This is a genomic window from Acidobacterium sp. FHG110202_01, from assembly GCF_059115305.1.
On record NZ_JBZYWJ010000002.1, the window covers coordinates 576,714 to 692,056 of the forward strand.

Annotated in this window: 101 protein-coding genes (2 of these 101 cut by a window edge); 42 read left to right on the forward strand and 59 right to left on the reverse strand. The window is 55.2% G+C overall.

Annotated elements, in window-relative coordinates:
- From AC5S16_RS05665 to AC5S16_RS05690, 6 genes are all read right to left on the reverse strand, one after another.
- Positions 1-522, reverse strand: the 5' end (the start) of a protein-coding gene (locus AC5S16_RS05665) for an L-rhamnose/proton symporter RhaT (RefSeq protein ID WP_493929056.1). It extends 540 nt beyond the left edge of the window; only the first 522 of its 1,062 coding nucleotides appear in the window; its start codon is at positions 520-522; its stop codon lies off the left edge, out of view.
- The gene (locus tag AC5S16_RS05670) at positions 519-1,313 is read right to left on the reverse strand and encodes a glucosamine-6-phosphate deaminase (RefSeq protein ID WP_493929057.1); all 795 of its coding nucleotides are present in this window, start codon (positions 1,311-1,313) and stop codon (positions 519-521) included. Before AC5S16_RS05670 ends, AC5S16_RS05665 begins: the two co-directional genes overlap by 4 nt.
- Before the next feature lie 75 nt (positions 1,314-1,388).
- Positions 1,389-4,832 carry a TonB-dependent receptor gene (locus AC5S16_RS05675; RefSeq protein ID WP_493929058.1) on the reverse strand — a complete coding sequence of 1,148 codons (3,444 nt, stop codon included), beginning with the start codon at positions 4,830-4,832 and terminating at the stop codon, positions 1,389-1,391.
- Between the two features lie 76 nt (positions 4,833-4,908).
- Positions 4,909-5,970 (reverse strand): glycoside hydrolase family 88 protein, encoded by a 1,062-nt coding sequence (locus AC5S16_RS05680; protein WP_493929059.1) that lies wholly within the window; start codon positions 5,968-5,970, stop codon positions 4,909-4,911.
- A gap of 213 nt (positions 5,971-6,183) precedes the next feature.
- Complete coding sequence (locus AC5S16_RS05685) at positions 6,184-9,558, reverse strand: TonB-dependent receptor (protein WP_493929060.1); 3,375 nt, start codon at positions 9,556-9,558, stop codon at positions 6,184-6,186.
- A 317-nt stretch (positions 9,559-9,875) separates the two neighbouring features.
- The gene (locus AC5S16_RS05690; protein ID WP_493929061.1) at positions 9,876-10,949 is read right to left on the reverse strand and encodes a LacI family DNA-binding transcriptional regulator; all 1,074 of its coding nucleotides are present in this window, start codon (positions 10,947-10,949) and stop codon (positions 9,876-9,878) included.
- Positions 10,950-11,169: 220 nt separating this feature from the next.
- Here AC5S16_RS05690 and AC5S16_RS05695 point away from each other — a divergent pair, with 220 nt between their 5' ends.
- Genes AC5S16_RS05695 through AC5S16_RS05705 form a run of 3 tightly spaced genes read left to right on the forward strand, consistent with a single transcriptional unit; the run spans position 11,170 to position 16,448 of the window.
- Positions 11,170-12,396 (forward strand): AGE family epimerase/isomerase, encoded by a 1,227-nt coding sequence (locus tag AC5S16_RS05695; RefSeq protein ID WP_493929062.1) that lies wholly within the window; start codon positions 11,170-11,172, stop codon positions 12,394-12,396.
- Entirely contained in the window at positions 12,393-13,535 is a 1,143-nt protein-coding gene (locus tag AC5S16_RS05700) for an N-acetylglucosamine-6-phosphate deacetylase (protein ID WP_493929063.1), read from the forward strand. Before AC5S16_RS05695 ends, AC5S16_RS05700 begins: the two co-directional genes overlap by 4 nt.
- Before the next feature lie 30 nt (positions 13,536-13,565).
- Positions 13,566-16,448 carry an MGH1-like glycoside hydrolase domain-containing protein gene (locus tag AC5S16_RS05705; protein WP_493929064.1) on the forward strand — a complete coding sequence of 961 codons (2,883 nt, stop codon included), beginning with the start codon at positions 13,566-13,568 and terminating at the stop codon, positions 16,446-16,448.
- A 128-nt stretch (positions 16,449-16,576) separates the two neighbouring features.
- Here AC5S16_RS05705 and AC5S16_RS05710 read toward each other — a convergent pair whose 3' ends face one another.
- The 17 genes from AC5S16_RS05710 to AC5S16_RS05790 form a co-directional block, all read right to left on the reverse strand.
- Positions 16,577-18,043 carry a hypothetical protein gene (locus AC5S16_RS05710; protein WP_493929065.1) on the reverse strand — a complete coding sequence of 489 codons (1,467 nt, stop codon included), beginning with the start codon at positions 18,041-18,043 and terminating at the stop codon, positions 16,577-16,579.
- Positions 18,044-18,136: 93 nt separating this feature from the next.
- Complete coding sequence (locus tag AC5S16_RS05715) at positions 18,137-19,975, reverse strand: hypothetical protein (RefSeq protein WP_493929066.1); 1,839 nt, start codon at positions 19,973-19,975, stop codon at positions 18,137-18,139.
- Positions 19,976-20,187: 212 nt separating this feature from the next.
- The gene (locus AC5S16_RS05720) at positions 20,188-21,615 is read right to left on the reverse strand and encodes a helix-turn-helix domain-containing protein (RefSeq protein WP_493929067.1); all 1,428 of its coding nucleotides are present in this window, start codon (positions 21,613-21,615) and stop codon (positions 20,188-20,190) included.
- An 857-nt stretch (positions 21,616-22,472) separates the two neighbouring features.
- Positions 22,473-23,009, reverse strand: a complete 537-nt coding sequence (locus tag AC5S16_RS05725; protein ID WP_493929068.1) for a hypothetical protein — start codon at positions 23,007-23,009, stop codon at positions 22,473-22,475.
- An 18-nt stretch (positions 23,010-23,027) separates the two neighbouring features.
- The gene (locus AC5S16_RS05730; protein WP_493929069.1) at positions 23,028-24,461 is read right to left on the reverse strand and encodes an eCIS core domain-containing protein; all 1,434 of its coding nucleotides are present in this window, start codon (positions 24,459-24,461) and stop codon (positions 23,028-23,030) included.
- A 59-nt stretch (positions 24,462-24,520) separates the two neighbouring features.
- Entirely contained in the window at positions 24,521-24,907 is a 387-nt protein-coding gene (locus AC5S16_RS05735; protein WP_493929070.1) for a hypothetical protein, read from the reverse strand.
- A 32-nt stretch (positions 24,908-24,939) separates the two neighbouring features.
- Positions 24,940-25,896: a RebB family R body protein gene (locus tag AC5S16_RS05740; RefSeq protein WP_493929071.1), complete on the reverse strand. Its 957-nt coding sequence runs from the start codon at positions 25,894-25,896 to the stop codon at positions 24,940-24,942.
- Between the two features lie 346 nt (positions 25,897-26,242).
- A complete protein-coding gene (locus tag AC5S16_RS05745; protein ID WP_493929072.1) occupies positions 26,243-26,512 on the reverse strand; it encodes a RebB family R body protein in 270 nt (89 codons plus the stop codon).
- An 82-nt stretch (positions 26,513-26,594) separates the two neighbouring features.
- Complete coding sequence (locus AC5S16_RS05750) at positions 26,595-26,879, reverse strand: RebB family R body protein (protein ID WP_493929073.1); 285 nt, start codon at positions 26,877-26,879, stop codon at positions 26,595-26,597.
- 158 nt (positions 26,880-27,037) lie between these two features.
- The gene (locus AC5S16_RS05755; protein WP_493929074.1) at positions 27,038-27,280 is read right to left on the reverse strand and encodes a RebB family R body protein; all 243 of its coding nucleotides are present in this window, start codon (positions 27,278-27,280) and stop codon (positions 27,038-27,040) included.
- A complete protein-coding gene (locus tag AC5S16_RS05760) occupies positions 27,280-27,582 on the reverse strand; it encodes a hypothetical protein (protein WP_493929075.1) in 303 nt (100 codons plus the stop codon). Before AC5S16_RS05760 ends, AC5S16_RS05755 begins: the two co-directional genes overlap by 1 nt.
- Entirely contained in the window at positions 27,579-28,031 is a 453-nt protein-coding gene (locus tag AC5S16_RS05765; protein WP_493929076.1) for a hypothetical protein, read from the reverse strand. Before AC5S16_RS05765 ends, AC5S16_RS05760 begins: the two co-directional genes overlap by 4 nt.
- Positions 28,032-28,182: 151 nt before the next feature.
- Positions 28,183-28,479 (reverse strand): RebB family R body protein, encoded by a 297-nt coding sequence (locus tag AC5S16_RS05770; RefSeq protein WP_493929077.1) that lies wholly within the window; start codon positions 28,477-28,479, stop codon positions 28,183-28,185.
- A 53-nt stretch (positions 28,480-28,532) separates the two neighbouring features.
- A complete protein-coding gene (locus AC5S16_RS05775) occupies positions 28,533-28,820 on the reverse strand; it encodes a RebB family R body protein (protein ID WP_493929078.1) in 288 nt (95 codons plus the stop codon).
- Positions 28,821-29,354: 534 nt separating this feature from the next.
- Positions 29,355-30,950: a hypothetical protein gene (locus tag AC5S16_RS05780; protein WP_493929079.1), complete on the reverse strand. Its 1,596-nt coding sequence runs from the start codon at positions 30,948-30,950 to the stop codon at positions 29,355-29,357.
- A 120-nt stretch (positions 30,951-31,070) separates the two neighbouring features.
- Positions 31,071-31,367, reverse strand: a complete 297-nt coding sequence (locus tag AC5S16_RS05785; protein ID WP_493929080.1) for a hypothetical protein — start codon at positions 31,365-31,367, stop codon at positions 31,071-31,073.
- Positions 31,368-31,637: 270 nt separating this feature from the next.
- Complete coding sequence (locus tag AC5S16_RS05790) at positions 31,638-32,801, reverse strand: hypothetical protein (RefSeq protein ID WP_493929081.1); 1,164 nt, start codon at positions 32,799-32,801, stop codon at positions 31,638-31,640.
- A 567-nt stretch (positions 32,802-33,368) separates the two neighbouring features.
- Between AC5S16_RS05790 and AC5S16_RS05795 the strand changes: the two genes are divergently transcribed.
- From AC5S16_RS05795 to AC5S16_RS05805, 3 genes are all read left to right on the forward strand, one after another.
- Positions 33,369-34,535 carry a phosphatidylinositol-specific phospholipase C1-like protein gene (locus AC5S16_RS05795; protein WP_493929082.1) on the forward strand — a complete coding sequence of 389 codons (1,167 nt, stop codon included), beginning with the start codon at positions 33,369-33,371 and terminating at the stop codon, positions 34,533-34,535.
- A 229-nt stretch (positions 34,536-34,764) separates the two neighbouring features.
- Positions 34,765-38,241: a carboxypeptidase-like regulatory domain-containing protein gene (locus AC5S16_RS05800; RefSeq protein WP_493929083.1), complete on the forward strand. Its 3,477-nt coding sequence runs from the start codon at positions 34,765-34,767 to the stop codon at positions 38,239-38,241.
- A 114-nt stretch (positions 38,242-38,355) separates the two neighbouring features.
- The gene (locus AC5S16_RS05805; RefSeq protein WP_493929084.1) at positions 38,356-40,644 is read left to right on the forward strand and encodes a GH92 family glycosyl hydrolase; all 2,289 of its coding nucleotides are present in this window, start codon (positions 38,356-38,358) and stop codon (positions 40,642-40,644) included.
- 371 nt (positions 40,645-41,015) lie between these two features.
- On the opposite strand, the gene AC5S16_RS05810 is transcribed toward AC5S16_RS05805, so the two are convergent.
- From AC5S16_RS05810 to AC5S16_RS05820, 3 genes are all read right to left on the reverse strand, one after another.
- Positions 41,016-42,956: a hypothetical protein gene (locus AC5S16_RS05810; protein WP_493929085.1), complete on the reverse strand. Its 1,941-nt coding sequence runs from the start codon at positions 42,954-42,956 to the stop codon at positions 41,016-41,018.
- A 448-nt stretch (positions 42,957-43,404) separates the two neighbouring features.
- A complete protein-coding gene (locus tag AC5S16_RS05815; RefSeq protein ID WP_493929086.1) occupies positions 43,405-43,938 on the reverse strand; it encodes a glycoside hydrolase family 16 protein in 534 nt (177 codons plus the stop codon).
- A gap of 124 nt (positions 43,939-44,062) precedes the next feature.
- Positions 44,063-44,233, reverse strand: a complete 171-nt coding sequence (locus tag AC5S16_RS05820; protein ID WP_493929087.1) for a hypothetical protein — start codon at positions 44,231-44,233, stop codon at positions 44,063-44,065.
- A 137-nt stretch (positions 44,234-44,370) separates the two neighbouring features.
- Between AC5S16_RS05820 and AC5S16_RS05825 the strand changes: the two genes are divergently transcribed.
- On the forward strand, positions 44,371-44,538 hold the full coding sequence (locus AC5S16_RS05825; RefSeq protein WP_493929195.1) for a response regulator transcription factor: 168 nt from the start codon (positions 44,371-44,373) through the stop codon (positions 44,536-44,538).
- 91 nt (positions 44,539-44,629) lie between these two features.
- Here the strand turns inward: AC5S16_RS05825 and AC5S16_RS05830 are convergent, their stop codons facing one another.
- Complete coding sequence (locus tag AC5S16_RS05830; RefSeq protein ID WP_493929088.1) at positions 44,630-45,247, reverse strand: TetR/AcrR family transcriptional regulator; 618 nt, start codon at positions 45,245-45,247, stop codon at positions 44,630-44,632.
- A 79-nt stretch (positions 45,248-45,326) separates the two neighbouring features.
- Here AC5S16_RS05830 and AC5S16_RS05835 point away from each other — a divergent pair, with 79 nt between their 5' ends.
- From AC5S16_RS05835 to AC5S16_RS05895, 13 genes are all read left to right on the forward strand, one after another.
- Positions 45,327-45,896: an isochorismatase family protein gene (locus AC5S16_RS05835; protein ID WP_493929089.1), complete on the forward strand. Its 570-nt coding sequence runs from the start codon at positions 45,327-45,329 to the stop codon at positions 45,894-45,896.
- Positions 45,856-47,292: a DHA2 family efflux MFS transporter permease subunit gene (locus tag AC5S16_RS05840; RefSeq protein ID WP_493929090.1), complete on the forward strand. Its 1,437-nt coding sequence runs from the start codon at positions 45,856-45,858 to the stop codon at positions 47,290-47,292. The genes AC5S16_RS05835 and AC5S16_RS05840 overlap by 41 nt, the downstream gene beginning before the upstream one ends.
- A gap of 264 nt (positions 47,293-47,556) precedes the next feature.
- Entirely contained in the window at positions 47,557-48,318 is a 762-nt protein-coding gene (locus AC5S16_RS05845) for an MlaE family ABC transporter permease (RefSeq protein WP_493929091.1), read from the forward strand.
- On the forward strand, positions 48,315-49,061 hold the full coding sequence (locus tag AC5S16_RS05850; protein WP_493929092.1) for an ABC transporter ATP-binding protein: 747 nt from the start codon (positions 48,315-48,317) through the stop codon (positions 49,059-49,061). The genes AC5S16_RS05845 and AC5S16_RS05850 overlap by 4 nt, the downstream gene beginning before the upstream one ends.
- A 3-nt stretch (positions 49,062-49,064) precedes the next feature.
- The gene (locus AC5S16_RS05855; RefSeq protein ID WP_493929093.1) at positions 49,065-50,453 is read left to right on the forward strand and encodes an MlaD family protein; all 1,389 of its coding nucleotides are present in this window, start codon (positions 49,065-49,067) and stop codon (positions 50,451-50,453) included.
- 21 nt (positions 50,454-50,474) lie between these two features.
- The gene (locus tag AC5S16_RS05860; RefSeq protein ID WP_493929094.1) at positions 50,475-50,936 is read left to right on the forward strand and encodes an ion channel; all 462 of its coding nucleotides are present in this window, start codon (positions 50,475-50,477) and stop codon (positions 50,934-50,936) included.
- A gap of 308 nt (positions 50,937-51,244) precedes the next feature.
- Entirely contained in the window at positions 51,245-52,138 is an 894-nt protein-coding gene (locus AC5S16_RS05865) for a tetratricopeptide repeat protein (protein ID WP_493929095.1), read from the forward strand.
- Between the two features lie 12 nt (positions 52,139-52,150).
- Complete coding sequence (locus tag AC5S16_RS05870) at positions 52,151-53,335, forward strand: sensor histidine kinase (RefSeq protein ID WP_493929096.1); 1,185 nt, start codon at positions 52,151-52,153, stop codon at positions 53,333-53,335.
- Positions 53,332-54,102, forward strand: coding sequence for a LytR/AlgR family response regulator transcription factor (locus AC5S16_RS05875; protein ID WP_493929097.1), 771 nt, complete (start codon positions 53,332-53,334; stop codon positions 54,100-54,102). The genes AC5S16_RS05870 and AC5S16_RS05875 overlap by 4 nt, the downstream gene beginning before the upstream one ends.
- A 106-nt stretch (positions 54,103-54,208) precedes the next feature.
- Positions 54,209-56,974: a TonB-dependent receptor gene (locus AC5S16_RS05880; RefSeq protein ID WP_493929098.1), complete on the forward strand. Its 2,766-nt coding sequence runs from the start codon at positions 54,209-54,211 to the stop codon at positions 56,972-56,974.
- Between the two features lie 97 nt (positions 56,975-57,071).
- Positions 57,072-57,536, forward strand: coding sequence for a (2Fe-2S)-binding protein (locus AC5S16_RS05885; RefSeq protein ID WP_493929099.1), 465 nt, complete (start codon positions 57,072-57,074; stop codon positions 57,534-57,536).
- Positions 57,533-59,746: a xanthine dehydrogenase family protein molybdopterin-binding subunit gene (locus AC5S16_RS05890; protein ID WP_493929100.1), complete on the forward strand. Its 2,214-nt coding sequence runs from the start codon at positions 57,533-57,535 to the stop codon at positions 59,744-59,746. Before AC5S16_RS05885 ends, AC5S16_RS05890 begins: the two co-directional genes overlap by 4 nt.
- The gene (locus AC5S16_RS05895) at positions 59,743-60,069 is read left to right on the forward strand and encodes a c-type cytochrome (RefSeq protein WP_493929101.1); all 327 of its coding nucleotides are present in this window, start codon (positions 59,743-59,745) and stop codon (positions 60,067-60,069) included. The genes AC5S16_RS05890 and AC5S16_RS05895 overlap by 4 nt, the downstream gene beginning before the upstream one ends.
- 40 nt (positions 60,070-60,109) lie before the next feature.
- Here the strand turns inward: AC5S16_RS05895 and AC5S16_RS05900 are convergent, their stop codons facing one another.
- From AC5S16_RS05900 to AC5S16_RS05920, 5 genes are all read right to left on the reverse strand, one after another.
- Positions 60,110-60,958: an FG-GAP repeat domain-containing protein gene (locus tag AC5S16_RS05900; RefSeq protein WP_493929102.1), complete on the reverse strand. Its 849-nt coding sequence runs from the start codon at positions 60,956-60,958 to the stop codon at positions 60,110-60,112.
- 39 nt (positions 60,959-60,997) lie between these two features.
- Positions 60,998-62,584, reverse strand: a complete 1,587-nt coding sequence (locus AC5S16_RS05905) for an acido-empty-quinoprotein group A (protein ID WP_493929103.1) — start codon at positions 62,582-62,584, stop codon at positions 60,998-61,000.
- 22 nt (positions 62,585-62,606) lie between these two features.
- Positions 62,607-63,644 carry a c-type cytochrome gene (locus tag AC5S16_RS05910; protein ID WP_493929104.1) on the reverse strand — a complete coding sequence of 346 codons (1,038 nt, stop codon included), beginning with the start codon at positions 63,642-63,644 and terminating at the stop codon, positions 62,607-62,609.
- A 33-nt stretch (positions 63,645-63,677) separates the two neighbouring features.
- On the reverse strand, positions 63,678-65,012 hold the full coding sequence (locus AC5S16_RS05915; protein WP_493929105.1) for a multicopper oxidase family protein: 1,335 nt from the start codon (positions 65,010-65,012) through the stop codon (positions 63,678-63,680).
- A 145-nt stretch (positions 65,013-65,157) separates the two neighbouring features.
- Positions 65,158-66,315 (reverse strand): Gfo/Idh/MocA family protein, encoded by a 1,158-nt coding sequence (locus tag AC5S16_RS05920; protein ID WP_493929106.1) that lies wholly within the window; start codon positions 66,313-66,315, stop codon positions 65,158-65,160.
- A 262-nt stretch (positions 66,316-66,577) separates the two neighbouring features.
- On the opposite strand from AC5S16_RS05920, the gene AC5S16_RS05925 reads away from it, so the two are divergent.
- Positions 66,578-67,441: a phosphatase PAP2 family protein gene (locus AC5S16_RS05925; protein WP_493929107.1), complete on the forward strand. Its 864-nt coding sequence runs from the start codon at positions 66,578-66,580 to the stop codon at positions 67,439-67,441.
- On the opposite strand, the gene AC5S16_RS05930 is transcribed toward AC5S16_RS05925, so the two are convergent.
- The 3 genes from AC5S16_RS05930 to AC5S16_RS05940 form a co-directional block, all read right to left on the reverse strand.
- Positions 67,381-68,508: a radical SAM protein gene (locus tag AC5S16_RS05930; protein WP_493929108.1), complete on the reverse strand. Its 1,128-nt coding sequence runs from the start codon at positions 68,506-68,508 to the stop codon at positions 67,381-67,383. The genes AC5S16_RS05925 and AC5S16_RS05930 overlap by 61 nt on opposite strands.
- A gap of 81 nt (positions 68,509-68,589) precedes the next feature.
- Positions 68,590-69,630 (reverse strand): VWA domain-containing protein, encoded by a 1,041-nt coding sequence (locus tag AC5S16_RS05935; RefSeq protein ID WP_493929109.1) that lies wholly within the window; start codon positions 69,628-69,630, stop codon positions 68,590-68,592.
- 36 nt (positions 69,631-69,666) lie between these two features.
- A complete protein-coding gene (locus AC5S16_RS05940) occupies positions 69,667-72,792 on the reverse strand; it encodes a hypothetical protein (protein WP_493929110.1) in 3,126 nt (1,041 codons plus the stop codon).
- 565 nt (positions 72,793-73,357) lie between these two features.
- Here AC5S16_RS05940 and AC5S16_RS05945 point away from each other — a divergent pair.
- On the forward strand, positions 73,358-74,086 hold the full coding sequence (locus AC5S16_RS05945; RefSeq protein ID WP_493929111.1) for an RraA family protein: 729 nt from the start codon (positions 73,358-73,360) through the stop codon (positions 74,084-74,086).
- Between the two features lie 200 nt (positions 74,087-74,286).
- Entirely contained in the window at positions 74,287-75,537 is a 1,251-nt protein-coding gene (locus AC5S16_RS05950; RefSeq protein ID WP_493929112.1) for a DUF1501 domain-containing protein, read from the forward strand.
- A 254-nt stretch (positions 75,538-75,791) separates the two neighbouring features.
- Here the strand turns inward: AC5S16_RS05950 and AC5S16_RS05955 are convergent, their stop codons facing one another.
- From AC5S16_RS05955 to AC5S16_RS05975, 5 genes are all read right to left on the reverse strand, one after another.
- A complete protein-coding gene (locus AC5S16_RS05955) occupies positions 75,792-76,208 on the reverse strand; it encodes a DoxX family protein (protein ID WP_493929113.1) in 417 nt (138 codons plus the stop codon).
- A gap of 78 nt (positions 76,209-76,286) precedes the next feature.
- Positions 76,287-76,604 carry a HepT-like ribonuclease domain-containing protein gene (locus AC5S16_RS05960; RefSeq protein ID WP_493929114.1) on the reverse strand — a complete coding sequence of 106 codons (318 nt, stop codon included), beginning with the start codon at positions 76,602-76,604 and terminating at the stop codon, positions 76,287-76,289.
- Positions 76,601-76,891: a nucleotidyltransferase family protein gene (locus AC5S16_RS05965; protein ID WP_493929115.1), complete on the reverse strand. Its 291-nt coding sequence runs from the start codon at positions 76,889-76,891 to the stop codon at positions 76,601-76,603. The genes AC5S16_RS05960 and AC5S16_RS05965 overlap by 4 nt, the downstream gene beginning before the upstream one ends.
- Before the next feature lie 67 nt (positions 76,892-76,958).
- A complete protein-coding gene (locus tag AC5S16_RS05970) occupies positions 76,959-77,891 on the reverse strand; it encodes an alpha/beta hydrolase (protein ID WP_493929116.1) in 933 nt (310 codons plus the stop codon).
- Entirely contained in the window at positions 77,891-78,157 is a 267-nt protein-coding gene (locus tag AC5S16_RS05975; RefSeq protein WP_493929117.1) for a hypothetical protein, read from the reverse strand. The genes AC5S16_RS05970 and AC5S16_RS05975 overlap by 1 nt, the downstream gene beginning before the upstream one ends.
- A gap of 107 nt (positions 78,158-78,264) precedes the next feature.
- Here AC5S16_RS05975 and AC5S16_RS05980 point away from each other — a divergent pair, with 107 nt between their 5' ends.
- Positions 78,265-78,660, forward strand: coding sequence for a Rieske (2Fe-2S) protein (locus AC5S16_RS05980; protein ID WP_493929118.1), 396 nt, complete (start codon positions 78,265-78,267; stop codon positions 78,658-78,660).
- Between the two features lie 15 nt (positions 78,661-78,675).
- Here AC5S16_RS05980 and AC5S16_RS05985 read toward each other — a convergent pair whose 3' ends face one another.
- Positions 78,676-79,671 (reverse strand): mechanosensitive ion channel family protein, encoded by a 996-nt coding sequence (locus AC5S16_RS05985; RefSeq protein ID WP_493929119.1) that lies wholly within the window; start codon positions 79,669-79,671, stop codon positions 78,676-78,678.
- A 30-nt stretch (positions 79,672-79,701) separates the two neighbouring features.
- Between AC5S16_RS05985 and AC5S16_RS05990 the strand changes: the two genes are divergently transcribed.
- A complete protein-coding gene (locus tag AC5S16_RS05990; RefSeq protein ID WP_493929120.1) occupies positions 79,702-80,109 on the forward strand; it encodes a hypothetical protein in 408 nt (135 codons plus the stop codon).
- A gap of 28 nt (positions 80,110-80,137) precedes the next feature.
- Positions 80,138-80,695 (forward strand): HdeD family acid-resistance protein, encoded by a 558-nt coding sequence (locus tag AC5S16_RS05995; protein WP_493929121.1) that lies wholly within the window; start codon positions 80,138-80,140, stop codon positions 80,693-80,695.
- A 397-nt stretch (positions 80,696-81,092) separates the two neighbouring features.
- Here the strand turns inward: AC5S16_RS05995 and AC5S16_RS06000 are convergent, their stop codons facing one another.
- Positions 81,093-82,346, reverse strand: a complete 1,254-nt coding sequence (locus AC5S16_RS06000; protein WP_493929122.1) for a PP2C family protein-serine/threonine phosphatase — start codon at positions 82,344-82,346, stop codon at positions 81,093-81,095.
- Between the two features lie 22 nt (positions 82,347-82,368).
- Positions 82,369-84,633 (reverse strand): sodium-translocating pyrophosphatase, encoded by a 2,265-nt coding sequence (locus AC5S16_RS06005; RefSeq protein WP_493929123.1) that lies wholly within the window; start codon positions 84,631-84,633, stop codon positions 82,369-82,371.
- 397 nt (positions 84,634-85,030) lie between these two features.
- Here AC5S16_RS06005 and AC5S16_RS06010 point away from each other — a divergent pair, with 397 nt between their 5' ends.
- Entirely contained in the window at positions 85,031-87,193 is a 2,163-nt protein-coding gene (locus tag AC5S16_RS06010; RefSeq protein ID WP_493929124.1) for an alpha-ketoacid dehydrogenase subunit alpha/beta, read from the forward strand.
- A gap of 10 nt (positions 87,194-87,203) precedes the next feature.
- Here AC5S16_RS06010 and AC5S16_RS06015 read toward each other — a convergent pair whose 3' ends face one another.
- Complete coding sequence (locus tag AC5S16_RS06015; protein ID WP_493929125.1) at positions 87,204-88,133, reverse strand: tyrosine-type recombinase/integrase; 930 nt, start codon at positions 88,131-88,133, stop codon at positions 87,204-87,206.
- Entirely contained in the window at positions 88,130-89,059 is a 930-nt protein-coding gene (locus AC5S16_RS06020; RefSeq protein ID WP_493929126.1) for a site-specific tyrosine recombinase, read from the reverse strand. Before AC5S16_RS06020 ends, AC5S16_RS06015 begins: the two co-directional genes overlap by 4 nt.
- Positions 89,060-89,186: 127 nt before the next feature.
- Here AC5S16_RS06020 and AC5S16_RS06025 point away from each other — a divergent pair, with 127 nt between their 5' ends.
- Genes AC5S16_RS06025 through AC5S16_RS06035 form a run of 3 tightly spaced genes read left to right on the forward strand, consistent with a single transcriptional unit; the run spans position 89,187 to position 91,206 of the window.
- Positions 89,187-89,924, forward strand: coding sequence for an HAD family hydrolase (locus tag AC5S16_RS06025; protein ID WP_493929127.1), 738 nt, complete (start codon positions 89,187-89,189; stop codon positions 89,922-89,924).
- Between the two features lie 8 nt (positions 89,925-89,932).
- Positions 89,933-90,754 (forward strand): ABC transporter substrate-binding protein, encoded by an 822-nt coding sequence (locus tag AC5S16_RS06030; protein WP_493929128.1) that lies wholly within the window; start codon positions 89,933-89,935, stop codon positions 90,752-90,754.
- A gap of 2 nt (positions 90,755-90,756) precedes the next feature.
- Complete coding sequence (locus AC5S16_RS06035) at positions 90,757-91,206, forward strand: (deoxy)nucleoside triphosphate pyrophosphohydrolase (protein WP_493929129.1); 450 nt, start codon at positions 90,757-90,759, stop codon at positions 91,204-91,206.
- A gap of 7 nt (positions 91,207-91,213) precedes the next feature.
- On the opposite strand, the gene AC5S16_RS06040 is transcribed toward AC5S16_RS06035, so the two are convergent.
- Positions 91,214-92,041: a hypothetical protein gene (locus AC5S16_RS06040; RefSeq protein WP_493929130.1), complete on the reverse strand. Its 828-nt coding sequence runs from the start codon at positions 92,039-92,041 to the stop codon at positions 91,214-91,216.
- 146 nt (positions 92,042-92,187) lie between these two features.
- Here AC5S16_RS06040 and AC5S16_RS06045 point away from each other — a divergent pair, with 146 nt between their 5' ends.
- Complete coding sequence (locus AC5S16_RS06045) at positions 92,188-93,702, forward strand: sialate O-acetylesterase (RefSeq protein WP_493929131.1); 1,515 nt, start codon at positions 92,188-92,190, stop codon at positions 93,700-93,702.
- On the opposite strand, the gene AC5S16_RS06050 is transcribed toward AC5S16_RS06045, so the two are convergent.
- Positions 93,703-94,368, reverse strand: a complete 666-nt coding sequence (locus AC5S16_RS06050) for an HAD-IA family hydrolase (RefSeq protein ID WP_493929132.1) — start codon at positions 94,366-94,368, stop codon at positions 93,703-93,705.
- A gap of 64 nt (positions 94,369-94,432) precedes the next feature.
- Here AC5S16_RS06050 and AC5S16_RS06055 point away from each other — a divergent pair, with 64 nt between their 5' ends.
- Together AC5S16_RS06055 and AC5S16_RS06060 are read left to right on the forward strand one after the other, a co-directional pair.
- On the forward strand, positions 94,433-94,690 hold the full coding sequence (locus tag AC5S16_RS06055; protein WP_493929133.1) for an antitoxin: 258 nt from the start codon (positions 94,433-94,435) through the stop codon (positions 94,688-94,690).
- A complete protein-coding gene (locus AC5S16_RS06060; RefSeq protein WP_493929134.1) occupies positions 94,690-95,094 on the forward strand; it encodes a type II toxin-antitoxin system VapC family toxin in 405 nt (134 codons plus the stop codon). Before AC5S16_RS06055 ends, AC5S16_RS06060 begins: the two co-directional genes overlap by 1 nt.
- 19 nt (positions 95,095-95,113) lie before the next feature.
- Here AC5S16_RS06060 and AC5S16_RS06065 read toward each other — a convergent pair whose 3' ends face one another.
- On the reverse strand, positions 95,114-96,307 hold the full coding sequence (locus tag AC5S16_RS06065; RefSeq protein WP_493929135.1) for a pyridoxal phosphate-dependent aminotransferase: 1,194 nt from the start codon (positions 96,305-96,307) through the stop codon (positions 95,114-95,116).
- Between the two features lie 48 nt (positions 96,308-96,355).
- Positions 96,356-97,096 (reverse strand): Clp protease N-terminal domain-containing protein, encoded by a 741-nt coding sequence (locus AC5S16_RS06070; protein ID WP_493929136.1) that lies wholly within the window; start codon positions 97,094-97,096, stop codon positions 96,356-96,358.
- 122 nt (positions 97,097-97,218) lie between these two features.
- Between AC5S16_RS06070 and AC5S16_RS06075 the strand changes: the two genes are divergently transcribed.
- Positions 97,219-98,472 (forward strand): cation:proton antiporter, encoded by a 1,254-nt coding sequence (locus tag AC5S16_RS06075; protein ID WP_493929137.1) that lies wholly within the window; start codon positions 97,219-97,221, stop codon positions 98,470-98,472.
- Between the two features lie 188 nt (positions 98,473-98,660).
- Here AC5S16_RS06075 and coaD read toward each other — a convergent pair whose 3' ends face one another.
- The gene (gene coaD / locus AC5S16_RS06080) at positions 98,661-99,155 is read right to left on the reverse strand and encodes a pantetheine-phosphate adenylyltransferase (RefSeq protein WP_493929138.1); all 495 of its coding nucleotides are present in this window, start codon (positions 99,153-99,155) and stop codon (positions 98,661-98,663) included.
- Positions 99,156-99,254: 99 nt separating this feature from the next.
- On the opposite strand from coaD, the gene AC5S16_RS06085 reads away from it, so the two are divergent.
- Entirely contained in the window at positions 99,255-99,506 is a 252-nt protein-coding gene (locus tag AC5S16_RS06085) for a CopG family ribbon-helix-helix protein (RefSeq protein WP_493929139.1), read from the forward strand.
- The gene (locus AC5S16_RS06090) at positions 99,503-99,775 is read left to right on the forward strand and encodes a type II toxin-antitoxin system RelE/ParE family toxin (RefSeq protein WP_493929140.1); all 273 of its coding nucleotides are present in this window, start codon (positions 99,503-99,505) and stop codon (positions 99,773-99,775) included. The genes AC5S16_RS06085 and AC5S16_RS06090 overlap by 4 nt, the downstream gene beginning before the upstream one ends.
- A 106-nt stretch (positions 99,776-99,881) precedes the next feature.
- Here the strand turns inward: AC5S16_RS06090 and recA are convergent, their stop codons facing one another.
- Both recA and AC5S16_RS06100 read right to left on the reverse strand, forming a co-directional pair.
- Positions 99,882-100,997 (reverse strand): recombinase RecA, encoded by a 1,116-nt coding sequence (recA, locus tag AC5S16_RS06095; protein WP_493929141.1) that lies wholly within the window; start codon positions 100,995-100,997, stop codon positions 99,882-99,884.
- A gap of 285 nt (positions 100,998-101,282) precedes the next feature.
- Positions 101,283-102,860, reverse strand: a complete 1,578-nt coding sequence (locus AC5S16_RS06100) for an FAD-dependent thymidylate synthase (RefSeq protein WP_493929142.1) — start codon at positions 102,858-102,860, stop codon at positions 101,283-101,285.
- Between AC5S16_RS06100 and AC5S16_RS06105 the strand changes: the two genes are divergently transcribed.
- On the forward strand, positions 102,859-103,764 hold the full coding sequence (locus AC5S16_RS06105) for a YqjF family protein (RefSeq protein ID WP_493929143.1): 906 nt from the start codon (positions 102,859-102,861) through the stop codon (positions 103,762-103,764). The two genes, AC5S16_RS06100 and AC5S16_RS06105, sit on opposite strands and share 2 nt — an antisense overlap.
- Positions 103,765-103,809: 45 nt before the next feature.
- Here the strand turns inward: AC5S16_RS06105 and AC5S16_RS06110 are convergent, their stop codons facing one another.
- Positions 103,810-104,952, reverse strand: coding sequence for an FUSC family protein (locus AC5S16_RS06110; RefSeq protein ID WP_493929144.1), 1,143 nt, complete (start codon positions 104,950-104,952; stop codon positions 103,810-103,812).
- 95 nt (positions 104,953-105,047) lie between these two features.
- Here AC5S16_RS06110 and fabG point away from each other — a divergent pair, with 95 nt between their 5' ends.
- Together fabG and AC5S16_RS06120 are read left to right on the forward strand one after the other, a co-directional pair.
- Positions 105,048-105,806, forward strand: a complete 759-nt coding sequence (fabG, locus tag AC5S16_RS06115; RefSeq protein WP_493929145.1) for a 3-oxoacyl-[acyl-carrier-protein] reductase — start codon at positions 105,048-105,050, stop codon at positions 105,804-105,806.
- Between the two features lie 215 nt (positions 105,807-106,021).
- Complete coding sequence (locus AC5S16_RS06120; protein ID WP_493929146.1) at positions 106,022-106,744, forward strand: DUF1223 domain-containing protein; 723 nt, start codon at positions 106,022-106,024, stop codon at positions 106,742-106,744.
- Position 106,745: 1 nt separating this feature from the next.
- Here the strand turns inward: AC5S16_RS06120 and AC5S16_RS06125 are convergent, their stop codons facing one another.
- From AC5S16_RS06125 to AC5S16_RS06135, 3 genes are read right to left on the reverse strand one after another with little or no spacing between them, the layout of a single operon-like run.
- A complete protein-coding gene (locus AC5S16_RS06125) occupies positions 106,746-107,708 on the reverse strand; it encodes a YihY/virulence factor BrkB family protein (RefSeq protein ID WP_493929147.1) in 963 nt (320 codons plus the stop codon).
- Complete coding sequence (locus tag AC5S16_RS06130) at positions 107,669-108,583, reverse strand: HTTM domain-containing protein (protein WP_493929148.1); 915 nt, start codon at positions 108,581-108,583, stop codon at positions 107,669-107,671. Before AC5S16_RS06130 ends, AC5S16_RS06125 begins: the two co-directional genes overlap by 40 nt.
- Positions 108,580-109,161 carry a hypothetical protein gene (locus tag AC5S16_RS06135; protein WP_493929149.1) on the reverse strand — a complete coding sequence of 194 codons (582 nt, stop codon included), beginning with the start codon at positions 109,159-109,161 and terminating at the stop codon, positions 108,580-108,582. Before AC5S16_RS06135 ends, AC5S16_RS06130 begins: the two co-directional genes overlap by 4 nt.
- A gap of 335 nt (positions 109,162-109,496) precedes the next feature.
- On the opposite strand from AC5S16_RS06135, the gene AC5S16_RS06140 reads away from it, so the two are divergent.
- A complete protein-coding gene (locus tag AC5S16_RS06140) occupies positions 109,497-109,844 on the forward strand; it encodes a helix-turn-helix domain-containing protein (protein ID WP_493929196.1) in 348 nt (115 codons plus the stop codon).
- A gap of 76 nt (positions 109,845-109,920) precedes the next feature.
- Here AC5S16_RS06140 and AC5S16_RS06145 read toward each other — a convergent pair whose 3' ends face one another.
- The 3 genes from AC5S16_RS06145 to AC5S16_RS06155 all read right to left on the reverse strand — a co-directional run bounded on the left by AC5S16_RS06145 (position 109,921) and on the right by AC5S16_RS06155 (position 111,496).
- Entirely contained in the window at positions 109,921-110,820 is a 900-nt protein-coding gene (locus AC5S16_RS06145; protein ID WP_493929150.1) for a rhomboid family intramembrane serine protease, read from the reverse strand.
- 95 nt (positions 110,821-110,915) lie between these two features.
- Positions 110,916-111,242 carry a type II toxin-antitoxin system PemK/MazF family toxin gene (locus AC5S16_RS06150; protein WP_493929151.1) on the reverse strand — a complete coding sequence of 109 codons (327 nt, stop codon included), beginning with the start codon at positions 111,240-111,242 and terminating at the stop codon, positions 110,916-110,918.
- Complete coding sequence (locus tag AC5S16_RS06155) at positions 111,239-111,496, reverse strand: AbrB/MazE/SpoVT family DNA-binding domain-containing protein (RefSeq protein WP_493929152.1); 258 nt, start codon at positions 111,494-111,496, stop codon at positions 111,239-111,241. Before AC5S16_RS06155 ends, AC5S16_RS06150 begins: the two co-directional genes overlap by 4 nt.
- 233 nt (positions 111,497-111,729) lie before the next feature.
- Between AC5S16_RS06155 and purH the strand changes: the two genes are divergently transcribed.
- Both purH and AC5S16_RS06165 read left to right on the forward strand, forming a co-directional pair.
- Complete coding sequence (gene purH, locus AC5S16_RS06160) at positions 111,730-113,325, forward strand: bifunctional phosphoribosylaminoimidazolecarboxamide formyltransferase/IMP cyclohydrolase (protein WP_493929153.1); 1,596 nt, start codon at positions 111,730-111,732, stop codon at positions 113,323-113,325.
- Between the two features lie 398 nt (positions 113,326-113,723).
- On the forward strand, positions 113,724-115,343 hold the 5' portion of the coding sequence (locus AC5S16_RS06165; protein ID WP_493929154.1) for a tetratricopeptide repeat protein. It continues 525 nt past the right edge of the window; only the first 1,620 of its 2,145 coding nucleotides appear in the window; it begins with the start codon at positions 113,724-113,726; the stop codon falls past the right edge of the window.

A 115,343-nucleotide genomic window follows, 5' to 3' on the forward strand; every position in this document is an offset into this window, starting at 1 on the left:
TCGAATGGTTTCCGCATTGTCTCTCTGGCTTCTCTCTCGCAACAGGCCGGCGTAACCGCAGCAGATGATTCCTGCAATCCCGATAAGCGTCCCGAATACGATTGCATGTCCCTGCGGTTGATGAAGCCGTTCCGGGGCAAGCACGATCATCGGCAGAAACGATCCCAGGGATGCGCTGATCGCAAGCATCAAAGTGTTGCTCATCGAGATGCCGACTGCGCTGACTCCCTGCCCAAACATAATGGCGCCAAAGCCCCACGCAAATCCCAGCACACAAGCCCAGGCAATCGCGTGCGGCGGTGCTAACGCCAGGACATGCACGAAGTCAGGAACCGTTTCGCGGGCAATCACGAGAGGCATCAGCACGCAGGAAACAAGGATGAAAATTGCCCACACGTTCTCCCATGCCCATCTGCCGAGGTACTTCATGGGCAGGACAAAAATTCCACACAGGACTCCCGCGACAATGATGTATCCGATTCCTGAGATCAGAACCGATGTGGGTATGCTCACATCCGTCATGCGAGTGCCTGTAGCTGCGTGCTGTCACCCAGTTCTGAGGCCGATTCAAGATCAAGATAGAGTGTTGCTGCCGGATGCCTGCGCAGAATGGTCGCGGGGCAGTACGTAGAGATCGGCTCCTGCAAAGCACGGCGAACGATCTGCGCTTTTCGTTGCCCCGGAACTGTAACAATCATTCTGGGAATATGAAAAATGGTGGGGATCGTAAGTGTGAGCGCGCGGGAGGGCACATCCTCCAGCGTTGCAAACCATCCTTCGGCAGCCTGTTGCTGTCTGCATTCAGCGTCGAGCGTTACCATCTTCATGGGCTTTGGGTCATTGAAGTCTGCCTCGCCAGGGTCGTTGAAAGCCAGGTGGCCATTCTCCCCAATGCCAAGCAGGCACAGCTGCGGTTCCGCTTTGCGTAGGGCTGCGACATATTCACGGCATGTTGACTCAGGATCTTCGGTATTGCCATTGATCTCCGTGAACTCACGCATAGAGACACGCTGAGTCAGGTTGTTGCGAAGATAATGCCGAAACGACGCAGGATGGCTTTCATCCAATCCAACGTACTCATCCAGATGGAAGCCATAAATCCTGGACCATGGGAGCTCGTACTCTGTCACAATCGCGCGAAGCATGTCGAGCTGCGACGCTCCCGTGGCGAAAACAACTCCGATATTCTCTCGCTCGGTGACAAGTTTATGCAGAAATTGCGAAGCAGTATACGCGGCTGCTCTTCCGGCTGACTCGCTATCAGGGTGAATCTCAACATTTAAGGCATCGACGCGGAAGCGAATGATTTTCATATACACCAGGAATGATTGATATCAGTCTGGACCTGATACTTTATGCCTCAGGTCCGGAAGTACATCGTGCTTTGCTCAGAATTTATATTTTGCTGAAAGCTGGAAGAATCTTGCATCGGGCGTATTGTTCTGGAAAAACTGTGTGCCCGTAATCTGGCCTCCGTTTGAGTTATTGCCGGATATTCCGATCGCATAACTTGGGGTGTTCAGCACGTTAAAAGCGTCTACGCGAAGCTCCAGCCGCTGTTCACGCCATGCAGGAAAATCCTTGAATAAGGAAGCATTCACGCGCTCAAGGCCGGGCCCATGGACCGTATTCGATCGGCCGCCGAGATAGGAAGAGATCTGCGCCGGATCCGTAACCAGTGAACCCGCTCCGCTACGTGGAATCAGGCTGCCTGATAGAGGGTTGGCGAACGCACAAGGGTTATACCAGTTTGTCTTGGTCCGCGTGCGGGGAGCACAACTGATATCAGGATTTGATGGGTCGGGAGAGCCTCCGGGAGCAAATGGATCGCGGACCATGATTGACCGTGCGCTGCCCCCGGAAGCAGCGCTGATATTCGGCGACACCGTAAAAGGCTTTCCAGTTTGCGCAAAGAAAGTTATGTTCGTAGCCCAGCCTCCCGCAATGGAATTAATCAGTCCACCACGATTGAGGTGAGCACGCCCCCTGCCGAAGGGCAGCTCATAATATCCGTTGAAGTTAACCCTCTGGCGGATATCATACGGTGAGTTCGTATACTCATCACGAATAGGAATAAGGTAGAAGTTACGATAGCTGACTCCTCCAGCAATCGGATCATAGGAATCATCCAGAGCGTGTGCCCAGGTGTAAGTTGCCAGGAAGTTCAATCCATTGGAAAAGCGCTTCTGCAGTTTTGCCTGTAGAGCGTTATAGTTGCTTTGCCCTATGTAGGCCATGATCGTTCCGCCGCCTATGCCTTGAAACGGCTCAGCATACAGAGAATTATTGGCCGGATTCTGCAGCGCCAGAGCGGAATTGAAACCATCGTTGGAAACCAGATGGCGTGTAATATTCCCTACATACCCAATCGATGCCATCAGGTTATTGGACAGGGATTGTTGTACGAAAAGGTTATAGCTCATCGTATTGGTCGTCTTTGAATCCTTCGGAATTCCCTGCAGCGATGGCAGCGATACAAAATTCTGCAGCCCTGCCGCTAATGGTTCCGAGAACCCCGTCTCCAGCTTCTCCTGCAGCGATGGACATGTGTTGGGAGCGCAATTCGGGCGGCTGAATGAATCCGACTGGCCAAATGGGAAATTCAAACCCATATTCGGTCCTACGCCTACCGGCTCCAATCCGCCATAGAAAATGCCGAATCCGCCGTTCACGACCGTGTCCGGATGGGGTGAGAATGCAAAACCGATGCGCGGCGCAAAGTTTAAATATTGCCCGTTTACCAGGGCTGGGTTCTTTACATACTGCAAAGCGATATTGTTCTGCGCCAGAATAGTCTGGAACGCTGCAGGCAAGGCGACCTTCGCGCTTTGCTGGGGAATAAGGTAGACACCCGTCCCCTGGGCAATTCCCTGCACGCCTGTAACATTGAAGTTCGCCTGAGCTCCCGATGTTTCTCGAAATGGCTGGAAGTAGTCATAACGGAGTCCAAGATTCACCGTGAGCTTTTGCGTGATTCTCCAATCATCCTGAGCATAGGCGGCGCGGTACCACATCTGGTCATGGATGTTGACTTCATTCGTGAGCTTCGCGCTTGCCATCTGGTCGGCAAGGAAATCCGCGATTCCCGAGCCCGTATAACTGGCTCCCAGATTGCTGGTATAGAGGCCGCTGAAACTGTATGCACCGCGCGACTGAGGCGGCTGTATGGCCGCGACGCGGATATTCTGAAAAGCCACGCCGAATTTCAGGGAATGGTTTCCAACCACACGTGTTACGTTGTCCAGTATCTGATAAATGTTCTGATGTTCGATCGATGGATCGTAACCGGGAGCTCCGAATCCCGTGATGCCACTGACTGTAACCTGCGGCAGTCCCCCGTTATATGGCCATTCCGGTCCATACGGGATGCCTCCGAATCCAAGTTGTGCTGCAAGATTAGTGTTGTAGTAGGGCTGTAAGAAGGCAAAGCCTCCATAGTTATAACCAAAGCGTGCTTCATTGGAAAAATTCGGATTGAAGATGTGAGTCTCGCTTACAACTACATTCTCAATCAGATTTTTAAGCTGACCGGCGTTATATGCGCTCCCATTCAGAATCGGGCCAAGCGGCGGCGGCGAATATCCGGGAGTATTCACATAACTCAGCCGTGCAAAGGCCAGATCACTCGGCCGAATGTTCCAGTCAAAACGAGTATCCCACTGAAAAGTGTTCGCTACATCGGTCAGGTTCTCGACATAGTTGTTGTAGGTCTTGCCGTCATTTGCATTGGGCTCCGGATAAAGATTAAGGATTCTTTGTGCAATTGAGTTGATCTGGTTGGAACAGAAGGTATTGTTTTGGCCGTTGCAGCTCAGCTCAGCCGTACCGCCGGAATTCGGCTCATAAAGCTGCACCGGTTTTGTGTTTCCCGTCAGGCTGGTATTCAACAGTTCCGTAAAGTTTCCCTGGCGCATGAGGGGAGTAGGAACACTCAGCGTGTTTGTAACCCCATCGGTAACGCGATTGGCCTGCGCATCGCCAAAAAAGAATAGCTTGTTTCTGAGAATGGGAAGACCCAGGGTAGCGCCGAACTGATTATCGTGATACGGCGGCATCGTCAGGGCATTCCAGTTTTTTGCCGAGAGGTTCGTGTTGCGAAAATACTCCCACGCATCTCCGTGAATCTGATTTGTACCCGACTTGATCGTTGCATTGACCGCCGCTCCGGCAGAGTGGCCAAACTCCGCGCTGTAATTGGCAGTGTCCACCTTGAACTCGGAAAGCGCATCCGGGGGAGGAAGTACGCTGTAGCTGGATCCATTCATCAGATCCATAATGTTGGCATTGTTATCGACCCCATCCAGCAGGAAGTTATTCTGGTCGCCGCGCTGTCCATTGGCGCTGAAGTCTCCTGTGCCTCCACCCTTGGTGCTTGTTGAAGGAACAACGCCCGCGGTGAGTTGAATGGCGTAAACCCAGTTGCGCCCATTCAGCGGTGTATGATCGATCGATTCCGTGCTAAGCACCTGCCCCACAGATCCGGATTGCGTCTGCAGTAAAGATGGTGCTGTCGTCACTGTCAACGTCTGTGAAACTGTGCCGGGATGGAGCGTGAGATTCACATTCAGGCGCTCCTGCACGTCAAGGTGAATATTTTCCTGGACTGTCTTGTTAAACCCAGCAGCTTCGGCGCTGATCCTGTAGCTGCCGATCTTCAGCGGAGGAAAAACGTAAATACCGCTGCCGTTCGTCTTTGCCTCCAGCGTCAGGTTGGTCTCCGTGTTGATCACTGTGACCTCGGCGCCAGCAATCACTGCGCCTGAAGCATCCTCAACCACTCCGGTGATCGTTCCCTGGTCCACCTGGCCGAATGCAATGGAGGCTGTGGCCATAATGCTACAGATTCCTAAAATCGATGAGATCGCATATCTTCTGTGGGCTTGCATAGATTTTCCTTAGTGCGGGAAGTTACCATTTGGCGTCAATGTTGGGCGAAATCATATCGGCGAGGGCGCGGCCTGTAAGACTGGTTACCGTATTAAACGCATTCATTCCGCCCCGGGTATTCGACTCGGCGCCGTCATACAAAAGACCATACGATTTGCCGTTTTCCGGATTCAGAACGAAGGCATTGAAACGCTGCACGGCCTTGGCAACGCGCGGGTCCCGATCGACGTGCTCGTAATACCAGATCAGATAATCAGCAATGCCGGGGCTGCGGGTACGGTCCCAGCTCGTCTGCTCCATTTCTGACCATGAGCCGTTCGCCAGCTGCGTGCGCAAAAGAAACTCGATGTTTGGCTTGACCGTTTTCTCAATCCACGACTTCCAGGACCGCTTGCCGCAGTAAAGATCAAACGCAATTACGCCTTCTCCAACATAGCCCGATGTTCCATAGGTCTGGGTATCAAACAGCTTGTGGTTTATCTGCGGATCATCCCGCTTGTCCCAGTCGAACCCTTCCTCGGCCAGAATGTGCGGGATGTTCCCATCGCTGCGCATCGTGCTGAAAACCCATCGCAAGGCGTGATACGCAATCTCGCGATACTGATCTTTGTGAGTCTTGTGGTACATCCACGTGAATATCGGGCTGCCGGTCAGCGCGGAAGATAGAGTGTATTGGTCATGAAGAGGATCAGTGAGCTTTCCGTCCACCACCTTTCTCCACCCGGTTCCGAACGCGCCATAGGGATGAATCATCCCTTCCTTCTGGATCGAGTCAACATAACGCTGGACGGCGGCAAAGTATTTCTGTTGCCGCTCGTGATCAGCATGGTCGTAAAGAACAATGAAGAGAGAGATTGCGCTTCCGGTATCGGCCATATATACCGGGCCATATCCGGTTTGCCAGAAGCCGTTAGGCATCTGCTTTGCAAGCAGGTAATCGCCGTAAGCCAGAGCCGTATCAAGATAGCGCTGATCGCCAAAGATCTGATATCCGGCAACCAGCGTCCGCATATAATAGCCGCCGATATAAATCGTAGGAAACGTGCTCTTGTTCTGTACGATGTAGTCGCAGACCCTCTTCAATTCCTGTTTGGTTTGAGTGCATCCTGAATCCGAACAAAAAGATGAGCTTGTCTGAGCCCGGAGATTACCGGCAAGCAATATTCCTGACAGAAACAGCACAGCTGCTCTCACGGAGTGTGTGCGGATAGAATTCAGAATCACGATCGTATTTCCTCCAGTACGGCAAAGCCAGGTGCGGCCGCAAAAACAGGCATTGCTCTGCGGCCGATGTTGTTAAAAATTCAGTGTTGCTGCAAACTGCAGCTGACGGGGTGTTCCGGGAGTTCCATTGACTCCCGTACCTGCAGTTGAGGTAACTTCACCGAAGCTTGTGCTCGTCAACGCTGTAGACGGATTATTGAACACCGGATGATTCAAAACATTGAACGCATCCATCCGAAGCTTCAGCACCAGCGACTCTCGAATCGGAAATTGCCGGAAGATCGAGCTGTCCAGCGTGAGCAATCCCGGGCCGCTATATATGTTTTGTCCGATGTTCCCCTCGGTAGCGCCGGCCGGAGTAATGAAGGACGACGGATCAAACCAGTAGTGTGAAGTACCGATGCCATGAAGCTTCTTAAATGGCGCAACCTTTTCGGCAACCTGAATTGTGCCCGGCGCGTTCAATTGAGCTCCACTGGAAGTAAATGTGAGAGGTGTTCCTGTATTGGCGTGCAAAATAGTGGATAGCTCCCAGCCGCCGGCAACACGGCTTGCCCATCCGCTGTGCAGATATGGCTGATCTGTCCCAAATGGAAGCTCATACACGAAGCTTTGCGCATATGTTTGTGCGTTGTTATAGCCAAGCGCCGAATAGTTGCGCTGATACGTTCCCGGCAGGTAAAACGACAGGCCGCCGTCGCTGACGCTGTTCGATATCCATCCCATGGCTTTCTGCCACGTGTAACTCGAGGTCCATGCCAGCCCGCGAGAAAACTGATGCTTGAGCGTCAGCTGGAGCGAGTTATAGTTGGACGACGTAGGATAGCCATATAAGGTAGTGGCGGATGTACGTCCGAATGTAGTGTATTCAGGCTGCCCTTTTGCTCCTGCGCCGGCAACCAGGCCCGCATTCAGGTTGTAACCGGCAGGAACATGCCGGCCAACATTTCCGACATAGGCGATGGTACTCACCCATCGTTTTCCCAGACTCTGCTCAACGGTCAGGTTATAAGAAGCTACCGATGGATCTTTGTAATTTGTTTTTACAACGCTCCAGCTGGAGGCTATGGGAGCGTTGGATACTGTGCCATCAGAAGAAACTGCGACCGGCGCCGGCGCTGGAAATCCTTGTTCCAATGTTGCGGGCTGGCCGGCGCTGTTCAACGCGGGAGTATAAGTATTGAGTGAGTTAAAGGATACATTCGTTCTAATTGGATAGTTATAAGCATAAGCCAGGCTCTGCCAAGGAGTGTGACTGATGCCGAACCCTCCGCGAACAACAGTATTCGGCATCGCTCTATAGGCAAAGCCGATTCTCGGTTCATAGTCATCATGGACGCTCACGCCCAGCGTGTTTGAAATTCCTCCAGGATAGCCTGAGAGATGCAGCGAGTTAGTAGTTGGATCATATTGCGAAAACCCGCCTTCGCCTGCCTTTGGATACGCTGGAGGGATAATTCCCATGCGCAATCCATAAGTCAGAGTTAGCTTCGGTGTTGCCTGCCAGGTGTCCTGAGCGAAGATGAAGTAAAGCTGTTCACGCCATGATGCATTGCCGATATTTCCATCCGCATTGATCTCCCGCGCAACCTGACTGGGCACATCCAGCAGAAAACTGGCAAAGCCATTGCCCAGGCTGGTCTTGGAGCCGGAGGCATTCAGTTCTGTCTGTCCCTGGGAGTACGTAAATTGTCCTCGCGGGCTGTACGACGCAATCTGATAAAGGTCCTGGCGATTGAGTCTCACTTCTCCGCCGATCTTGAGCGAATGATTGGCGATGATCTTGGTCCAGTTGTTTACGATGTCTACGTTGGTTTCAGCGCGGTCCCAGGGCTCATACGGGCTATAGCCAAGCATCGGCGATGAGTAGCCCGACACAAGCATGCTGCTCAGGCCGCTGGTAAACGGACTTATGTTCGCTCCGGGAATCCCTGCCTGCGTTGAAGTATCAAGACCATAGCCGGAAGGGTTGGCTGTGTTGTGATCATGATCGACGCCGAGGCGCAGCTCGGTGATCAATGTGGGCGAGAATATGTGCGTATACTCTCCGGCAGTATTGAAAATATTCTGATAGCCAGTCCCCTCGAATCCTGCGCTGGCGCCTCCCGGTCCGCCGCCTTCATTGCCAAAGGCAGGCGCCTGCTTCGTCACAATCTGTTGCCAGCTGTAGCGGTAAACAAGGTGGTCCTTGCTATTCAGATTTGCGTCGAACTTGGCGTCCAGTTGGTCGGAGATCTGAGAGTACGGCAGCGTTGTCTGGTAGTTATTTGTAAAACCTGCATTCGATATGTTCGGTTCAGGAACAAAGGCCAGCAGCTTCGCCGCTACAGGATCGATCCGGTTTGCTGGAATCACATTCGGAACTCCGTTCGTTACAAATTGTGACCGCCCGGAACCGTCCGGATTGCCGGTATTGGGATCATAGATAGGCGTTGGACTGGCGCTGAGATCGCCCGTTCGAAATGCAGGCGTCGGCAGCGTAAACAGCTCGTACAGACTTTGAACGTTCGAGGTACGCAGAAAGTCAACGAAAAAGAAGGCGCGATTTCGCTTAATCGGCCCGCCGAGCGCGCCTCCGGTGTAGTTGTAAGTAAATTGCGGACGCGGCCCGGTGTTATTGAAATAGCTGCGTGCCTGCGTAGCACTCACCTGGTTGTACTCGTATGCCGTTCCATGAAAAGCATTCGTGCCTGACTTGAGAACTACGTTCGTCACTCCGCCCGCCGAGCGGCCGAACTCAGGTGAATAGTTGCTGGTTTCAACATCCACTGTCTGAATCGCCTCGGCTGGCGGGATATAAACCTGCAGGGCGCCGCTGAATTCGTTGTCGTCAATTCCCTCGATCTGAAGATTGTTGGCCATCACAGATTGTCCATTTACCTCAAAGGATTGCGAGTTCTGAGCATTGAAGAAAGGTGATTGGTCGTATACGACCGTGCTGACGCCGGGCACCAGGGACTCGAACGACTGAAAGTTTCTCGTGGAACCGTTGGGCAGATCCTCTACCTGCTTCGATTCAATCTGCTGGCTTACATCGCCGCGATCGGTCTGCAGCAGCGGCGCCTGATCGGTTACCGTCACCGATTGCGATACTCCGCCGACCTCGAGCACTACATCTATGCGCGCCGTGGTGTTCACCGGCACGCGCACATCTTTTACGATCTTGGTTTGGAATCCGGAAATAGAAACCTGAACGGTATAGACGCCAGGAGGAAGAAGAGTGAAGTCATAGTTTCCACTTCCATTCGTCGCCTGGCTCCGCGTCGCACCCGTTTGCTGTTCTGTAATGGTTACCTGTGCGTTTCCGACTGCTGCGCCAGAAGAGTCACTTACGGCGCCAACCAGGGTGGCAGTCACTTCCTGCCCAAAAGTCTCCTGCTGCAACAGTGAGAAAAGGAGAATACCCGGAAGTATGCCGAGCAGGAGAAATGATCGCAGAACTGTCATGCCAATTACCTCAATTTGAGAGACCGGTCTATTAGTTTTCGGGATCGGCAAATGGGATCGACCCTGTATCGCCAAATCCGGAACGGTCCGCACTTTATTTCGTCAATGTGCTCGATTCTTATTGAGAAAAATGAGCAATGTCAACAGAAAAATTTCTCATAAATATAGATAATTTCTCATATAAGCGCCGCTGAGGGATGGATAGAGGTTCTATTAAGTAGAACTGCCGCGTCTAGCAGAATGGGATTCATATGCGCAGGCGAAAGAAACCATCAGCATTTCAGCCCACACTGCCCTTGAAAAATAGGACAGGATTTTTAGCTGGAAACCACGGTTTCTGAACTTGCAATGATTTCTGAAGCAGGAGAGGCAGGCCGGCAGGAATCTCTCTTGATCAATTCAGTTGGAATCGTAACTTGTTGCGGAGCCAGCTGTGCGTTGTCAATGCGGTTGAGAAGCACCTCAACCAGATTTTTTCCCAATTGCTCAGGAAATTCGCGGATGGTGGTCAATCCCGGATAAAGCCATGAGCCAACCGTATCATTGCAGCCGGCGACGCTGATATCTTCTGGAATTTTCAACCCGCTGTCCCGGAGCGCTTTATAAACGCCATGGGCAGAAGGATCGTTTCCGGCGAAGATTGCGGTGATGGGCTGGTTCCCTGCCAACAGGGATTTTGTCCCTAAATAACCGATCTCGGCGTCATCTTCAGAGTGGATTTCGCTTTGCCGAGGCGTGAGACCTGCTTCTTCCATCGCCCTGCGATACCCTGCAAAGCATCTGGAAAACCACGGAAGACGCGTATTGCCGACAAAGCCGATGTGCCGGTGACCCAGGCTGATAAGATGCCGCGTCATGTCATACCCTCCCTGAACATCATCGGAGAACACGACGTCGTAATTCGCATGCTTCGGCCTGTGAATCACGTTGTTTCCCAGAACAACAAACGTAATTCCCTTATGCTCGAGCATCTCGATGAGATTGGGAGAATTCGTACCCGCCAGGATGACTGCCCGGACAACATCGTGCCGCTGCACAATCTTCGGCAGGTGGAGTTCCTTCCACGGGACCTGCGCCGAATAATTAAAGCTCAGAAACACCATGTCCCAGCCATGTGCCGCACAGGCTTCTTCCGCGCCGATGAGGATGCGGGAGTGGAAAGCGTGCAGCATGGGACGATTGCAAAGAAGAAAAGCCAATGCCTTTGTCTTATTTCGCTGCGAAAGATCGATATCGAGTTTCGCAGCCGTCTCCAGAACTTTCCGTTGTATCACCGGATCGACGCGATTATTCCCATTCAATACGCGGGAAACAGAGGCGACACTTACGCCGGCGCTCTCTGCAATTTCCTTAAGCCCAATCTTGGTCCGTGGGGTGTTCTGTTTTTTCATATTTACCAAACCCCAATATAACTCGCTAACTGAAAATTTTCCCCGATGCTGGGAAAATTCTAAAACAATTTCGGAGAGGTTAGGCGCACGCTTTTTCGTACTTGATGACTCCCATGAAACATTAAGCTCTGACAATTACGATGTTAGCGATCCCGCTCCTTCTTTGTGCAAATTTTCTTATATTTTTAGATAATTTCTAATCATGTGATATCGTTTCCCCGTGGCCGACGAACCATTCCACCTGGATAACCCCACTCCTCTGCAGCGCTACCGGCAACTGCTTCTGGAAGATGTCGTGCCGTTCTGGTTTCGGCACGGCATAGACTGGCAATATGGTGGCGTGCTGTCCTGCCTGCGCGACGATGGTTCGCTGGCCAGTGGGGATAAGTTCATCTGGTCGCAGGCGCGCTCTGTCTGGACCTTCTCTGCACTATACAACCGTCTGGAAAAGCGCCCGGAATTCTTGAAAGCCGCCGCGAACTCCGTACGGTTTCTCCTGGATCATGGCCGCGACAGTCAGGGGCGCTGGGTCTACCGTACAGATCGACAGGGAAAGATGATCGACGGCGCCATCAGCATCTATGTTGACTGTTTTGCCGTTTACGGTCTCAGCGAATACTATCGTGCCGTTCCGGATCCATACATACTCTCCATAGCCCAAGAGACTTTCGCGCGCATACAACGCCGCGTGGAAGAACCCGATTTCTCAGAAACCGCTCCCTACCCCTTGCCTAGTGGTTGGAGGAATCACGGAGTTCCCATGATCCTCACCGAAGTAGCCAATGAACTGGCGCAAACCGTCAACGATGCAGCCATCGACTCTCTGGCAGACGAGTATGCGCGACGGGTCATGCAGCACTTTGTCCGGCCGGATCGCCGAGCGGTGCTCGAATTCCTGACCCGGGATTACAAAGAGCTGCCTCCTCCCGCAGGCACCTTCATGATGCCCGGTCACGCCATCGAATCCATGTGGTTCATCATGCATCTGGCACAACGGCGTGGAGATCAGCAGCTGATCCGCCGTGCCGCCGAGGTCATGCACTGGCATCTTGAGCTGGGATGGGACCAGGAATTTGGTGGAATATTTCTATCCCGTGATCTTGAAGGCCATGAGCCCTACCTGCCTCATTCGGAGAAGAAGGCATGGTGGCCTCATGTAGAGGCGCTCTATGGCACTTTGCTGGCGCACGAACTTACCGGAGAAGCCTGGTGTCTTGAATGGCATCGCAAAGTATCCGATTGGACGTGGGCACACTTCCCTGTCGCAGAATTCGGAGAATGGCATCAACGCCTGACACGCGAAGGCCGGCCCACGGATGAAGTCGTGGCTCTTCCTGTGAAGGACCCTTTCCACCTTCCGCGCGCCGCTATTCTAATTATCCAGCTGCTGGACCGGATCAACATAGCTCGCCCCGCGGAACCGGTTGCGCGTCAATCACAGATATGAGCTCTTATTCCATCACGGGCCGCGACATTGTCAGTGGCCATCCGCTTTCCGTCACAGTAAAGGATGGCCGTATTGCATCTATGGATCCTGGCTCTGTCGAAACGGATGCATGGCTAACGCCTGGCTTGATCGATCTGCAGGTCAATGGATATCGAGGCCATGACCTGAATGGAGATCACATTGATGCCGATCTCGTTATCTCGCTTGTTCGCGAGCTCATTCGCAGCGGAACGACAACTTTCCTTCCCACCATCATCACAGCGCCCGAAGAGAAGATCATCCGCGCGCTCCGTGCAATCGCTGAGGCCCGCCGCGCCGACGCTCAGGTAGCGCATGTCATCCCCTTTGTACATGTCGAAGGCCCGCATATCTCACCGGCAGATGGCGCCCGCGGAGCACACCCTCGTGAAGCGGTTCGCCCGCCTGATATCGATGAATTCGAACGCTGGCAGCAGGCATCGCACAATCTGGTTGGAATGGTGACTGTTTCCCCGCACTGGGATGACGCCGCGCACTACATCGCAAAGCTGGTCTCGAAAGGTGTGCTGGTAGCAATCGGACACACCGATGCCACTCCGGAGAGTATTCGGGCCGCCGTTGACGCGGGCGCAACGCTCTCAACGCATCTCGGCAATGGAATAGCCCAGACTCTCCCGCGCCATCGCAATCCTCTCTGGCCACAGCTTGCGGATGATCGCCTTACCGCGACCTTCATCGCAGACGGCCATCACTTGCCTGCCGACACGCTCAAAGTCATGTTGCGCGCAAAAGGATTCGATCGCAGCATTCTTATCTCCGACAGTGTGGAGCTCGCAGGCATGCCGCCGGGGATTTACAGTTCTCCTATAGGAGGCCGCGTGGAGCTCCGTGCTGATGGCCGCCTGAGCCTCCTCGGCTCAGACTTCCTTGCTGGTTCGGCATGCTCGCTCAGTCAGACCATTGCGTGGTTGGCACACTCAGCCATCTGTACGCCTGGCGATGCGATTCGAATGGCAACTGAAAATCCCGGGCGCCTGATCGGTGGGCGCGGCACTCTCCGTCCTGGTCATCCTGCAGACCTGCTCTGTTTTCGTTTAGATCAGGAGAAGCAGACTCTGGATGTCCAGTCTGTATGGGTCCAGGGCATGGAATGCTGCTGAAGCGTTAATGAATTCCCTTCCGAAAGTTTTATGACGAATCGAAACATTTGCGACGAGATTGTCAGCCGCATTTCGCGGCGTGAATTCCTTGGTCTGACAGGCCTGACTGCGGGCGCGCTGATGCTGAACGGAAATTCGCTGGCAGAAGCATTCTCTGCAAATAAAACCGCGGCGACATTCCAGGACGAGCTGACCGCAACGCATGATCTCGTTTCTCTTCCCGCCTGGGGGCCATACTCCAAAAAACATTTCGGGATCTCTCATATCGCTGATCCGCATCGGGGACTGAGCTTCGATCTGAGCATATTTCCCCTGCTGGCAAATGGCCCAGCGCGGCTGCCTAGTGTCACGGATCCTCAGCCCGGGGTCCATCCATGGGAGGCCGCGCCAGACCTCAAGTTTTATTCCTTTCGCTTCGCGAACTTCCCCAACATTCCCAAGGATCAGCTTTACTGCGATCTCTCTTTTTCTGAAATTGACAGCCACAGCCGCCTTATTCGGATGGAGCTGAGTAACCGCACAAGTGCCTCGCAGGAGATCGTGGTGAATTGCCTGGCACAACTATGCTTTCCTCCGTTTCGCGAACTGACTGCTCAGCCGATACGCCTTTATGCAGCCGAACTTCCTCCAGGATCTCTCTGGATCAATGCAGTGGATTATGAGGACCTGCGGTTCGCGCAACCGCGCCCCACTGACAATCTGGTGCAGGATGGCAAATGGCGCGCCGAAGAGCGGCGACATGATTGCGTTGGAGGATCCGTCGTTGCTCAAGGCTTCGGCCAGAACTCCGGAGACCGGGTGCAGTATCGTGTGGACCTGAAGCACGAATTTTCCGATGCAGTTCTGGTATGGCGTTACGAACAGAATCACGATGAGAGCGTGACCTTCCAAATGAGCGGCTCTGTTCATGGCGCGATCACCTTCCGCGGCACTGGATCATTCACCACCGTTGCCGTCCCCCTCGGACATTTAAGCGCGGGAGCAAAAGAATTCTGCTTCGCATCTGCCGGCGGCTCCGCTCCTGCCCTGAATGGGTTTGTAATCGTTGAAGCCTCGCTTGCTGAACAAATTCGATTCGTAGAACAGCCATGGCATCCCGAACCAGCAATAAACAACGCCGGCCAGAACAACGCACTCATCCTGAAGTATCAGGACATACCCAACTTCTACGGCTTCTCCGTAGACATCGGTTGGACCGATCATCGCGAACTAAAATGGCGCGACCTCGATCAGGCATTTCATTGCGAATCGGATGCGAACACCAAAGCGCGAATCTTCGGCACCAACAACGGCCGTCCCGGCGACCCCGATTCTCTCTTTATTCATAGCTGGACCAAGCCATTCCTGGTGCCACCTGGCGCAGATCGCGTCATTCATGTCCTTGTCTGTACCGGGGCTGAAGCCGAAGTCCGGCAATCGCTCAACAGATTTAAACCAGAAGCAAAAAGAAATCAGCGAGCGTACTCCTTCGCGAAAAGCAAATGCTTTGAGCCTGTCTCCACGCCGGACGCAACGCCTTTCGCGCAAAGCCAGAGGCTGATGGCGGCTGTCACATTAACCAATCTTGTCTACCCGCTCTATGCGCAGGGCAGTTATATTCGCCACTATTCGCCGGGAAAGATTTGGGACTGTCTTTACACATGGGATGCGGGTTTCATCGGCCTGGGGCTGCTCGAAATCGATCTCCGCCAGGCGATCGACAGCCTGAACGCATACATGACCGCGCCTGGAGCGCAATCTGCCTTCATCCATCACGGCTCTCCCCTGCCTGTGCAGATTTATCTTTTCAATGAGCTGTGGAACAGGACGCAGTCTCGGGAGCTGCTCACTTATTTCTATCCCCGTCTTCGGCAATATCATCGCTTCCTTGCCGGACGCCTCGGCAGCTCAACCATGCGCCGGCATCAGGATCATCTCATCTGCACATGGGATTACTTCTACAATTCCGGCGGGTGGGACGACTATCCTCCGCAAAAGTTCATGCATCAGCAGAAACTCACAAAGGCCGTCGCTCCCGCAATCAACTCTTCCCACACCATCCGCTGCGCAAAGCTATTGCGCCGTATGGCAGAAGAATTGGGAGAAACAACGGACTTCGCAGAATACGATCAGGACATCGCAGTTCTATCCGACTCCCTGCAAAAATATTCCTGGGATCCCGCCTCCGGATACTACGGCTATGTCCTGCACGACCAGTCCGGCAAGCCAACAGACATTCTGCGCACGGACAACGGCATCAACTTCAATATGGGTCTCGATGGCGTTTGCCCTCTGATTGCTGGGATTTGTTCCCCTGAGCAGACGCAGCAAATTCTCGATCATCTGTTCTCAACACAACATCTCTGGACAGATGCAGGAATCACCACCGTCGATAAAACTGCGCCCTACTACAATCCAAACGGCTACTGGAACGGCAGTGTCTGGTTTGCGCATCAATGGTTTCTCTGGAAGACGATGCTCGATCTCGGCCGAGGGGACCTGGCGGTGCGCATTGCGCAGACCGGCCTTTCTGTCTGGAAGCAGTCGACCGATGCAACCTGGGACTGCATGGAGCATTTCGTTCTCCGGGCACCGTTCGCCGACGGATGGCATCAATTCAGCAGCCTGTCCTCGCCCGCCTTGTCCTGGTTTGCTGCTCTGTTCACTCCCGGCCGTATCACCTGCGGGTTTGATGCCTCGATTCAGGAGTATTACTTCCATCTGGAAAAGCGGCAGCTTCGCACGAAAATCAAAGTCTCATCCAATCTGGCGCACAAGGAGTTTTCCATTCTTGCCTGCATGCCCCCGCATCCCCGATACAGCGTCTTGTGGAATGGAGCACCTGCAGCTTATACGCAGGTACGTGATGGCTTCTTACAGATTCAATTACCATGCGGAGCTCTTATCGGCGAATTGTCTATCTCGACTACCTAAGCTTCCCGTTTGCGCAATCCTCAGATGGATGTTAAGGACAGAACGCAGGCACAGATCGCGCTGCTGCTCTCAGAAATGATCTTCTCGGATTGAAACTCATTTCAATAAAATACCCAACGGATGCAGGATCAGCTCTTTTTCAGAGGCGGCTTGAGGGTGCGCACTACGCGGATAACTATCTTCTCGTGGACAGTTGAGCTATCAAGGATCAGGTTAGCGGCAACTTGTGGATCTTTAATGTTCGTGACGTAGGCCTGGAATGCGTCAAAGCTGTCGCCGTAGTCGGATTCGAGCATATTCTTTTGAATCGTGACTGCACCACGGCGGAGAATATCGAAGCACAGATCCGCCCATTGCGCGTTGCACTGGTTTATCGACTTTTGGAAATCCTGACGGCTAAAGTGAGTCGGCCTCTTTTTGTCGTCGTCATTGATTGGCACATTCGCCGCAATTATATCTTCATTGTAGTAAGTCGGCGCCCAACTTTCTCCGGAACCCAGATGAATCGATGATGCCGGCTTCCCGCTGGCTTCCATGAACAGACTGCAATAGAAACACGAAGCCATCTTTGTTGTTGAAGGATCCGTAGGCTTCTTGCCAAGCAGTCCAATCTCGTAGGGTGTGCCCGAGTAAAGCTCATCTCTCTTTTCGCCAGCTTTTTCGCGGTCGATTTCTGCTTGGACCACATCGTAAACTGCTTGGATCATGCCATGGGTATACCCGACGACGAATGTTTGATAATCAGGCTCCTTCTGATCCTCATCCCGATATACCATCTGATATTCAGAGCGTGTTTTCTCGGCAGCTGCGTTATCGTAAATAATTCCCCAGGTGCTAACGTACTTTACGCGCTTATCAGGAGAGTTGCCGCGCTCGATCGCGTACCCCAGAATCCCGGGCTCACTTGGAAGCCATCTTTCACCGGCTTTTCCAGATGGATACGACCGAAACGTGCTGTAGATGTAGGACTCACCATACTGGCGGGCGGACATTCCGGTATAGGCGCCCGGTCCCTTGTATCCGAGGAACCCATTGCTTTTGATCTCATAAATCCTGTGCCCGCAATGCGGGCTTCGAATCGGACTATTCACGTAGCGGTTCTCGTTATAGAGTTCCAAGTCGCCAGTCTCGCCAACGATCCAGATAACGCCGTCTCCTCCATAATTTGGAGTCGCATCAACGACCACTTTAGGCTCATCCTTTGTGAGGTTAATACCCAATGCGACATTGATGCGATCGATTGCATTTTCCAGAAGGATCCATCCTTTGGTGAAAGCGATATCTTCCTCTGCAATCGTCTTCAGCTTGGCTATGTCTTTGACTTGATTCTGAAAATGCGCAACTTCCGAAAGATATTCTTTAACTATTGGATCGCATTTCTCAACCCAGTTTGTGTAGCTTAAGATAGTTGGAGGAAGCGTTAGTCTGGGCAGGATTGGGAAGTCGTGTTCTACTTCGGCAGCGAACGCACAATTCTTCTTAGCTTCCAATCGCATTTGAGCATAACCAACTACGGCCGCAGTCATGATCACGTCTGCATCGTTATTTGGGTTAGTTTCGTTGCCAAAAATACCTTTAGTCCTTCTTACACCCATATTTCTTCTCCTTGGTCTGCTCTGTGACAACTGCTCTTCAGCTTGCTGAGCGTGTAAGTGGATGCTTCGGTCTAACTTAACGACCGGCAATCCTTAGAACCCTGGAAACAAGCGCTTCAGTATTTCGAACTGCTCCGACAGAGCGGTGCGCACAGCATAGTCCTCGATCAATGCCGCTGCCGCCTTGCGCTGCTCGCCCATGTCCACCACCGATCCATGCCGGACAGTTAAATCCATCGGCTTAGGACGGAATGGCGCCTCTACCTCTGGAGCATCGGTCACCGTAAAGCATGCCTTGGCAACGCCATCGCCAAATAGTGCAAGGGTCCGCTCCTGGCTGATCCCGCTGTGCCGGACTATGTTGTGGCTGATTTGCTCCACCGCCAATTTCTTGGCATTCAAGAGTCCCTCGAGTTCCTGCACTGCATCTGTATCCTTTCCGAGGGCGGCCGCTAGCAGATCATGGCGATACTGCGGTAAAAGCAGCAGCTGGGCTTCGAGGTTCCGGGTAACTGCATCGATATCCTGATGTTCGATCAGCCGCAGAACAGCGGCGATATAGATATCTGAAGACTTCAATGTGGAGTGGTTGATAAAACCGTTGTCGTCCAGTGCGGTACGCAGCGCGACGTCGTCGGTGTAGGCCGCTTCGGAGAAGTAGGTTTTCCATCCCAGAACCTGAACAAGAAGACGCAATACATGGCGGCCGGACAGGTACCGGTTGCGCTGGAAGACGAGTGGACGATTGGCCACGGCATACATCAATTGGCGCGCCCACTGGATTCCTGGTTGATTGTAGCCAGAGGTGGCGGGAGCGTAATTCGGGGCATACTGGACGATGGTCGCGTCTACGTTGGGGTTTAGAGGGGCTCCCGCAAGATTGGCCGTGCCGGCCATTCGGTTTAGCATCGCCTGCATGTCAGGCTGAGGGATTACGAGCGAAGTCCAAATCTGGTTAAAGCGATCCAGCCGCCTGCTGAGTTTGTCCTTGTGATGGGAGCTGCCGTCCGCGATCTCGCAAAGCATGATCGCGTTTTCGCGCAGATGGTATGGGAGAGTGGGAAGGGGAAGCATGTATAGACGGCGTGAGGGGCCCTCGAGCACACCGACCCTTTGCGGCAATACAACCAAGTCGCCGGTCTCGAGCTGCCGCCATACCTCGACCGCCTCCACCGTGTTCCGACGAGGAAGGGTGACGTCAATCAACTCCATCAGCTCCGGCCGCTCGATCTCGGGACCTTGCCGATACAAGGGATCCGGCGGTATAGGTCGTGCTCGGGAAACCGTCGCGTGCCAGGTATAACCCATGCGAAAAAGCTGAAACGGGACCACACCGTCGTTGAAGACAATGCCGGGAAGAAATTTGGATGGAACGTGCTCGTCGCTGAGCGGCATGCGTCCGTTCATCCACATTCCCAGACGTTCGTAGTCAAATACCTGGCGGAAGGTCTGAGGATTATCGCATGTGAGCTCATAGTAGCAGTGGCGTTGTTGCTGATCCGGTGCCCACAGGACAGTAGGACTAGGCGGGAACCCAAGGGCGGATGCTAGACGCGCGATCTCCACCCCTGTCTTTATCATTTGGTCTCTGACGATGTCTTCAATCCGGTTGTAGAGATAGGTCTGGACAGGCAGCGGCGCCCATGGGTTCACAATCACCTGAGTGTCCCAATCGGAATTGCCGCCACCCTGATCCTGGGCTGGGACGCCTGTCGGTTCATAGACACATGAGTAGGCGTTTCCACCCTTCATGTAGAAGCGAATCAGGGGCTTGTTGTCGTCGATGTGGAGCTCGTGATGCGCGAGGGACTCCAGCTCAGTGAATCGTTCATTCAGTTCTTCGAGCGACTCCAGAACTTTGAGGCGGATTTCGGGATAGTTGGTCGCAGTATTGATCGTGCGCGTCAAATCACTGCTCAGAGCACGTCTCAAGGCTCGGACTTCAGAGTTTTCCAAAGGTCTTTCTCCGCACTGACCAGGATTCAAATTAAGACGGTCTGCACCAGAAAACGCGGACAGATTGACGATGTTTGCTGCTTTTTCCGCGAATCAGGGGCTAAGCCGCGCGTCGGTAATGCGGCTCATTTTTCGTCACCCGCAAAGTGGGGTGAATTCTCTCGTCGCTCGATAGTATGGATGGCGCGCTATGGAGCGACACGAGAGGTGATCTTCTGGCGGCGGTACTCACGGGGATTGGTGCCGACGAGCCTTTTGAAAGTGCGCTCGAAGTGACTAAGATCACCAAATCCCACCTCTAGAGAAATGTCCGTAATGCTTCTTGGATTGGGCTCACTCAATAATTGTTTGGCGCGTTCGATGCGGACGGCTGCGAGCAGGGACTTAAATGGCACTCCAAGCGAGCGCTTGAGCAGGAATGAAAGATGCGAAGGGCTCATGAAGCTTTCACGTGCCAGCCGACCTAGCGAAATATCTTCTGTATAGTTCGTTCCCACGTAGCGCAAGGCGCGCTGAATGCCGAGCGCCATGCAGTCGAGATTAGAAAAGTTGCCTGCTGCCAGGCGCACAGGCAAGTCTCCAAGCAGGCCTGCCTCTTCCATTTCCTGCTCTGCCGCTGCTTCGGCAACATCGCATGCCCCGCATTCGATTGCCAATGGATCGAGTTCGGAGTACAAGTCCGGCTCCAAGGCCAGCGCCTCATTGGGAACCAGGTAGCGATTTTCCTGTTCCATGATGATCTTTGGAGTCGACTCACCGGTGTAGTAGTTCTGCAATCCGGTTTCTGCCGGCACGCTGATCTCCTTGACTCCCGGTTCGTCGGGAACCCATGAGACGGTCTTGCGAAGCTCAGCAAGGCCGATGAGCGAATCCTCCGTCATTACAACCAGCCGTGTTGCCGTACGCTCAAGTTCCGACTCGTTTTCAGGCCAGTTGTACCGCCGACAGGCGGCCGCTGCGGCCTCACTCAGCCGCTTGGGAGTGCTGATAGGAGAACGGGCGTGAAACAGTTCTTTCAGCAGCATCGGGATGTCCTCCTGCCTTTCGCGTAGGGGAGGAAGACGCACGCGCAAATAATCAAGCTCGGTCTTAAGAAACCGGCAAAAGCTGCCTTCGCTCGCCAGCGACTCCAACGACCGTTGTGTGGAGACGATTGGCCGCACCAACAAACGTTGCGAAAGCATGCCCTTCGCCTGTCTTAGCAACCGCAGCAGATCCCGCTGTTGTCCGGGCTCTAGAAGGTCGACGCCACCCAGAAAGAGCGTCCCGCCTTCCGCAGTCCGATGGGCCGTTTCGATTTCTTCGAAAAAACGATCCGGGTTGCAGCAAGCCAGGTCGAGAAAGACAAATGGCCGGTCTTCGCGATGGCTCGCGAGATGGATCACCGCCGCGATGGTCACCGGATTCGCGCCGAACTCTCCCTCGAGAACTACGGGATAAGGTGCCGCGCCGATCTTTTCGATCTGGATCTCAAGATTCCGCAAGGCGACGCTTGTGCCGGCTAGAATCGCATCGATGTCAAGAGTGCGGCGGGCGCGATCACGAAAATCGAGACGTGCTACCTGTAGGGCGACCTCGCGCGCCAGCCCGTCACTGTACGATTCGAATTCGCGCAAGCAGCTCGTCTGCGCGAAGGTAAATACCATCGAGCCGATTGAACCTCGCCCATAAGGCAACAACAACGTATGCTCTATGGGCTTGGATGAGCTCTGAAGACGGGGCGCTATGCTGAGCATCCTGCCCCCGCTGTCCAGCCCGCCTCCAAAACTCTTTTGGTCTATGTTGAACGCTTCGGCGGTAACGCACTGACCGAGCGCATGGAGTTGAACTCGAGCCGCCTTAGCTCGGCTTACGATGGGCCGCAAAACAGCGAGCAAAGATTCGCGAAGCCACTCCTTCATAGGAAGAAGGGGTGTATCGGCTTCAAAGAGTTGGCCAAGTTGGTTTTCTGAGACGCGAGCTGCTCCCAGAAATGCCTCTTGGTTGTGTCGGGAACTCAAGTTGTACGCCACAGATTGGACCATCCTTACCCTTTCGGTCAGCGAGTATGCATTCCCCCGCACAAAATGGGGCAATCAGCTGTTTGCATACGACTGGTGCCTCATTCGCATGATCTGTGGAGAAGTGGAGATGCCGGCAGGAAAACTGTCGAAGGGCCAACTCTCGATGGGTTGGTCCGAATTTCCGCCTGGCGGGACTAAGTCGACGCACCAACTGCACAGGACTCCATGCGGCGCGAAGCAGCTTAGAACTTCGTAAACCGAAGCTACCAGTGCGAAGTGAATTTTTTAACCACTTGCTTTGCCTCTAAGAAAGTTCACGATGATTTCGCAAATGCCAATCTCTTCAAAAGAGATAATCGTATTGACGAGTCGCATCAAATTCGCCCTTGCAGAAATATGTTTTGAACAAGCTCTTGGCTACGGTTTAACCCGATCAGGAGGGGGAATCCTTGATCGGATCGAGATTCGAATTACGTTTTGTCCATCCGGGCCGACACTTCTTCCTGCTCCGGTTCAACTAGTTCCAGACCTTCTTCGCAGACAAGTGCGCACTCATCTGTGCACATTGCAAGGTCCGCTTCAAGCATTGCCGCCTCGGCTTCCTCATCAGCAAAATGTTCAGAGAGAGTTTCGAAATAAGAAGATGTGCTCAGCAGGAGATACTCCCCTGGAGCGGGCTCCTGCAAAGTAAGATCTCCACCCGGCAGATCGTTCGTGTCATCCTGGTCGAAGCTCTCAGTGTTGGGGTCAAGATTCAGGTCAAGGCTTCCGGCAAGACGCGAAACATCGTGTTGCGCGAGGGTCATATTTGGTGCGGGCAGTTCCATCCCAGGGTCGGGCGAAACCCTTTCCTGTTCCTCTCTCGGAGTGACGACCTTCTTTGCTGCTCGACGTACTTCGCCTCGCGCTGGCGTTCTCTTTGCGGGCCGGACTGGCGACACGGTCTGCCCGCCTGGTTTCCTGGCAACTTCGCCAGAAGATTTTTCCGGTCTGTCGGTGTCTTTCATAGACATTGCAAACTTGCCTTAAGTACGTTCCGAATCCCCTTCAGCCTTTTCCGTTTGCCGGGAAAACATGGGATGAAGCGAACGATGCGGACCGATTGTCAGGTTGCCATCCTCTGACAGCCGCAGCAGAATGTGCCCGCTGTGCTGTCTGTACCCATATTCCACTTCTCCGCCATCCTGGGTGTAGCGAACAAAATCGGGAATGCGTTCCAGCCAGAGCGCCTGAAGCCCTTCCATATAACGATCGATGATTTCTCTCGCAGTGCGGCCCGTTTCGCCAATCAAGCGGACGTGCATTGCCATGTGGGCTGCCGCTGCCGAAATTCTCGGAAAACCAACTTTGTTCGACTGGGCGGACCACGCTGTGAGCAGGGCGGGAAGATCTTGGGCCTGTGGTGGGGTCGCAAAGTTAGGGCAGTGAAGAAAGGGGAGCAGAGGCTCCAGAAGCGCTTCGAGAGCGGCCTCCGGGGATCGGCTTTGACGCCCTGTGCCTGAAGGATCGGCCCCGACATACGCCATATGGAAGCGATAGTAATCGACGAACTCGGGAATGCTTTGGGCAAAGCGAACGGCAAATTGTGCTGCGTTGCGCTGCTGCACCAAATCGAAGTCCGCCGGACTCTGCGCCCCATCTACTAAGTCAAAGATGGCGATACGATCGGCCAGCGTAGCGGAGGTGAAAATCGGTTCATTCTGGACGTTGGTGCTATCCAAAAAATCCTTGCAGATAAGGAGCTCATTTTCAGTACGCAGTTCGAGCCGGCTTAGTGCCTTCCGGGCCTTGTTCAGAGTTACCTTGTTTTCATCGCTGCTGCGTTCATAGTCATGGATTGCCTCCAGCTCCTCCAGCTCAAGCGATTCAAGAACCAGGGGACTGACCGTGAGCGCGAGGCGACGAAGTGTCAGCATGCGCGTTGCATGCAGGCCCTCCTGCACGCCAGTGAGCAGTTCGAACTCATTGTTAAAGACATAAGGTTGTGCAGAAGAACTGACTGCGCGAAGCCAGTGATTGCCGAAATTGATCAGATCGAAGATCAACTGGGGCTTCGGGGTAAGGTCATGCCGGTAACGAATCAGCCGGTCACCGGACTGCACGTAGCACTGGATCACGGGTCGGAGCGGAAGCGTGCGGGTACTGTCACGCAGGCTCTGCTGCAGCCGCGGAAAGTCGCAGGCCAGGCATTCGGCCTCTGCTTCCAGAGCGGGATCGACGTTAAACCCAGATCCCGCTGATGGGGTCACTCGGCCCTGTCTCTGTTGCAGCACATGGGCCAACTCATGGCCCAACAATCTCATGGAGCGCGGCGAGCCGAAGAAGTCGTCACGGAGGTTCAGGTAAACGCGGTTTCCCTCCGCGGCCCCAATAGCTTCTATCGCATCCGGATGCGGATGACAATACAGTTCTACGCTCTGCATTGCCGTCGCCAGTCGCGATCGTTCACGTTGGGTCATTGTCTTGCCTAACGTCTCCGGGTTCGGAATCCGTGTGCGCCGCGGTTAGAGATCAGACTTCATTGGTCGGAGTCGGCGGTGAAAGATGGTGGAGTATCGGACGGCGGGAAGCTCTTCATCACTACAGCCGCTGTAGCTCCGATGTTCTTGAAGTCGTCTGCGCTGCTCTTGACTAGATTCTGGGCCAATCTGATTACATCGGTCCAGACGGCGGTGTCACCACTGCTGATAAGCTGGGCCATCGCGACGCCAATCGCCGTCGTGCTCATCGTGCTCACATTGCGCAGATTATCGGTGGCGTCCTGGATAGCCATCGCGGTGGCCTGGGCGACAAAGTTAAACGCTTTTCCCGAACCCGTGTCCCGTAACGCGCCAGGCGAGCAAACGGAGGCGCGAACCTTCTCAATGGCATCGATCACCTGGTGGTTCACTAATAAGTCAGACATTGTAATTCTCCTTCAAGTGCAAGTGAGGGAACCTATTGTTGATGACCGCTGCATGGGCCCTGATCTTCCTGCGCATGTAGCTTCGGTTTTGCCTCGGGAGAAGCATTCGCTTCGCTGGGCCGGTTCTCCTGTCCTTCGCAGGACTGGTAGACGGTTGCGACATTCATCATCGACACAGCTTTGTTAAATAGCCGGGTAGTTTTCTGGTTGCACGGATTGATGAAGGTAACCCGGAAGGGTCCGGGAGGAACATCTTGCGGGATAAGAATCTTCGCCAGCCCTGGCCGAATCTCGCTTATAGCGGCGCCCGGCACTGGATTGCCCTGGGCATCCTCAAACGTGGCAGTCATCTGCGGATGAAAACAGCTTCCGACAACATGATAGGTTTCAGGACCGGACGGGGTAATACTTGTCACTTGGGGCGGCACGCTTGCAACCGTCACCTTAAAGTTGGGGCTGAAGACGGGGCTGCCGTTAGGCGGCGGCGGATTCTGAATCCGGAGATAGTAGGTGCCCGGGTCTTTGAAGACACCGCTCTGAAACGAGAAACTGGACGAATCCGGAACATGCGTCAGCTGCGCTGTTCCAGACAACGTTGCCAGCAGCGTGCCGTCATCCTTCAGTATGTTGACGCTGAATCCCTTCTGGAGCCCGGCGGCAACGACCGTGATCGTCTGATCTGCCTGAGGCGGAATGGTCGCGGGCGCTACGCTGAGAATCACGGGAGGAACGCCGGCCACCACGGGCGGTGTAGCAATCGGCGCCTTCATCATTCGCGCGCAAGCCGCAACCACAGTCGCATTGCTGACCATCTGTGCGTTGTGCTGATTGGTTACCGCGTTATACATGGCCATGCCAATAGTTTCGGCCATAAGCGTGTCCAGCATGCTCTTGGTTTCGGAAGGTGAATGCCCGACCACATGAGCCATGGTCTGCGTCACCGAATCGGTGATCTGATGGTTTACAGTTCCGTCCTGTTCATACAGCATGGTCTACCTCGTCGAAGACAATAACATCGTGTTGATACGGGTTCCAGAAATCTATTGGCCGCCAGCTGCAGCGGCAGCCATCTTGGCAAGAACGTACCCTAGTGCTGCTACTTCGATCTGTTGTACGGCTTGTTGGACTTGCGCAGCATTGAGCATGATAATCCCGATAGAGTGGGAGCCGGCTGCTTCCGCAAAACCCATCGTCAAGGCTGAACTCTGCGAAAAGCGCATGACCGGGGCCGTCCCGGGATTTGAATTGGACACGGGCATCTTGGCATCTCAAGCTGAAGTCAAAAGTCTGCTCCGGCCAGTTCCAGCTGGAGCAGACTCCTAACGAACGCTAACGCTACGCGTTCAGTATCTTCGCGGTCGCATCACCCGTCGAGGCCGTGTCGATCGAGTACAGCGTCGCGACACCCATCACCGTTGCTGCCTGCGCGGTGATGTTGTTCTGCTGCTGCGCTGTGGTTGCGTTGTGGGCGGCATTGGCGAGAGCCTGTGCAGTCGCTTGATACAGGTTTGCCATTGCCATCGCGGGCGCATCAGCCAGCACCTTGACGTTGGCCTGAGTCACCGAATCGGTAATCTGATTATTTACTGAAGTGGGAAATGCCATGTCGTTCTCCTAGATAAAGCGAATTTAGGGTTGAAGTCTTGCTGCGTCATTACAACTCAGCCGGCTGTTGCTGAGGTGAGGACTAGGAACTTGCCTGCTGACTTGAAAAAATCTTTGCGGTCGCATCGCCGGTCGTCGCCGTATCGATGGAGTACAGCGTAGTCACCCCCATGACAGTTGCCGCCTGCGCAGTGATGCCGTTCTGCTGCTGGGTGGTGGTGCTGTTATGAGCGGAGTTGGCCAATGCCTGGGCTGTCGCCTGATACAGGTTGGCCAAAGCCATTGCGGGCGAAGTTCCAAGAACTTCCAGGTTCGACTGAGTCACCGAGTCGGTGATTTGGTTATTAACTGATGTTGGGAAGGCCATTCCGATCTCCTAAGGTTTTTTCGATCCTAAGTTTTCAGATCAGTGAGCTAAGACTAAGTGGTTGTTGCCCGGGGAACTAGGACAAGATTATGTTTTTGTAAGAGCAAGCTATTCGGACATTGCATAGTAGTTTTAACCGTGTTTCTTGATTTGCTTCCTTAGTTAGAAGATTTAGGCTTTTGGGCCAAAATGATGGCGCATGCCGTGGACGCAATCGCGATAGTAACGTTACCGCCTTGATGCTGCAGCAATGTGGCATTGTTGGCTGCATTGCCCATTGCCTGGGCCACTGCCTGGTAAAGCAATGCAGCAGCCATGGCTGGCGAGGAAGCCAGCGTCATTACGCCGGCCTGCGACACAGAATCAGTGATCAGGTTGTTGACCGGGGTGGGATACGACATCAGCCCGCCTTCGGAGTGAAGCACTGGGGGAAGCTGGAAGCCACGGCTATTGCAGCTCCGCTTATGGTCGAGAACTGCGCAACGCCTGCCGCGGAGAGGGCGCTCGCTGTGCCAATCACCTGGCCCCCTTTCGTCGTTTCACCGGCAATCACCATTGCAATTCCAATGCCCATCGCAGTCGAACTGATCGTGTTGATGCTTCGAAGGTAGTCGGTCGCATCCTGGATCGCGATCGCTGCGGACTGCGCCACCGACAGATAGGCGCGTCCAGCAGCGGCAAGCTGAACATTGGCCGCTTTCATGCAGGACTGGCGCACTGCCGAGCGGTCGTGTCAGGGGCCTGAGGCGATGGGGCCTGAGGCGATGCTTCTTGCTGAGGCTTTTGCCATTGCGCTTCGTAAAGCGCCCGAGCTGTGGCTACTTCTGCAATATCCTCAGTATGCTGCACACTTATGACCGCCAGGTCGGCGATCCGATGCGCCTCGGCGACGATCTGATCTATTCCTGGGGGGTTGGTGAGGAACTGGCCTGTTCCTTCACGCACCAAGTCGCGGGCGGTGAGGATCGAAGCGCGCATTTGGTGGGCAGCCTGCGCCATGCGTACCCCGGAAACTCCCGTACGGCCGCCGAGAAGCGGCGAAATCACTTCCCCCACCGCCGGCCGCGCCGGAGCGACGGTCTGCTCCGTCTGAGGTGGCGGGACAGGAGGGGTAGGCGCAACCGCGGCAGCCACGCCCTGACTGCGTTGCATCAACTCATGGAATTGCTTGAGGTTCGCTTTTATCATCTCACCCCGGTTCGCCGCGGAGTGCGAACTTCTCTGAGAAGCTGTCCTTAGCATCGGCTTACGTCGGATGGACATCTGCTCTCTCCTCCAGGCCTGCCCCAGGCCCTATTTGTAATTACATTCCAAGAGGCACTGTGTTGAGGCCAACGACACGATCAATTTTGGCTGTGCCGCTTCCCGTTGTGCCGGTAGATATTCCGAATAGCGTCGAGACGCCCTGAACGTTTGCTGCCTGGGAAGTCGCGAGATTCTGTTGTTGGAGGCTTGTGGCGTTATGTGCGGCATTGGAGAGCGCCTGGGATGTGGCGATAAACAGGCTACCCATGCTCATGGCAGGCGCATCACCCAACACCTTCAGGTTAGCCTGCGAGACCGAATCAGTGATCTGATTATTAACGGAAGTGGGAAACATTGTGCTCCTTTTGATTGATCCTGTTGGCTAAGCGGTTAATTTCGTGATGCGCATTACAGCCCGCGCACCGGCGGCGGACTCAGGATGGTATCCGTAGCTACGGCGGTCGTAGCGGTGTCCAGAGAATAGAGTGTCGTCACGCCCATCGTTGTGGAAGCCTGGGCAGTCACGCTGTTCTGTTGCTGTGAGGTGGATGCATTATGGGCTGCGTTGGCAAGGGCCTGGGCCGTGGCCTGGTAGAGGCTGGCCAATGCCATTGCTGGTGCGTCTCCCAGAACCTTAACGTTGGCTTGAGTGACGGAATCGGAAATCTGGTCGTTGACGGCCGTTGGAAACGCCATGTTGTTCTCCTTCGAGAGAGAACCGGAGACCGGTCGATCTGCGGCTTCCACCTCTGCGGAAAACGTAATCCAAACCAGGTCTGCGACACTTGGACAAACCTACGTTCTTCGCTTTGGAAATTTCGCCGTATATTTTGTGACGCCGAACAAAGGCAGAGAAGGCCTTTTGCCTCGACGGACAAAGCCAACGGGCCTGGAGCTGCTTGATCCCGATACAGCCGGATCGACGAGTGGCTTTCGGCCTGGCGGGTAATTTCGATTGGCATCAAGCGCAGCCGAAGTGCTCGCCAGCGCATCCTGCAGCCGATCGCTGGTAATGCGTTCTTCTTCCCACTCGAGCGAGTGTGACGTGGAGGGGTGAGCAGAACCGGGCCGCGCCTTCTGGCCAGCCGGGAGATGGACCGGCCCCGCGTGCGAAGCAGCCTCTTCAGGGCGAGTTCCCAAATTGGGAATACCGCGTGCCGGCCTGGCAAGCAAAACGACTCTTTTCCTTTTACGTCGAATGGTCATTATTACCCTGCGGCGGTATGCTCCCTAATCGACCTTATCGATACGGCGCTCGATCAGATAGGTCCAGGCGTTGATCTCCCCGTTTGGAATCGCGGCGGTTATCGTTTCAAACCTTGCTTCCCACTCAGGCGGCACCAGAGAATCGGCTACAGAGCGCTCGGCGCATCTCAGTGGAGATCCGTAATCCCAGGTAGGCCGTTCGGGGTATCGCTCTCGCCATTCTGCGAAAGCATCCAGTTCCCCTGCGATCTCCCGCTCCACATTCGCAATCTGAAGCACCAGCGGCTTCCATCTATGCTGGCGCAGGTCGTCCCAGTTTCCACTTCGGTCGGCGAATAGGCTGTCCCACCGGGATTCCTCAAGAAACATCAACTGCCGCTTCAGTGTGCTGTGCCAGACCGAAATCTCGGCCTCGGCTCGCAGTTCGAATGCGACCGCCCGGCAGAAGTCCGGCGTGAACTCCTCGCAGCCCAGCACCTCCCGTAAGGCCGCTCTAAACCATGAGCCAGTCAGATCCATCAACGAATCATAGTACTCGGCCCATTCAGGACTATAAATCTGGCTGGCACATGGCGCAGCCCTGCGCACCGGTTCATCCGCGTCGTCTTCGACGGGCACATCCCCCGGACGCTTCCGCCATGCAGACTGCTGCTTCGCAATGTAAGCCGAAGTGCTCAGCACGGCCAGCGCACTGCACAGCGCCTTGTTGGCGATCAGGTATAACAATGCCACCGCCCGCAGGTCGTTATACTTCATTCCATTCGGGTCGATATTTCGAATCTCCGTCGCTATGCCTCGCTCCGCGAGCGTCTCAGTCCCAAAGACCCGCAAAATGTAGTCGTTGCACACGCTCGCCAGCAGCGAATTCCAGAACCAGTCTGTCACCCGCTGCTCCCAGCCGTCGCTCTCCTCTGCGGGCTCCTCCTCGATCCGTCGATCCGCGCCCGGCAGACGCATTTTGGCTATATAGAGAAAGTAACCGGCTAGAGTCATAGGCATGTTCACGCGCGCAATGCCTCCGCGCCCGCGATCTCGTTGACCGGCACTGATGACGGTTGATCCGAGATACTCTTCCCAATTTTGCGCGTTGTTGGCATATCGCAACAGGGCGGCGCTCACGTTCATGCCAATATCGATGTTCTCTCTCTTGAGTTGCTTGCCCACCTCTAGCGACGAGGCAAGCTGCGGACATCCCCGGCTCTCAGGGTGGAGCGAGCGGAACTCAGTTGTAAACGGGTCCCGAGGATCGCGCCAACGGTTACACATCTGCTCTAATGTGATGGCTCCAGACTCCGGTGTTGCGGATCCGGAAATGGATAACGTCAGCGCCTTCACAAGACTGCGCGCAGTTGAAACGGCCTGCTCGGTTGTTGCGAACGTCGTCGGGCCGGTTACCAGCTTGAGCACCATGCCGGAACTGCTCGCGACTATCCATGGCGCGGCCCCGACAGCATCGAGATCGATCTTCAGCGCATTGATACCGGTAAACGCGAGAACAGGGCAATCGTGGATGCAGAACTCAATGCTGAACGTGTAAACGCTGCTGCTGATCTCTTCGCCGTCGTCAGACAGCAGAATTCTCACCGGAGGTGAATCATTTGTCGCAAAGCTGGTTACCACTCGGGCCCTGTCCTCGGGACATAAGTATTCAGATTGTAGAACCTGTCATCCCGGCGCCTCCCGCAGTTGCCTGTTCCGCAAGGGAAGGGCGTTCGGTCCGCAGCCTCTGTCCGTTGCAAATCAGTTTTCATTCAAAAATGTAGCTGTGCAGTCCAATTGCACTGCCCTCTTCAGGGGGTCAACGGTGAGTATGAAGTGATCGGTTTGCGGCTCGAGTATCCACCCCGTTCCGGTTAGAATCAGCGTGGCCCGAAGCTTATTCGATATGATGACGTTAATCTTGTCACCAAGGTCATATTGGTTCTCTTCCACTCGCTTGCTGCGGGGTGGGAGTTCGAAGTAATTGCCGCCATCCAAAAAGCTCCAGGTCTGAAAACGTTCGGAGGCATTGGCCCAGGTAAACCAGAAGTCATTCATAGGTGGTCCTTTCTTTAGCAAGACATGAAAAATGCTCTCAAAAGCGAGCCCTTCAAGGGCGCGATCGCGGACTTCGCCATCATAAAGGCAGTTTGGGCCTATCCTACTTGGGCTAAATTACGATTTCCTCTGATCTGGAGCACTTTGTAAGCGGACTTATTCTTCAGCGCCAGCACGCGGTGGGATAGATTTTCTGGCGGGGATCGATCTCATCCTCACGGGCACACGAATCGTGTCGATCATGGGCATATCCAGCATGATCTGAAGGTTTCAATCCTGGTAGATGCGGCTGGCGATGACCTCTGAGCCGGCGGAATGAGAGGCGATACTGCTGGAGCGGATGAGAATTTCAAAAGAATGCAGAGAGCCATTGAGGCGCGTGGCTTGCTGGAGGATGGGTGTTATGGCAGCGGGATGGATGAGTGTTTCGGCGGCTGCTTGCGTTCCGGCTACGTCGAGACCCTGCAAAAGAAGAATGTGGCCACTGCCGGCCAGATTGGGCAGATAGGCGATGATGGCATAAGTTTCATGCGCAGGTTGGTTCCAGTGACTCTCATATGACGCGGCCTCGCCGGGCAATGGCCTGGTGTTGACGATCGTTGCGGCCTGCATTGCTTCGCCATTGACGATACGGAAGTTGGCGTTGTTTTGAACAATAGACGTCCAGGGGTTGCTCCCCGTGGAGCCGAGGATGATAGCGTTGGAGTCCTTGAGGTCGTCGATCTGCAACTGGCGCGGGAAGCGGAGAATCACGTGCTCGGGATTGAAGCTGGGCAGCCCTGCTAGCGCGACAATAATCTGCAGGTCGGTAAAGCTGGTGAACTGCGCGCGCAGATCCTCGGCGCTATGGCCATCCATCTGCGACAGAGGTACATCGAGATAGCTTCCCTTTACATAGTCCGCCAGCGACAGCGGGTGGTGCGAGATATCTTCGAGAATGTTGAAGCCAGTATCGGCAGGGACGATGTAGCAGTTTGCAGGGCCGTCGAAAAGCGCTGTCCACAATGGCTTCGTCGGAACCGTGGGGAACGGTAGATGGAACCAGGTGGCGAGCCTGCTGGTTACCGGCGAAGCAATGACGATCCATGTGAGAACAATGAGAGCGGCGCTATAGACAACACGAAGTGCTGTAAAACGGATTTTATACTTCCATTGCGAGACGGGAGCATGCGGAGTGAATGCCTGTTGCGGAATTTCTACGGGGTCTTCGGCAGGCGAGGCCGCGATGGAGAGGGAGGGCGTCTCTTGGTGGGTAGCACCAGAGGAGGCGGACTCGAAAACGGGAATGTAACCGCCAACGGGAATGCGGATGTGGAGCAACTCGAAGTTGCCTTCGGATTCAAAATATTCAGCAAGGCGACGGCGAAGGTGGCGGGCGTAATTACGGACGATGTTGTCATCACCAGGGTTGTAGCCTGAAGGGCGGCGAAACACATGTTCGCCTATTTGCTGCTCAGTAATTTCATTGGTCTGACAGAGCAAATATTTTTCACATATATATAGGAGGAAGCTGGAAAGGAACTTGGATTTCGCAAAACGTTTACTGCTTGCGATTCGTTTGGCTAGCTGCCATCGGGGATCTTCATTTAAGAGCTGCAAAGAACTATCCCTCCCGTCAGAGGAGACAGCCTCGAGGATATTGGAGGTGTAGCTCATTGCAATTCAGCCTATTACTGATTCATTTAGTAAAAATTATCACCGTGGAAAAAGTGTTACGAGGAAGATAAATTCAATCACTCCCCTTATGAGCGATGTGACAGAGATATGAAAATCATGTCGACGGTAAATCTGTAAAGCGCAGGAAATAAACTAAATATAGAATTCATGCCAAATGGGTTTAACAAGATTCCACGGTGGAAACCCCTAACAATTCTCTCTGTTTACCGGAGATGATCGAGCCATCGAAACAAAAATGTAGTTCGGTTAGGCTGCGGGCGTAGGGGGATTTGTGTCTCGACGTCTCGCTGGATTTGGCCGACCTATTTCCAGTAGGAAAAACTAATGAGAGCGCTTCTAAGGATTCTGCCGCTGATTGGGATGCTGCCACTGCACGGGGTGGCCCAACAGGTCACGGCTGGGCAACAAGATCAGACATTGCGAATTAACCAAATTCAGATCATCGGCAGCCATAACAGCTACCACACTGGAATTGCACCGAGCGAGCGGAAGGTGATCGAGCAGCAGAACCCGAAGGCGATGCGGGCGCTCGACTATGCCCATGCACAGCTGCCGGATCAGCTGAGTGGTGGAGTAAGGCAGCTTGAGATTGACGTCTATGCCGATTCCAAGGGCGGGCGATATGCGCACCCGGCAATTGTTGACAAGGTCAAGGAGGCCGGGTTACCGGCCGATCCGGATTTTGATCCGCAGCATGAAATGGATAAGCCAGGATTCAAGGTGATGCATGTAATGGATGTGGATCAGCGGAGTTCGTGCCACACTTTTGTCCGCTGCCTGGAGATTGTGCGCGACTGGTCGCGGGAACACCCGCAGCACCTGCCACTCTTTCTGCTGATTGAAACCAAGCAGGGACGTCTGGGAGCGACAAAGAGTGACCATGGTCCGGAGCCATTTACTTCGGAAACCTTTGATGCATTGGACGCCGAGATTCGCTCCGTCTTTCCACCGGAGGAACTGATTACTCCAGATCAGGTGCGTGGCAGCTATAACACGTTGTTCGAAGCTATCCAGGCCAGTGAGAAAAAGGATACAAAGACTGGCGGCTGGCCAACCCTGGCTGAGGCTCGCGGCAAGGTCGTCTTTCTGCTGGACCAGCGGCCGATTGAGGCAATGTATACCGAGGGACATCCTTCATTGCGTGGACGGGTGCTTTTTACCAACGCCACACCGGGCGCTCCGGATGCTGCATTTACCGAGATGAACAACGGAACCAAGGCAGAGATCGACGCGCTGGCGCAGCAGGGATACCTGATTCGTACGCGTACCGATGACGGCACCGAAGAGGCGCGCGCGAACGATCACCGTCGTGCAGAGGTAGCGCTTTCCAGCGGTGCGCAGATACTAAGCACGGACTATCCGGCCTCGGAGCCGGCAAAGTGGACGGGTTTCTTTGTAGGTCTTCCGCATGGATTGGTAGCAAGATGCAACCCTGTAACCGCGCCTCCTGGATGTCTAGACGGGCTGATCGAGAAGCCACAGAGCAAGTAACCTAGGCAAGCCTAATCTTCGTTTCGTTAACCTCACACGCTCCATCAGAGATGGTTCCGGGGCGTTTTTGTCTCAAATTTCTTCCCCCTATTGTCTTCATTTCCTTATTGAGGAGGCATCTGTGCACAGTGAATTCCGAGTGTCTAGTCCGAGATGTCGAGAGGCTTCGGCTTCATATATCTCTTCCCTGTCCCATGGCCTTGCTGTCTGTGGCCGTGGCCTTGCGGTAATGACGTGTCTGATAGCGGCTCTGGTGCTGATGCAGCCGGCAGCTTTGCTGGCGCAGTCGGATAACGCCTCGCTTGCCGGTACGATTACTGATCCTTCCGGCGCGGAGATTTCCAATGCCACGGTAACGGTCACCAGTGAGGAGACCGGCGTTGCGCATACGACGATCAGCAATGCTTCAGGGTTCTACACCATAGCTGGCCTTGCGCCAGGCAAGTACACCATAACGGTGACCGCGTCTGGCTTTTCCACGGTGCAGCGCACCAATAACAACCTTGATCCTTCTCTGCCTGCTACCGTGAACATCAGTCTGCCGGTGGGTAGGAATTCCGAACAGGTAGAAGTGAGAGCCAACGAAACCACGTTGCAGGCAGATAGTGCAACACTGGGCCGTGTGATTACGAACAATCAGGCACAGGAGCTGCCGCTGAACGGACGCAGCCCTGTCTATCTCGCGCTGACCAAGGCGGGCATTACAAGCACCTCCAATACCGTGTCGTCGTCGAACTTCAGCACTGGCCTGGGTGGAATCAATATCAACGGCGGCCGTGAGCGCGATAACCTGCTCTCTTATGACGGCGCAGTTGCGGTGCGTGTCCGCGCCAGTGGTGATTCGGTGGGTACGCCTGATCTGGATGCAGTACAAGAGGTTCAGGTACTGGCGACAAACTATCCGGCCGAGTATGGGCGGTCGATTGGCGGACAGGTCCGTATCATTACCAAGGGCGGTACCGAGCAGTTTCACGGCAGCTTATACGAGTATTTCCAGAACCCCGTGCTGAATGCGAACACATGGGTCCGCAACCATAATGCGAACAACGCCAACCCGAACTATCCCCAGGCGCTGAAGACCGACTCGGTGGCTCCATTTACCTATAACCAGTTTGGCTTTGTCTTTGACGGTCCGCTCTATGTTCCTCATGTTCTTCCCAGGGGCAAAGTCTTCTTCCTCTACTCGGAGGCCTGGGTCCGCAATCCCTCACTTTCAACGACGACGAGCGTGGTGCCGAATGCCGCATTCCGTACGGGCGACTTCAGCTCTTTAATTACCGGCGACCCAACAACGAACCATTACATCAAGGACCCGCAATCGAGTATGCCTTGCAGCGTATCGACAGGCGGCCCTGGCTGCTTCTCCTACAACGGTATGCCGAATGTGATTCCGCCGAGCCGCTTAAGCCAGAACGGCGTGGGTTTGTTAACGGTCTTCCCAGACCCCACGCCGGGTTTCCAGGTTGGAACGGCAAACCTGCTCGAGACGGGAAATTATCCGAGACAGCAGCGGATTGATAGCGGCAATCTCGACATCGTGCCCACGGATAAGGACTACATTCGCTTCCGTTTGATGCACTTCTGGTACACAGAGCTTAATCCTTTCGCGACCTCGAGCTACGATGTGGTCCCGCGTCTCTATAACCGTCCTAATGAGACAGGCTCGCTGGACTGGGTGCATACCTTTAGTCCAAGCATGACAAACGAAGTGCTGCTGACAGCCAGCCACGAAGTGGCGCGGCTGAGTATTGATACTTCGACAGGCCTTTACAATCGCACGAAATATGGCATCAACTATCCATATCTCTTCCCCACCGGCAAAGATCTGCAAGATAAGATTCCTACAATCGCATTTGATACGACTGGTATTACGACCATGGATGGAAGCACGTATCCATCGCACTCGCAGGGGCAGATATTTGATTTTGCGGATACGGTGACACGCGTCATTGGCAATCACACTATTCGTGCAGGCGGCTTGTATGAACGCGCTGGAGAGAACGATGACGACCAGATTGCGTATGCAAACTCCACGCCAGGACAAACCAACAACCAGAACGGCAAGTTTGACTTTTCGAGCCTGAATTCGCAGGGCACGGGATATGACCTTGCCGACGCGGCGCTCGGTCTTTTCAATACGTATTCTGAGATTGGTCCGCGTAACGAGACACCGAGTCGCGCGAATATGTTCGAGTTCTTCGTGCAGGATTCGTGGAAGGCGACGCCGAAGCTACACCTGGAATATGGCGTGCGCTATACCAGCATTCATCCTTTCTATAGCCTCTGGAACAATGCGGGTACCTTTGATCCGGCCTTCTACAATTCGGTGAATGCGGTGCAGGTGAGTCCCACGACCGGCAATCCGATTGCAGGCACGGGCGATCCGCTGAATGGCACGGTGCTGTTTGGTAAAGGTTTTACTTCGGATGCGGCTGCTCATGTTGCCATTGCGGCGACTGGCGAATATAACTACCTCTTCCATGATCTTCCACGTGGCTATATTCATGTGCAGAAGTGGCTCTTCCAGCCACGCGTGGGCATTGCATATCAGTTGAACAACAAGACGGTGCTTCGTACCGGCTTCGGGCGCTACACAAGCCGGCAAGGAACCTCGGACAACGTCTTTCTTGGCGGCTTTGCTCCGCTGCAGCAGGTAGTCTCTATCTCGGCTGGTAGTGTGGATAACCCAAGCGCTTCAGCAGCTCAAGGCTCTTATCCGACGCTTTCGGGCTCGATTGATCGGCAGTCGCCTCAGCCTGAGGCCTATATATGGAATGCGTCTGTAGAACGCGATCTAGGATTCGATACCGTCGTCGATGTCTCCTATGTGGGCCGTCATGCGCTACACCAGCAGTTTGAATCGGACATCAACCAGGCGCCTCCGGGCACTGCACAGAAGTACGGCACCAACGGTGTGAATGCTCATCGTCCTTATCTTGGATATGCGGCCATTACGAGCGTGTATCAAGGAGACACCGCCATGTATCAAGGCTTGCAGATTGATGTGAACCATCGCTTCAGCCATACCCTGGGGTTCGGCGTTGCTTATACATATGCTCACTCGGACGATTGCGGTTCGTTCCAGAAAAATCTTCTGCCAAACGCAGACGATCCGAAAGGCTTGTGCGGTCCTGCCGACTATGACCTGCGCCATGTGTTGGTTATTAACGCGATCTATCACATCCCTTTCCACAGCAGCAGCAGGCTGGTGAACGAGGCGCTTGGTGGATGGCAGCTCTCCCAGGCATACCAATTCCAAAGTGGCACGCCGTTCAGTGTCGGTACCAGTCAGGACATCGCCGGCGTCGGTGCGGGCTTTCAGCAGCAGTTGCTGCAGGTCACGCCGGGAGCACATCTGCAGGGGAACCATAAGTTTTCGACTGGCAATGACAGTAACTTCTGGTTCAACACAACCAACTCTGACGGCACAAAGATATTTACGACTCCGACGCCGGGTACATTTACCTCGCAGCGTGTACGTAATTTCCTGACGGGGCCGCCCCAGCCGAGCTTCAACGCGAGCTTGATGAAACAGTTCCCGACGTTTGAGAGCCAGTTTCTGACGTTCCGAGTGGATGCTTTCAACTTCCCCAATCATCCGGATTTGGCGAGCCCGGATGCAACCTATACAGATTCCACCTTTGGCCGGGTAACCAGTAAGACCGGACAGCGCTCCTTGCAGCTCAGTCTGCGCTACTCGTTCTAAAGTGTTTCTATTGCGACGCATTACTGGGACTTGCGCATGCAAGTCCCAATGATGAATTCACACGATGATTGCCGACATACAGATAACAGATTGATTGGAAAGAACAGGAACTCGATGCGCGCACAAAATCTCTTTCACTGCCTGATTCATTGCAGCCTTGGTGCGGCTTTTTTAGCAGCAGTTGTGCCCGGCCAGAGTGCATGTGCACAGAAGGCGGATGCGGCAAAAGCCAGGGATTATACACAGAATGTGGATCCTTTCATCGGTGTGGATTGGGGCGGGAATACTTTTGTCGGCTCGGCGATTCCATATGGAATGGTGAAGGTTGGACCGGATATGCAAAGCTTTGATGGACGCCGCTCGGGGTTCGGTTATACAAGCAGCGGCGAGATTCTTGGCTTTTCGCATCTGCATTTGAGCGGCGCGCAGGGTAAGTACGGCAACGTGATGGTAATGCCTGTTACAGGGCCGCTGGATCTGAATGACATTAAGAGCGCGCGTTCTGAGGAAGAGAATCGCGTTGGCTATTATGCTGCGAAGCTCGACCGCTATCAGGTTAAGGCTGAGCTGACCAGCAGCCGGCGCGTGGGGTTTCATCGCTATACGTTCCTTGCCGCGCAGGAGGCGCATATCACGATCAACCTGGCGCACGCGCTGGGACTTGGCACCGATTGGCAGGCGCAGAAATTTTTGGGCGCCGAAGCTCATGTGCTCTCTAGTCGCGAGGTTCAAGGTGTTACGCGCGTGACCGGAGGATGGAATCGCGGCGGTGAGTACAAAGTTTACTACGACATGGTGCTTGATACTCCTGCTGAGAGTGTGCGTACGTGGACCGGAACAGAGCTGGCGGCAACAAAGGATGTAGTTGTAGGAGCGAACACGCAGATTGGTGCTTCATTTGATCTGCATGTGAAGACTGACCAGGTGGTGCGCGTAAAGGTGGGTATCTCCTTCATCAGCGCAGACCAGGCGAAGCGAAATGTGCAAGAAGAGATTCCGGAATGGAACTTTGACTCGGTTCACAACGCGGCGAAAGAGATGTGGAATCAGGAACTGGCGAAGCTGCAACTGGCAGGAGAAAGCCTCTCGCAACGGCGGCAGCTTTATACGGCGATGTATCACATCATGCTGATGCCGACGGATCGTACGGGTGAGAATCCAGACTGGAAGTCAAGCGAGCCGTATTACGACGACTACTACTGCATCTGGGATACCTTCCGCACTTCCAATCCTCTATTGACGTTGATTTCGCCGGATCGAGAGCGAGATATTATTCGTTCGCTCGTGGACATCTATCGTCATACGGGGTATATGCCGGATGCTCGCAGTGGCAACGACAATGGACGTACGCAAGGTGGCTCCAATGCCAACGTGGTTGTGGCGGATGCTTTTGTGAAAGGGTTGAAGGGCATTGATTATGAGACGGCATTCGCTGCCATGGTTCATGATGCGGAGGTTCCTCCTGCGGACGCTCAGAAGGAAGGCCGCGGCGGCCTGCAAGATTACAACTCGAAGGGCTATGTAACATTGGCGGATGAACGTTCCGGATCGCGTACTGTGGAGTATGCGTATGACGACTTTGCGATTTCCGAAGTTGCTTGCGGACTAGGCAAGACAAAAGAAGCTGCGCTTTATGGTGGCAGAGCGCACAACTTCCAAAACCTGTGGGATAAGGATATGACGGTGGAAGGCATGAAGGGCTTTCTTCGTCCGCGTAATCCTGACGGAAGCTGGGCTGCTCCCTATCTTGTGGTGCGCGGTACATGGCCAGATTTCTTCTACGAGGGCGATATCTGGACATATTCGATTTATGCGCCTCAGGATATGCGCCGTTTGATTGAGATGGCTGGCGGTGATGAAGCATTTATACATCGCCTGGACTGGACTTTTCTGCGCAGGCACTTTGATGTTACGAATGAACCCGGATTTCTGCTGCCTGTGCTCTATAACTACGCACGCAAACCGGATCGAACAGCAGATGTCGTTCACATGACTCTTGAAAAGAGTTTTATGGATAACCGAGCAGGTATTCCCGGCAATGATGATTCGGGAGCAATGTCCAGCTGGTTAATCTTCTCCACATTGGGATTGTTTCCGGTGGCAGGGCAGGATGTTTATCTCATCAGCACACCAGGCATTCCGGATGCGTCACTATCCTTGGGCAATGGAAAGAAGCTGCGCATCATTGCGAAGAATCTCGACAGCAATGGCTTGAATCGATACGTGCAATCGGCCACGCTAAATGGTATGGACCTGCCAAATGCCTGGTTCCGGCACGGACAGATTAAGAATGGCGCGACGTTGGTGCTTACAATGGGATCGGCCCCTTCTAAGTGGGGTACTGTTACTCCGCCTCCCTCGATGAGCGATCAAGAAACGAATACATGTTACAGAGCCAAGTAATGGCGTTATCTGCAGCGACAATTTCTGGAGCTGCGTGTAAATCAAACAGCTTTCGGCAATTGTGCTATACGAAAAGATGCCACACTCTGCACTTCGCCCCATACGCAGCTTTATTGCAGGTCTATGTGAAGTTGCCGAAATAGTATGAGGCAGTCACACACCCAGCCTTTGCCAGGATAGCTCCTCTTGCACCATTTTTCCTGCGCAAATAATGGATTCACACCTGTCCATCTTGTCTTCTTAGTCATTTCAGTATCGGAGTCAGTACACGGCCAAGCCATGTACTGACCTGAAATGCTAGACAAGGTTTTTTCTCTGTACTCGACGGTTTCTCAACCAATCAATGGTTGCACGGAACGGCAGGCCAGTCGTCACGAGGAAGGAGTCCAGCGATAAACCACCACATTCGTACTGTTATAGTCGTCCTTCGTGATAACGTATTCACCGGTCGTGCGAAGATAAGCGCGAATCCCATACATGGAATCAACATCGTTTCCAACCGAAACGGTGTCAGGATTGCTGTTCGTGAAAGTAATCGTATTGGCTCCGGTAGCCAGGTTGAAGGCATCAATATTTGGAACAGTATGGACATAGCCAACAAAGAGATAATTGCCGGCCGCTGCAATCGTCTTGGGATTGGCGCTCGTCAGAGTAATAACTGGATTCGGTGAAGAAGTATTCCCGGCGAGCCAGCCATGGTAAACCTCAATGCGTGTGCCGATAGCCGTCCAGTCAGTACTCCCGGTAATGCCTGAGGCAAGAATCATGGTATCGCTGTCAGCGAGATAAATGATGCGCGTGAGTGTGCCGATCGTCGAAGGTGTTGGAGTCGAGGTACCCGCCCCCCAAATTGGCTTGCCCGTCGAATCAAAGCCGGTCAGCGGGTAATGCCATATCGCATTGGTTTTATCCAACCCTGCCCAGATGCCGCCCTTACTGTCGATGCAGAAACCATTTCGGATGCGTGCCGTGGTTCCAAAGAGAGAACCAGGTATAGAACCCACAGGGTTTGCTATATAGCCGCTCGCGTCGGCGAAGTAATAGAGGTAAAAGATGTCTGGGTTCTGCCCGTTGGCGACCAGGATGCGGTGGCCATTGACGTAGGCGATCTGGCCAAAATCTTCGCCCCGTTGAGGATCAGCAATGTCGATGCGCGGATCGGAAGGATACGTAAATGGATCAATGGTGTTGGCGCGGAATGAGCCTCCGGCCGTACCGGTGTAGATATTGTTGCCGCTGTAGAAATAGACCCCATCCGTTGCCGGATCCGGAGCGGCTACTGCTTCGAAGTTCAACCCCTGAAGTTTCCATTTAAGAGCTCCTGTTGGGTCATAGGCGTGGATGTCGGTGCCGCCATCGCGTCCGAGATCCCAGGTGCCTCCCCACGGATTATTGAGGACATAGAGATATCCGGAGGAGTCCTTGCCGATACCGTGTACACGCGTAAATCGCTTGTCGCCTACGTAGCCTTTGGGCCCCGTAGTGGTGTCAAGGTAACCGCCGAGTATGCCAAACGTGCCGGCCATCGCAGGTGTGCCGTTGATGTCGAAGATCTTGATATTCATGTCAGGACCTTCGTCGCCAACAAGCAGTTGTTCTTTGACAGCGTCATAGTAAAGTGAGGCGGGACGGGCGTTTGGATCAAGACTGATCGTTGTGACAGCTGCGCCACTCGGGTTGTACTCCTGAATGGAACCACTTCCCTTTTGCGCCACCCAGATATCTCCCGAGCCGTCAACGGCGAGCGCTCCTGGAGCAGAAACGTTTATGTCCTGTTGCCAGGCTCCGTCGGTGGTGTAAACGCGAACGCGATTTCCGGGATAATCGCTGATGTAAAGCAGATTGCCGGAAGTAGCAATTCCGGTAATCACATCGGCCTTCTGTTCCGTTGTATCGGCACTGACAGCAATGACCAGATCGCGAGTCTTCGAAGAACGGTTATAACGGCCAACAAGTCCGCTGCCGCCGAGTGAGCTATTGAAAGCAAGAGCTACAAAAAGATCAGTGGCATTACCAGTGATGGCGCTGCCCTGAAATTCATTGTGGACGCCTATCGACCCGATTGTTGTGCCGCTCTGATAGATGCCGACGCCACCAGCATCTTCATCCCATAGGCTGGAGGTATAGATGACACCTTCAGGAGCAACCCACATCGATCTGGCTGCGTTTCCGACATGCGATGAATCAAGACCATACGTGTTGGCTATCCAATCAGTCGTGTATTGGGCGTAGCTGGGCTGGATAAGGGTCATGATCAGAGCAGCGCCAAGAAGCACCGCGAGAATGTTTGTTCTCTGGATTCGGAAGAGCATGAGAATCAACCGCTCCTTTATGGAGTTCCGCGTGGTGCGGGCCGACAGTTGTCAGCGAAGAGCGTTCTAGCTGGGTGGGAGAGAGAGCGTCAAGAAGTGATTTCCATTTCGTTGCAGGCAGTTTTGTGTTTCACCATGTGGAAGATTGAATACCGATCAGATGGTGAGCCAGTTAGACGACATTTCTATTACATCTTTATGATAAGCCTGCAGCTATCAAGTCGACTCAGACATCCCTGCAGTCTTTTATTTCACGTCGCGAAAGTCCCATGAGTGGATAGATTCTGTCTCTGCATGTGAAACGACTTGAGGCAACATATTCTCAAACACCTTTTTCGCTCTAACACGAGATAAGTGCTCCACACTGCCGCGAGAGAGGACAAATTGCGACGTTGTTCCGTGCTCATCATCCGCATCGCTTTGTATCTGAATTGAACCCAGCGCAAGGCTACTTGTTTATTGCCCACAGATGGTACTGCCAGGCACGGATATAGTCGATCTGCATCACTGCAGGAAACTTCGTTGTATCGTTCGGAGACTCCGGCCAGCGTCCACCCACAGCCAGATTGGCGACAAGGTACATCGGCTCGTGAAACCTGGAAGGAGTCGGCTGCGTGGCAATGGCTTTGCCATCAACATAAATAGTCATGTTCTGGGGACCCCATAATAGCCCGTATACATGGAAGGCCGCATACTGATCGATAGTTAGCTTGTGCCACGCATTGAACTCGGAAATGCCACCGCCAACTGTGCCGGTGTGAACCCAGCCTGGTCCTCCTTCGGCCCGGCTGTTCGGGGCTCCGAACATTTCGAAAACATCAATTTCCGGAGGCCAGTGATCCGCTGAAGGCAGGAGCCAGAATGCCGGCCATAAGCCTTTTCCTTCCGGAACTCTTGCCCTGATTTCAAAGTATCCATAGGTCTGTTGAAAACATCCCTCGCTCAGTCTGTGTATGCGCGATGGCAGAAAACAGGAATGCAAGAGAAAAAAGCACGTACACTGTGGCGCGGATATACCTCAGTGTATTGAAATACTTGATCTGATTCATTGCCTGTTCCGCCATGGAGGCCCTTCGAATGCATGTAGAAAAGCTCAACGTTAAGACTTAATCCTGCACCTGGATTGCAACATCGGCCGGCATTGCGCCATCGGAGAAGGTAATCTGTTTTGCCGCAAGCGACATATCATTCCCAAGTAGACGCACTGTGCGCGTATCTTCTCCACGCACTCCGATGAATACCCCACACCCCCTGGATGCGGTGGAGTTGCGAATCACTCCTTCCTGGGTATGATCGAGGAGAATTGCAGCAGGCCCATCGGTTCGCGCCTGCCTTCCGGTAAATTCATCAACAGTGAAATCCGTTACGTTCGTCAGATGCAGGGCGTACCGGAAGAGAACTGCAAATACTGGAACTGGTCGCGCAGGGTTCCACGAATAAAGAAATAGCGAAAGAGTTGAATATCAGCGATAACACGGTTCGCCATCATGTAAACAGCATCATGGAGAAGCTCGTAGTATCTGACCGTACGGAAGCGGTAGCGACTGCTATTCGAAAGGGTATTCTTTCGGAGATGGAATAACGGTCAACAACTGCAAATGCAGGATTCGTTTTCTGATGCGACCGACGAATTCGAAGGCCAGTTTGCAGGGGCTAAGTAATAAATTTCCAGGCTATCTTTTCAGTGCTGAGTCCTTGGACAATGCGCTTTCTAGATATAACGTCATCACCTTCTTGAACTCAAGAACAACTGAAGCTTTCGTCTTGGGTTCTGCCTCGGCATAGAACGTCATCATCCCTCTGACAATCTGCAGAGAAACGTTGGCAATCAGGAAAGCCTGTTCTTTCGAGAGTGCTGGATTCTTCGCCATGAAGGCATTTGCGATCGTGAGGCGTGAAGCTCTCCGGGCTGCAGGATCGCGTCGGAAGCGGACCGGGGCCTCCAGCAGCCTGAGATAAGCCGGATGTTTTTGTACGAACTCAGTAATGCACTCAATGAAAAGACCGGCAAACTCCCCGAGCTCCAGTGTCGCTGCCTGCTCCATCAATGGCTTCCAATGCCCTTCCAGCTCCTGCGAATACTGCATTGCCAGCGTGAAGGCGATCGACTGCTTGTCCGGAAAATAGTTGTACAGCGCACCGATCGAAGAACCACTCCGCTCTGCGATCGCAGTCATGGTCGCGGCTTCATAGCCAGCCTCAGCAAAAAGCTCGGCGGCAGCCTCTAAAAATCCGGCAAGGCGGCGCTCGGAGCGCTCCTGCTGCGGAGCAACGCGGACGGATTTTGACAAAATCGAGGCCACCCTCATATTATAAGATTAATAATTCGAGGATATCCTCGAATTTATATTTCCACTCCAGGAAGGCAACATGGCAGAACTAAAGCTTGATCCGCGAAAGACCGCGCTTGTCCTTATCGACCTGCAAAATGGCATAGTCGGCATGAATACCGCGCCACATCCGGCTGCACAGGTTGTCGAAAACTCCAGAAAGCTCGCCGAAGCATTTCGCGCTCACTCCGCTCCTGTGGTCTACGTTCATGTCAACCTGAACGATTTCATGAAGCTTCCTGTCGATGCTCCCTCCAACATGGGTGACGGGCCGTTCCCTGCCGAACTGTCTGAGATTGCATCGTCAGCAGGCTTTCAGCCTGGCGACCTCCTGATCACAAAACGTCATTGGGGCGCTTTTGCCGGCACCGAACTTGGACAGGAGCTGAAATCGCGCGGTATCGATACAGTTGTTCTCACCGGTATCTCCACCAATATCGGTGTGGAGTCCACCACGCGCCAGGGTACTGGATTGGGCTTTGCCTTTGTGGTCGTAGAAGATGCCTGCTCAAGCCAGAATGCAGAGCATCACCAGTTTGCATTTGCAAACATCTTTCCCCGCATGAGCCGTGTCCGCAACACTGACGAAGTCCTTGCCTCCCTTGCCTGAGAAAACTACATCAATCCCTGAACGGCTCGGGGCATCGGTCTGGAAGGTCGTCGCTGTTGCGGCGCTTGGCTCTTTTCTTTCGCAGCTCGATGCCACCGTCGTCAATGTATCGCTCTCCACTCTCGCTGTGGATCTGCACAGCAGCCTCTCCTCGATCCAGTGGGTCACCAGCGGCTATCTGCTGGCGCTGGCGCTCATGCTTCCTCTGAATGGATGGCTGGTCGAGCGTATTGGGGCCAAGGCTGTCTACCTGTGGTGTTTCTCTGCCTTCACGCTCTCCTCCGCTTTATGTGGTATGGCCTGGTCAGCACAATCGCTCATTGCGTTTCGCGTCCTGCAGGGCATGAGCGGAGGACTGATGGCGCCGATGGCGCAAATGATGATCGCGCGTGTTGCCGGCAAGCAGCACCTGGCGCGCGTGATCGGTTATGCTGCCGTGCCTGTCCTGCTTGGTCCGATTCTTGGCCCAGTCCTTGCAGGCGCCATTTTGCAGCATGCATCATGGCGTTGGCTCTTCCTGATCAATCTCCCCGTAGGACTGCTGGCAATCTTGCTCGCCACGTTTTTTCTCCCCAATGATCGCGAGGAAACCAGGTCGCGGGAACTTGATCTGCCCGGGTTTCTTCTTTTATCCCCAGGGCTTGTGCTCTTTCTCTACAGCGCGGAGCATTTAGGCGAGCACATTGCACCTTTGACTCTGGTACTGTCCATCATCCTGCTTATAGGTTTCTTCTGGATGGCAATCCGTAAAGGAGATCGCGCGATTGTCGATCTGCAACTCTTTCGCGGTAAGGTTTTCTCTGCATCCGCAGCTACGCAGTTCATGTCCAACGGCATCTCTTTCGCCGGGCAGATGCTCATTCCGTTCTATCTCATCCGTGCCGGTGGACAATCGCCGAGCGCGACCGGCTGGCTGCTGGCTCCTCTCGGACTCGGAATGCTTTGTACCTATCCTTGGATGGGAGCGTTGACCCATCGCTTTGGAATTCGAAAGCTGTCAGCCGGTGGCGCGCTGATAGCTTTGACCGGCACGCTGCCGTTTCTCTATCTCGCAGGACACAAGTTATCGTTCATTGCCCTCGCCTGCACCCTTTTTGTGCGAGGAGTGGGTCTGAGCGCAGTCGGCATTCCTTCTATCTCAGCGGCATATGCTTCGGTAAGAAGGCAGGACCTGCCCATGGCGACAACATCTCTTAACATCGTGCAACGCCTCGGCGGCCCGACACTGACAACGCTCTGCGCAACCTTCCTTGAATGGAGATTGCAGCTGACTCATTCGCCTGCAATTCTTTCGAATGCGTTCATTGCTGCGTTTCTTCTTCTTTGTGGACTGCACGCTCTTTTGTTCGCCGCGGCTCTGAGGCTTCCACTCACAATAGAGAGTGCGGCCGTATAACCTCCTGCGGAAGAGCTCGGTGGAATGCTCATGCCTCACGGCTGAAAATACCTCAGACTTTGCCGGCTGAATTCGGCACCAGAATGATGTTATCGCTCTCATAGCACTCAGCTTCCTCACTGTTAGCTAACAGTCGCTCACTTTTTTCGCCGATTTAAGTTCAATAGTCTTGAGTCGAAGGGACTGTCTGCATAGTTCCGTTCTCGCCGATGACATCGTACTCGAGAAATAAATTGAACAGTGAGGCAGAAAGAGGTCCGTTGGTTGATCAAGCTGATCGAATTCATCGGGAAAGTCAGTCGATTTGGAGTTCGTGTGATCATCGACTTTTTTCGCCCTCCATTTGAGGCTGGCCAAATTGCACGGCAAATTGTAGAGGCCGGTCATAAATCTCTTCCGCTCGTCATTTCCTCCGGCTTCGCTCTGGGGGCAGTCATGACTTTCCATACTCGCAGCACTCTTGTTACTTTCGGCGCCAGTTCCTTGATTCCGACTGTTCAAGCGCTGGCATTTTTCGTAGAGATCGGGCCTCTGGTTGCTGGTTTACTTCTGGCCGGCCGTGTAGGTTCGGGAATTGGTGCGGTACTGGCTAACATGAGAGCCACGGAGCAGATTGATGGGATCGAGTCCTTATCCATCGACTCCTTTAAGTTTCTGGTTGTTCCTCGTGTAGTCGCGTGTGTTGTGGTTCTTCCGCTTCTTACCTTATTTATGGACTTCTCTGGCCTGCTCGGTGGCTTTCTATCAGAATTCGCATCTTCACATATTTCGTTTTATCTCTACATCACACGGGCATTCACAGATCTCGAATGGTCAAATTTCATTCCCCCGACATTCAAGACAGCTGTGTTTGGATTCATCATTGGGACCATTTCGTCTTATTTCGGATATACCACCGATGAAGGAGCTCAGGGGGTGGGAAAAGCTGCAACAAACAGTGTGGTTGTATCTTCGTTGCTCATCATTCTTGCAGATGTGATTTTGATCAAGTGTATCTTCTTTGCCTTTCCGGAGAACGCTTTGTGAGTATCGCGGCAAAGATAGCGGCGGTGGCATTCGATCACGTTTCGAAGGCGTTCGGTCCGAAACAGGTACTTCGTGACATCTCCTTTGAAGTCCCCGCTGGTGAGGCCCTGTGCATTCTTGGCCGGAGTGGAACGGGCAAAAGTGTAACGCTCAAGCTCCTCATTTCGCTCATTAAACCCGATCAGGGAAGAATCTGGGTGGAACAGGATGAAATCACTTGCCTTAAAGAAACTGATCTCTCTAAGGTACGTCGAAAGATGGGCTTCCTTTTTCAGGATGCTGCATTGTTCGATTCCTTGACGTTGTATGAGAATTTGGCGCTACCGCTGCACCGGCTGACGGACAAATCACAGGACGAAATTGACTCGATCGTGGATCACGTCTTAGGCCAGGTCGGTTTAGCGGGAGACAAAGCAAAGATGCCGGGGGCTCTCTCGGGAGGTATGCGTAAGCGCGCCGGTCTTGCGCGCGCGCTGGTGCTCGAGCCAAAGATTCTCCTTGCAGATGAGCCGAGCAGCGGCCTTGATCGCATCACTGCCTCAGAGATTGATGAACTTCTCATACAGCAGAAGACGCAGCATCAGACCACGCTTATCGTTGTCACTCACGATGTCCATGGTGCCAGGCGCGTTGGGAACCGCTTCGCCGTTTTCGACAAGGGTGACCTTATCGCATTCGGAACAGCATCTGACGTGGAGCGCAGTAAACATGAGACAGCTCGCAAGCTAATTTCGGAGCACTAATGTATGGTGAATCGCAACCTCATCGTCGGGCTTTTCGTCACTCTTGGGCTCGCTCTCTTCACCGTCAGCATTTTCCTGATCGGTAATCGACATGAAGTATTTGCCCGCCACATCGACTTCTATGCAGAATTTACAAACCTCGCAGGATTGGCAAAAGGAGCCAAAGTCCAGGTTGCTGGTATGGACGCTGGACAAGTCGTCGACATTAGAATTCCTGACTCGCCGACCTCGCGGTTTCGTGTGAGATTAAGAATCAATGAAAGGCTCCGTGGTTTAGTGCGTGCAGATTCTGTCGTCACTGTTGGAACTGAAGGAGTAGTTGGAAATACGTTTGTGCTTATTCGTCCTGGTTCTTCAAATGCGCCGGCCGCCGCAGCCCAGGCAACATTACCGAGCAAAGAGCCTACTCAGATCGCCGATCTTCTTGATCAAGGAAAGGGAGTGCTCGCCGACGTCGATGTCACGGTTAGAAATGCTAATGGTCTTTTGACAAGCGTTGGGGGAAATCTCAACACGACACTGAACGGTGTAAAGACAACCATATCAAATGCAGATGACGTCATCGCCGGCTTGAAAGCGGGGCGAGGAGTTGCAGGAATGCTCCTTCGAGATGAGACAGTGGCAACCGGGGTTCGGCAGACGGTGATAAATGCGCAACAGGCTTCTGCAGGTCTTGCTCATGCCTCGAAGCAAGCGGACGGATTGATATCAGATGTGGAGTCGCGCCACCTTCCTCAGAAAGTAGATGACACGTTAGTCAGCGTGAAGAGCGCGGCATGGAATCTCGATGCAAGTACGCAGCAGATTCATCAGACAATTGCTGAGATCTCCGGCCCGGATGAACAGGGGGTGACGGCTGGAGTCAATATCCGCGAATCTCTTTCGAGCGCAAATGCTGCTACAGCAAACATGGCGGATGAAACCGAAGCGCTGAAACATAACTTCTTTTTCCGTGGCTTCTTCAAGCACCGTGGCTATTACAACCTTGTCCATATGGATCCGGGCAAATACCGAAAGGATTCCCTGTTTACGCGCTCTTCCAATTTTCGCGCGTGGCTCCCTGCCGACAAACTCTTTCAGCGTGATTCGGCTGGGCGGGAACAACTCACGACCCAGGGAAAGACACTCCTGGACAGTACATTCGTGCAATCCGGCGATTCAATTGTTAATAGCCCGATCGTAATCGAAGGATACTGGGGTGGTGATAATACAGCGGATCAGCTCGCATTCTCTCGCAGCCGAGCTATTCTCGTGCGGCAATACTTGCAGATGCATTTTCAGCTGCCGCCAGGAAACCTTGGAGCGGTTTCTATGATGAATCTTCCGCCGAGCGGGCTGGACCATCAGACGTGGGATGGCATTTGTATCGTCGTGGTAAAGGAAAAATCTTAGAGCATCCCTCGAAGCAATGAAATGACCCAGGTTCATCAAGTCGCGATCGCCGCTCCTTTGGCCGTGGGTGCTGGCGCGACTTTATGTACGATTTTCATTCACGCCATAGCTTTGGGCGCGACAGTGAATTTCTTTCGCCGTGAGGCAAGACGCGGCCGCGCTGGCATGAGGTACTTCATCGATATCACCATCGTAGTATTGGTAATATCATTCGCGTTCGTGGCACATGTGATTGAAGTCGCTGTGTGGGCGTTGATATTCATGATTTGCGGCGAATTTCAGGAGTTTGGCGCCGCGTATTATCACTCAGCGGTGAACTATACGACGCTTGGCTACGGTGATGTGATCATGACATCTTCATGGAAATTGCTGGGAGCGCTTGAAGCTGCAGATGGATCATTGATGTTCGGTGTGTCGACCGCGATGATCTTCACTGTCATTCTTCGTCTGGTTCAAACCAGATTTGTAGATCTCAGAGATTGAGTGATTGTTGAGCAGGTAGGAAATCGCGCATCCTGTCGGCCAGACCGGTAAAGATTTGCAGTTTCCTGGCGCCTAGCCTGTCAAAGCCCTTGGCACGCATCGAGTCTGAACAAGTATTCAGGCACGGCGGCAATATGTGCCCATATTAGCTGCCTGCACCGGCGCAAGCGTTCCCTGCAAAATTTGCAAATAGTGCAGCATTCCGCTGGTTATGTCCTGCGCGTAACCTCAGGCTGAAAGATATGAGGTGCGGCCGGGTCTTCCATTTCGTTTTCATGTTCATTGCCTGTCGTTCCCTCGTTGCTCAGATGGATCCCAGGCAGACAATTATTCATGCATTCGATCTTGAGCAGCACGCGAAATATGAAGAGGCAAGATCAATCCTGGAACCGGTATTGAGCGCTGCATCACTGGATCCAGGACTCTCTGGCGAGGCATGGAATGTTATGGGCCTTGCATATGAAGATGAGGGAGATTTTCTTTCCGCACAGCACGCATTTGAGCAAGCCATTCATATTCTAGAAAATCGTCCGGACAGGATCGCTGATTACGCAAGTGTCCTGTCAAACTTTGGCCGGCTGTATATCAATACAGGGCAGATGGAGACCGCACTCAGATTAAGAAACAAGTCTCTCGCTCTCTATGAGAAAAACAATAACCATGCCGGCATAGCTGTGACGTGTATTGATCTTGCGGGAATTGCCATCAAGCAAAAGCAGCTTCATGACGCCAGGAAATATCTCGAACGGGTAAAGAAAGAATCGAAATTAACCAGTGAACTTAAGAATGATGACCTGGCAGCATTTTCGTCGATGCAGGGATGGCTTGCAGAGGTGGATGACGACTTTTCTGAAGCAGCCTCAAGGTATCGACATGCACTTGATTTGTGGAGAGAGGCGTTTGGTGAAGATAATCCTTCCACGGCATGGGGTTTTCTCCTTGAAGGAAAAGTGAGAGCGGAAGCAGGCGATACGTCGGCGGGACTGGCAGAAATGCAAAAGGGGCTCGGAATCCTGGACCGTCTCCTTGGACGCCAGAACCCTAGATATCTGACGGCGGCGATAGCTTATTCGCGGATCCTGGGCCAGACGGGAGCACACGCGGAAGCCGCACGGATGAAGGCTGAAGCCGAACAGGAGTTAAATAACTGGCGCCAGCGCGAGTGCATTGACTGTACTATAAGCGCAGCGGCGTTCCGGTAGAGGAGCATGCGTATGGGTTCTTTGACAACAACTGCCGAATACACAGGTGTTCGATCTGATATGGGGCGTAAGTCTTCAAGACCGCAGATTCGGATTAACGCCCTGGCGATAATCTTTTCGCTCTCGATCGTACTTGCGCTGATCACTGCCGATGAGTGCCACTCCATTTTTTATCTGCCTTCACTGCTGTATGGCGCCGTGCTTTGGGGATGGTGGGGTTGCATCGGGAGCGCGATGTGGAAGCTTGGCCCGCGGATCCCTTCGCTGCTTCGCTTCACACCGAAAGCGATTACAGCACACCTGCTGACCGGCTGTGTTCTGGGAATAGCGCATCTTCTTGCGCTGGGAAGCCTGGGCTTCACAGTGGAGGGGTGGAGGGCGCATCACACAGCCTCGGCTATATGGACAAGCCTGCTGAACATCAACCGCTTCGGTCTTGAGTTGCTGATTTATGGATTTCTCTTCGGCGTGATTGGGATTGTTCAGTCCCAGATTCGAGCGCAGCGTGATGCGATCAAATCTCTGGAGCTGCAACGGCAGCTTTCGGAGGCACAGCTATGCGCACTGCAGATGCAGCTCGAGCCGCACTTTCTCTTCAACACATTGAATGCGATTACGACGCTGGTGGAACTGGGGAGGCAGAAGGAAGCGGTGGAAACCTTATCGCACCTGAATGCAATTTTGAAGAGCACGCTCAAGAGAACCACTCCGGAAAAAGTTCCGCTCTCACAAGAGATTGAAATCGTAGAAAATTACCTTGCAATCGAACAGGTTCGGTTTGCGGACCGTCTAAAGATTGAAATGAAAATCGACCCTGGAGCCCTCGATGGGATGGTCCCATGCTTCCTGCTGCAACCGATTGTGGAGAATGCTATCCGCCACGGCATTGCTCATTGCGAAAATGAAGGGAGTATCGAGGCAACCGCTCGAAGAGAAGGCGCTTTCCTGCATTTGCGAGTGCGCGATACCGGTCCGGGAACAAACGGGCATCAAAAAGCGGGGCACGGCATTGGACTAAAGAACACACAGGAACGGCTCGCTCACTTTTATCAGAACGGGTATGAGATGAAAGCACAGCCTCTCGATAAAGGGTTTGAAGTGACGATTACCATCCCCTATGAGCGTGGCTATGTTCGCAAAGCGCCGGAGAACAACCTCATTGCACCACAGGGTTCATGGAGAACGCAGGGATTGTGAAGCTGAGAACGCTGATTGCCGATGACGAGCCCCTGGCGCGCGAGCGTTTACGGTTTCTTTTAGCTGAAGACGAGGACATTGACGTCACCGGCGAATGTCGTAACGGACATGAAGTTATTACGGCTCTCAAGGAGAAGAAGATAGATGTTCTCTTTCTTGATATCCAAATGCCCGGGAAAGATGGGTTCGCGGTCATCGAGCAGCTTGGCGCCGCGCTTATGCCTGTAACGGTATTTGTCACCGCCCATAACCAATATGCAGTAAAGGCATTCGAAGTACATGCACTCGATTATTTGACCAAACCGGTCGAACCGGAGAGGTTGCAGGCTACACTTGTCCGCGTAAAAGAGCGGATTGAGTCGAAGTCTGCGCTTATAACGCAGCAGCAGTTAAAGTCGGTTCTGACAGGCTTGGAAAGTGGCAGCCAGAAGGCAGCCTACCCGAAGCGGCTGCTTGTCCACAATGGAGCCAAAGACTCCTTTATCAACGTAGATGAAATCGAGTGGATCGAGGCGGCTGATTACTATTCGTGCCTGCATGTCGGCACGAAGAGCCACATGCTGCGCGAACCAATCAAACAGTTGGCAAATACGCTGGACCCGCAGAAGTTCGTGCGCATTCACCGCTCAATTATCGTCAACATAGACCAGGTGCGCGAGATTCTTCGAGAAGGACGAAGCGAAGGATCGGTGACGCTCGTCAATGGCCAACGATTAAAGATGAGCAAGACCGGCTGGCAGAATCTGCTAAGCGTTAGCCAGAAATAAGAACCACTGTTATCCCCTTCCCTGCACTGGACAACTCTTTCCCTGCAAACAACTGGATTGCTTCCACTGACTCAGAGAAGTTTGTGTTGAGGGCGGGAGTGTCTCGATGACTGTGAGGAATCATTTCAGCTGTGTTGCACTGGCAGGGTTGCTGATATCAACGTTAGCGTTTGCGCAGCAGCCTTGTGCAAACGGCATCCGCGTAGATGGCGTCGTTACCGACCCTACCGGGGCAGTAATTCCCGGAGTCAAGGTCAAGGCAGCCAATGGCGAGACAGCCACAGCCGATGCATCCGGGCAATTCACACTGGGATGTATTCCTTCAGGAACAGATACGGTTACGGCGCAGGCCGAAGGATTTTCTTCGGCCACGGCAAAGATAACAACGCAGGCCGGGGGTGTTGCGCACCTCCACCTTGAGCTTGCAGTCGAGCGAGTAGAAACAAATGTAGAAGTAAATGCAAATTCTTCTTCTGTGGATGCCGATCGCGGCGCAGGCGCGCGAACCCTGAGCACAAGCGACATACAACAGCTTCCTGACGATCCGGATGATCTGGCACAACAGCTGCAATTGATGGCTTCCAGCGGCGGCGGTATTCCGGATTTAAGCACGATTACGATCGATGGTTTCCAGAATCCCGGAGTTTTGCCGCCGAAAAGCTCAATTGCATCCATACGCGTAAATCCGGATCAGTATTCCCCTGAATACGAGCAAGGCAATGGGCAAGGCGGACGCATTGAGATATTTACCAAGCCGGGATCGGATTCATTCCACGGTGCTCTCTTTCTCACTGATAGCGATGGAAGCTTTAACGCGACGAACCCATTCTCGGTAACAGCAACTCCAGCCGGTAAACGGCGTTACGGGTTCGAATTCAGCGGGCCACTCGTTCAGAAGAAGAGTGGCTTTGCTCTCGCATTGGAAAAACGCGACATCGATGAGTTCAATGTGGTGAATGCGGTGACATTGGATGCAAATTATAATCAGACGCCTTTGCATCAAACGGTGGAAGCGCCACAGCGCCTCTGGATAGCATCTGCGCGTGGAGACTGGCAGGTAACCCCGAAAGACGTGGCGACGCTTTCTTTCTCAGCCAACGTAAATAACGGAGACAACCAGGGCATTGGCGGATTCACGCTCCCGGAGGGAGGCTATTCAAGCCTGGTCAGCGAATACGATCTTCGATTCACTAACATGCTGACATTAAATGAGAACCTGCTGCACGAGACTCGTATCGGTTATTCATGGAAGCGCACGGAGCAAACACCGCTATCGACTGCTCCCGCCTTGCAGGTAGCCGGATATTTTATCGGTGGCGGCGCGACAAGCCAGAACCTGAATGAGCGTGAGCGCGATCTTGAAATCGATGACGACATAATGGCAACGCATGGCAAGCACTCGTTGAAATTCGGCGCACAGTCGCTTGGCATTTTCATTCATAATAATGACCCCGACACTTTCAACGGAGCTTATGTCTTTGGCGAGAGCAGTGCGCCAGTCCTGGACGCGAACAATAACGCGACTGGGGAAACTACGACTATTCCAGCGATTGAACAATATCGCAGAGCACTGCTGGGTCTTCCGGGAGGAAGTCCGACCACATATCAAATCACTACAGGCACACCACTGCTTTCTTTCGCTCAATGGCGGCTCGCTTTGTTTGCAGCGGACACCATCAAATTTAGTCCTCGTCTTACGGTAACCACCGGGCTGCGCTATCAGTTCCAGACCACGCCAGGCAGCATTGCAAATATTCTGCCCCGTATAGGCATTGCATGGTCGCTGGACAGCAAATCGAAATGGGTGGCTCACTTCCGGGCCGGCCTGTTCAATACGCCCCTTGGCCAGAATTATGCTGCGCAGGTTTACCGCCTCGATGGCGTGCGACAGCAGTCGACGCTGGTCTACTCACCCGATTACAACCACCCGTTGACGCCGGCTGCAGGATCGATTCAGGTAGGAACAAAGTGGCAGTTTCCGCATGGCTTTGATCAGGCTCCGTCCGGCTGGTTTGAGGGTGGCCTTGAGGGCGATGTGGGACACAACCTGCACCCGTCGGTATGGTTTGCCTATGGAAGCGAGTGGGGGAACCTCAGGGTGCGAAACGTGAATGCCCCAATGGTGAACAGCAGCGTCGGCGCTGCGCCTGATCCGAGCGCCGCCCTGCTTGCTCCGCGCCCGCTCGCGCCGAACATGAACATCATGCAGTATGAGAACTCAAGCCACCTGGGAGGATTTGCCGAGGGTGAAGGCCTTGATTACCGCGGCAAACGGTTTCGTCTCAATGTTGGTTATTGGTATGTGAATTTCAGCTCTGATAGCTCATGGAACGGAACCGTTTCGCCCCAATCCAGCTACAGCAACAAAGGAGAAGCCTCACGGCCCGATCAGCAAACCAGCGGCGCCCTGGCAGAAAATGATATTCATTTCCCGTACAAGATCGATCTATCAACGCAGTTCTATCTGCATACAGGAGCGCCTTACAACATCACCACCGGAACAGACGCGAATGGCGATGGCATTTTTAATGATCGGCCATCTTATGCTTCGAATTCTGCTTCCGGCTCAGGCGTATATGACACGCGCTTCGGAACCATGACCACCAATGCAGTCAATGGCGATATTCCCCGAAATCTGGGGACGATGCCGGCCGTCCTGCACATGTATACAAACCTGAGCCGCACCTTCAGCCTTGTGCCCAAAAACACAGATCATCCGCGCACGCTCACCTTCAACGCACGCAGTGTCAATCTGCTGAACCACACCAACGTTACAGCGGTGAATACAGTTCTTTCTTCATCGGCCACTGGGCAGCCCATTGCGTCCGAAGCTGCCCGGCGCATAGAGCTTGGTGTTCGCTTTGCCTTCTGAAAACGCTGCTGCACTGGCTGCAGCATTCCCTGCATGACAGGCAGGCTTTCCTGCAAAGAAGTTGCGCTTGCCGCAAGCAGGGATAAAGCTTTTTGGCATGGCCGAGTTTGTACTCGAGATAAATGGCAGCAGGCAAAAGGTAGATGCCGACGCCGACATGCCATTGCTATGGGTCTTGCGCGATCTGCTCAATCTTACCGGGACAAAATATGGCTGCGGCATCGGCATGTGCGGCGCTTGCACCGTGCATCTGGACGGCGTTGCCGCTCGCTCCTGCCAGACCACGGTATCGGAAGCAACCGGAAAGAAGATCACCACCATTGAGGGTCTTGGAGAAAGCGGCCTGCATCCGGTCCAGAGAGCATGGCTCACAGAACAGGCGCCACAATGCGGATATTGCCAGCCGGGACAAATCATGTCCGCAGCCGCTTTGCTCGCCACGAATCCAAAACCAACGGATGCAGACATAGATGACGCGATGGCTGGAAATCTCTGCCGCTGCGGGACCTACTTCCGCATCCGCAAAGCCATTCATCGTGCTTCTGCGGAGATGCAACCGTGAACCCGCTGCCATCGCCTACAGAAACTCGCTCTCAAAATCGCAGGATAAGCCGTCGTGCGTTTCTGGTGACTTCGGGAGCTGCTGCAGCAGGCGGAGCCCTGGTGATTGGCCTTCGTCTCCATAGGCCGCTTCACATCGGGTCAGGCTCTCATGCTCCTGAAGATCCATTCGATGCATGGATTCATATCTATCCCGACAACAAAGCAGAGTTGATCCTTGCTCAATCTGAGATGGGACAGGGTGTTTACACATCTCTCCCTATGTTGTTGGCCGAAGAGGCAGAACTGGATTGGGAGCGTATCACCGTTGCCCAGTCAGATCATTCGCAGGGCACGGGCGGCAGCGGAAGCGTGATAAGTAACTATATGCCGCTTCGCCAGGCAGGAGCCGTCGTACGCGAAGCAATGCTGGTGGCAGCCACACGGCGCTGGCATGTCCCCCGTGAGGAATGCATTGCAAAAAAAAGCATGGTGCTGCATCAATCGTCAGGTCGCTCACTGACATATGGCGAACTTGTAAGTGATGCGAGGCGCTTGCCTCTTCCGGATCCTAAAACTGTAACGCTGAAGGATCCGAAAGACTTCACTTTGATCGGGCGTGCGATACCTCATCTTGATATTCCTTCCAAAGTGAATGGAACTGCCCGGTTCGGTCTGGATGTTCGTTTGTCGGGAATGGTCTATGCCGTGATCGCTCGCTGTCCTGTCTTTGGCGGTACGCCTGCCGGATTCAATGCGAGTAAAGCTCTCGCCACTCCGGGAGTGCTTCAGGTATTTGAAATTCCTCCGCGAGGATTTCAGGTCCATACGGCAGGCGGCATTGTTGTTGTTGCCAGGACTACGTGGGCCGCAATACAAGGCCGCAAGGCCCTTGAGATCAACTGGAATCATGGTCCTTACAGTAATGAATCCACCGAAGCATTGACAGCAAAGATGCGGTCCGCTCTGGATAGACCGCCGGTCTGGTCGCAAAACGCTGGAGCGGCAGACCCGGACCAGATACCGGCAGATAAACGCCTCGAAAGCATTTATGAATTTCCCTTCCTGGCCCACTCCACAATGGAGCCCATGAATGTGACTCTCCACCTTCAAGGGAAAAAATGCGAAGCCTGGTGCCCGTCACAAGATGCAGGTTGGAGCAGAAGCGCCATCGCGAAAGAGCTTGATCTGCCTGAGACAAGCGTAACCGTACATACCACTCTCATGGGCGGAGGATTTGGACGGCGCTATATTGCTGACTTCCAGACAGAGGCCGCGCAGATTGCAAAGCATGTTTCTTCTCCTGTCCAGCTTGTATGGACACGGGAAGATGACATGACGCATGACTTCTATCGTCCTGCCGGCATGCACCGGTTACGTGGAGCTTTGGATGGAAGCGGCAACATCGTCGCATGGTCGCACCATATTGCCGATACTTCCATACGCGCTTACTGGGACGATCCCGCCAAAGTAAAACCGGAAGCCGCGGAAATCGGAGGCACAACCGAGATTGTTTATCCAGTGCAGAACATGCGCGTCGGCTATTCGTCCGTACAAAGCGCAGTACCACGCGCTTGGTGGCGTTCGGTTGAGAACTCTTTCAATGGCTTCGCCGTCGAATGCTTCATCGATGAGCTTGCCCATGCAGCAGAAGAAGATCCATACAAATTCCGCAGGCGTTTACTGTCGGATGCAATCCAACATGCCACCGGTAAGAAGCAATCGGACAAAAAGCGTTTGCTGGCCATGCTGGACCTTGTCGCGGAGAAAGCTGAATGGAGCAGGCCACTGAAGAAGCATCAGGGACGAGGCATGGCATGCTGGCCCGGCTATGCTTTTACGGCACAGGTTGCTGAGGTGACCGTAGACGAAGGCGGAATTCACGTGAACCGTATTCTTACAGCAATTGATTGTGGGCAGGTCGTGAATCCAAATGGAGCGAGGTCGCAGATCGAAGGAGGAATACTCTTCAGTCTGGGCGCTTTCATGAAGGAAGCCATCACGATCCGCAATGGCGCCGTCGAGCAACAGAATTTCAATCAGTACGATCCGCTGCGGATGCCCGAAACGCCTGTGCTCGAAACCTGGTTTTTTGACAGCCATGAAGAACCTCACGGACTCGGAGAAGCCGCGGTGCCTCTCCCGGGCCCGAGTGTGGCGAATGCAGTCTTTACCGCCACAGGAAAACGCATTCGCAAGCTGCCTTTCCAGGTAAATGAGATCACCGCATGAAGCGCATTCTGACGGGAATAGTCCTTGGCGCGGCAAGCATTGCAGCGATGGCCTTCGCCAACTCTTCTACAAAAGTGTCGCCCCAGTCTTTGAAGACTGGACAGAGGATCTTTGCGCAGTCCTGCGCGTCATGCCATGCGATACACGGCTCCAGCACTTCCACAGCGCCTGGACTGAAGGGCTATTACACAACCCACACTCCAGGGCACACAGATACAGAAGTGCGCACCATCATCCGAAATGGAAAAGGAAAGATGCCGGGCTTCAGCAACCTCGGCGAATCGCAGGTGGACTCTCTGATCGCTTATCTGAAAACTCTTTGATCCTGTGGTCAGCGGCTTCCCGCACAACATGATCTCGAAATCACTGAGACTGTGTCGGCGATGAGGCCCCGGAAGTACTGCAGTGGGAATTCGGGTTTCTGGCAAAGCCCATGTCAGGAGACAGGGTGAAGGTGCCGGTGCCATTTCCCAGCATCACGTCGAATGTGTCCGCTTCATCTTCGCTGTATATCACTGCAAGATCGGGAATGCCGTCGCCGTTAAAGTCCGCGGCAGCGATATGAGGAACAGTCGCCCGCGTGCGCAAAGGAAAGGACCACATGTGACCAAATGATCCGTTGCCCGTCCCAAGAAGAACTGTTATGACACTTGCCCGCCAGTCCGAAATGGCGATGTCCTCAATGCCATCCTTGTTGAAGTCTGCAACAGCGATCGACGCAACCGAATCGAGGTGCGTTATTTCCTGGCTGGAGCTGAAGTTGCCAATCCCATCCCCCAGAAACAACGTCAGCGTCCCGTCTTCGCCTCCGACAATCAGGTCTGGGATGCCGTCTTTATTGAAATCACCGGTAGTGATTGCACGGGGAGTTCGACCCGGCACAGGCTTCGACATTATTTCCCTGAAAGCTCCGCTTGTCTGCCCCAGCAATACTGTTAAATAGCCCGGCTCAGAAGAGCTATCCTTATGCGAAGTAACTGTTGCTATATCGGCAATTCCGTCATGATTAAAGTCGCTTGTTACGATCAGCGATGAATCGTCATCCGGATCATCTTTGGATGATTCGGATGATGCGCTGCTGCCCAGTGTGACTGCAGGCAAAGAAGCCTGGCCTGCCTTCCACTCCTGGGCTGATGCGAACGATGCAACTACAAAGGTCCCCGCAAGTATAGCCGCAACAGTACCGAACCTGTGGGTGGTGCGAATCATCATGCCCTCTGTAGAAAGACTACTCGTGTGTCAGCAACAATGCTATCTGCCAGCCGGCGCATGGGCTCCGCCTGATGAGAGATGTTCTGGAAGTGTCCATGCGAACAGAACGCCGCCACTGCTGGTTATCAGATATTGCCGGCCATCCAGTTCGTAGGTGCTGGGCGAGCTGGACATAGCCGCGCCCAGGCCGGCATGCCATAAGGTTTTGCCGTTGCTTGTATCAAGAGCCAGAGCATTGCCGTGAGCATCGCCGGTAAAGGTCACACCCGAGTCGGTGGTCAACACGCCGGCGCCTGAACCTCCCTGTCCTACTTCGTGAGTCCAGCGCAGTTTCCCCGTCTGGTAATCAATGGCCTCGATCACCCCTTTGCCCCATAAGCCGTAGTCCGCGCCTGCCCATCCGTAATATCCATCGGCCGGCTTGGCAAAGTAGATGCTGTAGCTGGGGTGAGCGTCCACAATAAAAAGTCCGGTTTTAGGGTCGAAGCTTGGAGAGCGGAAGTTGGTGAGGCCGCCTTCATCCGGAGCAATCAGTCGTCCATCAGGCGCAGGTTCTTTTGCGGGATTCGGAATCGGATGGCCGTCCTTGTCGACGCCAAGCGCCCAGTTCACAGGACCATAAGGGGTGGTGAGGAGACTCTTGCCGTTTGTGCGGTCAATGACAAAGAAGTAGCCATTGCGCGAAGCCTGCATCAGCATCTTGCGCGGCTGGCCGTGAAAGTTGCCGTCTACCAGGACTGGCGTCTCGACTGCATCCCAGTCATGCGTATCGTGGGGCGAAACAGAAAAGCCCCAGCTAAGTTTTCCTGTATCAGGATTCAGAGCGACGATGCTGCAGGTGTAGAGATTATCTCCCGGACGTGTTTTCCCGCTGAGCACAGGCGTGGGATTGCCGGTTCCCCAATAAATAAGATTCAGCTCAGGGTCATAGGTCCCGGTAATCCATGTCATGCCTCCAGTCGTGCTGTTGGGAGTTCCTGCAGGAGGCGTGGCATCCCATTGCCACTGTGTCGCGCCGGTTTCAGGATCAACGGAACGAAGATAGCCGGGAAGATTATCCATATCTCCAGAAACGCCAATAATGACATGATCGCGAACGACGAGAGGCGACATCGTTGTCCAGTAGCCTTTGCTTACATCGGCCACAACGACATCCCAGCGCACGCTGCCGTCCTTGGCATTCAGTGAAATGAGGTGGCAATCCGGAGTAAGGAAATAAAGCCAGCCCTTGTACATGGCAACGCCGCGCTGGCCGATGTGATCTCCCGTGTCAGTCGGCTTGTTGTAATGCCAGAGCATGTGCCCGGAACGCGCATCAACCGCCCAGATGTTGTCCGGCACCGTGAAATAAAGAATGCCATCGACAAGCAGCGGCGTGGATTTGATCGCAGCGTTCTGGTTGGTCTGAAAGGCCCATGCAAGGGTGAGATAGTTGACGTTTTGCGGAGTTATCTGCGTGAGGCGACTGTGCCGTCTGCCCGAGTAGTCTCCATGATAGGTAGGCCAGCTGTCCGTCGAAGGATGAACCATGGCAGCAGGGTCAAGGCTCTGCGCGATCAGAAGGTGAGAAAGTCCCGGCAAAAGTGCAATTGCCGTCAATACCAGTGCGTGTTTCCAAAACTTCATGAGCGTATGTGACCTCATTGTCTCAGCGCAGAGTTTGCAGATATGCCATCAGATTATGAATGTCGTCGTCGGTGTATTTGCCGAATAACTCAGCGTGGGCATCGACGGGAGAATCTACTGTATAGCGGATGCGACTGACTGGCCATGAATGGTAGACTCCGTTGCTGTCGCGTAGCCCGACAGTGAATTCATCACGATAAGCAAGCAATCCGATGAGCTTCTCGCCCGATGGCAGTGTGACAGTTACATGGCTCTTGGGATCGCGGGGATAGAGCATCTGCTCTTCCAGTTGCAGCCCCTCAAAACGCGATGCAACTCCGGCAAGATCGCCCGTCGGCGAGTGGCATTTGGCGCAGCCGCCTGTTCCGTTGAAATATTGCTTTCCTGCTTCGACATTCCCTGTCTGGAGATCGGCCACATCGACGCCACGACGCCCACCGGGGCGGGAAGAGCTTGCCTGATGATGTATGAAGACAACGAGACTATGAACCTCTTCGTTCGAGAAGTTAAAGGATGGCATCTTCTTTTCCGGACGGCCATTGCGAACGACCTCAGTTATCTTGTTGCCATTGACATCAGCTTTAACCAGCTTGGACCGGGTAAGGTCGGGACCGGTTTCGCCGCCTGCCGCATCGCGTCCATGGCAGAAGGCGCAGTTGCGTTGGAAGAGGTGGCGTCCTGCCTCAGCAATATTGCTCGAACCGCCGGAAGGGCTCGCAGCAAGATTGTCAGTAGCAAGGAAGCGTAATAATGCTGTCATCTCTTCCTGCGGCAGCTTCGGAAATCCCGGCATGCGGCCTTTCCCAGTGTGGATAAGGCTTTCGATCTGTGGCTCCTTCAATTGACGAGTCACATCAAGCAGCGGCGGAAATCCAGGAAGATTTCCTTCGCGTTGCTCTCCATGGCAGATAGCACAATGCTTGGCATAAGATTGCGAGCCAACTGAATTGTTAGCGGGCACTTGTCCAACTGGAGTTGTTTGAGACAAAGCACGGCTGGTAGACAGCGGAATCAGTCCCAGAACGGCAGCAAGCAAGGGTACGGCGTGAAATCTCTTCATGGTCCCAATAACTATTTTCAACATAGATGGAAGTTATCCCGCATATTTAATCAGCTGCATGAAGCCATAATCCATGTGCAACTGCTGGTGGCAGTGCCACAGTGTGTCGCCTGGATTGTCGGCGATGAAATCCACTTCGACGGTGTCCAGCGGCATGATGTTGATGACGTCTTTTTTAAGGCCGCTGATTTGCTTGTCACCAATGCGGGTGACTTCAAATGTATGCCGATGCAGGTGGATCGGATGTTGATCGCCGCTGCCGTTGCGGAAGACCAGGCGGTAATGTTTACCCTGATGAACGGTAAGCGGATCGATATTGGGCCAGGACTTGTTATTGATCGTCCAGGTATCAAACTGCGATCCATGTACAGACCCGATATCGCGAAAGGTAAGCGTGAATGTTTCGTCCGCGTTTGGCGCAGCTGTCGTGTTGGCAAATTGCGTGTAGTCCCACTCCGCTGGCGCAGGATCTTTCCAGACCGGAGCGCCCTTCTTCCCGGCATATTCGACGACGATGCCGAGTCCCATCTGGCGGGACTTTTCAAGCGTCGAGCCCAGAATCCATACACCCGGCGAATTCATCTCCACAATGGCATCGACGCGCTCGGCAACAGCTAGAGAAAGAACTTCTACCGATTTAGGATTAGGAACCGGATTGCCATCCATGGCAATGATTTTGAAGGTATGCCCCGGAAGCGCAAGGACGACGTTCTCCGTTGCGCTGGCATTGAGCAGGCGCATAAGAACGCGCTGGCCCTGCTTCACACGGATGGGCTCGCCCGCTCCAAGCATGTGGGCATTGATAGTGGCATATTTGTAGCCCACATCGGAGCCGGTAGTGAGCGGCGTATTCGAAGACCGCTCGCGCATCGTCTCCACCATCGGTACAAACGATGGCTCCCAATGATGAATCGCGAGGTTGATTTCCTGATCGTAATGAGCCGGCTGCTCGCGGCCTTCAATCAGCAGGAAACCAAATTGTCCTGTGTAAGTGCTGAGCGAAAGATTGTCATTCGCAGAAGCATGTGTGTGATACCAGCGAGTGCCCGAAGGCCTGGGAGTAAATGAATACCGATGCGTTGCGCCTGCCGCAATCATCGGCGAGCCTTCTTCCATGGCCCCGTCATTGAGTGAATCAATGGCCAGCCCGTGCCAATGGACGATATCTTCATTCGCCGCCGCATTGGTCACATCAATTGATACAGGCACGCCTTCGCGAAGGCGCAGCAGCGGGCCGGGCACCTGGCCATTGTAGGCAATGGTCTTGATGGAAACGCCCGGCCCGATATCAAGCGTGCATGGTTCAATGCGGAGGCTGTAATCAGCCTTGGCCGATGGTTTGCTGTCTGCAAGTAAACGAGGCGCCAATGCATGCAGCGAACTTCCTGCGAATAAAATTCCTGCCGATGAAAGAAAATTTCTGCGGTTCATGGATGAGTTTTTGGAATCGCTTCCATTTCATCACATTCTCAGACTTTCTCGCACATCGCTTCTCTAAATATGGTGCTGCAGGCTATTGCTGTACATTCTCCCATCGTCCGCCTGCAACGTGACTCTTGAGCATTGCCTCCACAATGCAGGTGGAACGATAGCCATCTTCGAAGGTTGGCAGCGTCGCCGGCTTTGCTTCGGGGCGCCCACCCTCCCGTATCCACAAATAGGCGTCATGAATCAGGTTATGGAAGGCATCTGCCCATGATTCCTGATGTCCGCCGGGGAGATGGACATAGGGAAGGACATCTCGTGATACCAGCGATGGGTCTTTGGCCATGACAGCGTTTGGCTGGTCATGCTTGCCGATCCACAGTGCGTTCTGCTCTTCCTGTCTCCATTTCAGCGAGAGGGCTCTGCCGTTGATTTCCAGCTCGAGGTCATTCTTATGGCCGGGGAGAACCTGGCCAACTGAGAAGCATCCCCTCACGCCATTCTCAAAACGGAGGAGCACGCTGGCCAGATCTTCTGCGTGCACCTCTACAGGCTGGCGCTCGCCGCCTCCCTTAGCAGAAAATGCCTCAGCCGATGAGCCGGAAGAATACCGGACAGGGACAACAGTGGCCAGGTCAGCCAGCACTGAAACAATCTTCAATCCGGAAACATGCTCCGCAAGATCACACCAGTGCGAGCCGATATCCCCAAGCGCTGAAGTGGTGCCGCCCTTTGCAGGATCGGAGCGCCATGAATAGACATTGGGATCTGTCATCCAGTCCTGCAGGTAATAACCATGGACAAAGCTCAGCGCTCCGGCTTCGCCTCGTGCAACCATTCCGCGGGCCTGCTGCACAAGTGGATTTCCGCGGTAATTGAACGTCACGACATTGGCCACGCCGGCAGAGGCTGCGGCATCGCGCAGTTTGCGGCCTTCTTCCGCATTCAGAGCGAGCGGCTTGTCAGAAATAACATGCTTGCCTGCCTGAAGTGCTGCCATTGTGACCGGAAGATGCAGATGGTTGGGCGTCGTGTTATGGATGACTTGAATATCGGGATCAGCAATCAGAGCCTTGTAGTCCCCATAAGCGCGATCTACGCGATACTCAAATGCCTTTTTCTCCGCGGATTGTTGTGACGAACCTGCGATCGCGACAACATCTACATCACCCAGCCGTCGGACGGCGTCTATATGGTGCGCGGCAACAAATCCAGGACCGACGAGGCCCATCCCAATCTTCTTCATACTGCTGTACTGCTCCTTCGGTTGTGAACAAGTTCTCAAATGACAATATCAGGCTTCGCTGCATTTCCCGGAACCGAGGCTCTGGGAAACGTGGCCAGCAGCAGTTAGCCCAGCATCGCAATGAAGAATTCTTTGGACGGACAAATTGCATTCATCTATCTGAATTTGTCTGAATTTCCGGTAATCCTTTTTTCATATTCGACTCAAATTGACATTGCCGGCATTCACATCATGAGAAACTCAGCGAGGATAGGGCCGATCAATGCGAACCTCCGAATGGATCCAGGCTGGCTTTGCCGCCATCCTTGCCGTAGCAGCGTGGATAGTCCCACTCGCAGCGCGCCGCCGGTTAGCGATAGCGATACTCGCAGCATTCGTCATTGTCGCCGTGATCCTGGCCCGTCTTTCCGCATACATTCTCACGCCGCTTCAGGTCTCCATTCTCCGTGACTGGCTCCCTGTAACCCTGATGCTTGTGCCTTACTGGCAGACAGGCCAGTTCTTCACCGGCCCAAGCGAGAAAATGCAGGAACGCCTCATCGCCATCGATCGCTGGCTCGGGAACCTGGTCTTCTCGAAGCCTCCAGCATTCGGCCGCATCACGCGCCTCACTATGGAATGGGCCTACATGTTCTGCTACCCGCAGATGCCGCTCGGCCTCGCCGTTCTCTACATCGCCGGACTGCGCCAGTACGCGAGCACCTACTGGTTCATTGTCCTTGTGCCGACCTATCTTTGTTATGGCATCACTCCGCTCGTGCCGGCATTGCCGCCGCGAAGCCTGGGCCAACAGACCACCAGCAAAGCGCAAAACAAAAGCCGCGTCATGAACCTCTGGATTCTCAAGTACGGAAGCATCCAGGCCATTTCATTTCCCAGCGCGCACGTAGCTTCAGCGCTCGCCATATCATGCGTGCTTCTGCGCTATGTGCCCATCGCAGGCGTGATCTTTTTAGTCATTTCCTTCTGGATCGCCGTCGCCGCCGTTGTCGGTGGATACCACTATGCCATAGACGTACTGCTGGGAGCAGTACTGGCATTGATCGTCGTCGGCGCCTGGCTCGGTCACTTGATCCCGAGCAATCTCATCGCCGCGCCGGCCATCGCCTTGGCTGCTGGATTTTGAGGCTTACCGTTCTCCGGAGGAAGAAAGAGCGCCGTCAATACCTTCACTCCCAGAGGAAGATTCGCCGCTTCACCCGGAGCAGCCGGAGGGAAGAATTTCGTCAACGCCTCGCGTGGACTGTTGCGAACTAGATCGATCATCGCCACTCTGTGCACGCAGGAAACCGTACAGTAAGGAGCGCACGCCTTCGTCGTCGAATACTCGCGCTCCAGGTCCTCTTGCGTGTACTTATCGAGCGGAATCGCAGGATATCCCCGCTGCTGCGAGCAGTAATGCACTAATCCGTCTTCACAGATGTAGAGATAGCGGCTTCCCGCCCTGCATTGCCATTCGTTCGGCTTGCCCAGCGCCAGGTTCTTATGGAAGAGATTGTCGTAAGCAAATGCCCAGAAGGCCGGCTTCCGTTCAGCATGTATCTGCTCGTAAACCGTCCTCTCCCTGTCCTGCAAAGGCTGCAGCTGCCCCTTATGGTCGTGGATGACTCCCACCGTCGTGTCGAATCCAAGCTCCAGCGCGCGCCGCGTGATCGTAAGCGCATCTTCCGGATGCTCCACCCCAGCCCCGAGCACGGAATTGATATTCACATCGAACTCCGCGTACTCGGCAAGCCATTCGAGCTTCTTGTCCAGAACCTTCAAGCTCTTCTTCGAGACATCATCCGGCTGCACATTGTCGACACTGATCTGCAGATGCTCAAGGCCCGCGCGGTTGAGCTGCTTGATCCGCTCCGGAGTCAGCAGGTATCCATTCGTGATGAGCGTGACGATGATACCGTGGCTGCGGATGCGCCGAATCATTTCATCCAGATCGGGATGCAGCAGCGGTTCGCCGCCGCTGAATGTAATGATTCCTGTACCTAGAGCAGCAAGCTGATCGATACGGCGCAGCATTTCCACCGTTGGCACAGGCTTTGAGACCTTGTCGTACTCGTTGCAGTAAGCGCAGGAGAGATTGCAGCGCCGGATGGGAATGATATGAGCAAGGATAGGGTGATGGCGCGACTTGATCGCGCGCGCAAGCATGCGCGTCTGGCGTACACGGCGCTCTAAAGACCGCAGGCTTTTCATTATGCCCAGCACCAGATCCCAACGCTAGTCTACGCTGATGCGGTCCTCGGCGCGGTCAAGCCTGCGTGAAATAACGGTGACTCACTGCGTCTGCTGCCGCAGCCGATAACCATCTCTTGTCCGCACATGGTATTTCTGCAGGTCTTTGCCCGTCAGCTTCACTGAAATCGCGCGCCATCCGCGGTTCGGATTCGGCTGCGGATAATAGCTGATCGAATAAAGATGTGCCAGGTCTTCGCGGATCGAGGCAAACGCCTGCCTTTCGTCGCCCCAGTTCTTGGAAAAATACGCCTTCCCGCCGGTGGCCTTGCTCATGCGCTCAAACACGGCAGTCGAGACCGGATCATTCTGCGCCAGCTGCGTGCTCACCATGTAGATGATCGTTCCCGTCGACTGGGCAAGTTCCGCCACATCCTCTGGAGGCACTGAGCTAGCATTGTCCGGGCCGTTTGAGAAAACCACGATGGCCTTTCTTCCTCGAAGCTGTGCAGCATCCTTTACCGTCAACAAAAGGCCGTTATAGAGCGCCGCATCGTCTCCCGCGACCGTGCTGCGCACACCTCGCAGAATCTGGCCCCAGTCGGAAGTTAAAGGCGTGGCCCGCGAAAGGTCCCGGCTATAAGAATAAAAAGCCACTTTGTTTACGCCTTCAAGCGAACGGATGAAATTCGCAATCGAGTCCTGCGCAAACACAAAGCCCTTGTACATGTAATTGCTGGTATCAAACAGGATGAAGACATTGGCCCCCGCCAGCGGCGAGGCAGGCTTTGGTGCCGGCTCACTGTCGGCGTTCTGCTGCTGTTGCTCCGGCTCTGGCGGCTTGGGGTTCTCCGCTTCAGCCTTATTGCTCGCCGGCGTGACTTTGATCAGCTGGCGCACTGGCTCGCCGCCTTCTTCAAAGGTGGCGACTTTTTCCTGGATTTTGTCCTCGAAAACAGAAAAATCGTCAGGACGCAGCCCAGTAATGTAGTGGCCCTTTTTGTCTGTCACAGCCACATTCAGCTGCACCAGCACCACGTTCACCAAAATTCGATCATCCTGGGCGCTTAGAACTCTGCTGCTCCCGCTTCCCAGGAAGAGGCCCGAAAATACAAAGAGGAAGAACAGATATTTCCTCACCATAACCCTCCAGAAATCTCCTGTCGCAATCCCGCGCTGCTAACGCGGAGAACCTACATTCGCTACCTGCAGCGAAGCAATCTTTCCCTGCCTGAACTCATCTCCTGTCTCCTGCATCGCCCGCAGCACTGCCGGCCAGTCGTCGAGATCGGTGGCGAAAATCTTTGATGTCATGTGGCGCGTCAGTTCCGGAACCATGCGGTTCAGCTGCACCGGCGCATAGCCCATCTCGTCCGCCAGGCGCGCCCAGTAAAGGTTGCTAGATTCCCATGACTCGCCAAACAGCCGATAAGAGTAGCCTCCAAAGACCGGCAGCGGCTTCAGGTTCAGCAGTTCGAGCGTGTAGCTTCTGGTTAGCGTCGGATGAGGCACTCCGAAATCCCGTGAGATCGCCTCAGCGCTCGTATCCGCTGGGTACTTGTGACAAAGCTCATCCAGTTCCTGGTCCGCTGGTCCTATCGATGAAACGTCTCCCGGAAACTTCCTGCGAAATTCCACCGACAGGTAGAACGTATCTTCAGGCAGCATCGCGGGACGCATCCTGGCGATAGCATTCGGTTGCTGCAGATGCAGACCTACCTGTTCCAATCGCCGCGGCGTCATGCGGTTCGAAAGAATGCTGACGACCTTGCCCCGAAGCTCCGCATTCGATCCCGAGGCATTCAGCAGTTCTTCGCCTGATTTCTGATAGAGCGTGACCGCGTGCAGTTCCTGTGGACTGACCTTCCACCAGCGCGGCAGTGTCGCATCCACCAGCAGGTCCGGCACCAGTTCCTTCCAGATCAGCGCCTGGATATTTTCAGGAGCAATGAAGTCTTCCTCCATCGTGGCCAGCGCATACGGCAGGTCAGCCAGCGATCCCATCAGGTACGCCCCGCCGCCCGCAGGTGTTCCCACTCCAATCAAATCCGGCGGCCCCCACAGCCGCTCCGCGCCGATAATCGTCACTCCGGCAAAATCGTGCGAGCGGACAAACAGCGGGTTATTGTGCAGGATCTGCGCGCCCGGCGGCTCGTAATAGGCGTAGTTAAAGCCCACCAGCGTGTCTCTCAGAAACGGCGCAAGCTGGCCGCGCGCCGCTTCCAATTGCGCGGGAGAACTCTGGGACTTGATCAGCTTCGCCAGATCAGTCTTTGCCTGTAGCTCTGCGTGGCGGCTGCTGTAAACCGCCGGCGACCACTGAATCTTCTCCGACTTGGTAAAGATCGGACGCGGCAATTCAAAGTCCTTGAGCTGTCCTGCAAGCGAAACCAGCCTGTCCGCATCGCTTTTCCCATGCTGCATCGCGCTCAGCCCATCGTTGAGCGCGAACAGCGTGTCAACCGACGCCAGCCGCTGGTCATCTATCACCGAGCGGATTCTTCCCGCCAGCTCATCATGCACGCGCTGGCTTTCCTGTCCCTGCTGCGCAGGGCCGGCAAGCAGCTGAACCACATCTTCCTGCGAATACTCCGCGTTTCCTGTCGCCACGTGCATCAGCCCGCTCAAGGAGCTGCGCGCCGCGTCAAAAAGCTGCACAGACGAAGAGATTTTGTTGAAAGGCTCAACCACGCTCTGCCATGACGGATTCATTCCTGCCGCTGGGATCTCTCCCTGCCGGGCAAAAATCTGCCACAATCCGACATTCGCCTGGAACGATCCCAGAGCATTGGCGCGCAGCGGCGGATTGGAGATCTTATCCAGCGCATCCGTCGCATTTATAAAGCTGGTGATCGAAGCATCGTTCAATTCCGGAAACTCCGAGAAGACCGGATACCAGCTGTTCAGTTGCGAGTATCTGCTGGCAATCAACCGCACCGTTCCATCCGACAGCCGTTTGTCCGCAGGCCGCTTGTTGTCGATTTCGCTCAGCATGAGGTACACCTGCAACGGGCCGCCGTCGGTGTCCTCGCGCGCAAACGCTGTCATGGCTTCGAGCAATTGTTCCGAACTGTTCCATCCCCGCGCGTGCTTGGCCCAGTCATGCGCAATCTTCGATTCCTGCTTCTGGTTCAGCACTTCTTTCCAGACATCCAGGTTCCCAGGAATATAAGGCTGTCCGTCCGGCCCCCAATCAATACGCGTAAACAGGATCAGCAGATCAGAGCCCTTGGGAAACACTCCCTTCGTCGCCGCCGGCTCGAGGCCCGGGGACTTGAACGCTTCATAAAGATGCCGCAGGCGCGGCCATTGCGTAAGATGCGCCTGCTGCGCCTGGCTCACACGCGACAGCGCGTCGTAATACACCGCCATCCAGCCCGCATCCTTCGCCAGCAGATGCGTGACAAAATCTCCCGGCGAATCCGGGCTCGCTCCCACCAGGTCTTTCCATCCGCGCTCCGCATCTGTTCCGCCGGGCACCAGCACACGCCCTGAGCGGATCGAGATCTGGCTTCCATAAAAGTCCAGCACCGGAGCATACGTCATCAGCTTCTTGAGTCCCGGCGACTTCAGCAGCGCCATGCCCGTCTCCGCATCTGTCTTCGCTAATGCCGAATAGAGTCGCGCCTCGACCGGATCATGGATCAGAACATCGAGCAGGTTCCCGCTCCGTTTCTTCCACGCGCTCGCCCCAACCCAGTCGCCCTCATGAAAAAGCACAGGAACACGCGTCGAAGGATACGCATAGGAAAAAGGAGCACCCTTCTCCAGAGATTCTTCGAGCCCTGTTAAAGGAAAGCCCGAATCAATGGTCAGAAAAGCCCTTTCCGGATTGGCCGTCATCAGGTAAGCGCCCTTCTGACCGCACGCCGGCTTGAACTGATATCCAAGGATCTGCAGCAGCTGCGTTGCATCACTGCAGCCGGCCACATGGATCGTGCCGTTCGAGCTCGCAAGCGCCTGCAGTTCTCTCGCCTGGTGCACATACCTGTCGAGCAAAACCAGAAACTCTGTCTGATTGTTGTTCTCATAGCCGCGCAGATAAATATTGCGCGCCAGCAATGGCAGCACATCGTCTGGAGAAATTTTCTGGCTGATGCCCGCCATGCGCAGAAAAGAGCGCAGCGGTCCTGGTATGACCACTCCGTCCGGCGACGGCGCGCTCAAATCTTCTCCGCCGGAATCTGCCGGACCGGAAGACGCAACCTGTTGTGCATGGCATGGCTGGGCTGAAGAACAGACATACAGTAGGATCAGCCCCGCCAGATAAATCGTGAACTTACGTACCCCGAGAGGAGACTTCATCGCAGAACGCCCCCGTCCAGGACCGCAAGCCAACCGCTGGAAACCTGAGCGCATAACCTTAAAGCGCTGGAGAAACCGCCTGGTACACGCCAACTTTCATGCCGTTGTCCCGCAGTTCTTTTCGTTTGTCCGACAAGATAATACGATTCATGCCCCGTCGTCCAAGAACTTTTGTCATTTCATGAAATGAAGCTTTCGCCTCATTCCATCTATGTCTCATCTGCCTCCGGCAGCAGTAACTCGCGAGTAAAAAAATCATGAATATCCCATAACCCAGGCAACAGTGCCGGGTGCCCCATCCTTTCCGCTGTAGTTGGCAGAAAGGGTGGTAGGCCACGAATCTTTCCCAAGGTTTGTCATCCCGACCGGAGTCGCGAAGCGACATAGCGGAGGGACCTGCAGTTCGCCGGGTGCCCCATCCTTTCGTCGTGTTTTTCGACGAAAGGGTGGGAGAGCACTGATGCAATTCGATTCACCAGATAGGGTTCTATCACTCCACCGCCATGACACCCCTGCCTGATCGTTTTAAACTTTGTGAGAACTCCCTGCGAAAGGTCCCTACAGAGTGAAACGCTTCCTGCTTTTCTCCGCCGCTCTCGCGATTGCGGTCGTCGCTATCCTGCACGCGCAGCAGCTCGATGAAAAAGACCCCTCATCCATCCTCGCCGCTTACCGCCATGTCGAAGTCTCCTCCGTCTCCGATGCCATTGAGCAGCTCGATGGCAAGCGCATGTATCTCTCCCATCACATGCAGGCTCTCGCTTCCGCAAAATTCGCCGGATTCGCCACCACCGTGCGCCTCGCGAAAGAAGAAAACCACGACCCCCACGCCCTCGACGGTATGCTTGCCGCCATTGACGCTGGAGGTAAAGACTCCGTCTACGTCATGAGCATCGAGGACGGAGCCAACATCGCCGGTATGGGCGGACTGATGGGCACTGCCATGAACGCTCGCGGCTTTGCCGGAGCCATCATCGACGGCGGCGTCCGCGACGTCGCTTATCTTAAGAAGATCGGTTTCCCCGTCTATGCCACCGGCATCGTGCCTTCGACTTCCGTCAGCCACTACCGCTTCGCCGGATCAAACATTACCGTCACCATCGACGGCGTCCCCGTCCGCGCAGGCGACATCATCACCGCCGACCAGGACGGAGTCGTCGTCGTCCCCCGCGAAGAAGCTGTCAAAGTGCTTACCCTCGCGCGCCAGCTCGACTTCAAAGAACACAGCATGTACGCCTACATCGAGCAGCTTGGCTCCATCGTCGAAGCCGTGAAAAAATTCGGCCGCCTGTAGAAGCTGTCATCCTGAGCGAAGCACAAATAGAAACCTGGGTGCCCCATCCTAACGAAGTTAGGGTGGGAGGTTCGCAGGACATATAACCAACCTCGTGCAACAGGGTGGGACCAGAAGAAATCCATTTAGAGAACACCGCCGCAACTTTCCCCACAAAATCCCGTCTCCAGAAGTAAGTACCACCCTGAGGAGCCATTCCCATGGCAATCACGCGGCGCATATTCATGAAAGACGGAGCGATGGCCGTCATCGGCGCCTCCGCCATTCCCAGCTTTCTCACCCGGAGCGTCCTCGCCCAGGCCACATCCGCCCAGGCACAGGGCAAAAAGCTCGTTGTCATCTTTCAGCGTGGAGCAGCCGACGGCCTCAGCATCGTCGTCCCGCACCGCGAAAGCTCCTACTATCAGATGCGGCCCTCCATCGCCATCCAGCCCAACCAGGTCATCGACCTCGACGGATTCTTCGGGCTGCATCCTGCCATGCAGCCGCTCAAGCCGCTCTGGGACCAGCGCCATCTCGCCATCGTTCATGCCTGCGGCTCACCCGACCCCACCCGCTCCCACTTCGACGCGCAGGACTACATGGAGAGCGGAACCCCGGGCATCAAGGCCACCACTGACGGATGGCTGAACCGCGCTCTCCAGGCCGACGGCACTCACGGAAAATACTCCGCCTTCCGCGCCGTAGCTCTGGGACCGCAAGTCCCGCGGATGCTCGAAGGCAAAATCCCCGCAGTCGCCATCAACAACCTGCGCGACTTCTCGGTCGGTGGACAGAACCCCGCAGCCGCGCCCATCGCCACCAGCTTCGAGAGCATGTACTCGAGCAGCGTCAACGCCGTCCTGCACGGCACCGGCTCCGAGACCTTCGAAGCCGTCAAGATGCTGAAGGCCGCGGACCCGGCAAAATACACTCCGGCTCCTGGAGCCAACTATCCCAACGATCCCTTCGGCAATAGCCTGCGCCAGATGGCCCAGCTGCTCAAAGCAAACCTGGGCGTGGAAGCCGCCTTCGCCGACATCGGCGGATGGGACACCCACCAGAACCAGGGCAACGTCAACGGCCAGCTTGCTGGACGCCTCAAAGCCTTCAGCGAAGGCATCGCCGCTTTCTGGACCGATATGGGCGATGAAGCTGGCAACATCGTCCTTGTCACCATGTCCGAGTTCGGACGCACCGTCCACCAGAACGGCACCGGCGGTACTGACCATGGCCACGCCAACGTCATGTTCGTTCTTGGAGGACCTGTCCAGGGCGGCCACATCTACGGCAAATGGCCCGGCATGAAGCCCGAACAGCTTTACGAAGGCCGCGACTTGGCCATCACCACAGATTTCAGGCAGGTACTGGGAGAAGCAGCCTACCGGACAGTAGGCGCAAAAAACCTTGACCTGGTATTCCCGGGAGCAGACTTAAAAAACAATCGCTTCCTGAATATCCTGAAAGCATAACTTGAAAGATTGCGGCCGGCCTTCTACGCGCGGAAGCCAGCCGCCAGACTTGGTTCTCTCCGCGCGTTTTGCTACCACGTCGCTGTCATCCTGAGCGAAGCCGAAGGACCCCCACGAACTCGAAGAACCTGCCCTGGACGAAGTCAAAGGGTTCGTGGGAGGCCGACCGGAGGTCGGCGGGATGTTCCCTTACCCATGTTCTTTATAAGGGCCGCTGACCATCCTGATCTTAAGAACTTCAGAAAAAGGAAAACTCACTTCCCCCGACTGATCCCAAGCAGACGATCCACCGCCAGATACCCAGACCCACTGAAAAGAATCAACAGCGCCAGTGCAAACAACGAAAGCGGATACTCAAAACCCCCAGGCCCGGTCAGCCCATGGCTTAGGTGGACCTTCAAAACAGCCACCGCCATATTGATCGCCATCCCCAGCGCCGCCACTGGCACCAGCAATCCAAGAATCAGCAGCGCCCCGCCAAAGAACTCCGTAAACGCAGAAACATACCCCATCCATGCTGGCATTCCCATATGACCGACCATCTGCGTGAAGTTGTAAAGTGAGCCGCGCGGAAAAATCTTTTGCGAGCCATGCACCATCATGATCGCACCCATCACCACACGCGCAATCAGCACTCCCAGGGGTTGAAAACGCTCCAGCCAGGTAAACATGAAATGGACTGCTCCTTACTTGGATTTTGATTGGGCCTGCACGATAGCCGTGTGCAGCGCCAGGACCACTGCTTCCAGTTACGGGATATCACGCTGAATTGTCTTCCAGCCCAAACTCGTGTCTACCGTGAAATAGCCATGGGCAAGCTGGTTTCTCATGGCATAGATTTCTTTCAATGGAAGCTCGGGATGATTGGCAACGAAGTCAGGATTGCCCGCCTCAATATTTTTCGAGGCCTCTCCAATAATCTCAACGTTTCTTATTACGCCGTCCTGAATAAGCTGATTGGCTCGAAAATCTGCTTCGGACAGATCTTTCGTGTACTGGCGAATGCGGTTAATGGATTCTAGAATGTGCTCCAAATAGTCCGGAATCCGTAACTCTGATTTCTTCATACAGGCACGGCCTCGGAAACTACCCTGTCCCGGAAGCTCTGTGGTAAGCCTCCCGGAGTGAGTACATCCACTGAAACACCAAGAAGGTCTTCAAGTCCAACTTGCATGCGCGCAATATCGAGGAGGCTTGTCTCCGAGGTTGTGTCCACCAGCAGATCAAGATCGCTCGTCTCCGAGTCATCACCGTGCAGAACCGATCCGAAAACACGAGGATTAAGACCGCGATTTTCACTCACTACGCGGCGAATCTCTTCGCGATGCGATGCCAACGCAACGGACGGTTTCATCGAAACAGTGCCTCTATAAAAAGCTTCTCACATCAAAAGGCAAACATAGAATCAGTATCTTAGTTGCCTAACGAGGGACTACCTCGTCCAGAAAACCCCGCAGCGCTTGAACATATTTCCCATCGTCATCGGGAGAGAGCTGCACCAGCTTTTTCGGCAACCCGGCACGCTGAAAGAGCTCTTCCGTCTCATGACTCGCGCCGCGTTCCAGAAAGAGCTTCGGCATCTTCACCTGATTTAGAACTGCGCCAGGATCAAACCGGTCTGAGGCAAGCAGACGAACAGGCACCAGCTTCGTCCGCGAGTCTGCCGCCAGCAGGGTGAGCGCATTAGGGCTGACATTCTCAACAACAAGCGCCACAGCCTCCGCATGACGGACAGCAGCTGACACCGCGACAGGAGCTCCCAGGCCCACTCCGTAAAGAACAACTGATCGACTGGGCAAGTGACGCGTATCCGTCAGATACTTCCACGCAGCATCCGCATCTTCATTCATGCTTCGCTCTGACGGATGCGCATCCGCGCTCTGCCCGAAGCCGCGATAGTCAAAGACAAAGACATTGATTCCGAGCGAATGCAGTACCTGAACCGCATGAACACTGTCAGAAAGCGATCCACGGCCATCGTGCAGCAACAGAATTGTATTCCCTGCATAGCGCGCGCCGGCCTCCGCAGGAACCCACCAGCCCGTAAGCTGCGGCTTGCCCGTTTCCGTGTAATCAAAGCGAACATCGTCGAAGGCAATGCCCACGCTTGCCGGAGTAGCGACAACCGTCCGCGACGGATGAAAGATCAGCTGCCAGCTTCCCTGATAGAAGAGCAGGCAAAACGCCGCATAGGCGCAGATCGCCGCCAGCCCCACGACAATGCCGAATGCCGAGAGCAGCCACTTCCCGCTCACCAGGGGCTGCTGCGGCTCCAGCGGATCCTTCCAGCCCGCAGCGCGCGCCTCATGCGGCGTCTGTCGCGAAGATTTTTGCTTTTGAGATTTCTTAGACATTAACCAAAGGCGAGCTCATCGGCAGATTCAAGCGGCGTCCCGCACACGCGGCAGATCACCGCCGAGCAGTCTCCACAAACCAGCGGATCATCCACTTCGCGCCCGCAATTCGGACACCACAGGCGCACATCTTTTCCCGCAGGTGGATTCGGAGGCGGCTTGTCGTGCATCCTGAAGATGAGCGTAGCACACGCTAACCATGTCAGGATGGAGTAGGCGGGGCATAGCTTTAGGACGCTGAAAAAGTCACTGTTTTGAAGGAGCACGACTTTTAAGTCGTGCCGCAAATGGCCTTAAAATTCACGTGGCTTTAGCCGCCGAGAGATTGCTTCTTTAAAAAATGAAATTGATTTTTCAGTAAACCTATTCAGCCATGCCATTAAACCTGCGGATGTTAAGAGACTTTAGCTCCGAGGCTCTGCAAATCATCCAATTACCTGTCACGAAGATCGGGAGAAGAATGCCGGAATTTATCAGGATTTGCGCAAAGGCCGATTTGCCGCCGCAAGGCGAAGCAAAAGAAATCATCGCCGGAGACAAAACACTCTGCATCGCCAACGTTGCCGGTGAAATCTCCGCCCTGAACAACGAATGCCCGCACCGCGGCGGGCCGCTCGGCCAGGGAATGATCGAAGGCGGCAAAATAATCTGCCCCTGGCATGCATGGGCCTTCGACGTAAAAACCGGCGCGGCCGAAGACATGCCAGTCGAAAAAGTAGAAGTTTATGAAGTCAAAATCGAAGGAGAAGACGTCCTGGCAAAGCTGTGACAATCATCCGTGTCATCACAATCCTTCACCTGTAAACGGGTTAATCTCATTTGGCTTGGCTGTAGTTGGATCAGCAACTGCGACAGCGCCTTCACTGTTCCGGTGCGGATCAAACATCTGACCAGCGCTGCCGAAGACGCGTAGCGGATCGCCGGGAAGCAGTCCATTTTCGGCAAGCGCAATGCGGATGCGACGCTGCGTTTCACGCATGGCGCCCCATTGCTGGTTTGCTTTTGTTCTTAACTGCAAGGGATAAATCACCTGCGAGCCCTTGATGCCGTCCACGCCCAGGAGCGTCGGGTCGGCGAGAAACACGCTCTTGTATGCAGGGTCGTTGCGAACACTCATGGCAACATCCTTCAGCAGAGCCAGCACTTTGTCCGGATCGGCGGAGAAATCCACTGAAACATTAATCGTAGCCACTGAGTAATCACGGGTGAGATTGGCTACTGTGGTGATCTGCGAATTCGGGATCACATAGAGCGTGCCATCGTCATCGCGCACCATGGTTTTACGCAACGATAAGGCTTGAACGGTGCCTGCGAGTCCGGCAATGCGCACTTTGTCACCGACGTTGTACTGGTCTTCAATCAGGATGAGGACGCCATTAAGGCAATCCTTCACAATAGTCTGCGCGGCCAGGCCGACCGCTACACCGGCGATGCCTGCGCTGGCCAGCAGCGGCTCCAGCTTGAAGCCGAAGAGCGGGAGCACTTCTAGCAGAGCGACGAAGATGATGAATCCAGTTCCCGTTGCCCGGATGACAGAGGAGAGAGTGCGCACCTGCGCGAGCCGGCTGGAGTTCGGAGCTCGGTGCTCGGTGAGGCGCACCATGCGGCTTGTGACTTCCTTTAGGATGCGGATCAGGATCCACGCCACGATGGCTGTAACCACTACCTTGGGCAGGGAGTTGTAGACGAAGTCCATCAGGTTGTCTAGGAATTCTGTATTGAGCTTTGCTAGGCGTCCACCTTCTGAAGCCAGGGAAAAGGTAGCGTATATGGATGTCATAACCATGGGGAACATTCTTATAATGACCTGATGCAGAGTTTTGATGCCAAATCCGGATGGCGAAAGCTGCTGATTGCTGGACTTTTTCTGACGGGCAGTTTCGCCGTGACCCATGCGCAGATGCCGACTGCACAGTCGCCAACGTTGAACCGTCCCACCACTACCCCCAATGCTCCCGGACAGCCAAACGCGAGCGATGATGACAACAGCAACGATCCGATGGCGCACCGAGCCATGATCCAGCAGGCCAAGCGGCGCAACAGCCAGCGCCAGCAGGACCTTGTGAACGACACCAACAAGCTTCTGGATCTGGCGCAGCAGCTGAAGACAGAAGTGGACAAGAGCAACAAGGACGAGCTCTCGCTTAGCGTGGTGAAGAAGGCCGAGGAAATCGAAAAGCTGGCCAAGTCAGTCAAAGAAAAGATGAAGGGCAGTTAGCTGTGATTCTCGCTTGAGGAGGAATCGCATGTCAGCAGATACCGTCAGCAGTACTTTGAAGCGTGCAACAACTCTGGGCATTATCTGGGCTGTGATTCTGATCCTCTGTGGAATTGCCGCTCTTGCTCTGCCGGAATTCGCCGGAATCAGCGTTGCCATTGTTCTCTCCATCCTGATCATCATTGCCGGCGTCATTCACCTGACCACCGCTGTCGTTGCCGGAAGCGTCGGAAAATATCTCTGGCGGACGTTGGTCGGTATTGTCTATATCGTTGGCGGAATCTGGCTTTTCATGCACCCTGCTCTGGGGTTGGTTTCGTTCACTCTGGTACTGGGGATCGTATTCCTGATGGAAAGCATTTTCTACATCCTCAGCTATCTCCAGATGCGCAAGACAGGCGGCGCAGGATGGTTGCTGGTTGACGGGATTGTTACGTTGATCCTCGCGTTCCTGATCCTGGCCCACTGGCCTTCGAGCTCAGCATGGGCGATAGCCACGATTGTGGGTGTGAACCTGCTCATCAGCGGCTTTACCCGGTTGATGGCCCTGTCGGCGCTGCGGAGTGCTATTAGTGCGACTGCTTAGAGCGGTTTGGATGTTTGCGTTTTAAAGAGGCATGGCTTCAGAGGATGTTGAAGAAAGTTCTGGCTTTGAAGGGGCACGGCTTCAGCCGTGCCGTATGCCCTGTCAATGATTCCGAAAGTAATATTTCGCTGCAAGTTTCTGGTTTAAAACAACATCCGTTGCAACGATCAATGCGTTGATATTCCCTTTTTTTCTGATATCCTGAAAGTAAAGAACGAAAACAGGAAAACCGCCGCATCCCGGCGGTTTTTTAACTGCCCGGAATCAGGACTTTACGAGGAACCTTCCTGTTTTCAATACTTTGCTGCATTGAAAACAGAAACCATGTGTTTTCAAAGACTTAACGCCTCCCCCTCCCCGGGGGAGAGAGGCATGAGCGATCACCCAGCAGCTTCCTTCAAAGACGGCGGATCAGCAGGAGAGTCTGATCGTCGATCTGTTTGCCGAAGGCGCGGGCGGCGTTGAGTATGGCCTCGGCCATGGCCGGTAGTCCCTGGCCGGCATGGTTTGCAATGAGGTTCTGCAGACGGTCGAGTCCGAATTCTTCATCCGCCTGATTGCAGGCTTCAAGAATGCCGTCGGTCACGATTACCAGGATGTCGCCTTGTTCCGTCATGGTTATGTCGGAAGCGAAATTGTCCGCCGGAAGAAGTCCAAGCGGCAGCTGTTCCTGGGAAAGATGATCGACATGCCGGGCACCGGCCTGCACGCGATAGTGCAGGATGGGCGGGTGGGCAGCCAGGGCATAAAAGACGCTGCCATCAGAATGCAGCCGGAAGCCGGCGAAGGTGGCATACATCTGCGGCTCTTTGACACAAGGGAGCACGCGATTCAGGCATTCCATCAAAGACGGCAACACGACGTGCGGTTCGGTGTGATCGGCATCGAGCAGCGCCGTGCGCGCTGCCGTCTTGACCATGCCCATAAGAATGCCTGCCTGTAGGCCATGGCCGGCGATGTCGGCAACATAGGCTACCGCGCTGCCGTCTTCGAGAAGCACGGCGTCTACCAGATCGCCGCCGACCTTGTCGCTGGGATCGGAGCGTCCATAGATTTCAAAGAGCGGAGTTCGCAGGTGAATAGGCGGCACCAGCGTTTTCTGGATGCCATGTGCCAGTTCCAGCTCGTTCTTGATGCGGACTGCTTCCTGCCCTTCTGTGCGAATGAATTTAAGAAAGAAAACATAAGAGAGCATGGTCGCTGCAAGGATCAATACCGCAGCAAATGGCACGCCCCGTTCTGTAGAAACAGATTGCAGGTGCAGATAGTGGATGAGAGAAGGAGCTGTGCTTCCGAAGCCGATCCAGAAACCCACCTGTAGAACACTGAATATTGCCGTGTAGTAGTTAGGAAACCTGGTGCCGAGGATGACATAGATAATCGCGATGATGCCGCTCATGATGGAGATGGCAATTGCCAGGACGTAAGGCAGGTGTCCAAGCTGCATCAGGTCTACAAAAAATCCGATCACCGAAAAGAGGCAGAAAACAGCAAGGAACAGAGATCGCTGACGATGAAAGGGCAGCGATTGGAAGTGAGGAAGGCTTGGCTTGCTCTGCCTGTACCAGGAAACCTTGGTGATTGCGCCCATGTCCCCGAACGATACCAGAGATGCGGTCTGCAAAGAGTAAGAGAAGGCCGTCTTCAGCAAAGACGGCCCTGAAAAGAACTTACTAAACAAACAAAGGAGCGAGCACCAGCGTTACGGTAGCCAGCAGCTTGATGAGCACGTGCAGCGATGGCCCGGCGGTGTCCTTGAAGGGATCGCCTACGGTATCGCCTACGACGGCTGCCTTATGAGCTTCGGAACGCTTGCCGCCATACTGCCCTGTCTCGATGAACTTCTTGGCGTTGTCCCATGCGCCGCCGCCGTTGTTCATCAGCATGGCGAGCAAAATGCCTGAGATTGTCCCCACCATGAGCAGTGCGGCGACCGCTTCCGCTCCGCCCAGGTTCAGAGGGTGGCCGTCGATAAGAGGAGTGATTGCCCCGCCATCCAGATGATAGGCCGAACTGAAGTGGCGGAAGACGATACCCACGGCAAGCGGCATGGCTACGGCGAGAATTCCAGGCCAGACCATCTCCTTGAGCGCGGAGCCGGTGACGATGCTGACGCAGCGTCCGTAATCTGGCAGCGAGGTTCCCTGCATGATGCCGGGATTTTCCTGGAACTGCTGGTGCACATCCTGAATGACAGCCTGCGCAGCACGCCCCACGGCCTTGATGGCAAGCGATGAGAAGAGATAGGTCAGCATGGCGCCGAGCAGCGCGCCTACAAACACAGGAACAGAGGCGAGGTTGATGTTCGAGAAGCTCCAGCCTGCGGGCAGCGTGCCTCCGGCAGCAGTCACGCGCTGATTCACAATGTCGTGAACGCTCTCAAGGTATGCGGAAAAGAGCAGGAATGCCGCGAGCGATGCCGAGCCAATAGCGTATCCCTTGGTAAGCGCCTTGGTGGTGTTGCCGGCTGCGTCGAGCTTGTCGGTTTTTTGACGGACATTCTCCGGCTGCTCGCTCATTTCGACAATGCCGCCGGCGTTGTCGGTGATAGGGCCGAAGGTGTCCATGGCCAGGATATAGGCGGCTGACGAGAGCATGCCCATGGTGGCGATGGCTGTTCCATAGATGCCCTTCGAGTAGGACGAGATCGTCGTCACGTCTGCGAGTCCGCGTGTGCCGAAGTAGTAGCTCAGCAGCAGAGCGGCGCTGATGACAATAACTGGAATCGCCGGAGTTTCCATGCCTACGGCAATGCCGCTGATGATGTTGGTGGCCGGGCCGGTAGTCGAAGCAAGGGCGATGGAGCGGACAGGACGAAAGCGCGTCTCGGTGTAGTACTCGGTGATGCGCACGAAGAGAAAGGAAGTGACAATGCCGCAGACTCCGCATCCGAGCAGCCACCATCGGCCTTGCAGCATGTAGTAGACCGCAGCTGCGAAGCCGACCAGCGCCAGAATGGACGTGACGTAATAGCCGCGGTTGAGCGCGTGCATCGGGTCTTCGTCTTCCTTGCTGTGCACGATGCTGACGCCGATGATGCTGGCGATGAGGTTAATCGCCTGGACTATGAGCGGAAAGAGAATGCCCTTCACGCCGAAGACGGGATAAAGCGATGCGCCGAGAATCATCGCGCCTACGTTTTCTGCAGCGGTCGATTCAAAGATGTCCGCGCCGCGGCCTGCGCAGTCGCCTACGTTGTCGCCGACGAGATCAGCGACTACTGCCGGATTGCGTGGATCGTCTTCCGGAATGCCGGCTTCTACTTTGCCGACGAGGTCAGCGCCCACGTCCGCAGCCTTGGTATAGATGCCGCCGCCAAGCTGGGCAAAGAGCGCGACCAGCGACGCTCCGAAGCCGAAGCCGACGAGCTGATAGGGAGCCTGCTGCGGCGTCTTCAATCCTCCAAAAGCAAGAAAGAGCACGCCGACTCCGAGCAGCGAGAGCGCCACGACGATCAGCCCGGTTACGGCCCCGCCGCGCAGGGCAATCTGAAGCGCCTTGCCCAGGCTTGTTCTGGCAGCAGACGCGGTGCGGATGTTCGACCGGATGGAGACCCACATGCCTGTCTGCCCGGCAAGGGCCGAGCAGGTAGCGCCAATCAGGAAGCTGATGACAACCTTGTTTGCGTAGGGAGCAGTAAACGGCGAGAGGCGATATCCAAAATAAAGAATGATAGCGAGGACAACTGCAATGATCGCGATGGTGCCGTACTGCCTGCGCATGAAGGCTTCCGCGCCCTGGCGGATGGCGTTGGAGATGCGCTGCATGTCCGGGGTTCCGGTGTCGGAGCTGAGGACCGAGCGCGCAAAGGCGAACGCGGCGAGCAGGCCGATGACGCCGACTGCGAGCGCGAGCCAGAGGTAAAGGCTGTCAGAGCTTGTTTGAGAAAGATCAGTGGCCTGCCAGAAAGATGCAGCCAATGCAGAAGCAAACGGCATTCAACGTCCTCCAGGAATTTTGCGAACCAACGCTGGTGCTTCGGGCCGATACACTCCCCGGAATCAGAAACGTATCAAACCAGAGCCGAATCTGGAACATGAAAATGCGTTCTGAGCAGGACATGAAGAAGCGTCTAGCCAGCAGAGCTACCAAAAGGGTGAATTAAAGCATGCCGCAGAAACGATGGTCAATTCGCTCGCTCTTCCTCATCTCGGTAACGCGGCTTTTACAATAGAAGTACAAAAAAGAGCGACGCGTTCTTTCCGGTTTCCGCATCCTAAGACGGTTGGCAGAAGCAGGGGACAGTCCTGTGGCGAACATGTACAATCTCCTGTCGCCCTGGGAACTGAGACGCTCCAGTTTGTTCCACGGCAGGATCAAAGAGGTTTGTAGAGAATGGCCAAAACAGCAGTTTCCACCGCGGAGAGCACGGCATCCGGTCTTGATTCCGGACGCCTGGTTGAGATGTACCGCCTGATGTACCTTTCGCGGCGGACCGACGATCGCGAGATCATGCTCAAGCGGCAGCAGAAGATTTTCTTCCAGATCTCCTGCGCCGGCCATGAAGCTTTGCTGGTCGCTGCGGGCATGGCCCTCAAGCCCGGCTATGACTGGTTCTTTCCCTACTACCGTGACCGCGCTCTCTGCCTCACGCTTGGAGTAACTGTTGAAGATATGCTGCTGCAGGGTGTGGGCGCAGCGGCTGATCCGGCAAGCGGCGGCCGGCAGATGCCTTCGCACTGGACCAGCAAAGAACTGAACATTGTCTCGCAGTCCTCCTCAGTAACAACGCAGTTGCTGCATGCTGTGGGCTGCGCCGAGGCAGGCCGGTACTTCTCACACCACCCTGAGGCTGCTGAAAAACACGAGGGCGATTATCGCGCTTATAAAGACGTGACCTTTCATGGCGACGAGGTCGTCTACACTTCCTTGGGCGAAGGCTCGACCAGCCAGGGCGAGTTCTGGGAGGCGCTGAATACCGCCTCCAATCAGAAGCTGCCGGTGCTCTTCGTTGTCGAGAACAACGGGTATGCCATTTCTGTTCCCGTTGAAGTCAATACGCCCGGCGGAAATATCTCGACTCTGGTTGCCGGCTTTCCGAATTTCTACTTTGCAGAAGTAGACGGCACTGACCCTGTCGGGAGCTATCGCGTCTTTGAAGAAGCTGTAGCTCACTGCCGTTCGGGCAAGGGCCCGGCGTTTGTCCATGGGCATGTGATCCGGCCTTACTCGCATTCGCTCTCGGACGATGAGCGGCTCTACCGGCCCAAGAGCGAGCTCGAAGCTGATTCGCTGCGCGATCCGCTGCAGAAGATGCAGATGTACCTGCTGCGTGAAGGCATCCTGGACGCTGAGGCCATCAACCGCCTGGAGAAGGAAGTCGATGAGGAAGTCCGCGTGGCCGCCGAGCGGGCCCTGCGCGCGCCTTTTCCTGAGCCGGAGAGCATTCCGCTCCATGTGTACTCGGAAGACTACGATCCGACGCAGCCGGAGCTTCAGACTCAGCCAGCAAAGACTTCCGACAAGCAGGAACGCACGATGGCTGACCTCATCAATGCCTGCTTGCGTGACGAGATGCGCCGCGACCCGCGCATCGTCATCTTTGGCGAAGATGTGGCCGACAGCAGCCGCGAGCAGTATCTGAAGGAAGGCCAGGTAAAGGGCAAGGGCGGCGTCTTCAAGCTCACTGCCGGTCTGCAGACTGAATTTGGCGGCGAGCGCGTCTTCAATTCACCGCTGGCCGAAGCGAACATTGTGGGCAGGGCTGTTGGTTATGCCGTGCGCGGCATGAAGCCTGTGGTTGAGATTCAGTTCTTCGACTACATCTGGCCGGCGATGCACCAGATGCGCAATGAGATGAGCGTGATGCGCTGGCGCTCCAATGGCACTTTCTCCGCTCCTGCTGTGATTCGCGTTGCGATTGGCGGATATCTTACAGGCGGAGCCATCTATCACTCGCAGTGCGGCGAAAGCATCTTCACGCATACGCCGGGAATCCGCGTGGTCTTTCCGTCGAATGCGCTCGACGCGAATGGTCTGCTGCGGACGGCGATCCGCTGCGACGATCCTGTACTCTTTCTGGAACACAAGCGCCTCTATCGCGAGACCTTTGGACGCGCGGCTTATCCGGGACCGGACTACATGATTCCTTTCGGCAAGGCGAAGACTGTGCGCGAAGGCAAAGACCTGACCATCGTGACTTACGGCGCTGTTGTGCCGCGCGCCCTGCAGGCGGCACAGAAGGCGCATCGTGAGGATGGCATCGAAGCGGAGGTAATCGACCTGCGCACCCTCAGTCCTTATGACTGGGAAGCAATTGCTACGTCAGTCAAAAAGACGAGCCGCGTCATTGTCGCCCATGAGGACATGCTGAGCTGGGGCTATGGGGCTGAGATTGCCGCGCGCATCGCCGATGAGCTGTTCGAGGACCTCGATGCTCCGGTCAAGCGCGTTGCTGCCACGGATACCTTTGTGGCCTATCAGCCTCTGCTCGAGGACGTGATTCTGCCGCAGCCGGAACGTATTTATGGGGCGATTCGCGAGCTGTCGAAGTTCTAAGCTGTTATGGTTACTTCGCTCGCGGATGCGTGCGGTCGTAAACCTCGGCTACCTGTCCGACGGTGAGCTGGGTGTAGCGCTGGGTCGTCGACAGGCGCTCGTGGCCAAGCAGCTCCTGGATGGCGCGCAGGTCGGCTCCTTCTTCGAGCATGTGCGTGCCGAAGGCGTGGCGCAGCGTATGAGGGTGAACTTCTGCCGGCAATCCGTTGGCCATGGCCAGTGTTTTGACGATGCGTCCTACGCTGCGTGTGGTCAGGCGGCCGTTGCCGCGCAGTTTCGCATTTAACAGCAGAGCTTCGGACTGCTTTCCTGCTGCCTGCAGACGCGCTTCGCGCTCCGGCAGGTATGCGCGCAGCGCCTGGGCTGCGGCATCGCCGAGTGGAACATAGCGCTCCTTGCGCCCCTTGCCACGGACGAGGATGGCTTCGTTGGCCCAGTGAATGTCCTTGAGGTCGATCCCGACCAGTTCGGCATTGCGGATGCCACAGCCGTAAAGCAGCTCGAAGATCAGCCGGTCACGTTCGGGCCAGGCCGCGAAGTCTTCGGTCACTCCATCGACGGCGCGGTTCATCTGCTCAATGGTGGGAACGCGCGGCAGGTGCCTGGGCAGCTTCGGTGTGGAGACGAGCGCTGCGGGACTCTGCTCGACGTGGCCGGACTTAGCCAGCCATTTGAACCACGAGCGGATCGCCGCCAGCGCCCGGGCCACAGAGGCCTTCGACAGTCCTTTTTCGTAGAGCGTGCCGAGATAGGCGCGGATCTGCTGGTGCTCGATGCGTTTGATCTCGATGCCGGCACCGAAAGTCTCAACCAGGTAAGCAGCGAAGCTGTGCAGCTCGCGCTCATAGGCGCGCATGGTGTGCGGCGATGAGCCGCGCTCGTTTGCGAGCACGGAAAGGTATTCGTTAACGAGCGATACAACACGGGGAGTTGTGCTCACTTCGCAGTCTCCGTACGTTTTGCTCTCGGATGGTGCATGCGATGCACAGCCTTGAGGCGTCCGAGTGCGAGATGCGTGTAAACCTGCGTGGTGGCAATGTCGGCATGGCCAAGAAAGGTTTGCACAGTGCGCAGATCGGCTCCATGCTCGACCATGTGCGTGGCGCAGCTATGGCGCAGCTTGTGCGGGCTGGCATGACTGTCGCTCGATTTCACGAGCTTCCACACCCATTCGCGCGATAGCGGCTTGCCTCGCATGGAAAGAAAGAGCTGGTTGACGCGCGCGTTCCGGGCAAGAAGCGGGCGTCCTCGTTCCAGATATTCTTCAAGCGCCTTAACGCACAGCGTACCGAGCGGAACGATGCGCTCCTTGTCACCCTTGCCGCGGACAAGAACACGGCCAACATCGAGAGAAAGGTCGACAACGCATAATCCCGTCAGTTCGGAAACCCGCAGGCCGCCTGCATAGAGCAATTCGAGAATCGCGCGGTCACGCAGTGAAATGGCATCGCCTTCAGGATGATCGGCAGCAACAGCAGCCCGCTCCAGCATGGAGTTGACTTCGTCGGGGGCAAGAGACTTGGGCAGGACCTTCCATGCATCGGGTGATTCAAGATTCACCGTCGGGTCATGTTTGATGCGCTTGTCGAGCAATAACCACTTATAGAAGCCGCGCAGGCAGGAGAGTTTGCGCGCCATAGAACGCGATTCCACCGAGTGCGTTCGCAGGTGCTCAAGAAAGCCGGACACCTCCTGCTGTTTTGCTGTCATAAGCAGAGCGTTTTCGCGCTCCAGATATTCGGCGAACTGCAGCAGATCGCGCTCGTAAGCTTCGCAGGTCAGCGGACGCAGGCCTTTTTCAACGCGGAGATAGGTCAGGTATTCGCGGATAAGTTCGGCATTACGGTCTGCGCTCACATTACTCATTATCTGCAGCGGAAATGGATGCGACATGCCAAATGTGGACCGAGTACCAAGTTCACCAACGCTTTACAATCCGCGCCGTGCAAAAACACCCTTAATCGCTCAAAATAGAAAGAAGGAGCATCACCACTTGACCACGCTGCATACTGCACCCGCGGAGCAATACACACGCGATGAGTTTCATCAGGCTGTTCTGTCTGCGAAACCGAAGATAGCTGTTTTTGATTGTGACGGCACGCTCTGGAGCGGCGATGCCGGATATGGCTTCATGGTCTGGTCGATTGAGTCCGGACTGGTTTCGCGCAATGCGTCTGATTGGCTTGATTCGCAGTACCGCGCCTATCGCGCTGGAAAAGTTTCTGAAGCCGAAATGTGCGGCGAGATGGTGCAGGTCTACACCGGCCTGCGCGAAGACGAGATGCGCAAGGCAGCGGCGACTTACTTCCGCACGCATATTGAAGCGAACATCTTTCCCGAGCTGCGGGAACTGGTCGCGGAGCTCAAGGCATCCGGAACCGAATTATGGGCGGTGAGCTCGACCAACAACTGGGTGGTGGAAGAAGGCGTGCAGCGCTTCGGCATTCCGCGCGAGCGCGTGCTGGCGGCGACGGTCCAGGTGAAAGACGGCATTGTGACGAGTGAGCTGATTGATGTGCCGACGGACGAAGGCAAAGCCAAGGCGCTTGCCCGCGCGGGTATCAAGTATCCGGACTGCGTCTTCGGCAACTCGATTCACGATGAAGCGATGCTCAAGATTGCAAAGCATGCCTTTCCGGTGAATCCGACGCCTGCCTTGTTGCAGAACGCTTCGGAGCATGGCTGGACGGTCTTCTATCCCGAAGCCGTTTTGAAGGACAGCAAGGTTTAACGCGATCCATGCGCATTGTTTCGCTGCAGCCGAGCGTTTCCGTCATTCTCGAAAGGCTTGGAAGACTGGATGCGCTCATCGCCTGCACGCGCTACTGCCTCGATGTTGTTCCCGAACTGCGCAGCCGCGAGCTTGCGGTCGTTCACGATTCCTGGACGACAACAACAGATGAGCTTACTGCGCTGAAGCCGGATCTCGTGATCGCTTCAGTCCCCTATCGCAATGAATCGCTGGCGGCGATTCTCAAAGCTGGTGTGCCGGTGCTGGCTCTGGCTCCGCATTCGCTGACTGATCTTTATAACGACATTCGGCTGATTGCATCGGTCACAGACGCGCGCGATGAGGGTCAGGTCGTCATCTCTGACATGCAGTCTGCGATAAAGAACATCCAGAAGCGCGCGGAAACTGCTAAAGATCGGCCACTGGTGTATTGCGAAGAATGGGGGAAGCCGCTGATCCACTCGCAGCTGTGGGTGAAGGAACTGGTGGAAGCGGCAGGTGGCCGATTTCTGGACACGCCGGGAAAAGTGACGGAAGTGGAGGCTGTCGCCGTGGCCGATCCTGATGTAATGGTCATGGCCTGGTGCGGGGCGGGCGACCGCGTTCCGCTGGAGCGCACGGTGGAAAAGCGCGGTTGGCACAACCTGAAGGCAGTGCGCGGGACCCGAGTCTATTGCATTGCAGACGAATTGCTGAACACGCCCGCTCCTACGCTGATTGGCGGGCTGGAAGCGCTTGCTTCGGTGATTCATCCGGAGATTTTCGGCCAGTCACAACTCCCCGCCGTAAGATGCATCGATTTTTATGCAAAACCGTCTAAACTAGTGTGAGCGTGGATGGCACTGACACACATCCCGAGCAGCCTGTACGTGACCAGGCGGCGAACACTGTTCGCTACGTGTCCGCTGCGCTGATTCTGCGCGGCAGCGAGGTTTTGATTTGCCAGCGTCGTCCAGACCAGGCGATGGCTCTCAAGTGGGAGTTCCCCGGCGGCAAGATGGAGCCAGGCGAAAGCCCGGAAGAAGCGCTGGCTCGCGAGCTGAAAGAAGAGCTGGGCATCGACGCAAAGATTGGCCAGCACATAGCGCATGTGCGTCACACATACCGCAACGGCGGAGCGGTCGATCTGCAGTTTTTTGCCGTGCATGAGTTCGAAGGCGAGATCGCCAACCACATCTTCAATGATCTGCGCTGGTGCTCATTAAGCGACCTTCCCAGCTACGATTTCCTGACGGCTGATCGCGGCCTTGTGCGCGATCTTGCCGCTGGTAAGCTGCTTTGACTCCGCGCTATTGGGCTGCCTGCACTCCAAAGTCGTAAATCCCCACCATCGGCGGTCCACCCAGCACATACTGACCCGGCGGCAGTGGTATCTTCGGCGTGACGACTACCACAGTGTCAGACACACGTTTGACATCGACCGGCTGCACCCGCTTTGGCGGCAGCCAGCTATCACGCGAGCTTACCGCTTCCTCTACCTCGCGATGGTCCCTTTTTACGTCGACCGTGCCGATCATGATCTGGCTGGGGTTGAAGTTGGCCGGAATACCGATGCAGAACGACGGGCTGGGTCCGACCGTAAGTGGTGCAGCCGGATCTTTGTAACGGTAGATTACCGTCTCTCCTGCTCGCGGATTCAGAGGATTCTTTGCCAGATCTTTGAAGCCGGTCGAGAGAGACATACTCTTTTCTCTGGGCATCTGGACAGCCAGCATCATCGTTTTCCAGGCTGTGCCGTCAAAATACGATGCGCCATAAGTTGTTGGACATGGCGCCGAGGCCCTGTCGACGCTGGCAGAAGGCGCAGCTGAAGACCCTCCCGCGCTGTGGCTGCGGGCATAAAATGTCTTCCAGTCGGCGAAAGACTTCTTCAGTTTGTCCTCATCTGTTCCCGGCAGAGGAAATACCTGCAGGTCGCCGTTCATCGATAAAATGCTTCCTGCGACTTTGCCGTTATTGTCAAAAACCTGGGCCATCTGGCCGGTGGATTGAAACTTGAAGACGTAATCGTCCCACTTGATTGTCTGGTTCGCCAGCGAACTCTGGCAGTAGCCGCCCATTGCGGCCATAGCCAGGGCAAAACTGGCAGATACCCTGAACACTCGCAACAATGGCATGGCAGCCCTCCCCTAAAAGGCGGACCCATTATAGGTTGCTTCTGTTGAACCGATTGAAAAAATTCTGCAATGAAAAACAATGCGGCCACGCCTGCGGGTGATGTAATTGTTATTTACATTCCAACAAGGTGGTACCAAAGTCAGGCATGGCTGTTTACAGACATCTGCTCAGCATTGCGCTGTTCACCGTATACCTCGCTCCCATACACGCAGAAATCAAGCTGCCGAACGTTCTGAGCAGCCATGCAGTGTTGCAGCGCGACTCTCCGATTCATATCTGGGGATGGTCCGGTCCCAGCGAAACGGTTACGGTGCGCTTTCATGATCAGACGCGGACAGCAAGCGCCGATGATCTGGGGCGGTGGAGTCTGTGGCTCGCGCCGGAGCGTGCCGGCGGGCCATATACTTTGACGGCACAAGGGAGCGCTGGCTCCGGCACGGCAGTGACTCTATCAGACATTCTGGTGGGTGACGTGTGGGTAGCTTCGGGACAATCGAACATGGAAATGCCGATGAAGGGCTGGCCGCCAAACTCCGTGCTGAAAAACGGCGCAGAGGAGATTGCGCACGCCAGCCTGCCGACGGTAAGACTGCTGCGGATCGAACATAAGAGCTCTTACTATCCCCTGAAAGACGCTCCTGCGACGTGGACGGACTGTACTCCGCAGACAGCTGCGGATTTTTCCGCCGTCGCATACTTTTTTGGACGAGAGATCAACGCACGCGAGCATGTGCCGATTGGGCTGATTGATACGTCCTGGGGCGGGACGCCGGTGGAGTCATGGATCAGCATGGATACGATTGGCTCCGATGCGGGGCTCATGCCGCTGTTTGCATCGTGGGCCAGCTTCACGAATGAGCTGAGTGACAGAGACCTTGAGCTCGCCAAGGAAAAGCGCGACGACGAAGCCGCCGAGCAGGCCCATCGGCCCAAGCTGGAGCACAAGTGGTATCCGGAGGGACCTTCGTGGGAGCCGGCGGGCCTGTATAACGGCATGATTGCGCCGTTCGTGCCCTACACGATCAAAGGCGTTATCTGGTATCAGGGAGAGTCGAACAGTTCCCCGCCGGAAAACCCGCCGCTCTATAAGAAGCTCTTTCCCGCTCTGATTGCCGATTGGCGGGCGCGATGGCAGCTGGGTGATTTTCCGTTTCTCTACGTGCAGATTTCGAACTACCATTCTCCGGGCGAAGACTGGGGCACGATTCGCGATGCGCAGCGCAGGACGCTTGCGGTTGCGAACACAGGCATGGCTGTGACCCTCGATATTGGCCAGTATGACAACGTGCATCCGCCGGACAAGCAGACAGTCGGCGCGAGGCTTGCGCTTGCGGCGCGCGCAGTGGCTTACGGGGATAAGCAGCTTGAATATTCAGGGCCGCTCTTCCGGTCGGCAATCACGGAAGGCTCGGCGATGCGCGTGTCGTTCGATCATGCCAGGGATGGATTGGTCACCCATGGCTCTCAGCTCGAAGGATTTGAGATTGCCGGGTCCGATGGGAAGTTCGTTCCAGCCACAGCGAAAATCGATGGCTCCACTGTGGTTGTTGAGGCGAATGGCGTCAGTCCCAAATTTGTGCGTTATGGCTGGGCGGGTTTTACGAATGGAAATCTCTATAACAAAGTGGGTTTGCCTGCTTCGACGTTTACGTCTGAATAGCTAACTGTGTTTATGAAAGAGCGGTTCGAATTCGATCTCTACAACATTGTCGAGAGGGCGCACGGTTACATCATCAAGTGACTGGATGATCCAGTCAGCGGCGCTGAGACTTTCGACAGTGTGCGAAAAGAGCGTGGCCAGCACTTTGCATCCTGCGGCATGACCAGCTTGCGCGCCGGAGCTTGAGTCTTCAATCACGAGGCAGTCTTCAGGCTTCAGACCGAGCAGCGCTGCTCCTTTGAGGTAAGGTTCGGGCGCGGGCTTGCCATGGGTAACCATGTCGGCGGTAATGATGTGCTCGGGCACGGGCACTCCGGCATGGCCGAGGCGGGTGCGCGCCAGTCGCTCGGTAGCTGAGGTGACAATCGTCCAGTATTTCTGCGGGATGGTGTCGAGGATACGGCAGACGCCTTTCAGCACTTCGATGTCTTCCTTGTCTTCGACCTCGATGTCTTCGATCAGCTTCAGCTCTTCCGCATCATTCAGGTCGGGGCGCAGGAGGCGCACAGTCTCAATGGCGCGCCGTCCGTGGGCTGTCTTGATGGCGAGACCAGCATCGACGCCGCGCATGGCGCCCCACTTCTGCCAGCTGCGCTCGACCGAGCCGAGCGAGCTGACGAGGACTCCATCCATGTCAAAGAGAATTCCGCGAACTTTGAGCTTCAATGTTTCTCTCCTAATTGAATGATGTAATATATCCTGGTATATATCAAATAAAAGGAGGCCTTACATGGCGCAGACCGCCAAGCTTTTCTGGAATGGCCGCAGCCAAGCCGTGCGCCTCCCGGCTGAATTCCGCTTCGATAGTACGGAGGTGTACATTCGTCGCGACCCGAAGACGGGAGATGTGGTGCTTTCGAAACGGCCTTCCTCCTGGGATGAATTTTTCGAACGTCTGGATAATTTGAAGGACGAAGCTCCTGAAGAGTTTGAGAATTTCATGAAACACCGCAGTAAACGTCCCCCTAAAAAACGACGATTGTTCTGATGGTGACCCGCTACTTGCTGGATACGAACATTGCAAGCTTCGCCATCAAGGACAACATGAGCGGAGTGCGTCGTCGTCTTCATCGTGTCTCAATCGAGGACGCAGCAATTTCAGTTGTAACCGAAGCTGAATTAAGATTCGGTCTTGCCTTACAGCCTGAGGCTACACGTCTCAAAGTCTACGTAGAAGAATTTCTTCGCATCATCGAAATTCTTCCCTGGAATTCAAAAGCCGCTATTCATTACGCTCACGAACGCGCTGCCCTGGAAAAGGCGGGCCTGATGGACGACCTCGATATGATGATCGCTGCTCAGGCGCTTGCAGAAAATCTCACGCTTGTGACGAATGATTCTGCATTCCACCGCATCAAGCGGCTCAGGATTGAAGACTGGACCCGCTCCTGAATGGAGCGGGCCTTTTCATCTACAGCTTCGCGAAGAATTCCTTCATGCGCTTGAGGCCTTCTTCCACGTCGTCATGTGAGACAGCATAGGAGAGGCGGATGTGTTGATTGGTGCCGAAGGCTTCGCCGGGAACGGTGACGACGTGAGCCTCGTGCAGCAGGCGGTTGGCAAGTTCCAGTGCGGTCTGCGAGCCGGGCTTGCCGAGATAGGCTGACACATTAGGGTAGACATAAAATGCGCCTTCCGGCCTGGTGCAGGTGATGCCCGGGATCTCGGCGATGCGCGCGAGAATGCGGTCGCGCAGCTTGAGGTAGTCGGCGCGCATCTCGGTGACGCACTCCTGTGAATTGGTCAGCGCGGCGATGGAGGCCTTCTGCACGAAGTGCGCCGTCGATGAAGTGGATTGGCTCTGCAGCTTGCTCATGGCCGCGATGATGGGCTTGGGGCCGAGCGCGAAGCCCGCGCGCCATCCGGTCATGGCGTAAGTTTTTGAGAGAGAGCCGAGGATGAGGACGTGCTCCTTCGCGTCAGTGAACGAGCCGCCGCTGACGAGCGCGCCGGTGTACTGCAGGTAGACGTAGCACTCATCGAGCAGCAGGTAGATGCCGCGGTCGTGCGCCAGCTTTACGATGCGCTCAAGATCGGCCGGAGCGATGACCGAGCCGGTCGGGTTCGACGGCGAGTTGAGAATAATCGCCTTTGTGCGCGGCGTGATGGCCTTCTCAATGGCGTCGGCTGTGACGCGGAAGTTTTCGGCTTCGTCGGTTTCGAGGTAGACGACTTTGCCGCCGGCGTACTGGATGATGTCCTTGTAGGAGACCCAGAAAGGTACGGGCAGAATGACCTCGTCGCCATGGTCGACGAGCACCTGGATAGCATTGAAGATGGCGAGCTTTCCACCGGTGGTGAAGACGGCCTCTTCAGGCGTGTAGTTTGAGCCGAAGTCGGCGGCGTGGCGCTCGATGATGGCTTTGCGCACCTCAGGAATGCCGGCAACCATGGTGTAGCGGGTGAAATTCTTGTCGATGGCTTCGATGGCCGCGTCCTTGATGTGGCGCGGCGTGGCGAAGTGGGGTTCGCCTGCTCCGAAGTCAACCAGCTTCGCGCCTTGCGCGCGCAGCTTGGCGGCTTCCGCGGTAACGGCCATGGTGGCCGAAACCTCAATGCGTCCGATGCGATCGGCGAAAACTTTTGCCTGAGTGCCTGTGGTCATGCTTCTATTTTTTCAGATTTTTGCCGAAAGCAGGGGACTAAATTGCCACTAAGCCGTCGGACCTTGCTCGTGAAGTTCACGCACATGAATGAAGACCTTGGCAAGATGGGGCGGGAAGATGGAAATCGCTGTAACGCCCCATTCGACTTTGACAACCTGGTAGACGACCGACTTTCCCTGGTCCTGTTCTAGCGAGAGAATCTCACCGACAACGGGGATGCGCCAGTCCCAGTTGAGCCGCAGCGGTCGACGCGTTTCTTCTGGAACGACGCTTATCTCAACTCTGTGCGCCGAGCCTAGAGTTCTGCTTCCACTACCGGAAATACCAGTGTGTGCTTTTTCCTGGGCGATGGATTCGTGCTGGCTTTCCCTGGTAATGGTTTCACGCACGGTGTCCGGATTTACGCCTCGGTCGATCAGCAATTTCGCCGTGCGTGAATTGTGGTCCTGCAGCAGGCCGAGGAAGAGATGCTCGGTTCCAACGTACTTGTGCTTGAGATGCTCGGCTTCTTCAGCAGCAGACGCCAGAACGCGTTTGGCTTCATCCGAAAGCGGCAGGTCGACTGCGGTGGAAGTTTTCGGTCCATGATGAACACGCTTCGCTACATCTTCGCGGAGAATGGTCTGCCAATCGCCCTCGCCGAGCCAGCGCGTAACGATATATTTGTCTTCCCTGAGCAAGCCAAGCAGCAGAAATTCTGATTCGATATAAGGGCTTCCGAATTCGCTGGCCTCGTAGCGGGTAAAGAAGATGACGCGGCGCGCCTTTTCTGTGTATTGTTCGAACATCTGGCCCTCGTTTGAGGAGTAGTATTTCGGAATATCGGACCAGCTCTGGGGGCAATCAAACATTACCGCACTGACGATGCATCTCACCAAAGAATTTTTCTGGGGACCTGAAGGCTGCACTCATGACACTTCTTTTACTGCAAATGTCGGTCATTCTTGCCGTTACGCTGGCCTGCGGATGGATCGCGCGTAAGTTGGGGCAGGCGCGCGTGATCGGCGAAATGATTGGCGGAATTCTGCTTGGGCCTTCCGTGCTCGGACGGATCGCTCCGCATGCTTCTACTTCCCTGTTTCCTGTGGCGTCGTTGCGTTCGCTCGAAATTCTTTCGACGATCGGGCTGATTCTGTATCTGTTTTTGGTCGGCATGGAGCTCGACTACGACCAGCTGGTGCGCCAGCGGAGGACGGCTGCGCTGGCCAGCGGCACCAGCATCATCATTCCGTTTATTACCGCTGCGGCGCTGGCACACTCCTTGAGGATTCGTTTTGCGCCGCATGGCATTGGAAGCATTCCCTTTGTGCTGTTTCTCGGGATTGCCATGAGCATCACGGCGTTTCCGGTGCTGGCTCGGATTCTCGAAGAACGGCGGCTGCAGGGCACTCCGCTGGGCACGACAGCGATTTTGTGCGCTGCTGTCGATGATGTGGTGGCGTGGTCGCTGCTGGCGCTGGCGCTCGCTTTGATCGGCGCGGACGGCGGCTCGGCTTCCCTGCCCATTCGCCTCGCCTGCCTTGCGGGCTACCTGCTGCTGATGCTGGGAGTGATTCGTCCATTGGCGGCAAGGGCCGTCAACATGCGCAGCAAACCGGAGCTTTCGCTGGAGTTGCTCGGTATCGTGATTGTGGGCATGCTGGCTTCAGCCGCAGCTACGGAGTGGATCGGCGTTCATCCGCTGTTTGGCGCGTTTCTTGCCGGAGTCTGCTTTCCGCGCATCGAGCACTGGCAACATGCGGTGCGCGCGCGGCTGGATATGGTGACCTCTGTCCTGCTGCTGCCGCTCTTCTTTGCTCTGACTGGATTGCGCACACGGCTCGATCTGCTGAATGACGCGAAGATGTGGTGGTGGGCCGGGATCGTGCTTGTCGGCGCGGTCTTTGGCAAGATGGGCGGCGGCGTGCTGGCCGCGCGCTGGACGGGCCAGTCATGGCGCAATGCTTTTGCCCTTGGCGCTCTGATGAATACGCGCGGGCTGGTGGAGCTGGTGGTTCTGAATATTGCCTACAATGTCGGCGCGTTCTCGCCGACACTCTTCACCATGATGGTAGTGATGGCGTTGGTGACCACGATGAGTACCACTCCGATCCTGAACCTGCTTGGCGTAAAAAATGGGGACGCGGAGAAGGAACCGGCGAAGGTCGAAGTGACAGCTGCTTGAATATGAATTGTCATTCCGACCGAACCGGGGTCCCCAGACTGCGCGGTGTTCGCAGGCTGGGGTGGTGGAGCGGAGGAACCTGCAGTTCCAGATGCTCGTGGCACATGGCAGCTGAAAGAAGAGAAATGCAGGTCCCTCCACTCCGCATCCCTCGGATGCCACGGTCGGGATGACAAATTCTGTACTTATTAATGGCCGTTGCCGGGCACGCGCGCCTTCAATCGCTCAATCACGAACTCCGGAACCAGCCCCTCTATCGAACCACCGAGGGTGAACACCTCCTTCACCAGGCGCGAGCTGACGAAGGAGTATTTTGCATCAGGCATGAGAAAGACCGTTTCAAGATCAGGCGCGAGGCGGCGGTTCATCAGGGCCATCTGCAGCTCGTACTCGTAGTCGCTGATGGCGCGAATGCCGCGCATGACGGCCTGAGCCTCTTGTCGGCGGACGAAGTCGACCAGCAGGCCATCGAAGGTGGCGACAGAAACGTTCTTGAAGCCGGACAGGGCTTCAGTCAGCATCTCCTTGCGCTCGGCGACGGAAAAGAGCGGGTTCTTGCCGGAGTTGTTGAGGATGGCGACGACGAGGTGGTCGAAGATTTTTGATCCGCGGGCGATCAGGTCAAGATGACCGTTGGTCACCGGATCAAAGCTTCCGGGATAAATGGCTTTTACTGTATTCACGCCAAAGGCATTGTATCTGTGAAGAGGCTGCCTCTCCAATTTTGAGAGGCCGAAGATTGCAATATTGAAAATTACATTGCAATACTGCAAAATACAGTTATGGCACGTGCGCAAACAAACATAAGCATAAGCTTCCGGGCATCGAAGAGCCAGATCGATCAGTTAGACCGGCTCGCCAGACAGCAGCGGCGCGACCGTACCCAACTGCTTGAAGAAGCTATTGAACAATACCTGGAACTAGAGCGCATTCACCTGTCGAAGATTGACGAGGGCATTGCAGCCGCCGACCGCGGAGAGTTTGCCACGGATGAAGAAGTCAGCGCCGAATTTGCACGCTGGCGTAAGTCATGAGGCTACTCTGGACCGCCGCGGCCTTGCATCATCTTCGTGAGGCTCGTGAATACATCGAGATTGATAATCCAACAGCGGCTTCACGGCTGATCGACATCATTGAAACGACGGTAAACCACCTGCGCAGTTTCCCCATGATAGGCAGAACCGGCCGCCGTTCTGGAACGCGGGAACTTCCGATCCCGGCAACATCCTACCTTGTCGTCTACCGAGTAAAGGATGATAGCGTGCAGATTCTCGCTGTGTTGCATGGCGCGCGGAAGTGGTGATGCAAATAGCAGAAAAGCAGATCCTTCCCCTTCACTACGTTTAGGGTCAGGATGACAAACAAGACGGCAGACCGTGAGGTCTGCCGCTTTTATTGCCCTCCTAACTTTATGCCTTAGGAGGCATTGTCATTCGCCTCGGAGGAGGAGGAGTAAGTTGTTTGCTACTTATTGCTTCCTGAGCGGCTGCTGCTCCGTTGACCGGGACTGGCGGGATTTCTGGCGCAGCTGGCGCGCCGATCTTCAGCTTCTGGCGGAGTTCGGCGTTGATCTTCTCGAAGGTTTCCCGGTTGTCCTTCAGGTAGGTGCGGACGTTTTCGCGGCCCTGGCCGATGCGCTCACCAGAGTAGCTGTACCAGGCGCCGGACTTCTCGACGATGTTGTTGTTCACCGCCAGATCAAGCACATCTCCTTCACGCGAAATGCCTTCTCCATAGAGGATGTCGAACTCAGCCTCGCGGAAGGGCGCGGCCACCTTGTTCTTGACGATCTTCACCTTGGTACGCGCTCCGACAACGACATCGCCTTCCTTGACTGCCGAAATACGGCGGATATCGATGCGGACCGTGGAGTAAAACTTGAGTGCGCGGCCACCGGTCGTGGTTTCCGGATTGCCGAACATCACGCCGATCTTTTCGCGGATCTGGTTGATGAAAATGAGGCAGGTGCGCGACTTCGAGACTGTTCCGGTGAGCTTGCGCAGCGCCTGCGACATGAGACGGGCCTGCAGTCCTACATGCGAGTCGCCCATTTCGCCATCGAGTTCGGCCTTGGGGACGAGCGCGGCCACCGAGTCGACCACCAAAACGTCGATAGCGCCGGAACGGACGAGGGCCTCGGTGATCTCGAGAGCTTGTTCGCCATAGTCGGGCTGGGAGACGAGCAGGTTATCGACATCCACGCCCAGCTTCTTCGCATAGATGGGATCGAGGGCGTGCTCTGCGTCGACGAAGGCGGCCATGCCGCCGGCCTTCTGGGCTTCAGCGATGATCTGGAGGGTGATAGTGGTTTTGCCCGAGGATTCAGGGCCGAAGATTTCAATGACGCGGCCGCGCGGCACTCCGCCGACGCCGAGCGCGGCGTCAAAGGAGATCGAGCCGGTGGAAATGGTCGAGATGGGCACCACGGCCTCCTTGCTGCCGAGGCGCATGATGGAGCCCTTGCCGAATTGCTTTTCGATCTGCGAAAGCGCCAGTTCTACGGCGCGGGTACGGTCATCTGCCACGATACTTCTCCAATCCTGAGGGCGCGGTTTTGCGCCAGAATACGCGTGCTGGTTGAGGAAATGTACGAATTTGAGGCGATTCTAGCACTCATTTTCTAGGGGGCGAAGAAAAATCAAAAACTATAGTAACCATTGCATGGAGCGGACGCAAGCTTCGCTTGCCATTCTTGCCTCGATGAGTGCCATGGCTACGCCACTAACTCATTCTTATGATTCATGTTCCGCTAATTTTCATATTGCGGATTAAGGGCTGCACTAAAGGCAGGCTGCGAGCACAGAGGTCAGTCATCTCTTCAGCAAATCGATCGGCTCGTTTACGTCGGTCACACGGAAATGTTCGGCCAGTGCCGGGTGCTGTTTCTTTACCGCCTGGTACATCTCCCAGGCTACGCGGCGGTAGGAGAAGTGGCCTTGCGGCTGCGAGCGCAGCTCGGAGATGTAGAGGGCCTCGGCGAAGTCCATTTTGAAGAGGGCGCGGATGCGTGTACCCAGTGGCAGGACATAGTCGGCGGACTGCCCGGCCTCCGGTGTGGAACTGTTCCGGAGTGCATCGTGCGCGCTGAAGGCGGCTTTTATGGCCGATTCGTACTGCGGCTGCAGTCCGGCTTCAGCTGTGCCTTCGGGGATGTCGTATCCATGAAGCGTGGTGTAGCCCTGCAGGACCTGCACACAGCGGCGATGGCGGTGCATGTCGCGGAAGCCGCCGATGTCCATGAGAATGTCGAAGCGAAGGGCCTGCCCGGCGGAGAATTCACGCAGAAGCTCGTCGTGCTTGCCGCGATGGCGCGTGCCCAGGGCGATGATTTCGTCGATGCGGGATTCAGGGAGAGCGGCGACGTGGTTGCGGAGCTGACGGTAGGAGTAATGGCAGGCTCTATAAAGCAAAGTAGCGGCCAGCTCTGCTTCGAGAGATTCTTCGCGTTCCACTAGGTCTACGACCGGAGCCGGAGCGATAGCCTCGCCCTTCATCAGCTCGGCAGCGGCCTGAGCCAGCTCGCGGCGGGTCTCGATTTCGTAGTTGTTGGGCGCGGCGTATTTGACCAGCGTTGGAGCGGTTTTGACTTCGCGCGTGAGCAGGCTGGCGGCTTTCTCGCCTAATGCCGGGTCGAGGACGGCAATCTCGCTCTGCAGCCGGACGAGCTCTTCGGCGTGGACATTCCAGGCCGCTCCGGTAGCGGCGGCGCGCAGCTTTTCTCCCAGCTGGCGGATTTCACCATAGGGGCTGGAGAGCAGGCGCGAGACCTGCGTCTCAAGCGTGCGGGCGTTGACGATCTGGCCGAGTGACGTGTTGGTGGCGAGCGGAAGCAGGTAGCGGGCTACGTCGAAAGCGCGGGCTTTCAGGGTCCGGTCGTAACTTTCCTGCTTCATCTCGGCAGGCTTTGTGACCTTGGTCTTCAGGTGCTCGAACATGCCTTCGGCGAGGTCGTGGTAGGCAGTAAACAATGCCTCAATTGAGTTGCGGTAGAGTTGTACAGAATCCCGATCAGAACCGAAGTCCGGCATATACCAGCCACTTTTGTTGAAGTTCTGGTAGCGGGTGGAGCGCTCCTGGCCGTCCCAGCGCTGCTCGTCGACGAGGGAGATGGCGGCGAGCAGTGATAGTCTCTCAATGGCGAAGGCGATGTGTGCGAGATCGGCGATCGAACGATGGCCGTACTGGAAATAGAATGTGTTGAGAAACTGTTCGGCGCGCTGTCTGCTGATCTCCTTGAGCGATTCTTTCATGGAGAGCGCGGAGCGCGAATATTTGGCCATGGCGTAGGCCAGCACCTCGGGGTCGGCGCCGTGTACGGCAAAAACTTCTGTCTGGTTTTGGGGTTCTGCTGGTGTGACAGCTACGCGTTCAGCTAGAGATTCAGGCATGTTGGCAACCAGAATACGGCATTTGCCTCTGGAAGAGATGTCCCAAGGGCAAACGCAGCAACTTCAAAGGGTTGCGGCGCGTCCTATGGTCAACAGCTCTCAGGACATGAAGGACATCCTCACGGAGACGAGCCACAGGCCGTGGCCGCTGCCCTCGGCCTCCTGGGCCATGACCCAGCGCTGGAACAACCTTCTGTTCGCGCACTGGCCTCTTCCTGCGGGCGAAATTACGCATCTTCTGCCGCCGGGGCTCTCGGTGGATACCTTTGATGGCTCAGCCTGGGTAGGCGTAGTTCCCTTCTGGATGGATCGCATCCGGCTGCGCGGAATGCCGCTGGTTCCGGGAGCAAACCATTTTCCCGAGCTGAACCTGCGGACGTATGTGCGCGAGCGGCATTCGAACATGGCCGGCGTCTACTTCTTCTCGCTGGATGCGGCGAATCCAGCGGCTGTGGCCGTAGCGCGGACGTTCTTCCGGCTTCCCTATTACTGGGCGCACATGAGCATCGACACAAAAGACGAGCGCGAGTTCCACTACCAGAGCACGCGCCTGCTTACTTTGCAGAACGTGCGCTTCCGCGCGACCTACCGCAGTCTCTGCCAGCCGAGCATGAAGGGCGGGATCGAGAATTTTCTTACGGAACGGTACTGCCTCTATACAACAGACAAGCGCGGCACGATCTATCGCGGAAACATTCACCACATGCCCTGGCCGCTGGAGATGGCAGAAGCAGAGATCGAGCTGAACGAGCTGCCGCAGGCGCATGGCATCCGCCTGCCGGATACGAAGCCGCTGCTGCATTATGCGCGCGAGCTGGTGGTGTATATCTGGCAGCTGGAACTGCTGCCCGGACTGGCGAAGCATGCGGCGGCACAGGCAGTGCCGGTGGCCAAGCCGCTCTAGGCATTCACCTCATGGCGCTGTGAGGCGCGTCTGCTGCATGCAATGCTAGCGAAACGGAGCCACAACGTGGCGGACAACCGCAGCCGCCCTGTGCCAGTGACTACGGCTGTACAGGATCACAACCAGGCGCACGCAAAGCGCAATTCCTCCTCCCAGTGCCGTGCAGAGGGTGCGGTGCCGGGCGATTTCCGGTCCCGGAGCCTGGTTCAGAGACAGAAGAAAGACGATGTAACCCGTAATCGCCATCGTGAAGAGGGCATAGTTCACGTTGAGCAGTCCATAGGAAAGCCACGCGAAGAGGACTGTACCCGCAGCGAGAACAATGGGAGAAACATGCAGATGAGCGAGAAGGAAGCTGACAGCCATGGCTCCGCACATGGTTCCGAGCATGCGCGCTACGGCACGGCTTACCGTATCAGTAAGACCAGGCTTCAGCACCAGCATCGCGGTCATGGGAATCCAGTAACCGCTGGGATAATGCAGTCTGCGGTAGATCTCGGTGGAAACCCCGACGGTGGTAGCAAGACGAAGCGCATAGGGTATTGCCGAATTCTGAAAATCCCGCTCGCGCACGGAGGCAGCCGTTTCAAGAAGCGCATCACGCAGCGCCAGCTGCTCGTCGCGAAGATAGCGGGTGAGTTCGAAGAGATGCCTGCGCAGGTCGCCAAAAATTCGCAACAGAATGGATGAAACGATAAGCTGAAATGCTCCACCAGCGAAGAGCAGCAGACCGCGGTCCACTGCCTCGGAGGGCGATGCGGGAAACGCCGATGCGACAAGAAAAGTGATAACGCACTGCTGGCCCACCCAGCCGTATGCTTCGGGGCGCGCAGTAAGCATGCCATAACCAAACCCCAAAAGCGCTGCAACAGCCACGAGCAGAGAGTTCTCATGGCCGATCAACACGCCGAAGAAACCGGAGAAGGCCATACCGAAGGTGACGAAGATCATCGGCAGCAGATGCGAGTCGTCGATGCGGTGCTTCTGCCCGAAGCCGGTGTTCACGGCGCCGCCGGCTGCAATCATCCCGGCAACAGGATGACCCACAGCGATGCTGATTCCAAGACAGAGCGCGACAGGAAGGGCGGGAATCAGATCGGCACGCAGCGTCTGGTTTTCCCACTGAAACACTGTGCTGTCTGTAAGGAAATGGTTGGTTGCGGCTGGCCCAGGCGTGCTTGATGCCATACATCTAAGAATCGCACACCGGCGATGTATGAGTCTCTGGCCATACGTTGCCATCAAGCCTTCTATAATTTTCGTTTGCAATCATCAACGCAAAAATGGAGAGAATTGTGGCGTCATTAGAAGGAAAAATTGCGCTCGTTACTGGAGCATCTCAGGGGATCGGGCGAGCATGCGCCATTGCTCTGGCTCGTGCCGGAGCGAGTGTCGCTGTTGCTGCGCGTAATGAATCAAAGCTGAATGAAGTGGTGGCGGAGATTACTGCCGCGGGTGGCACGGCGAAAGCCTTTGCTCTCGATGTAGCGCAGGAAGATTCAATCAAGACAACAGCGAAGGCAGTCCTCGAACACTTCGGCAGCGTGCATATTCTGGTGAACAATGCCGGCATTACCCGCGATACGCTGCTGCTGCGGATGAAGCGCGCCGACTGGGACGACGTGATCACAACCAACCTGACAGGGACATTTCTGCTGACACAGACGCTAGTCAGCTCGATGATGAAAGCGCGCTGGGGGCGGATCATCAACATCTCAAGCATCGTAGGAGAGACCGGACAGGCGGGCCAGGCGAACTATGCCGCCAGCAAGGCGGGACTCATCGGCTTCACCAAGTCACTGGCGCGTGAGTTGGCTTCGCGCAACATCACGTCGAATGCGGTCGCTCCGGGGTATATCGAAACGGCGATGACCGCGGTACTTGATGAAAAGCAGCGCGGCGCGATGCTGACGCAGATTCCGCTGGGACGCGCCGGAACAGAGGAAGATGTTGCCCATGCTGTGCGCTTTCTTGCTTCGGATGAAGCTGCTTATATCACCGGGCATGTGCTCGATGTAAACGGCGGCATGCTGATGAACTAGGAACTGACCGTCCAGGCACAGCCTGTCCTGAGCGAAGTCGAAGGACGCTTATGCGCCATTCCTGCTGTCATCCTGAGCGCAGCGCTAAACCGTGGAGAGATTGCGGCCAGGCGGTGTAACTGGCACTTCCATTTTGCGTCGAATTGGACGATGCTGCTTACGATGCAGTTGGAGGGCATTCTATGAGGGGCTGGGGGCTTTTATTCGCAGCAGCTTTGAGTCTGAGCGCAGGCGCTCAGACCGCGGCGGTCAGCGCGGCCACGAAGCCGGCGGTGCTGGTCGAGCTGTTTACTTCAGAAGGCTGCTCGAGCTGCCCTCCGGCAGATAAACTGCTGGCCGAGCTTGACCAGCGCAAGAACTATGAAGGCGTTCCATTGATCGTGCTCAGCGAGCATGTCGATTACTGGGACCACGACGGTTGGCGCGATCCCTTCTCTTCTGCTGACTGGACGGCGCGGCAGAACGGTTACAACTATCGCTTTCGCCTCGAAAGCGTGTACACGCCGCAGATGGTGATCGACGGATCGCAGCAGGTCAGCGGCAGTGATGGACCCAAGATCGCCCATGCGCTTGAAACCGCGTCAGCGCAGGCCGGCAAGGTCAATATCGAGATCAAAGACGCTTCATGGTCGGGCGATATGCTGCATGCGACAGTCGATATTTCCCAGGCCGATGCGAAGGGAGCCAGCCTTTATGCCGTGCTGGCCGATGATGCAGACACTACCAATGTCCTGAAAGGCGAAAACTCAGGGCACACGCTCTCGCATGTCGCGGTGGTGCGCTCGATGCGCAAGGTTGCGAAGCTGCAGGGGCCCTACAACGGAGAGGTACAGATTTCCCTGCCTCGCGGAGTAACGCGCGGAAAGATGCGGCTGATTGTCTTTGCGCAAAAGGGAGATAACGGGCAGGTCTTTGGCGCAGCAGAGAAGGATGTGTAAGTCATAGCCTTCTTTTGCGCTGCTTTGCCTTCTTCCACTCGGCGTTGAGTTCAGCTCCGATCAGCACAGCGAGCGAGCTGATGTAGAGCCACAGCATCAATGCAATCACCGCACCGAGCGAACCGTAGAGCTTGTCATAGTTGGTGATGTTGCCAAGATAGAAACTGAGCCCAAAAGAACCGAGCAGCCAGATGACCATGGCAACAGCCGCTCCGGGCAGGGTTGACCAGAAGCTGTGACGGATGTGCGGGCCAAGGTAGTACATGAGCTCGATACCGATGACAAAGGTGACGAGCGTGATAATCCAGCGCATGACCGGCCACATGTGGCCGAAAGCTGCCGGCAGAGGAAAAACCTGCATGATGAAACTTCCAAAGTGCGGCCCGACAATGATAATGAGCAGAGCAAGCATCCCCAGCAAGCCGACCGTGAACGTAAGCAGGAAGGCCTGCAGGCGCGTGCGCCACCAGGGGCGGAGCCGTTCGACGTCATAGGCAACGTCGAGCGCTTCGATCAGCGCGGCAAATCCACCCGTCGCTGCCCAGAGATATCCGAGAATACTCAGGGAAAGCACTTTGCCGTTCCCTGGAGCTAGAATGCTGCTGACTACCGACAGCACAAGATCCATCGATTCGCGCGGAATGAGCGAACCCAGCAGGCTGAGCAGCTGAAAGGCGACATTGTTGACGGGCAGGAAGCGCAGCAGCGAGGCAAAGACGATCACTAGCGGAACAAGCGAGAGCAGAAAGTAAAAGGCCAATCCTGCTGCAGCCGTATAGCTGCGCGTGCGCCACAGCTCGTTATAGACAACAATCGCGATGTGCCAGGTCTTCCCGCAGAACTGGCGCAACTTCTCCGGCTGCTTCTCTGCTGCCCTCATCCGCGATGCCCCTCGTCTTAGATGCTCGCACAGGCGCGCGGCGGCTACGAATGGAGAAAACGGGAACGAATCGATTTGAGCCATCGATCAAGGTCTTCCGGATCGATGAAGAGCACATATGCGGCAAGAACATCCCATTCGAACATTGGAGCGTTGATGGCGTATTCCAGGCACAGGTGAAAGAGCGCGCCGAGGACAAGCAGCGGATAGCGAAAGCGCCTGAACCAGATCAGCGTGCCGAGCGCGCCTTCGATCGCGAGTGTGTACCAGCTTCCCAGCTTTTCGATAACGGGATTCTCGAGCCAGTGAGGAATGGGAAAGCGGCGCATTTCGTGAAGATGGATGACGTAGTAGAGCGCCGTTCCATTGATCCAGGAGTGGCCCTTCATCTTCCACCAGAAAGAGATGAAGTAAAGCAGCGCGAGCTCGAACTGAATCATGCGCTGTGCCCATGGAGCTCTCGGAGCGATTTCTGCGCTCTCCTTGCCGCTGCGCACGCGAATCAGGCGGTCGAGAGAAAAGGCTGCGCCGGCGGGAGCGAACATCAGAAAAAATCCGCACACGCGCAGAAAGGTATCGCCGCCATGCGTAATGAAGAGATTCCGCTGCTGAATGGATGCCACGCATAGAAAGACAACGATGCTGGTGAAGCGCGTCCATAAACCCACAGTAAGCAGCACGGCAAAGATAAGCGAGAACCAGAAGAAAGCGCTGATCCAGCGGTCATCCTGGGGAAGGATGGAGAACAGATTGAGGCGCACGCCGGGCTCTACGGTTGTCATGGTGGATTGTGTGATCCAGCCGCGGACGCCAAACCAGCCGAGCCAGTCGCCATGCAGCAGCAGGAGCGTAGCCGAGACGCAGATGCCGTAAAAAATCCGGAAGAGACCGATGGGCGTCGGAGACTGCGGCGCGAAAAAAAAGTCCTCGAAGTTCTGGCGAATATCTCTGAGCGTCACCTGAGGTCCCCGGGCTCAATGTAGTCGTCGAAGAAGACCGCCGGCTTGGCGGGCGGCTCGTAGTCGCCATTGCCGGGCGTGATGTCGGAACTGAACTGGATGAGCGTCACTTTGTCCGGCGGATCGAAAGGATCGAGAGGATTGTTAACGGAACGGGCAATGTACTTCACCACATCCGGAAGAATCACGCTGTATTCGGGCTTGGGCAGATTTTCCATGAACTTCCGATAACGCTCCTTGCGGTACCGTTCGAAGTAGCTGAGCTGTTCCATGCGGGGAAACTCGTAGACGCGCAGATGACGCTGCTGGGTGATGACCACGGCCTTGACGTAGGCATTCACCGGCCTGGGGTCGGGAGCAAAGGTGTCCCATGACTGGAAGAGCCCAGCCCAGAGCATGTAGGGGCGCACGACTTCTTTGAAGGCGGTAAGAATCCGCGCATTCAATGGCAGCGTCCAGATGGTGATGGCGACAAGATGAAACAGGATGAAAACGGTGATGACGCCGCGCATGGAGCCGGAAACAGGAGCGGCTTTCGCGGGGTTTCTTTTTGCTGCGGATGGATTGCTTCTGGTCATGTTGATTACTTTGTTTTATGGCGCATATAAGACGTATTTGCCGCGCCATTTGCTCGTGTTCGCTGTGCAGACTACGCGTCTATACTGCGGGCTGAACTCCTGAACAATACTCACGAATATAAGGCTGGCAGAAATTTATGCGTAATTTTTTCACTTGTTGTTGAAACAACGAGTGATTAGGAACCGTTTTTGGTTCGGCGAAAGGTAATGATGACCAAATAATAAAAAAAGTTCTTGCGTCTCCCATGTCAGCATGTTAACTATGCAGCCAACACAAAATAAAAACCGCCTTGTCCGGGCTCGATGGCGGGCAAGACAGGAAATGGGCTAAAGCCATGAAAATTGGAACTACGATTCGGGGTTATCGGTTGCAAAAAGGGTTGTCGCAGGGTGACATAGAAAAGCGCACCGGCCTGCTGCGCTGCTACCTGTCAAGAGTGGAAAACGGCCACACCGTTCCCTCCCTTGACACTCTCTCCAAGATTGCAAGTGCGTTGGATTTACCGCTCTCACAATTCTTCGCAGAAGATTCGCTCGGTCAGGAGCTGAACACGCAGAAACTCACCGATGACGAGCTTCGTTTCCTGACACAGATCCGGCGTTACTCCTCGAACTTGAACGACAGTGATCGCAAGCTGTTGCTCGCCATGGTAAAGAAGTTCGCAGCGACGGCTGTCCGGTAGAGTAAACGGTTCCCAGCTCTCGGAAACATTCCTGCTCCGCAGGCCCCGGCGTAGAAGCGCGTCGGGGTTTGTGCTTTTATCTGCCTGCATAAAACGAGTACACGCCGAAGGCGAGCAGCAGCAGCAGGAAACTCATTCCAAGAATGGCAATAAGGCGGCGGCGCAGAAACAGGTCGCGCGGCGCGCCCAGCTTCGGAACCATGGGCACGGCCAGAGCCAGTCCGCTTAAAAAACCGCCGAGATGAGCCATGTTATCGATCTGCACGCTGGTGCGCGCGACCCATGTGCCTGCTCCAATGACAAAGTTCAGCACGGCAAACCAGATGACGCTCTTGCGCAGGCGCTGCAGTTCAAACTGCGGCAGCGGCAGCATAGGCGATTTGAGCAGCAGGATCAGCACTCCGGCTAATCCGAATACAGCTCCTGAGGCTCCCGCACCGACGATGCCTTCCCCTCCACCCTGCACGCCCGGGTGGACTGCAGTGCTGAGGAGATTGCCGCCGATTCCGGTAAGCACATAGGCGGCGATCATTCCGAAGGGGCCCATCAGAGGCTCGCCAAGCAGGCCGAGGTTCCACAGGCACCACATATTGGTGGCCAGGTGCAGGATACCGACGTGTACGAAGATCGCCGTGAGCAGGCGCCACCATTCACCGAGAACCAGAACATAAGGCCCATAGTTGGCGCCCCAGACAAGAAGCTGCTCCGCCTTCGGCTGGGCAACAGAGATGCCGCTGAATACCATTCCAAGAAAAACCAGGCAGTTGATGGCGACAAGAAAATATGTTGCCGGAGCGTAGGCCCAGCGCGAGCGTCTCCGCGGCGGAGGCATGGGAGGCTGCTCAGGCTCAGGCGGATGGTAGTAGTATTCCCGCTGCGGTTCCTGCTGCTGTGCTTCTTCGCTGTTCTCCGGAGGCAGGATCTCAGGCTCTGCGTGGGTGGCGCGATGATCTCCGTTGGTTGGCCATGTACTCATAGATCTGTTTACGAAACGCGCAGTTCCCCGGCAGCAGAAGTTCTCCCTGATTTAACCTTACCCCACTTCGGGCTGTCTCTGCTTGAATGTCAGAACTACTGAAAGAGGGTGATGGTTCTGGCCAGCACTTCGTCAAGAATCTCGGAGGGTAATGCATCCACTTTTCTGCCGCCTCGGGCACTTATGTCGAGCACACGGGGCTGATCACAGCGCACAACTCCGGTTGTACGAATGCCGCTGAGCGGGACTGCGAAACCGATGCGCCGGGCAAACTCTCCACCGCTGGTGACAGGCAGTACTACAGGAAGTTTGGTTGTCTGATTAAATTGGGTTGGAGAGATGACGACAACTGGCCGCTGACCGCGTTGTTCGTGACCGTGCGTGAGATCGAGCGACACCATGTAAATGTCGCCGCGCCTCATAGCAACTCACCACCTGTCGATGGCGCATCTATCCATTCGCGCTCCTCAGGTGTTTGCGGTTGCGAATAATCCGAAGCCTTCAGCAGCTCTGCCAGTGTGTATCGAGGCTTTACCTTGGGATCGACAATCAGATGCTCGCCATCTACCGCCAGACCTACTGTGTCTCCGGCTTCAAGATGCAGTAAGTCAAGGATTGCTGGCGGTACAGCAAGCATGACAGACCCACCGACTTTACGCAGATTCGTTGTGTGCATAAAACCCCATTTATTATATAAATATATAACACAATCGAGATTTCGAATCAACCGTTCTGGAATACAAACTGCCCGGAGCTTCACAGTACGTCTTGATTGAATGTTTGCGTAGAAAGGCGTGTTGAAGTATGGCCAACGCCTAATAGAAGTTTCGGACAAGCATCACAACATGACAAGCCAGAGTCCTCTACATACAATCGACTTTCACCCTTTTCATTTCAAGGAGCATTGGTTTGAGCGGCAAAAAGCAGGTGCAGCGCGCGTTGTTGAGCGTCACGGATAAAAGTGGACTGGTTGAGTTTGCGCGTAGTCTGGTGAAGCATAATGTGGAACTGGTTTCCACGGGCGGCACGGCGCGCGCGCTGCGCGAGTCTGGACTCACGGTGCGCGATATTTCTGAGTTGACGGGCTTTCCCGAAATGCTCGACGGCCGTGTGAAAACGCTGCACCCCAAGGTGCATGGCGGCATCCTCCACATCCGCAAAAATGCGCAGCATGTGGCAGCGGTGAAAGAACACGGCATCGAGCCGATCGATATGGTGGTGGTAAATCTCTACGCCTTTGAGAAGACGGCCGCGCGCGCAGGCGCGACCTTTGCCGAGGTGATCGAAAACATCGATATCGGTGGGCCTTCGATGGTGCGGTCGGCGGCCAAGAACTTTGAAGATGTGGCGATTGTCACCTCTTCTGCAGACTATGCGGCGCTCGCCGAAGAACTCGACCAAAACCAGGGCGCACTGGAGCGCGAGACGCGCTGGAAACTGGCGAAGAAGGCCTTCGCCGTAACGGCAGCGTATGACACGGCTATCGCTAACACGCTCGAACAGATTGCTACGCCCGAACCGGCGGAATCTCCGGTGCAGTTTGCTGATCTTGTTTCCGATCAGGCAACAGCGGCGTTTCCCGAGGCGCTGCGGATCAACTACCCGCTGGCGACAAGCCTGCGCTATGGCGAGAATCCCCACCAGAGAGCTGCGCTGTATGTCGATGGCTCACATGCGGGAATTGCCGGTGGCAAGCAGCTTCAGGGCAAAGAGCTGAGCTACAACAATCTGGTCGACCTGGACGCCTGCTGGGAACTGGTGCAGGAGTTCGATGAGCCGGGAGTTGCGATTATCAAGCACACGAATCCCAGCGGTGCGGCAACTGGCACGACCATCCTTGAGGCATATCAGAAGGCGCTGGCCGCGGATCCGATATCGGCATTTGGCGGAGTGATCGGCATCAACCGTGAAGTGGACGAGGCCGCAGCCGAGGAAATTGCAAAGCTCTTTGTCGAGGCGATCGCCGCTCCGAAATTTTCTGAAGCTGCGCTCGCGCGTTTTGCCGTGAAAAAGAACCTGCGCCTGGTGGAAGTAAAGCCGGCCGAGACGCTGCGGGTCATCAAGCAGGTTTCCGGTGGACTGCTGCTGCAGGATGCCGACCGCGGGCGCATTACGGCATCCGAGCTGAAAACAGTGACCGAACGCCAGCCAAGCAAAGACGAGTTGGCCGCCCTGCTCTTTGCCTGGCGCGTGTGCAAACATGTCAAATCAAATGCGATTGTCTATGCACGCAACGGGCAGACCATCAGCGTGGGCGCAGGACAGATGAGCCGCGTGGATTCGGCGAAGTTTGGCGCGATGAAAGCGGTCTTGCCGCTTGAGGGCTGTGTCGCCGCTTCCGATGCTTTCTTTCCGTTCCCCGATGGGCTCGAAACTGTTGTGGGAGCAGGAGCTACGGCGGTAATCCAGCCGGGTGGGTCAGTGAATGACGACAAGGTGATTGCAGCAGCCAATAAGCTGGGCGTCGCCATGGTGTTTACGGGGATACGGCACTTCCGGCACTGATTTACAGGGCTCAGCGTTCAGCGCACAGAAAAACCAGTTGTCATCCTGAGCAGAGCGAAGGACCTGCTTTTCGCGTCGATAGCCACAAAAACGGGTGCCCCAGGTTCGCGAATCGGGGTCCCCGACACGCGCGGTTTTCGCGTGGTGGGGTGAAAGCTAACCTGGAGTAGTTTCTTGGACCCTCCGCGACGAGTGAAAAGCACGCAACCCAAACCACAACCAAATCGAGCCCTGAGCCCTGTTTCCCTAAACCCCTGTACCCTGAGCGCTGTGCGCTGAGCCCTGTTTTTGGAGCCCTTTCCGGTTTACAATCGTCTTTATGTACGAGGAGCTGCCGGAATTCAGAAATTGGCAGCATCCAACTGATTCAGGCCGAAGATTCTGGCAGGGGTTCCTCCTTGAAGACAAATAGTAAGGCCCGTTTTGTATTGCGCGACAGCCTTCTCACTGTTGCTACGCTGGCTCTGGCCGGTTTCTACTGCCCTGGAACTTACGCGCAAAGCGCGCCCCCGCCGCAGACGAAAACCGACAAGCCTGCCGCCCCCGCCCCCACGGATACCGCGCAGAAACCCGATCGCGCCAGCGCCTACTATCACTATTCCCTCGCGCACATGTATGAGGAAATGGCCACGACCTACGGCCGTCCGGAATACGCGACGCGCGCGATTGAAGAATACAAGCTCGCGCTCAATGCCGATTCCGAATCGCCTTACCTGAATGCGCATCTGGCGGAGCTTTATTTCCAGACCGGGCGCGTGCGCGATGCGATTTCCGCCGCGCAGGCCCAGATCCAGAAGAATCCCAACAACCTCGAAGCGCACAAACTGCTGGGACGCATCTACCTGCGCTCGCTGGGCAACATGCAGAACGGCGGGCCCTCGGAGCAGATGCTGAAGCTCGCTATTGACGAGTACAAGGAGATCGTAAGGCTCGAACCGGATAGCACGGAGAACCGGCTCTTCCTGGGCCGCCTCTACACGCTGAATCATGATTCCGCCCACGCTGAGGAGCAGTTCCGGGCGGCGCAGAAGATCGATCCGGATTCAGAAGACGTAGTGCTGAATATCGCCGGCCTCTACGGCGAGCAGGGAGATTTCCAGCGGGCCATCCAGGTGTTGAACGCTCTGCCGCCGGACGATCAGACACCTAAAACACTGTATGCGCTCGGCCAGACCTACGACCAGATCAAGGACAACAAGAACGCGCTGGCCTCTTACCAGAAGGCTTTCGACCTCGATCCGGAAAACCTGGACATTGAGCGCGCGCTGGCGCAGGCGCAGTTGAATGACGGCCAGGAAGAGGCCGCTCTCAAGTCGTTCAAGGATGTCTCCGCCGGCGACCCGAGCGATGCGCAGTCGCTGCTGAGCATTGCCAAGATCGAGCGCCGCCAGGGGAAGTATGAGGATGCGCTTGCGTCGCTGAAGAAGGCCAAAGAGCTGGCTTCCGATCTGCTGGAAATCAGTTTTGAGGAATCGCTGAACTACGACGCGCTGGGTCAGTATGACCAGTCTGTGCAGGTCCTGACCAAGATGGTCGCCGACTCTGAGCATGTGACCGGGCAATACACGGACGGCGAAAAGAACAACCGCTCGATCTTCCTTGACCGCCTGGCCAATGTCTATCGCGAGCAGGGCAAGACCGATCTGGCAGTCGCTACCTACCAGAAAGAAGCCGACCTCGGCGGTGATTACATCCTGCGCGGATATGCAAACATCGTGGATGCCTATCGCGATGCGCACCAGTATGAAAAGGCCACAGCCGCGGCGCGCGAAGCCGTAGCCAGGACAGCCAAGGATAAGGACGCAAACCGCGAAGCCAACATGACCCTTGCCGCACAGTTGGCCGACACCGGAAAAGCGGACGAAGGTATCGCTCTGGCAAAGGCACAGCTGAAAGGCTCGCCGGATGACCGCTCCGTGCTGCTGCGTCTCTCGGAGATCTACATTCGCCTGAAGCGCTGGAAGGATGCCGATGAAGTCCTCGACAAGGCCGATGCGCTTTCACCCAAGCAGGACGAC

Excerpts from the sequence above, each read along its gene's own strand:
- AC5S16_RS05835 (WP_493929089.1), top strand. The coding sequence starts at position 45,327 with ATGGCAGAACTAAAGCTTGATCCGCGAAAGACCGCGCTTGTCCTTATC.
- AC5S16_RS05860 (WP_493929094.1), top strand. The coding sequence starts at position 50,475 with ATGACCCAGGTTCATCAAGTCGCGATCGCCGCTCCTTTGGCCGTGGGT.
- AC5S16_RS05730 (WP_493929069.1), bottom strand. The coding sequence starts at position 24,461 with ATGACCCAACGTGAACGATCGCGACTGGCGACGGCAATGCAGAGCGTA.
- AC5S16_RS06100 (WP_493929142.1), bottom strand. The coding sequence starts at position 102,860 with ATGCCTGAATCTCTAGCTGAACGCGTAGCTGTCACACCAGCAGAACCC.
- AC5S16_RS05910 (WP_493929104.1), bottom strand. The coding sequence starts at position 63,644 with ATGAAGAGATTTCACGCCGTACCCTTGCTTGCTGCCGTTCTGGGACTG.
- AC5S16_RS05960 (WP_493929114.1), bottom strand. The coding sequence starts at position 76,604 with ATGAAGAAATCAGAGTTACGGATTCCGGACTATTTGGAGCACATTCTA.
- AC5S16_RS06060 (WP_493929134.1), top strand. The coding sequence starts at position 94,690 with ATGGTGACCCGCTACTTGCTGGATACGAACATTGCAAGCTTCGCCATC.
- AC5S16_RS06030 (WP_493929128.1), top strand. The coding sequence starts at position 89,933 with ATGCGCATTGTTTCGCTGCAGCCGAGCGTTTCCGTCATTCTCGAAAGG.
- AC5S16_RS05685 (WP_493929060.1), bottom strand. The coding sequence starts at position 9,558 with ATGACAGTTCTGCGATCATTTCTCCTGCTCGGCATACTTCCGGGTATT.
- AC5S16_RS06140 (WP_493929196.1), top strand. The coding sequence starts at position 109,497 with ATGAAAATTGGAACTACGATTCGGGGTTATCGGTTGCAAAAAGGGTTG.
- AC5S16_RS06105 (WP_493929143.1), top strand. The coding sequence starts at position 102,859 with ATGTTGGCAACCAGAATACGGCATTTGCCTCTGGAAGAGATGTCCCAA.
- AC5S16_RS05940 (WP_493929110.1), bottom strand. The coding sequence starts at position 72,792 with ATGAAGTCTCCTCTCGGGGTACGTAAGTTCACGATTTATCTGGCGGGG.
- AC5S16_RS05925 (WP_493929107.1), top strand. The coding sequence starts at position 66,578 with ATGCGAACCTCCGAATGGATCCAGGCTGGCTTTGCCGCCATCCTTGCC.
- AC5S16_RS05870 (WP_493929096.1), top strand. The coding sequence starts at position 52,151 with ATGGGTTCTTTGACAACAACTGCCGAATACACAGGTGTTCGATCTGAT.
- AC5S16_RS05935 (WP_493929109.1), bottom strand. The coding sequence starts at position 69,630 with ATGGTGAGGAAATATCTGTTCTTCCTCTTTGTATTTTCGGGCCTCTTC.
- AC5S16_RS05800 (WP_493929083.1), top strand. The coding sequence starts at position 34,765 with ATGACGTGTCTGATAGCGGCTCTGGTGCTGATGCAGCCGGCAGCTTTG.
- AC5S16_RS06110 (WP_493929144.1), bottom strand. The coding sequence starts at position 104,952 with ATGGCATCAAGCACGCCTGGGCCAGCCGCAACCAACCATTTCCTTACA.
- AC5S16_RS05795 (WP_493929082.1), top strand. The coding sequence starts at position 33,369 with ATGAGAGCGCTTCTAAGGATTCTGCCGCTGATTGGGATGCTGCCACTG.
- AC5S16_RS05920 (WP_493929106.1), bottom strand. The coding sequence starts at position 66,315 with ATGAAGAAGATTGGGATGGGCCTCGTCGGTCCTGGATTTGTTGCCGCG.
- AC5S16_RS05970 (WP_493929116.1), bottom strand. The coding sequence starts at position 77,891 with ATGTCTAAGAAATCTCAAAAGCAAAAATCTTCGCGACAGACGCCGCAT.
- AC5S16_RS05705 (WP_493929064.1), top strand. The coding sequence starts at position 13,566 with ATGACGAATCGAAACATTTGCGACGAGATTGTCAGCCGCATTTCGCGG.
- AC5S16_RS06055 (WP_493929133.1), top strand. The coding sequence starts at position 94,433 with ATGGCGCAGACCGCCAAGCTTTTCTGGAATGGCCGCAGCCAAGCCGTG.
- AC5S16_RS06085 (WP_493929139.1), top strand. The coding sequence starts at position 99,255 with ATGGCACGTGCGCAAACAAACATAAGCATAAGCTTCCGGGCATCGAAG.
- AC5S16_RS05900 (WP_493929102.1), bottom strand. The coding sequence starts at position 60,958 with ATGATGATTCGCACCACCCACAGGTTCGGTACTGTTGCGGCTATACTT.
- AC5S16_RS05810 (WP_493929085.1), bottom strand. The coding sequence starts at position 42,956 with ATGCTCTTCCGAATCCAGAGAACAAACATTCTCGCGGTGCTTCTTGGC.
- AC5S16_RS05690 (WP_493929061.1), bottom strand. The coding sequence starts at position 10,949 with ATGAAAAAACAGAACACCCCACGGACCAAGATTGGGCTTAAGGAAATT.
- AC5S16_RS05710 (WP_493929065.1), bottom strand. The coding sequence starts at position 18,043 with ATGGGTGTAAGAAGGACTAAAGGTATTTTTGGCAACGAAACTAACCCA.
- AC5S16_RS05675 (WP_493929058.1), bottom strand. The coding sequence starts at position 4,832 with ATGGCCACAGCCTCCATTGCATTCGGCCAGGTGGACCAGGGAACGATC.
- AC5S16_RS06125 (WP_493929147.1), bottom strand. The coding sequence starts at position 107,708 with ATGGCTCAAATCGATTCGTTCCCGTTTTCTCCATTCGTAGCCGCCGCG.
- AC5S16_RS05750 (WP_493929073.1), bottom strand. The coding sequence starts at position 26,879 with ATGGCCTTCCCAACATCAGTTAATAACCAAATCACCGACTCGGTGACT.
- AC5S16_RS06020 (WP_493929126.1), bottom strand. The coding sequence starts at position 89,059 with ATGAGTAATGTGAGCGCAGACCGTAATGCCGAACTTATCCGCGAATAC.
- AC5S16_RS06065 (WP_493929135.1), bottom strand. The coding sequence starts at position 96,307 with ATGACCACAGGCACTCAGGCAAAAGTTTTCGCCGATCGCATCGGACGC.
- AC5S16_RS06150 (WP_493929151.1), bottom strand. The coding sequence starts at position 111,242 with ATGAGGCGCGGCGACATTTACATGGTGTCGCTCGATCTCACGCACGGT.
- AC5S16_RS05885 (WP_493929099.1), top strand. The coding sequence starts at position 57,072 with ATGGCCGAGTTTGTACTCGAGATAAATGGCAGCAGGCAAAAGGTAGAT.
- AC5S16_RS06070 (WP_493929136.1), bottom strand. The coding sequence starts at position 97,096 with ATGTTCGAACAATACACAGAAAAGGCGCGCCGCGTCATCTTCTTTACC.
- AC5S16_RS06010 (WP_493929124.1), top strand. The coding sequence starts at position 85,031 with ATGGCCAAAACAGCAGTTTCCACCGCGGAGAGCACGGCATCCGGTCTT.
- AC5S16_RS05765 (WP_493929076.1), bottom strand. The coding sequence starts at position 28,031 with ATGCAACGCAGTCAGGGCGTGGCTGCCGCGGTTGCGCCTACCCCTCCT.
- AC5S16_RS06090 (WP_493929140.1), top strand. The coding sequence starts at position 99,503 with ATGAGGCTACTCTGGACCGCCGCGGCCTTGCATCATCTTCGTGAGGCT.
- AC5S16_RS05755 (WP_493929074.1), bottom strand. The coding sequence starts at position 27,280 with ATGTCGTATCCCACCCCGGTCAACAACCTGATCACTGATTCTGTGTCG.
- AC5S16_RS05980 (WP_493929118.1), top strand. The coding sequence starts at position 78,265 with ATGCCATTAAACCTGCGGATGTTAAGAGACTTTAGCTCCGAGGCTCTG.
- AC5S16_RS05880 (WP_493929098.1), top strand. The coding sequence starts at position 54,209 with ATGACTGTGAGGAATCATTTCAGCTGTGTTGCACTGGCAGGGTTGCTG.
- AC5S16_RS05700 (WP_493929063.1), top strand. The coding sequence starts at position 12,393 with ATGAGCTCTTATTCCATCACGGGCCGCGACATTGTCAGTGGCCATCCG.
- AC5S16_RS06145 (WP_493929150.1), bottom strand. The coding sequence starts at position 110,820 with ATGAGTACATGGCCAACCAACGGAGATCATCGCGCCACCCACGCAGAG.
- AC5S16_RS05865 (WP_493929095.1), top strand. The coding sequence starts at position 51,245 with ATGGATCCCAGGCAGACAATTATTCATGCATTCGATCTTGAGCAGCAC.
- fabG (WP_493929145.1), top strand. The coding sequence starts at position 105,048 with ATGGAGAGAATTGTGGCGTCATTAGAAGGAAAAATTGCGCTCGTTACT.
- AC5S16_RS05965 (WP_493929115.1), bottom strand. The coding sequence starts at position 76,891 with ATGAAACCGTCCGTTGCGTTGGCATCGCATCGCGAAGAGATTCGCCGC.
- AC5S16_RS05930 (WP_493929108.1), bottom strand. The coding sequence starts at position 68,508 with ATGAAAAGCCTGCGGTCTTTAGAGCGCCGTGTACGCCAGACGCGCATG.
- AC5S16_RS05775 (WP_493929078.1), bottom strand. The coding sequence starts at position 28,820 with ATGGCGTTTCCAACGGCCGTCAACGACCAGATTTCCGATTCCGTCACT.
- AC5S16_RS06045 (WP_493929131.1), top strand. The coding sequence starts at position 92,188 with ATGGCTGTTTACAGACATCTGCTCAGCATTGCGCTGTTCACCGTATAC.
- AC5S16_RS05985 (WP_493929119.1), bottom strand. The coding sequence starts at position 79,671 with ATGACATCCATATACGCTACCTTTTCCCTGGCTTCAGAAGGTGGACGC.
- AC5S16_RS05670 (WP_493929057.1), bottom strand. The coding sequence starts at position 1,313 with ATGAAAATCATTCGCTTCCGCGTCGATGCCTTAAATGTTGAGATTCAC.
- AC5S16_RS05955 (WP_493929113.1), bottom strand. The coding sequence starts at position 76,208 with ATGTTTACCTGGCTGGAGCGTTTTCAACCCCTGGGAGTGCTGATTGCG.
- AC5S16_RS05995 (WP_493929121.1), top strand. The coding sequence starts at position 80,138 with ATGTCAGCAGATACCGTCAGCAGTACTTTGAAGCGTGCAACAACTCTG.
- AC5S16_RS05785 (WP_493929080.1), bottom strand. The coding sequence starts at position 31,367 with ATGAATGACTTCTGGTTTACCTGGGCCAATGCCTCCGAACGTTTTCAG.
- AC5S16_RS06075 (WP_493929137.1), top strand. The coding sequence starts at position 97,219 with ATGACACTTCTTTTACTGCAAATGTCGGTCATTCTTGCCGTTACGCTG.
- AC5S16_RS05855 (WP_493929093.1), top strand. The coding sequence starts at position 49,065 with ATGGTGAATCGCAACCTCATCGTCGGGCTTTTCGTCACTCTTGGGCTC.
- AC5S16_RS05805 (WP_493929084.1), top strand. The coding sequence starts at position 38,356 with ATGCGCGCACAAAATCTCTTTCACTGCCTGATTCATTGCAGCCTTGGT.
- AC5S16_RS05725 (WP_493929068.1), bottom strand. The coding sequence starts at position 23,009 with ATGAAAGACACCGACAGACCGGAAAAATCTTCTGGCGAAGTTGCCAGG.
- AC5S16_RS05770 (WP_493929077.1), bottom strand. The coding sequence starts at position 28,479 with ATGTTTCCCACTTCCGTTAATAATCAGATCACTGATTCGGTCTCGCAG.
- AC5S16_RS06005 (WP_493929123.1), bottom strand. The coding sequence starts at position 84,633 with ATGCCGTTTGCTTCTGCATTGGCTGCATCTTTCTGGCAGGCCACTGAT.
- AC5S16_RS06040 (WP_493929130.1), bottom strand. The coding sequence starts at position 92,041 with ATGCCATTGTTGCGAGTGTTCAGGGTATCTGCCAGTTTTGCCCTGGCT.
- AC5S16_RS05760 (WP_493929075.1), bottom strand. The coding sequence starts at position 27,582 with ATGAAAGCGGCCAATGTTCAGCTTGCCGCTGCTGGACGCGCCTATCTG.
- AC5S16_RS05905 (WP_493929103.1), bottom strand. The coding sequence starts at position 62,584 with ATGAAGTTTTGGAAACACGCACTGGTATTGACGGCAATTGCACTTTTG.
- AC5S16_RS05745 (WP_493929072.1), bottom strand. The coding sequence starts at position 26,512 with ATGGCATTTCCCACTTCAGTAAATAATCAGATTACCGATTCGGTGACT.
- AC5S16_RS06155 (WP_493929152.1), bottom strand. The coding sequence starts at position 111,496 with ATGCACACAACGAATCTGCGTAAAGTCGGTGGGTCTGTCATGCTTGCT.
- AC5S16_RS05990 (WP_493929120.1), top strand. The coding sequence starts at position 79,702 with ATGCAGAGTTTTGATGCCAAATCCGGATGGCGAAAGCTGCTGATTGCT.
- AC5S16_RS05740 (WP_493929071.1), bottom strand. The coding sequence starts at position 25,896 with ATGCTGTATGAACAGGACGGAACTGTAAACCATCAGATCACCGATTCG.
- AC5S16_RS05735 (WP_493929070.1), bottom strand. The coding sequence starts at position 24,907 with ATGTCTGACTTATTAGTGAACCACCAGGTGATCGATGCCATTGAGAAG.
- AC5S16_RS06135 (WP_493929149.1), bottom strand. The coding sequence starts at position 109,161 with ATGACCAGAAGCAATCCATCCGCAGCAAAAAGAAACCCCGCGAAAGCC.
- AC5S16_RS05950 (WP_493929112.1), top strand. The coding sequence starts at position 74,287 with ATGGCAATCACGCGGCGCATATTCATGAAAGACGGAGCGATGGCCGTC.
- AC5S16_RS05895 (WP_493929101.1), top strand. The coding sequence starts at position 59,743 with ATGAAGCGCATTCTGACGGGAATAGTCCTTGGCGCGGCAAGCATTGCA.